The following is a 112,156-nucleotide window of genomic DNA, read 5'->3' as shown; positions in this document are numbered from 1 at the left end:
ATGTGATGAACTCTGCGGTGGCCGTCCGGGACCTGCGGGTCGCGCGCGGTGGACGCGACGTGCTGCACGGCCTCTCGTTCGACGTCCCGCGCGGCGCCGTCGTCGGACTGCTCGGGCCGAGCGGCTGCGGGAAGACGACACTGCTGCGGTGCCTGGTCGGCGTGCAGGAGGTCCGGGGCGGGACGGTGACCGTCCTCGGCTCGCCCGCCGGGACCCCGGCGCTGCGGCGGCGCGTCGGGTATGCGACGCAGAGCCCCGCCGTCTACGCCGACCTCTCGGTGGGGGAGAACCTCGCTTACTTCGCGGCGGTATTGGGCGCACCGCACGGTGACGTGGACCGCGTGCTCGACGCGGTCGGGCTCGGGGACGTCCGGGGCCGGCGCGTGGCGGCGCTGTCGGGCGGGCAGCGCGGGCGCGTCAACCTGGCGGCGGCGCTGCTCGGCTCCCCGGACCTGCTGGTCCTGGACGAGCCGACCGTCGGGCTGGATCCCGTCCTGCGCCGCGAGCTGTGGGAGCTGTTCCGCGCGCTGGCGGGACGTGGGACGACGCTGCTGGTGTCGTCCCACGTCATGGACGAGGCCGGACGCACCGATCGGCTGCTGTTGATGCGCGAGGGGTCGTTGCTCGCCGACGCCCCGCCGGACGAACTGCGCGCCCGCACGGGCGCCGCCGACCTGGAGGACGCCTTCCTGCGCCTCATCGCCGAGGAGGCCCGATGAGCGTCACCGTGACCCTGGCGACGACGCGGCGGATCCTCGCGCAGCTCCGCCACGACCCGCGCACGCTCGTCCTGCTGGTCGGGGTGCCGACGCTGCTGATGGTCCTGCTGCGGTACGTGTTCGACGAGCCCCGGACGTTCGACCGCGTCGGGCCGCTGCTGCTCGGCGTGTTCCCGTTCGTGATCATGTTCGTGGTCGCGAGCGTCGGGACGCTGCGCGAGCGCACCGGCGGCACGCTCGAACGGCTCATGACGATGCCGCTCGGCCGGCTGGACCTGCTGCTCGGCTACGCGCTCGCGTTCGGGCTGCTCGCGCTGGTGCAGGTCGCGGCCGTCCTCGCGATCTCGCTGACCTGGCTGGACCTCGGGCTGCGCGGGCCGGACGCGGCGCTGGTGCTCGTCGCCGTGCTGGACGCGCTGCTCGGCATGGCGCTCGGGCTGTTCGCGAGCGCGTTCGCGCGGACGGAGTTCCAGGCCGTCCAGTTCCTGCCCGCGTTCGTCCTGCCGCAGTTCCTGCTGTGCGGGCTGATCGTGCCGCGCGGCCGGATGGCGCCGTGGCTGGACGCGGTCTCGGACGTCCTGCCGCTCTCCTACGCGGTGGACGCGATGCAGCGCGTCAGCACCGAACCGGGCTTCTCGGGCCTGCTGCTGCGGGACGTCCTGGTGATCGGGGGATGCGCGCTGCTGGCGCTCGTGCTCGGCGCCGCGACGCTCCGCCGCCGCACCGGCTAGCGGTGGGGCGGCCGGAATAATCGCGGCAGGACCTCTAACGCACTGTCGTCGCCGCTCGCGGTGACGCGGCCGGTGCCGAGCGCGCGGCGCAGCGTCAGGGCGCCCGCCGCCAGGTCGGCGAGGACGCCGGCGGACGTCGTGAGCGTCACGTCCGGGTACTGGGCCGGGCCGTCCGCCACCGTGACCGCCCCGGCGTGGACGCGGGCGTGGACGACCTCCTCGCCCGTCCGGATCTCGTAGACGGCGCGGACGCCCGCCGCCGCGTCCGGGTCCAGGCAGGCCCGCAGCGCGAGCGCCGCCCAGGCCGCGCGGACCGTCTCGTCCGCGCGGCGGCCGTCCCGCGCCCAGCGCAGGCCCCAGCGGGCGAGGGCGAGCACGACGGGCTCCAGCTCGCGTCCGGAGCCGGTCAGCGCGTAGGCGGGGACGCGCTGCGGCAGGACGGTCCGCTCCACGATCCCGGCGCGTCCGAGGTGCTTGAGGCGCGCCGACAGCAGGCCGGTGCCGAGGCCGCGCAGGGCGCCCTGGAGGTCGCCGAAGCGCTTGGGGCCGGTCAGCAGCTCGCGGACGAGCAGCAGCGTCCAGCGCTCGCCGACCAGGTCGAGCGCGCGGGCCGTCGGGCAGTACTGGCCGTAGGACCGGGGTTCCACGCGGTGCCTCCGTCACGTCGGCTTACTTCCGGATATCGAAGTAGATGCTTCATTTTCCCGACACTAACCTTCAAGGGCATAACACTATGACTTCGAAGTGTCACTTATTGTCCATAAATCCTGCGACGTACCCTTGACTGGTGACAAATGGGGGTTGTAGCGTTACGGCTCGTAATCAAGGCGTCAGTCGGAAACTTCTGGGGGCGGATGTGGACAAGAGATATGAGGTCTTCTGTCTGGCAGATCCGCTCTTCTACGACTCGGTGGACCGGCGAGAGGCCACGGCGGGCGAGGAGGCGGTGTTCGACACCGCCCGGCGGCCCGTCCCGGACGGCTGGCGCGAGCGCCGCTCGTCCGGCTGGCGCAACTTATGGCCGGACGGCGTCGCGTTACCCGAGGCCGGGTGGAAGATCCACATTTCCGCCTGCCTGGCCAATGCCGACCGCATCGCCGCCGTGACCTGGGACTACTGCGTCCCGCGCGGCCTGCCGTTCAAATTCGTGGAGAGCCGCACCGCGCTCTTCCTGCGCAACTCCAAATACGCCGACCGCGCGTCCAGCGGAAAGTTCGCCACGCTCTACCCGCGTGACGAGGACGAGCTGCACCGCGTCCTGCACGACCTCGATGCCGAGCTGGCGGGCGAGGCCGGGCCGCGCATCCTCAGCGACCTGCGCTGGGCCCGTGGCCCGCTGCACGTCCGGTACGGGGCGTTCGCCGAGCGCTACTGCCTGGACGCCTCCGGTGAACGGGTCCTCGCGCTGCCCGACGACCAGGGCCGGCTCGTCCCCGACCCGCGCACGCCGGCCTTCCGCGTCCCGCCGTGGGTGACGCTGCCGGGCTTCCTCGCCGCGCAGCGCGCCGCCGACCCCAAGCCCCCGCACTGGCACTACGCCGTCGAGAAGGCGCTGCACTTCTCCAACGGCGGCGGCGTCTACGTCGGGCGCGACACCCGGACCGGCGAGCGCGTCGTGCTCAAGGAGGCCCGCCCGTACGCGGGTCTGGCCGCCGACGGCAGCGACGCCGTCGCCCGGCTGGAACGCGAACGCGACGCGCTGGAACGTTTGGACGGCCTCGGCGTCGCCCCGCGCGTCCGCGACTGGATCCTCTGGGGCGACCACCGCTTCCTCGTGATGGACTTCGTCACCGGGGACGCGCTCAACACGCTCTACGCCCGGCGGCACCCCCTCATGGGGCCCGACCCGAAGCCCGAGGACGTCGCCGGGTACACCGCGTGGGCGCTGGACGTCCACGCGGCCACCGCCGCCGCCGTCGCGGCCGTCCACGAGCGCGGCGTCGTGTTCAACGACCTGCACCCGTTCAACATCATGGTCCGGCCGGACGGCTCGGTCGCCCTCATCGACTTCGAGGCCGCCACCTCGGCCGACGCGCCGCGCGCCGCGCGCACCGTCGCCAACCCCGGCTACGTCGCCCCCGCCGACCGCACCGGCCCGGACGTGGACCGTTACGCCCTCGCCTGCCTCGCGCTCGCGCTGTTCCTGCCGATCACGACCGTGCTCAGCCTGGACCGGCGCAAGGCGGGCGGGCTCGCCGACGCGATCGCCGCGCAGTTCCCCGACGTCCCGGCCGCCTACCTGGACGCCGCCGTCGCCGAGATCCACCGCGGCCTCCCCGACGTCCCGGACGTCCCGCCCGGCACCGCCTTACCGGAACCCCCCGGCACCCGCGCGTCCGCCGCGACCCCGCCCGGCGCGGCCACGTCCGGCACGGCCCGGCCCGCCGCGGCCACGTCCGGCGCGGTCACGGCCGGCGCGGCTCCGTCCGGCGCGGTCGCGTCCGGCGCGGGGTTGCCCGGCGGGGTGTTACCCGGGGGCTCGTTACCCGGCGGGTCGTCCGGGATCCGGACCTCGCCCCCCTCTGACCCCTCCTCCGCAACGTCCCGTCCGGCCCGCTCGCGCTGGGACGGTGACCAGGCCCTCTACGACGGCGAGCGCGCGACCCGGACGCTCGGCGCCGCGATCCGCGCGGCGGCCACCCCCGGCCGCGACGACCGGCTCGTCCCCGGCGACATCGCCCAGTTCTCCCCCGGCGGCGGCCTCGGCCTCGCCCACGGCGCGGCGGGCGTCCTCTACGCGCTCCACGCCACCGGCCACGACCGGTGGGACGACGGCGAGCGCTGGCTCCTCGACCGCGCCACCGCCCCGCCGCGCGGCACCGCCGCCGGACTCTACGACGGACTCGCCGGCGTCGCCCACGTCCTCGACCTGCTCGGCCACCGGCAGACCGCCGTGGACGTCATGGCGATGATCCTGCGGGAACGCTGGCTCGACCTCGGCCCGAGCCTGCACGACGGGCTCGCCGGCCTGGGGCTCGTCCTTGACCACCTCGGCGCGGCCACCGGCGACCCCGCGTTCGCGGACGCGGCCCTCGCGGCGGCGCAACGCGTCGCGGACCGGCTCGCCACGCCGCTCGCCGACGCCGGGCTGCTGCGCGGCGCGACCGGCCCGGCCCTGCTCGCCATCCGGCTGTACGAGCGCACCGGCGACCCCGCCCTGCTCGACCTGGCCGAACGCGCGCTGCGCCTCGACCTGGAACGGTGCGTCACCGACGACGGCGGCACGCTGCTCGTCAAGGAGCCCCACCGCACGATGCCGTACGTCGGCGCGGGCAGCGTCGGGATCGCGATGGTCCTGGACGACTACCTCGTCCACCGGCCCGACCCCGTGCTCGCCGCCGCCCGCGACGCCGCGCACGGCGCCGCCACCTCCCGCTTCTACGCCCAGCCCGGCCTGCTGCGCGGACGGGCCGGGATGCTCCTGCACCTGGCGCGGACGGCGTCCCCCGCCGTCCGGCCCGGTGATCTCGCGACCCAGATCGACGCCCTGACCTGGCACGCGCTGCCCTACGCCGGGCACGTCGCCTTCCCCGGCGAGCAACTGCTGCGGCTGTCGATGGACCTCGCCACCGGCACCGCCGGCTGCCTGCTCGCCCTCCACGCGGCGCACCACGGGACGGCCCACCTGCCGTTCCTTCCGCCGCTCGCCGCCCCCCGCCGTACCGACGTCCCGTCACCCGACCGGGTGCCGGGGGGAGCCCGCTTCGGCGGGCACGACCGAAAAGAAGGATGAACATGGAGAACAACGGCCTGCTCGAGCTCCAGACCGCCGAAGTCGAGAACTACGGCGGCGGCGAGGTCAGCTACGTGAGCCTGCTGCTCTGCTTCAGCTACGCGAGCGTGCTGCTCTGCCTCTGACGGAGATCGGCACGGGGAGCCGTCCCGTTCCCCGCCACCCCTGAAGCCTGAGACGTCGGAGCCGCGCCGCCTGTGCGGCTCCGGCGTCTCACGCTGTCCGGGACCGGGACGTCCCACGTCAGATCGGGTCGACCGCCGGATCTGTCGCCCTTCGTACTGATAATCTCCCGCGCCATGACCACACCTCCGGCGCCCGGCTCCGAGCCCGTCCCGTCCGAGGGGGCGCAGGAGGGGCTGGACGCCGTCCTGCCCGGCGGCGACCCCGGCGACGACGACGCCCCGCGTCCGCGCAAGCGGCGCTGGCCCCGCGTCCTCATCGGCGTCGGGGTGTTCCTCGTGCTCGTCGTGCTCGGCCTCGCCGGGCTGGTGTGGCAGCGCGAGAGCGCCTACAACGGCAACATCGACCGGCTGCACGGCGTCATGCCGAACGACGCGAACCGTCCGGGCCCGAGCGCGGTCGGCACCGAGAACTGGCTGCTCGTCGGGTCCGACACGCGCGCCAAGGCCGGGACGACCGGCACCGGCGGAACCGTCTGGAAGACCGGGCAGCAGCGCTCGGACACGATCATGCTGCTGCACCTGCCCGCCGACCGGAAGAAGGCCTACGTCGTCTCATTCCCGCGCGACTCGTGGGTGGACGTCCCCGGCTACGGCGAGCAGAAGATCAACGCGGCGTTCTCCTACGGCGGGCCGCCGCTGCTCATCGAGACCGTCGAGCACCTGACCGGCGTCCGCGTCGACCACTTCGGCGCGATCGACTTCAACGGCTTCAAGTCGATGACGGACGCGCTCGGCGGCGTCACCGTCACCGTGAAGAACGACGTCTACGACCCGAAGCGGCACGTCGAGTGGTCCGCCGGGAAGCACAAGCTGGACGGCGAGCAGGCGCTGACGTTCGTCCGGCAGCGCTACAACCTCCCGAACGGCGACTTCGACCGGATCAAGCGCCAGCAGGCGTTCCTCGGCGCGCTCGCCAAGAAGGCCGCCGACGGCGGGACGATCACCAACCCGCTCAAGCTCGACCGCTTCCTGTCGGCGTTCACCAAGTCGATCAGCGTGGACGACAAGGTCGGGGCGGGCAAGCTCCGGTCCCTGGCGCTGAGCCTGCGCGGGATCCGGGCGTCGGACATCACGTTCATGACCGTCCCGAACAAGGGCAGCGCGTCGCGCGGCAGGCAGAGCGTGGTGCTGCTCGACCGCAAGCGGTCCGGGGCGCTGTTCACCGCGATCAAGACGGCGGACATGGCGAACTACGTCCGGACGTACGGCGGCGGGAACAGGGTCGGCACGGTTTCGTGATCTCTGGCTCCGTCCGGGTATGCCGGGGGAGAAGGCCGGACGGGTCCGGCCGACAGGGGGAGGGGCCGTGCTCCGTCAGGCATTGCAGGCCGTCTCGACCAGCCCCAGGGCGCAGGCGCTGGTCGAGCGGGCACCGCTGACACGTGACGTCGTCCACCGGTTCATCGCGGGGGAGACGATGGACGAGGCGCTGGACGTGACCGAGGGGATCGTCGGCAGCGGCCGGCTCGTAAGCCTGGACGTCCTCGGCGAGGACGTCCGCGACACCGCGCAGGCCGCGCGCACCGTCGCCTACTACGAGAACCTGCTCGGCCGGCTCGCCGAGGCCAAACTCGCCGACCGCGCCGAGGTGTCGCTGAAGCTCACCGCCGTCGGGCAGGCGCTCGACCCGGACACGGCGCTGGAGAACGCGCGGCGCGTCTGCGCGGCGGCCCACGAGGCGGGCACGTCCGTGACGATCGACATGGAGGACCACACGACCGTCGAGTCCACGCTGGACTCGGTGCGCGAGCTGCGCCGCGACTTCCCCGACACGGGGCTCGTCGTCCAGGCGTACCTGCGCCGGGCGGAGGAGTTCTCCGCCGAGATGGCCTACGCGGGGTCGCGGGTGCGGCTGTGCAAGGGCGCGTACGGGGCGCCGGAGTCGGTGGCGTTCACGCGCCGCGACGACGTCGACAAGTCCTACGTCCGGTGCCTGAAGGCGCTGATGGCCGGGCAGGGCTACCCGATGGTCGCCACGCACGACCCCCGGCTGGTCGACATCGCGGGGGCGCTGGCCGTGCTGAACGAGCGCGGGCCGGACACCTTCGAGTACCAGATGCTCTACGGGATCCGTCCGCAGGAGCAGGCGCGGATCGCCGAGACGGGCGCCCGGATGCGCGTCTACGTCGCCTACGGCACCGAGTGGTACGGCTACTTCCTGCGGCGGCTCGCGGAACGCCCGGCGAACCTGGCGTTCTTCGTCCGGTCGGTGGTGACGCGCGACTGACCGCGCCGGGGGAGGGCCCTAGGCTGGACGGGTCCGTGAACCCCCACGTCAAGGTGTGTCGAATGATCGCGATTCTCGGTGCCGGGAAGATGGGCGAGGCGCTGCTGTCGGGCGTCCTGCGGGCCGGGCGGGGGCCGGACGAGATCGTCGTGACGGCGCGGCGCCCCGAGCGGGCCGCGCTGCTGCGCGAGCGGCACGGCGTCCGGACGGCCGGGAACGCCGACGCGGCCCGGGAGGCGGGCACGCTCGTCCTCGCCGTGAAGCCGCAGGACATGGGCGCGCTGCTGGCCGAGATCGGCCCGCACGTCGCGCCCGGCACGCTGGTGATCTCGATGGCGGCGGGCATCACGTGCGCGTTCATCGAGGAGCGGCTGGCCGACGGCGTTCCGGTCGTCCGCGTCATGTCGAACACGCCGGTGCTGGTGGACGAGGCGATGAGCGTCCTGTCCGCCGGCTCGCACGCCGGCGAGGACCACCTGAAGCTGGCCGAGGAACTGCTGAGCCCGGTCGGCAAGGTCGTCCGGATCCCCGAGTCGTTGCAGGACGCGGCGACCGCCCTCTCCGGCAGCGCCCCCGCCTACTTCTACTTTCTGGTCGAGGCGATGGTGGACGCGGGCATCCTGCTCGGCATGCCCCGCGCCGCCGCGCTGGAGATGGTGATCCAGTCGGCGGTGGGCGCGGCGACGATGCTCCGCGACACGGGCGAGCACCCGGTCCTGCTCCGCGAGGCCGTGACGTCCCCGGGCGGGACGACGATCGCCGCGATCCGCGAACTGGAGCGCCACGGCGTCCGCGCGGCCGTCATCGAGGCCCTGGAGGCCGCCCGCGACCGGGCCCGGGCGTTGGCCGCCGGTTGACCTGCGCACCCAGGGGTGTTTTTGGGCGGACGGTTTATCAGCAGCGTGCGTAGCTCGGGCTGAGGGGCGCTGGTTCTATTCCCCTTGCCTGTGGCACTGGTCACAGGTGAGAAAGAGGAGCCCCCACCCCATGTTCGGTTCAGCTCGGAGAATCTGGCGCCGCGCGGTCTTCGCGCCCGCCGTCGCCGCCGTCGCGGCCCTGTCGCTCCCCGCCGCGGCCCAGGCCGACACCGCCCTGCCGGTGAAGTACAGCTCGCTGGACGCGCTGCCGGGTGTGTTCTCCTCGGCGCCCCCGCCGGGCGCGAACGACTTCTCGTGCAAGCCGTCCGCCGCGCACCCGCGCCCGGTCGTCCTGGTCGAGGGGACGAGCGCCACGATGGCGCTGAACTTCAACGCGATGTCCCCGCTGCTGAAGAACAACGGGTACTGCGTCTTCGCCCTGAACTACGGCAAGTACGGCGCGCTGACCGCGGTCGGCGACATCCCGACGTCCGCCGGGGAACTCGCCGTGTTCGTGGACAAGGTGCTGGCCGCGACCGGTGCCGACAAGGTCGACCTCGTCGGGCACTCGCAGGGCGGCGGCATCACGCCGCGCTACTACCTCAAGTTCAACGGCGGCGCCGCGAAGGTGGCCTCGCTCGTCGGGCTGGCGCCGAGCAACCACGGCGCGAGCGTCAGCGGCTTCGCGGACCTGCTGAAGATCTTCCCGTTCCTCCAGGTGCCGCTGGACGCGCTGGGCGGCCCGGCGTGGGTGCAGCAGGCCCCCGGCTCGGCCGTCCTCACCAAGCTCAACGCGGGCGGCGACACGATGCCGGGCGTCAAGTACACCGTCATCGCGTCCAAGTACGACGAGGTCGTGACGCCGTACGAGTCGGCGTTCCTGACCGGCCCGGACGTCACGAACATCACCGTCCAGAACGTCTGCGACCAGGACTACACCGAGCACCTGGCGATCGCGTTCGACCACGTCGCGCTGCGGCTCATGCTCAACGCGCTCGACCCGGCGCACGAGGTCAAGCCGACGTGCAGCCAGGTTCTCCCGCTGATCGGCGGCTGATTCCGGTAGAGACCAGGCCCCGCCCGCTCCCCCGGGCGGGGCCTTCGCCGTGCCCGGGGCATGAAAAAAGGGAGCTTCCGCTCCCCTCCAGTCTCAATTTATAGCGCACAGGGGGGCTTGCGGCAAGACCCCCTCCGTGCTTCACAATCGTCCGCCGGAGGCTCACTGCCTGCGGAAACGGGGGACGATGGTGCGAGTGCTGCTGCTGACGTACGGGTCGCGCGGCGATCTGGAGCCGATGGCCGCGCTGGCCGTCCGGCTGCGGGACCTCGGCGTGGAGGCGCGGGTGTGCGCGCCGCCGGACGAGGAGTTCGCGGACCTGCTCGCGGCGGACGGGATCACGATGGTCCCGTTCGGCCAGTCGTTGCGCGCATGGGTCGGCGGGGACCGGCCGCCCACGGCCGACGACGCGTTCGAGCGCGCGGCCGGCTGGGTCGCCGACCATTTCGGTCCGGTCGCCGAAGCGGCCGAGGGCTGCTCCGCGCTGGTCGCGACGGGCCTGGTCCCGGCGGGGGCACGGTCGGTGGCGGAGAAACTGGGCATTCCGTACGCCTACGCGTGCTTCCAGCCGGTCACGCTGCCGTCGCCGCACCACCCGGCGTCGCAGCGTCCGCCGAAGCCGTTCCCGCCGGACGTGACGGACAACCGGGAGCTGTGGCGCCTGGACGCCGAGAACGTCGACGCCCTGTTCCGCGCCCCGCTCAACCGGCACCGCGCGGCCGTGGGGCTGCCGCCGGTGGACGCCGTCCGCGACCACGTCTTCACGGACCGGCCGTGGCTGGCGGCCGACCCGCTTCTCGCGCCGTGGCGGGAGCCGGCGGACGTCGACGTCGTCCAGACCGGCGCGTGGATCCGGCCGGACGACCGTCCGCTCCCGCCCGAGCTGGAGGCGTTCCTTGCCGCCGGCCCGCCCCCGGTCTACGTCGGGTTCGGCAGCATGCCGATGCACGGCGCGCGGGACGTCGCCCGGACGGCCGTCGCGGCGGCGCGCGCCGTGGGCCGCCGCGCGATCATCGCCCGGGGCTGGGCGGGCCTGACCCCGGACGACGCGGCGGACTGCCTCGCGATCGGCGAAGTCAACCAGCAGAAATTGTTCGGACGGGTCGCGGCGGTCGTCCACCACGGCGGCGCGGGCACGACGACGGCCGCCGCCCGCGCGGGCGCGCCCCAGGTCGTCGTGCCGCAGGTCGTGGACCAGCCGTACTGGGGCGGCCGGGTCGCCGAACTCGGCATCGGAGCGCTCCACGACGCGCCGGACCTGACGCCGGCGTCCCTGGCGTCCGCGCTCGCCACCGCGCTCGCGGCCCAGGGCCGGGCGAGCGAGGTGGCCCCGGCCATCCGCACCGACGGCGCGGCCGTCGCCGCCAAGCTCCTGCTCGACGCGATCACCTCGGAGACGAAATGAACACCCGCGCGTTCGCGCTGCCCGACCGGCTGTCGGCCAAGGCCGACCCGAAGTTGATCGCCGCCGACGAGCGGCACTTCGCCGCCATCGCCGACACGCTGGCGGAGCAGATCGCCGACCTGTCCGCCCGCCTGGACGCCGAGCGCAAGGCGACCGGCGGCAAGGGTCAGCGGGCGCTGGAACGGGACCTCGAAGTCCACCGGCTGACGGCCCGGCTGCGCACGCTGCGCCGGTTCGGGCTGGACCTGTGCCTCGGCCACATGGTCGGCGCGGACGATTCCGAGCCCGTCTACGTCGGACGTCTCGGACTCACCGACGCCGCTGGCCGCCGTCTGCTGCTCGACTGGCGGTCCCCGGCGGCCGAGCCGTTCTTCGGCGCGACCCACGCCAACCCGATGGGCCTCGCGAGCCGCCGCCGCTACCGCTGGACCGACGGCCGCGTCACCGACTACTGGGACGAGGTCTTCACCGCCGACGGCTTCGAGGACCACGCCGCGCTGGACGACCAGTCCGCGTTCATCGCCAGCCTCGGCGGCACCCGCTCGCCCCGGATGCGCGACGTCCTCGGCACGATCCAGGCCGACCAGGACGCCATCATCCGCGCGGGCTCGCGGGGCGCGCTCGTCGTGGACGGCGGCCCCGGCACCGGCAAGACCGTCGTCGCCCTGCACCGGACCGCGTACCTGCTCTACTCCGACCCCCGGCTCGGGCACCGGCGCGGCGGCGTGCTGTTCGTCGGCCCGCACCAGCCGTACCTGGCCTACGTCTCCGACGTCCTGCCGAGCCTCGGCGAGGAGGGCGTCCAGACCTGCACGCTGCGCGACCTCGTCCCGGAGGGCGCGACGGCGGCGGACGAGAAGGACCCCGAGGCGGCGCGGCTGAAGGCGTCCGCCGGGATGGTGCGGGCGGTGGAGAAGGCCGTCCGGTTCTACGAGCGTCCGCCCGCCGAGAGCATGAAGGTCACCACCGACTGGTCCGAGGTCCGCGTGACGCAAGGCGACTGGGCGGAGGCGTTCGCGGCGGCCGGCTCGTCCGTTCCGCACAACGAGGCGCTCGACCTGATCTGGGACGAGCTGATCGACATCCTGATCGACAAGCACGACGAAGAGGCCCCGCGCGACCTGATCCGCGCGTCCCTGGACCGGGACCGCGAGCTGCGCACGGCCCTCAACCGCGCCTGGCCGGTGATCGAACCGGACGATCTCGTCGGCGACCTGTGGACGGTGCCCGCCTACCTGCGCCTGTGCGCGCCCTGGCTGGACCCGGAGGAGATCAGCACGTTGCAGCGCGCCGACCCGCACGCCTGGACGACCGCGGACCTGCCGATCCTCGACGCGGCCCGGCAGCGCCTCGGCGACCCGAAGGCGTCCCGGCGCCGCCGCGAGCGCCAGGCGTCGGCCGCCGAGGAACGCGCCTACCGCGCCCAGGTCGCCGCCGACCTGCTCGAAGCCGACGACGACGGCGAGGGCGCGGTCACGATGCTGCGCGGCGAGGACCTCCAAGAGAACCTGATGGACAAGACCGAACCGGCGGGCACCGAACGGGACCCGCTCGCCGGCCCGTTCGCGCACATCGTCGTGGACGAGGCGCAGGAGCTGACCGACGCCGAATGGCAGATGCTGCTCCAGCGGTGCCCGTCCCGGAGCTTCACGATCGTCGGCGACCGCGCCCAGGCCCGGCACGGCTTCACCGAGTCCTGGCGGGAACGCCTCGCGCGCGTCGGCTTCGACCGCATCGAGGAGTCCTCCCTGACGATCAACTACCGGACGCCCGAAGAGATCATGTCGGCCGCCGAACCCGTCATCCGCGCGGCGCTCCCGGACGCCAACGTCCCGACGTCCATCCGCTCCGGCGGCCGTCCCGTCACCCACGGCACCCTGTCCGACCTGGAAGGACTCCTGGACACCTGGCTCGCCGACCACGCCGAGGGCGTCGCCTGCGTCATCGGCGACCCGACGTTCCCCGAACGCCCCCGCGTCCGCTCCCTGACACCGGAACTCTCCAAGGGCCTCGAATTCGACCTGGTCGTCCTCATCGACCCCGAAACCTTCGGCGAAGGCATCGAAGGAGCGGTGGACCGCTACGTGGCGATGACCCGAGCCACCCAGCAGCTCGTCATCCTGACCCGCTGACCGGGATGGCGAGGCGTCCCCGCGGGGGGCCGGCGCAGGGGGGTCGCGGAGCCGCGCGGGGACGCCTCAGGTCCGGGTCAGGCGACGGCGGTCGTCTTCTTCTTCGGGCGGGGCGGGGCGGCGGTGACCTCGCGGACGAAGCGCGCCGTCTCGCGCATCGCCGTGCTGGCCTCCCGGGTCACGCGGTTGAGCATCTGGAAGACGTGCATCTGGCCGTTCCAGACCTGGAGGTCGCAGCGTCCGCCGGCGCGGGTGATCGCGGCGGCGAGCGCCTCGGCCTCGGGACGCAGCACCTCGGCGCCGCCCACCTGGATCAGCACCGGCGGGGCGCCGGTCCAGGGGGCGGCGAGCAGGGCCAGGCGCGGGTCGTCGAAGCCGGCGGACCCCACGACGAGACGCGCCACGCGGCGGGCCGCCGTCGCGCTGATGTAGGGGTCGCGCGCGTCGAGCTGCGCGCGCACCGACAGCTCGCAGCTCAGGTCGACCCAGGGGGAGAACAGGACGGTCCCGGCGGGGTTCGGCAGGCCGGTCCGGACGATCTCGGCGGTCAGCGCGGCGGCCAGGTGCCCGCCCGCCGAGTCCCCGGCGATGACGATCCCGGACGGGGGAACGCCCCGGTCCAGCAGCCACCGGTACGCGGCGACGGCGTCCTCCAGCGGCGCGGGGAACGGGTGCTCGGGCGCGAGGCGGTAGCGGGGGACGAGCACGGGCAGCCCGGTGTCGTGTGCGAGCCGCGCGGTGATGGGCCGGTGCGTGCGCGGGGAGCACACCACGTACCCGCCGCCGTGCAGGTAGAGGATCGCGCCGCGCGCCGGGCCGTCCGGCGCGGACCGCGCGACCACCCACTCGCCTTCCAGCGGCGCGCCGCCGCTCTCCACGCCCGGGTCCCGCACCGGGCGCACCCGGACGCGGGCGTCGCCGGGCAGCAGCAGCGCCGCCGCCTCCACGGTGGAGCGCGCGGTGCGCAGACTTCCGGCGTGGCCCGGGACGCGGTGCATCACCGGGTAGACGCCGAAGCGCAGCGCGCGGTGGATGAGGCGGCTGCGCCGGGTCGGACGGCGTTCGTGGGGGGCTGGCTTCGCCGCGCGGGTCGTCGGCAGCGGAGTCACCCCGGTGGAACGCCCGGTTCGCGTATCCATCGGCCTTCCTCGGGGGTGGATTTCGGTCGTAACCGTTTCCTTCCCGTTTCCGTCCGGTGGCTCACGTCACATCTTTGTCACCCATGTCCTCCGTTTAACGATCTTCCCGGTGTGTCCGCCGAGGTCAGGGGGGTGACCCACCTCACCTGACCGCCCGGTCGGGACGGGCGCTACCGTGTGGTCATGAGCAGCCTGCCGCCCGAGCCGTCCACCGAGGGGTGCGGGCTGCGGGTCCTCTGGGACGACCGGCTCACGTCCTACGACTTCGGCCCCGGGCACCCCATGAACCCCGTCCGGGTGGAGCTGACGGTCGCGCTGGCCCGCGCGCTCGGCGTCCTGGACGGCCCGGACGTCACCGTGACGGGCTTCGACGCGGCCGACGACGCGCTGCTGCGGCTCGTCCACGAAGAGGCCTACATCGCCGCCGTCCGGCACGCGGGCGCGACCGGGCTCGCCGAAGAGCGGTACGGGATCGGCACCGAGGACAACCCGGTGTTCCTCGGGATGCACGAGGCGTCCGCGCTGGTCGCGGGCGCGTCGGTGGCGGCGGCCCGCGCGGTCTGGACGGGCGAGGCCCGGCACGCCGTGAACGTTTCCGGCGGCCTTCACCACGCACTCGCCGGATCCGCCAGCGGGTTCTGCGTCTACAACGACCCGGCCATCGCCATAGCTTGGCTGCTGGAGAACGGGGCCGAGCGCGTCGCGTACGTGGACATCGACGTCCACCACGGCGACGGTGTGCAGGACGCGTTCTACAACGACCCCCGCGTCCTCACCATCAGCCTCCACGAGTCACCGCGCTCCCTGTTCCCGGGCACCGGCTTTCCCACCGAGACGGGCGGACCGGACGCGATCGGCTCGGCCGTCAACATCGCGCTGCCGCCGGGCACCTCCGACGGTCCGTGGCTGCGGGCGTTCGACGCGGTCGTCCCGCAGGCGCTGCGCGCGTTCCGTCCGCAGGTCCTGGTGACCCAGCACGGCGCGGACGCGCACGCCCTCGACCCGCTCGCGCACCTGCTCCTCACCGTGGACGGCCAGCGCACCGCCCACGCCGCGCTGCACCGCCTCGCGCACGAGGTCGCGGACGGGCGCTGGATCGCGACCGGCGGCGGCGGATACGAGCTGGTGCAGGTGGTGCCGCGGGCGTGGACGCACCTGCTCGCCGAGGCGTCCGGCCGTCCCGTCGCGCCGGGGACGCAGACCCCCGACGACTGGCGCGAGCTGGTCCGGGCCCGCACCGACGAGATCGCGCCCCGCCGCATGACCGACGGCCGGACGGTGGAGTTCCGCCCGTTCGATTCCGGCTACGACCCGGCCAACCCGGTGGACCAGGCGATCGTCGCGACGCGCCGCGCCGTCTTCCCGGACCTGGGCCTCGACCCCCTGGAGATCTGAATGGCCCCCGACCGCGCGGAGCTGCGCGCCCACCTGGTCGCGACGATGATCGCGGGCGACGTCGCGACGCCGCGGCAGAACAACCTGCTGCACTACCGCCGCCTCGCGAACGGCGACCCGTACTACCAGCTCGGCCTGAAGTTCGACCGGACGTGGACCGAACGCGACGTCCTGGACGTCATGGTCGAGCGCTGCGGCGTCGTCGCGGACCCGCTGCACCTGTACGGCGACGACACGATCGACCCCGAGATCACCATCGACGCGCTGGAGGCGATGGGCGACCGCATCGGCGCCGCCGCGCGGCGGCGCGAGACCGTCCTGCTCGCGACCGGGCACCCCGCGACGCTGACGCCGGTGTACGAGGAGGTCGCGCGGTTCCTGGCCGACGCGGGGTGCCGCGTGCTGCGGCCCGCCGAGGGCTGGACGTACGACGTGCAGGACTGGCGGGGCGCCTGGACGCCGCGCCGGCTCGTCTACGCGCTCGCCGGGGTCGCGATGGTCGTGGACGAGCGGGGCGCCGTCCAGCACTCGCACGACCCGGACGCGATGGAAGCGATGCTCGCCGAGCTGTCCGCGGACGGGCTTTCGGGCCCAAACGGAAGCGGTTGGCCGGATCTGGCCATCGCCGACCACGGTTTCGCGGGCGCCGCCGGACAGGCCGGGATCGACACCGTCGGGTTCGCGGACTGTAACGACCCGGCGCTGTTCACCGGCGCGGCCGAGGGCAAGATCGACGTCGTCGTTCCGCTGGACGACGGCGTATCCCCGCAGCACTACGAGCCGATGACCGCGTATCTGCTGGAGCGCGCGGCCCGCGCCTGACGCGCGCCCCTCACCTCGCGGAGGGCGTTTCATCACCGTCCGTGACGAGATCACCCGGCCGATGCGCTCGCCCCGGATGAGAGCGCCTGTGCATGATGGAAGCCCAGGTCATCGACGGTTCGGATGGCGCGGCCGGGAGATGAGTGACGCTCCGTCACGTCCCTGCCGTGCGGCGGCGCAAGGGCATTGTGACCGATTCGCCAGGTCCGGAGACGGAAATGGGTGGAACTCCCCTCTTGCGACTGTCGATGCACGATTTACGCTGAGGGAGTACACGTGCGTGATCAAAGTCACCCGGAGGGCCGGTGCGCGGCACGTGTGGAAGAGGGCGTCCGATGAGCTCAGGCGAGCGGCCTCTGAGTGAGGTCAGGTTCCTGACCGTCGCCGAAGTGGCGGCGGTGATGCGGGTGTCCAAGATGACCGTCTACCGACTCGTCCACTCCGGCGAACTGCCCGCGATCCGTGTGGGCCGTTCGTTCCGGGTCCCCGAACAGGCCGTCCACGAGTACCTGCGCGACGCGTACATCGAGGCGGGCTGACGGACGGCACGGGCGTTCGACGGCGGCACCGCAGGACGGACAACGCGGCGACGACGAAACACGACGGACGCGGAACAGGCCCGGCGGCGCGCCCGCCGGACCGGTTCCGCCCCCGGGCCCCCCGGGCGGAACGCGGGCCGGTACCACCCTGACCGACCGGCGTCCGCGCGACGGGCGGGACGTCGCGAAACACCGGCGTCCTGACTCGTGCCGTGTCAGCGGTACGCTTGTGGTTCGGACTATGGCGCCGGGGTTTCGGCCTCTGCCGCCGCATGCCCGTTGTTCGTTTCTCACCCCGATTTGCCGAGCGAGGTCTCGTGGGCTCTGTCATCAAGAAGCGTCGTAAGCGGATGGCGAAGAAGAAGCACCGCAAGCTGCTGAAGAAGACGCGCATTCAGCGTCGCAACAAGAAGTAGCAGGCCCGCAAGGCGTAATGCCGCGAAGGGGGCGCACGGTGACGGCCAGGCCCTCCGCCCGTGTCGTCCTCGTCACGGGCGTCGCACGTTCGCTCGGCGCACGGGTCGCGACCGCGCTCCAGGCCGATCCGGAGATCGAGCGGGTCATCGGCGTGGACACCGTCGCGCCGCCGGTGACGCTCGGCCGCACCGAGTTCGTGCGCGTCGACCTGCGCACCCCGGCGATCGCCGGGATCATCGCGGCGGCGCGGGTGGACACCGTCGTCCACCTGAACCTCGTGACCGCGCCGTCCGGTCCGCGCGCGACGATCAAGGAACTGAACGTCATCGGGACGATGCAGCTCCTCGCGGCGTGCCAGCGCGCGGAGTCGACGCGTCGGCTCGTCGTGCGGTCGTCGGCGGCGGTGTACGGGTCCTCGCCGCGCGACCCGGCCGTGTTCGCCGAGGACGACGAGCCCGCACGCCCGCCCCGGCACGGGTTCGCCAAGGACGCCGCCGAGATCGAGGGCTATGTGCGGGGGCTCCAGCGCCGCCGGTCGGACCTGTCGGTCAGCGTGCTGCGGTTCGCCAACTTCCTCGGCCCCGGGGTGGACTCGCCGTTCACCCGCTACCTCGCGCTGCCGGTCGTCCCGACCGTGCTCGGGTTCGATCCCCGCCTCCAGTTCCTCCATGAGGACGACGGCGTCGAAGTGCTGCGCCGGATGGCCGTCGAGGACCATCCCGGCTGCTACAACGTCGCGGGCGACGGCGTTCTGCTGCTGTCGCAGGCGCTGCGCCGCGCGCACCGGCCGACGGTTCCGATGCCCGCCCCGTCGATCTCGGTCCTCGGGGACATGGGACGGCGTTTTGGGGGTATGTCGGGGTTCTCGCCCGAACTGCTGCGCTGGCTCACCTACGGCCGGGTCATGGACACGTCCCGGCTGGCGGACGAGTTGGCATGGCGGCCCGAGTACACCACCGAGGCCGCCCTCGCCGACTTCGCCGCCGCGCGACCGCCGGGCGGGACCGCACCGCTGGACCTGTTCGACCGGCTGACGGCGACGCTCGGCCGCTGATGAGGGGGCCCATGCACGCCCACCGGCACGAACGGGACGCGGTCGCGCCCGTCATCCCGCTGCACGGCGCCGGCGTCCCGGCCGCCGGCAACCCCGTCGGGCGGACGGTCGCGTTCCTGCGCCGCCGCCTCGCCGGGGCCTACGACGTGGACGAGTTCGGCTTCGACCCCGACCTCAACGAGTCCGTCCTGCTCCCCATCGCCCGCGCCCTGTACGAGCGCTGGTTCCGCATCGAGGTCGAGGGCCTGGAGAACCTGCCCGAGAAGGGCAGGGCGCTGCTGGTCGCCAACCACTCCGGGACGCTCCCGCTGGACGCGCTGATGCTGACCGTCGCCGTCCACGACCGCGCGGACCGGCCGCTGCGGCTGCTCGGCGCGGACCTCGTCTACCAGGTGCCCGTCCTCGGCCATCTGGCGCGCAAGGCGGGCCACACGCTCGCGAACCCCGGCGACGCGCGGCGCCTGCTCGCCAAGGACGAGCTGGTCGGCGTGTTCCCCGAGGGCTTCAAGGGCATCGGCAAGCCGTTCGCCGAGCGGTACCGGCTGCAACGGTTCGGGCGCGGCGGGTTCGTCCGGACGGCGCTGGAGGCGGGCGCGCCGATCGTCCCGGTCGCGATCGTCGGCGCCGAGGAGATCTACCCCAAGATCGCGGACCTGCGTCCGCTGGCGCGGCTGCTCGGCCTGCCCTACTTCCCGGTGACGCCGACGTTCCCGCTGCTCGGGCTCGGCGGGCTCGTGCCGCTGCCGTCCCGGTGGCTGATCGAGATCGGCAAGCCGGTGCCGCTGGAGGAGTACGGCCCGGACGCCGCCGACGACCCGATGACCGTCTTCGAGCTGACCGACCACGTCCGCGAGGTCGTCCAGCAGATGGTGTACGACGCGCTGATGCGGCGCGGCCCGGCGTTCCGGTAGGGGTCAGTCGCGGTAGTGGCGGCGCAGCGCGACGCCCGCCGCGACGCCGCCGGCGAGCGCGCCCGCGCCCGCCGCGACGGGCAGCGCGACCATCGTGACCTTCCGCCCGGTGCGGAAGTCGTGGATCGGCCAGCCGTGCTCGCGGGCGTGCTCGCGCAGCGCCCCGTCGGGGTTGACGGCGTGCGGGTGGCCGACGGCGGTCAGCATCGGCAGGTCGTTGATCGAGTCGCTGTAGGCCGAGCAGCGCGCGAGGTCCAGGCCCTCGCGCTGGGCGAGCGCCCGCAGCGCCTCGGCCTTGGCGGCGCCGTGCAGGAGGTTGCCGACGAGCCGTCCGGTGTAGACGCCGCCCGACGACTCGGCGACCGTGCCGAGCGCGCCGGTCAGCCCGAGGCGGTGCGCGATCGTCCGGGCGACCTCGACGGGCGTCGCGGTGACGAGCCAGACCTGCTGGCCCGCGTCCAGGTGCTGGAGGGCGATGCGGCGGGTGCCGTGCCAGATCCGGTCGGCCATGACCTCGTCGTAGATCTCCTCGCTGAGCCGGACGAGGTCGGCGACGCGCTGCCCGGCGACGAAGGCCAGCGCGGCCTCCTTGGCGCTGCCGATGTGCTCGGCGTTCTCCGCGCCCCGCACCCGGAACGCCGCCTGCCCCCAGGCGAACATCGCGAGGTCGCGCAGCGTGAACAGCTTGCGGGCGGCGAGCCCGCGCGCGAAGTAGTAGATCGACGCGCCGCGCATCATCGTGTTGTCAACGTCGAAGAAGGCCGCCGCGTGCGGGTCGGGTTCGGGCAGCGGGCTGGGCTCCGCCGCCGCCGCGGCGGCGGCCTCGCCCGCCCGGACCGGATCGTGCCCCTTGCCGCGATGCCAGAAAAACCGCATGAACAGAGCCTAGTCGCCCCTTTCCGCCGCGTCCCCGCCCGCCCGCGGAGCGCGCGGGCGGGGACGCGGCAGCCGCAAGTCACTTACGGCTGCCGCGCCGCGCCCGTGGAGTTCAATCCGGGCCGGGGGCGAGCCGCCAGGCGAGCCCCCGGCCCGGGCGTCCTGGGGGCGTTTCTCAGGGAGTGGTTACCCGTCGGACGTCTGTATCGGGCACCATAAGCACCACGATGGTCTCCGCTCTCCTCGCGCTCCTCGCGACCGCTGGCGCTCTCACCGCCACCTGGTTGCTGGTTTCGCGCGCCTCGAAGGAACGGCTGCTCTACCTCATCGCGTGGTCGGTGACGCTGGTCGGCCTCAGCCTGGCGCTCATCGCGATGACGGCCGGGTTCGCGTTCGGCTTCAAGCCGATCCTCTTCCGCGTCGTGGAGATCGGGGCGGCGCTGCTGGCGCCGCTCTGGCTCGCGCTCGGCGTGGTGGAGCTGGTCGCCCGGTTCGTGCAGATCCGTTTCAGCTTCTGGCTGTTCACGGCGTCCTACACCGTGATCGTCGTGCCGATCGCGCTGCTCGACCCGACGGTCGGGACGCTCACCGACGCGCTGCCCAAGCCGGGCAAGACCTACGGCCCGCTGCCGCTGGTGCTGATCGACGGCGCGCACGTCGTCGCGGTCCTGGCGCTGGTCGGCTGCGCGATCGTGACGGCGCTGCTGGCGTCCCGCCGCGACGAGGAGGCGGCCGAGCTGCTGATCCCCGTCGCGCTGGTCGCGCTGGCGGGCGTCCTCACCGTCGCCGGGACGCGCGGGCTGCTGCCCGGCCCGCTGGCGGCGCTCGCGCTCGGCGGCGCGGCGGGCCTGGTCTGGTACGGCGCGATGCGGACGATCCCCGTCTACGAGGACGAGGACGGCTACGAGGACGGATACGAGGAGCCGGCCACGGGCTACGAGGAGCAGGCCTACCGCGCGCCGCAGGCGCCCGAGCCGCAGCCGGCCCCGGCGGGCGTGGACCCGCGCGGCGAGCTGCGCTTCCCCGAGCCGGACCCGAACGAGCTGCGGTTCCCCGAGCCCGCGCCGCCGACGAGCCTGGACGTGCCGCCGGTCGCCGTCCCGGCCGTCCCCGCCGGGACCGACCTGTCCCGCGCGCGCGGCCAGATCACCGTCTACACGCTGCTGGACGGCCGGGAGGACGCGTTCGACCGCGTCGCCGAGGAACTGGTCCGGGGCGCGGGCACCGAGCCGGACGCGCTCGTCCTCGCCTGCCACACCGTCGCCAACGCCCCGACGCAGCGGATCATCTACCGCCTGTTCCGGGACGAGGTGTCGTTCACCGCGCACCAGCGGCAGCCGCACGTCCTGCGGTTCCTCGCCGACGCCCGCGCGCACGTGCTGGCCACGAACGTGATCGACCTGAAGCTCGGCCCGGCGAAGGTGCCGCCGGCGGCGTCCCCGGCCGCGCAGGGCCGTCCGCTGTGACGGACGTCCGGATCACCCTGCTCGGCAAGCCGGGCTGCCACCTCTGCGACGACGCCCGCGCGGTGGTCGAGCGGGTCGCGGCCGACCTGGACGTCCCCTGGGACGAGCGGGACGTCACCGCGTCCGAGGACGACCTGCGCGAGTACGGCGACCAGATCCCGGTGACGTTCCTCAACGGCGTCCGGCACGACTTCTGGCGGGTCGACGAGGCCCGGCTGCGCGCCGCGATCGGACGGCTCCGCGGCTGACCGAACGGTGTTCCGTCGATCACACCCGATTCCGTCCCGGCACGTCGTTCATCCGGCGGAAACGCCGCTGGTGGGCTTGATGTTGGCTTAAGGCGGGGTCGCTCTGCCCCGGGGGCGACTTTGTGCGCGTATTCACAAGGGTTAATCTGGAGGGCAGTCCTGGGCGGGCCGGGTCTCGGCCGCCAGGCCGCGGCCCCCGCCGTCCAGGGTCGGAGCTAAGCGTCGAGCCCCCGAAGAGCAGGCCCGTGACATCTCGTCAGAACCGCACCCGCGACCGCGCCGAGCGCGGCATTCCCGAAGCCACCGTGGCGCGCCTTCCGGTGTACCTGCGCGCCCTGCACGGGCTCCAGGACCGCGGCGTCGCGACCGTCTCGTCGGAGGAGCTGGCCGCCGCCGCCGGGGTGAACTCCGCGAAGCTCCGCAAGGACCTCTCCCATCTCGGGTCGTACGGCACCCGGGGCGTCGGCTACGAGGTCGAGTACCTCGTCTACCAGATCTCTCGTGAACTGGGCCTGACCCAGGATTGGGTCGTGGCGATCATCGGGCTCGGTAACCTGGGCCGGGCGCTCGCCGGTTACGGCGGCTTCGCCTCCCGCGGCTTCCGGGTCGCGGGCCTGCTCGACGCCGACGACGCCATCGTCGGCGAACGGATCTCCGGCATGACCGTCGAGCACGTCGACCGGCTGGAGGACGTCATCGCCGAGCGCTCCGTCTCGATCGCCGTGATCGCGACGCCGGCCGGGGCCGCCCAGGGCGTCTGCGACCGGGTGGTCGCGGCGGGGGTGACCAGTGTGCTGAACTTCGCGCCGGTCGTCCTTTCCGTCCCGGACGGCGTGGACGTGCGTAAGGTCGACCTGTCGATCGAACTGCAGATCCTCGCCTTCCACGAGCAGCGCAAGGCCGGCGGCCCCGAGCTGCCGGACGGCGACGGCCCGCCGGGTCCCGCCCATTACGTGGAAGCGGTGGACGCGTGAGCGCGTTGGAAGCAGGGCGAGCGGGAGACACGGTGACAGCAGCGGAGGAGTCCGGCCGATGAGCGTCTTGGTGGTGGGCCTCAGCCATCGGAGCGCCCCGGTGCCGGTCCTGGAGAAGACCGCCGTGTCGGGCGACGACCTGGTCAAGCTGCTGCACGCCGTGCACGAGTCCCCGAACGTCGCCGAGGCCGTGATCGTCTCGACCTGCAACCGGGTCGAGGTCTACGCGGTGGTGGACAAGTTCCACGGCGGCGTCTCGGCGATCTCCGAGCTGCTGGCGCTGCATTCGTCGGTGCCGCTGGACGTCCTCGCCGAGCACCTGTACGTCCACTACGAGGAGCGGGCCGTCCAGCACGCGTTCGCGGTGGCGTGCGGCCTGGAGTCGATGGTGGTGGGCGAGGGGCAGATCCTCGGCCAGCTCCGCGCGGCGCTGCGGCTGGCGCAGGCGGAGGGGACGATCGGGTCCGCCCTGCACGACGTCGTCCAGCAGGCGCTGCGCGTCGGCAAGCGCGCGCACCACGAGACGGGCATCGACAAGGCGGGCGCGTCGCTGGTCGGCGTCGGCCTGGACGTCGCCGCCGCGCACCTCGGGCCGCTGTCGGGCGTGCGGGCGCTGGTCGTCGGCGCGGGCGCGATGAGCGGCCTGGCCGTCGCGACGCTCGGCCGGGCGGGCGCCCGCGAGATCGTCGTGGCGAACCGGACGCGCGCGAAGGCCGAGCGGCTGGCGGCGACGGTGGACGTCCCGGCCCGCGCGATCGACCTGGACGCGCTGGACGGCGAACTGGCCGCCGCCGATCTCGTCGTGTCGTGCACGGGGGCGTCCGGGCTCGTCCTGACCGCCGAGCAGCTCGCGGCGTGCGGTGTGGGCGCCGACGGGCGCCGCCGCTTCCTGCTCGACCTGGCGCTGCCGCGCGACGTCGAGGAGGCCGCCGGGGACCTGCCCGGCGTCGAGCTGGCCGGTTTGGAGCGTTTGCGGGACGCCGAGGAGGCCGCGCGGGCGATCGGCCCGGAGGCCGTCGAGGCGGCCCGCCGGATCGTCGCCGACGAGGTCGCGGCGTTCCTCGGCGCGGCCCGCGCCGCCGCCGTCGCGCCGACCGTGGTCGCGCTGCGCGCCAAGGCGGCCGAGGTCGTGGCGACGGAGCTGGCCCGGCTCTCCGGGCGGCTGCCCGAACTGGACGACCGCGCCCGGCGGGAGATCGCGCAGACCGTCCGGCGGGTCACCGACAAGCTGCTGCACGCGCCGACCGTCAAGGTGAAGGAACTGGCGGCGGCGCCCGGCGGCGACACCTACGCGGCGGCGCTGCGCGAGCTGTTCGACCTCGACCCGAAGGCGCCCGAGGCCGTGGCCCGCGCCGACATGGCGGCCGATCCGGCCGACGAGGAGACGGCGGCGGGCGGCGACCGCCCCTGGAGCAGGAACGACACGGGAGGGACGAGCCCATGAGCACGGCGAGGGAGCCGCTGCGGCTCGGGACCCGCAAGAGCTTGATGGCGATGACGCAGTCCGGTCTGGTCGCGGACGCATTGTCGCAGCGTACGGGGCATATGGTCGAGCTGGTCGGGGTAACGACGCAGGGTGACGTTTCCAAGGCGCTGCTCGCGCAGATCGGCGGTACCGGGGTGTTCGTCAACGCCCTGCGCGACCGGTTGCTCTCCGGTGAGGTGGACTTCGCGGTGCATTCGCTGAAGGATCTGCCCACCGGGCCCGCCGAGGGGATCGCGCTCGCCGCGATCCCCGTCCGCGACGATCCGCGCGACGCGCTCTGCGGTCCGTGCAAGCTGGCCGACCTGCCGCGCGGCGCCCGCGTCGGCACCGGGTCGCCGCGCCGGGTCGCGCAACTGCGCGCGCTGCGCTCCGACATCGAGGTCGTGCCGATCCGCGGCAACGCCGACACGCGGCTGCGGAAGGTCGCCGACGGCGAGCTGGACGCGGTCGTGCTCGCCTACGCCGGGCTGAAGCGCATCGGGCGGCTGGCCGACGTGGCCGAGGTCTTCGACCCCGACCAGATGCTGCCCGCGCCCGGCCAGGGCGCGCTGGCGCTGGAGTGCCGCGCCGACCGCGCCGACCTGGTCGAGCTGCTGGCGGCGGTGGACGACCCGGCGTCGCGTGCGGCCGTCACCGCGGAGCGCACGGTGCTCGCCGTGCTTGAAGCGGGATGTTCGGCACCCGTGGGAACATACGCTGCCGAAGTAGAACAAAAGCTGCGTCTCACCGCGAACGTCGTCGGCGTCGACGGCGCGCGGCAGATTCGGCTGTCCGCAAGCGGCCACCCGGACTGGCCGGACGAGCTGGGGCGCGAACTCGCGCGCCGGCTCCTCGACCAGGGGGCCGACCAGTTGATGGGGGAGCTTGACGATGAGCCCCGCTGACCAGAACTCCGCCGACGACGCTCCGCAGGAGGAGCGCTACGTCGCGCTCGTCGGCATGGGACCGGGCGATCCGGGCCTGCTGACGCTGCGCGCCGCCGCCGAGCTGGCCCGCGCCGACGTGGTCATCGCCGACCCCGCCGCCGTGCACCCGGAGGTCCGCGCGCACGCCCGCGCGGACGCCGAGTTCGTCGACGCCGCGGCGGGCGACCCGGCCAAGCTCGCGGTGAAGGCCGCACGGGCGGGACGGCACGTCGTCCGGCTCTACCGGGGCGACCCGGGGCTCGGCTGCGGGCTCGCCGCCGAGGCCGCCGCGCTGCGCAAGGCGGACGTGCCGTTCGAGGTCGTCCCGGGCGTGTCCGCGGTGACCGGCGTGCCCGGGTACGCGGGCATCCCGCTGACCGACGGCAAGCACCGCGAGGTGCGGGTCGTGGACGCGTCCGAGGGCGGCGTGGACTGGGAGAAGTTCGCCGCGCCCGGCGTCACGCTCGTGATCCTCGGCGCGGAGGGGACGGTCGCCGAGGTCGCCAAGGGGCTCGTCGCGGCGGGCCGTCCGGACTCGACCCCGGCCGCGATGACGAGCCTCGGCACGACGACCGAGCAGGAGACCGTCGTCTCCACGCTGCACCGGCTCGCCGCCGACACCAAGGGCATGGAGTCGCCCGCGATGATCATCGTGGGCGACGTCGTGAACTGGCGCGACAAGCTGTCGTGGTTCGAGACCAAGCCGCTGTTCGGGTGGCGCGTGCTCGTCCCGCGCACCAAGGAGCAGGCCGAGTCGCTGTCCACGCGGCTGCGCGGCTACGGCGCGGTGCCCGACGAGGTCCCGACCATCTCGGTGGAGCCGCCGCGCACGCCGCAGCAGATGGAACGGGCCGTCAAGGGCCTGGTCACCGGACGCTACGAGTGGGTCGTGTTCACCTCGACCAACGCGGTCCGGGCCGTCCGGGAGAAGTTCACCGACTACGGCCTGGACGCACGCGCGTTCGCGGGGCTGAAGGTCGCCGCCGTGGGCGAGCAGACGGCCGCCGCGCTGGTGGAGTTCGGCGTCCACCCGGACCTGATGCCCGACGGGCAGCAGTCCAGCGAGGGCCTGGCCGACGTGTGGCCGCCCTACGACGAGGACCTGGACCCCATCAACCGGGTCCTGCTGCCGCGCGCCGACATCGCCACCGACACGCTCATCGCCCGGCTGACGCAGCTCGGCTGGGAGTGCGAGGACGTCACCGCGTACCGGACCGTCCGGGCCGCGCCGCCGCCCGCGCCGATCCGCGAGGCCATCAAGGGCGGCGGGTTCGACGCGGTGCTGTTCACGTCGTCGTCCACGGTGAAGAACCTCATCGGCATCGCGGGCAAGCCGCACAACGTGACGGTCATCGCGGTCATCGGCCCGCAGACGGCCAAGACCGCCGAGGAGTACGGCCTGCGGGTGGACGTCATGGCCGAGCGTCCGTCGGCGGCGGCGCTCGCCGAGGCGCTCGCGGAGTACGGTGCGAACCGGCGGACGGCCCAGATCGAGGCCGGCGACCCGCTGCGCAAGCCGAGCCAGATGCGCCGGGGCGCCCGCCGCCGCAAGTGACCCCCCACCGGCGAGGAGAAGGTCCATGTCCGCTCAGTTCCCCGTCGCCCGGCCGCGCCGGCTGCGGCGCACGCCCGCGCTCCGGCGGCTGACGGCCGAGACGCGGCTGTCGGCGGCCGACCTGGTGCTGCCCATGTTCGTCAAGGAGGGCATCACCGAGGCGCAGCCGATCGCGTCGATGCCCGGCGTCGTCCAGCACACCCGCGACAGCCTGCGCAAGGCCGCGCACGAGGCGGTCGAGGCGGGCGTCGGCGGGCTCATCCTGTTCGGGATCCCGGCGGTGAAGGACGCGGTCGGCTCGGGCGCGGACGACCCGGACGGCATCGTGCAGTCCGCCGTCCGGGACCTCAAGTCCGACCTCGGCGACGCGGCCGTCGTCATCACCGACCTGTGCCTGGACGAGTTCACCGACCACGGCCACTGCGGCATCGTCACCGCGGCCGGCGAGATCGACAACGACGCGACGCTGGAGCGGTACGCGTCGGTCGCGGCGGCGCAGGCGGCGGCGGGCGTCGACGTCGTCGCGCCGAGCGGGATGATGGACGGCCAGGTCGCCGCGATCCGCGCCGCGCTCGACGGCGCCGGGCACCACGAGCTGCCGATCCTGGCGTACTCGGTGAAGTACGCGTCGGCGTTCTACGGGCCGTTCCGCGACGCCGCCGAGTGCGCGCCGGTGTTCGGCGACCGCGCCACCCACCAGCAGGACCCGGCCAACGCCGCCGAGTCGCTGCGCGAGGTCCTCCTCGACGTGGCGGAGGGCGCGGACATGGTGATGGTGAAGCCCGCCGGGCCGTACCTGGACGTGCTGCGCCAGGTCCGCGACGCGGTGGACGTCCCCGTCGCCGCGTACCAGGTCAGCGGCGAGTACGCCATGATCGAGGCGGCGGCGCGCAACGGCTGGCTGGACCGCGAGCGCGCGATCGACGAGTCGCTGGTGGCGATCCGCCGCGCGGGCGCCGACGTCATCCTCACGTACTGGGCCGCCGAGGTCGCCGCGCGCCTCTGAACCGCGCAGGTTTTCTGCACGGATCACGGCCGGATAGTCAATTAGGGCCGTTTTCCGGGATGCGGCCTGTCGTGTCCCCCGTCACGGGAGCATCATCGGGGGAACACCGGGCGATCCTTGGGGGCGGATGATGCCGGCGATCTCGGGGCACAGAAGGCAGCGGGCGCGCGAGCGCGAGCGCGAACCCGACCGGATGGTCGCCGCCGCGCGGGCGTACGGGGCGGCGGGCTGGCCGTGCGTGCCGGGGTCGCCCGCCGGGACCGACCGCGCCTGCTCCTGCGACCGCATGGGCTGTCCCGCGCCCGGCGAGCACCCGCTGTCCGCGGGCTGGGCGCGCCTGGCCAGCGTGGACGCCGACGTCATCGACGGCCTGTGGGCCAAGCGCCCGGACGCCAACGTCATCCTCCCGACCGGCCGCGTGTTCGACGTGTTCGACGTCCCGGCCGCCGCCGGGGCGCTCGCGCTCGCCGCGCTGGACGCGTCGGGGGTCGCGTCCGGCCCGGTCGCCGCGATCGCCGCCGAGCGGTACCTGTTCTTCGTCGCGACGCGCGGCGCGCCCGTGGACGAGGACGAGTGGTGGTCGTCCAGCCTGGACTGCTCGCCCGAGACCGTCACCGAGACGCCCGGGATGCGCTGGCACTGCCGCGACAGCTACGTCGTGGCGCCGCCGTCGCTGCTGCCCTACGGCCGCGAGGTCGCGTGGGTCCGGGCGCCGGACGGACGGGGCCTGCCCGACCCGCTGCGGCTGCTGGCCGTCCTGTCCGACGCCTGCGAGGACCCGGGGCTCAGCGCGGGGCGCTGATCGTCACCTTGCGGCCCCAGCCCGCGTACGTCGTCTGGTAGGCGAGCGTGCGGGCCTTGGCGGTGCCGTGCGTCCGGAGCGTCACGCGGACGGGGTGGTACGCCCGGTCGACCTGGAGCGTGTAGGTGATCTCGGTGGCGCCGGACCGGCGGGCGAGGTCGGCGAACAGTTCCCCGATGCCCTGCTCCTGCGCGAGCTTGGCCAGCGACGCGGTGCCCTCGAAGCCCGTCGCGGTCTTGCGGAACGCGGTGCTGGACCGCAGCAGCGCCGGGACGTTCGTCACCGCCGTCTCCTGCCTGACCTGCGCCGCGAGGCCCGCGTAGCCGCGCGCCCTCGGGTTGTAGGGCACCGGCCGCCACTTGCGGCCCGCGCGCAGGTACGTCGTGTCGCGGATGACGATGGACTTGCCGGCCTTGCGCGTGCCGCCCGTCCCGGCGACCGTCATCGAGTACGACGCGGGCGCCGACTCCAGCAGCCCGAGCGTGCCCTGCGCGGTCGCGCCCGCGCCCGCGCCGGTGCGGCGGAACGTGAACGTCGCGCCCGTCGGCCGGGCCACGCTCTGCTGGACGCGGCCCGCGAGCGACGCCGCCTCGGCCAGCGCCGGGTCCACGGTCGGGACGGGCTGCGGGTTCCCCGAGGTCGCGGGCGTGGGCGCGGGCGTGTCCTTGCCCCGGTTGAGCGAGACGACCGCGCCCGCGATGCCCGCCACGATGACGAGCCCGGCGGCGACGGCGATGAGCGGCCGGGCCTTCCCGCCGCCCGAGCGCGCCGGCGCGGTGACCGGGTTCTTGCCGGACGAACGGGACTTGTCCGGCGCGGGCGCCTTCGCCTTGCCCGCCTGCTGCGCGAGTTCGGTGATCCGGCCGCGTCCCTGCGCCTCCCAGGACGGCCCGTAGGCGGCGACGGCGGCCTCCTCGACCGCGCCGAGGAAGTCGGCGGCGGACGCGGGGCGCTTCTCGGCGTCCTTGGCCAGGCCGAGCGCGATGATGTCGCGCAGCGGGCCCGGCACGGCGTCCACCGGGACGGGCGTCTCGCGGTGCGCCTTGGCCAGCGACCGTCCGGTGAACGGCGGGGCGCCGGTCAGGCACTCGAAGAACACGGCCGTCGCGGCGTACAGGTCCGAGGACGCGCCCGCCGGGGCGCCGTTCCACAGCTCCGGCGCGGCGTAGGCGGGCCCGGCCTGCGCGGCGTCCCCGGACGGCGTCATGCCGAAGTCGGTGAGCAGCGCGTTGCCCCGGCCGTCCACGATGACGTTCGTCGGCCGCAGCGCGCCGTGGACGATCTCCTTGTCGTGCGCGGCGGCGAGCCCGAGCAGCATCCCGCCGAGCACCGACAGCGCGGCGAGCGGCCCGGTCGGGCCCTGCGCATCCAGGATGCGGCGCAGCGTGACGCCCTCGACGCAGTCCATGACGATCGCGGTGCCCTGCGGGGTCTCCACGAGGTCGAACAGGTCGACGACGTTCGGGTCCTCCAACTGGGACAGCCGCCGCGCGGTCATCCGGTAGCGCGAGAGGAACACCTCGTCGGAGTCGAGGCGGGAGTCCAGGTACTTGATCGCCACCTGGGTCTGCGTGAGGTCGTCCACCGCCAGCACCACGCGGCCAGCGGCGCCGCCGCCCAGATCCCGTGCGTGCGTGAAGCCGGGAACCGTCCAGCCGTTGACCACGTGCGAGCCATCCCTCCGCTACGGCCGGCGCCGAGTGCGCACCACGACGCCGCGCCGGGCGCCGATTATCCCTATTCCGGTGCGTTCCATAATGGCCCACCCGAACGGGGTGGACACTCTCGTTGCTGGAATATAGGCCCCTAGCGGGCGGGGTCAAGGCACGTCACCGAACTGCAACCGGGCACGTCGCGGCGGGGTCCCGTCGCGGTGGCGCGGGGGCGCTGCGAGACTGGACGGCGTGAGTGACACCGAAGGTTCCCAGCAGCTCTTCGCGCGGGCGGAGCGGGTCGTCCCCGGCGGGGTGAACTCGCCGGTCCGCGCCTTCCGCGCCGTGGGCGGAACGCCCCGGTTCATCCGGTCCGCGAGCGGCCCGTACCTCACCGACGTGGACGGGAACACCTACGTGGACCTCATCTGCTCGTGGGGTCCGATGATCCTCGGGCACGCGCACCCGGCGGTCGTCGCGGCGGTGGCGGACGCGGCGGCGCGCGGGACGTCCTACGGCGCGCCGACGCCCGGCGAGGTCGAGCTGGCCGAGGAGATGGTCGCGCGGACGCCCGTGGACCGCGTCCGGCTCGTCAACTCCGGCACCGAGGCGACGATGTCGGCGATCCGGCTCGCGCGCGGGTTCACCGGCCGCTCCAAGGTCGTGAAGTTCGCCGGCTGCTACCACGGGCACGTGGACGCGCTGCTCGCGGCGGCGGGCTCGGGCGTCGCGACGCTGTCCCTGCCGGACACGCCCGGCGTCACGGGAGCGACGACGGCGGAGACGATCGTCCTGCCGTACAACGACGTCCCGGCCGTGGAGCTGGCGTTCGCCGAGCACGGGCACGAGATCGCGTGCGTCATCACCGAGGCCGTGCCGTGCAACATGGGCGTCGTCCCGCCGCTGGACGGGTTCAACGCGCTGCTGAAGTCGCTCTGCGAGCGCAACGGCGCCCTGCTGGTGATCGACGAGGTGCTGACGGGGTTCCGGGCGTCGGCGTCCGGCTGGTACGGCGTCGAGGGCGTCGCGGGCGATCTCGTCACGTTCGGGAAGGTCATGGGCGGCGGGCTGCCCGCCGCCGCGTTCGGGGGCCGCGCGGACGTCATGGACCGCCTCGCCCCCGCCGGCCCCGTCTACCAGGCGGGCACGCTGTCGGGGAACCCGCTCGCCACGGCCGCCGGGCTCGCGACGCTGCGCAACGCGACGTCGGACGTCTACGCCGCGATCGACCGGTCCGCCGGGCTCGTGTCGCGCGCCGCCGCCGACGCGCTGACGAAGGAGGGCGTGCCGCACCGCGTCCAGCACGCCGGGAACCTGTTCTCGGTGTTCTTCGCCGAAGGCCCCGTCCTGGACTTCGCGGCGGCGCAGCGGCAGGACGCCCGCGTCTACGCGGCGTTCTTCCAGGAGGCGCTGGCGCGCGGCGTGTACCTGCCGCCGTCGCCCTACGAGGTGTGGTTCCTGTCGGCGGCGCACGACGACGAGGCCCTGGAGCGGATCCTGTCCGCCCTCCCGCACGCGGCGCGTGCGGCGGCGGGCGTGTTGGGTGTTTAGATATTTCTGGCATGGCGGAATAATTCGATTTAGAGTTGCTTCATGTTGGATCTGGAACGGTTGCGCGCCCTGCATTCGGTGGCGACCTACGGGTCGGTGAGCGCGGCGGCCGACGTCCTGCACGTCACGACGTCGGCGGTGTCGCAGCAGCTCGCCAAGCTGGAGCGCGAGACCGGGCAGAAGCTGCTGGAGCGCAACGGGCGCGGGGTGCGGCTGACCGACGCCGCCGAACTGCTCGTCGAGCACGCCGAGCACATCCTGTCCCTGGTGGAGCGCGCCCAGGCCGACCTGGAGGCGCACCGGGGCGCGGTCGTCGGACGGCTGACGCTCGGGGCGTTCGCGACGGCCGTCCGGGGCCTGGTCCCCGAGACGCTCGGCCGCCTCGGCAAGGACCACCCGGACCTGCGCGTCCAGGTGCGGGAACTCGACCCGATGCAGAGCATGCCGCTGGTGGCGCGCGGCGACCTGGACATGGCGGTCGTCCAGGACTGGAACAACGAGCCGCTGCCGGTCCCCGAGGGCCTCCAGAAGGCGCAGATCTTCGACGACGTCGCCGACGTCGCGCTACCCGGCGACCACCCGCTGGCCAACCGCGCGACGGTCGCGCTGCAGGACCTCGTCGCGGACCCGTGGATCAGCTCGTCCGCCGACAGCATCTGCTGCGATTGGCTCATCCACACCTTGCGCTCGCTCGGCGCCGAACCGAACATCGCGCACATGGCCTACGAGATCCCGAGCCAGCTCGTCCTGGTCGGCGCGGGGCTCGGGAACGCGATCCTGCCGCGCCTCGGCCGGGTGACCGTGCCGTGCGAGGTCGCGATCGCCGAGACCCGTCCGCAGCTCACCCGGCACGTCTACGCGGTCTGGCGCGAGGAGGCCGCCCGCCGTCCCGCCATCCGCGCCGCCCTCACCGCGCTGCGCGCCGCCGCCGTCCCCGCCAGGTGATCCTTTTCGCCGGCGGACGCGAAACCGAGACGCGCGGAACATCGCGCTGAGACCATGAGCCGCATGACGTACATCGCGGGCGGTGACGGCGCGGCTCTGGACGGTGATCTTCCGCCGACCCTCGACGAGGTGGTGCGGTCGCCGCGTGCGGCCGAGCGGATGGGGCAGCTCAACTATCCGAAGGTCATCTGGTCCGGCGTGAACTACGTGATCGCCGAGCTGGTCGACGGCGTGTGGCTGCTGGACGACCCGGTGTGCGACTACCCGCAGGAGGCGCGGGACGCGATGGGCTTCCACTTCCGCGCCCTCGCCCTGCGGCGCTCGACGCCGGCGGCGGCCCGCGAGGAGTACTGGGAGACGTCGGCGCTGCTGGAGCGCGAGCGGCCCAACGAGCTGACGGTGGCGGGACGGCGGTTCCGCGTCGTGCGCGTCGACCGGTTCTCGCGCGTGGGGCCGCTCGGGCCCGAGTCGCCGCGGGCGACCGATCCCGACGACGTCCCCGACGAGCGGCCCGCCGACATGCACGCCCACTTCTGCCGCCACCCGCTGCCCGAACCGGTGACGCCGGGCTCCGCCGAGCTGCTCGGCGAGCGGTGGGAGCACATCCCGCGGGCCGGCCGGGCGTCCGCCGACGTCATCCGGGACGCGCGCCGGGCGCTGGGCTCGCACCCGCTGATCGTCCGGCTGGCGCCCCGCTTCATCGTCCTCAACAACATGGACGGCTTCTGGAGCACCTGCCGCGGCTACGTGACCTGCCCGCGCGCGGCCCGCGCGACCCTCGCCGACATCCTCCGCGCGATGACCGAGGAGGACGACGAGGACCTGTCCGAGGACGACCGCTCCGCGATCCTGCGCACGGCCGAGGCGCTGGGCATCGCGCCGATTCACGAGGTCGTCCTGCGCGGCGAGATCCGGTACCGGATCGTCCGGGTGGAGCACATCGTGCGGATGAACGACGACGGTCCCGAGCCGTCGCGCCCGTCCGACCACGACCCCGAGGAGCCGCTGACGGGCGAGACGGCCGAACTGCGCACGTGGCCGCTGCGGGACGAGTGACGGAAACAATCGCGGGGCCGGACGGGTTGGCCGGAGTATGACCGACACGCCGTTCGATCCGCGCGCGCTGCTGGCCGCGAGCCGGCTCGGGGTCCTCGCGACGATCAAGTCCGACGGACGCCCGCAGCTCTCGCCCGTCCTGCCCTTCTATGAGCCCGAGTCCGGGGTGCTGTACGTCTCGATGACCGAGGGACGCGCCAAGACCGCCAACCTGCGCCGCGACCCGCGCGCCACGCTGGAGGTCACGAGCCCCGACGGCGGGTCGTGGGCCACCGCCGAGGGCGTCGCGACGCTCATCGGGCCGGGTACCGATCCGCGGGGTCCGGAAGTGGAGGCGCTGGTGGACTACTACCGGCGCGCCGCGGGGGAGCATCCGGACTGGGACGAGTACCGGGCCGTCATGGTGGCGGACCGTCGCGTCCTGCTGCGGATGCCCGTCGACCACGTGTACGGCGCCAAGATCCGCTGACGTCCCGGTTTCCTTCGTTCCTGCCGGGTAATGGGCGGGCGGAGGTGCCATGGGGGACGGGATGGACCAGCGGGTGCGGGCGGCCACGGCCTCGCCGCCGCCGGTGCCGGGGAGCGGCGGCACGTTCCGGCGCTGGACGGTGCTCGCCGCGCTCGCCGAGGAGGACCTGTCGCTCGCGCGGCTGTGCGAGGGGCACTTCGACGCGCTCGCGATCCTGGACGAACTGGACGGCCCCCGCCCGCGTCCCGGCGAGATCTGGGGCGTCTGGGCGGCCAAGCCCGACGCGCTGACGCTGGACGACGGCCGGGTCAGCGGCGTCAAGCCGTACTGCTCCGGGGCGGCGCTCTGCACGAACGCCCTGGTGACGGTCGGCGCGGACCTGTACGCGGTGGCGCCCGGCACGCCCGTCCCCGGCACGTGGCCCGCCACCGGGATGGCCCTGAGCGACAGCCGGGACGTGCGGTTCGACGGCGTCCCGGCCCGGTACGTCGGCCCGTACGTGGACCGGCCGGGCTTCCACCACGGCGGCGCGGGCGTCGCGGCCGTCTGGTACGGCGGCGCGCGGGGCGTGGCGCGGCGGCTCGTCGGCGCGTCCGACCCGCACGCCCGCGCCCATCTCGGCGCGGTGGACGTCGCGCTGCACGGCGCGCTCGCCGTCCTGCGGGAGGCCGCCGGGGAGATCGACGCCGACCCGCACGACCGCAAGGGCACGGCGGCGACGCGGGCGCTGCGGGTGCGCGCCCATGTCGCGGCCGTCGCCGCCGAGGTCCTGGACCGCGCCGGCCGGGCGCTCGGCGCCGGGCCGCTCTCGCACGACGCGGCGCACGGCCGCCGCGTCGCCGACCTGGCCGTCTACCTGCGGCAGCACCACGCCGAACGGGACCTCGCCGCGCTCGGCGCCCGCGTCGACGGGCGGGACTGGTGAACCGCATCGACGCGCCCGGCACGGCGGAGGACGAGTGGCGCGCGTGGCCGGGACTGCGCGACCTGCCCGTCCTGGACCTGTCCGGCGTGCGCTCGGCGGTCGTCGTCGCGGCCCATCCCGACGACGAGGTGCTCGGCGCGGGCGGGCTGCTGGCGATGCTCGGCGTCCCGGTGCGGCTCGTCGCCGTGACGGACGGCGAGGCGTCCCACCCCCACCTGGACCCCGGCGACGTCGCGGCGCGGCGGCGGGAGGAGAGCGCGGCGGCGCTGCGGCGGCTCGGCGGCGACTGGGAGGTCGTCCGGCTCGGCCTCCCCGACGCGGGCGTCCGCGACGGCGACCTCGCGCCCCGCCTCGCCGGCCTGCTGGACGGCTTCGACCTCTGCCTGGCGCCCTGGGAGCACGACGCGCACCCCGACCACGAGGCGGCCGGACGGGCCGCGCTCGCGACCGGCCGCCGGGTGCTGCGGTTCCCGGTCTGGACGTGGCACTGGGCGCGTCCGGGCGACCCGCGCGTCCCGTGGGACCGGGCGTGGCGCGTGCCGCTGCCGCCCGCCGCCGTCGCCGCCAAGCGCGCCGCCATCGGCTGCTTCGCCAGCCAACTCGGCACGATCCTGCCGCCCGGCGTCGTGGAGCACTTCACGCGCGACGACGAGGTGCTGTTCCGGTGACGATGGACCCGGCGTACTTCGACGCGATGTACGCGGCGTCGCGGGACCCGTGGGGGCTGGCGTCCCGCTGGTACGAGCGGCGCAAGTACGCCCTCACGCTGGCGCTGCTGCCCCGGCCCCGGTACGCGTCGGCGTTCGAGGCGGGGTGCTCGGTGGGCGTCCTGACGGCGGCGCTCGCGGCCCGCTGCGACCGGCTGCTCGCGTGCGACCTGTCCCCGGCGGCGGTCGCGGCGGCGTCCGCGCGGGCGCCCGGGGCGCGGGTGGAGCGGCGCGCCCTGCCCGGCGACTGGCCGGACGGGCGGTTCGACCTGATCGTCCTGTCCGAGGTCCTGTACTACTTCGGCGACGACGACCTCGCGGACGTCCTGGACCGCGCGGTCGCGTCGCTGGAACCGGGCGGGACGCTGCTGGCCGTCCACTGGCGGCACCGCGTCCCCGAGTACCCGAAGATGGGCGACGACGTCCACGCCGCGCTCGCCGCGACGCCGCTGCGCCTGCTCGCCGCGCACCGCGAGGAGGACTTCCGCGCCGAGGCGTTCACCGCCGGCCGTCCCGTCTCCCCGGCCGCCGCCGAGGGGCTGGTGTGATCGCCGGGGTCGTCGTCCCCGCGCACGACGAGGAACGGCGGATCGGCGCGTGCCTGGCCGCGCTGCGGCTGACCGGCGCACCCGTCGTCGTGGTCGCCGACGCCTGCGCGGACCGGACGGCCGCGCTCGCCCGCACCGCCGGGGCGACCGTCGTGGAGATCGCGGCGCGCAACGTCGGCGCGGCGCGGGCGGCGGGCGTCGCGGAACTGCTCGCCCGGGGCGCCGAATGGATCGCGACGACGGACGCGGACACGCTCGTCCCGCCCTGCTGGCTCCGCGCCCAGCTCCGCCACGCCGCCCACGGCTACGACGCCGTGGCCGGCCCGGTCACCGTGACCGACTGGACAGGCCACCCACCCTGGCTCCCCGCGTTGTTCGCCCGCCGCTACAACGCCCCCGGCCTGCACGGCGCGAACCTCGGCTTCACGGCCCGCGCCTACCGCGCCGCCGGCGGCTTCCCACCCCTCCCGACGGGCGAGGATCGAGCCCTGGTCACCGCCCTCGAAGCCACCGGCCACCGCGTCCTGCGCACCGGCTCGATAGGCGTCGTCACCTCCGCCCGCCACGACTACCGCGCCCCGGACGGCTTCGGCCACCTCCTGTCATCCCTCGCAGACCAGGGCGAACCAGCAGCCTGACGACGCCTGCGGGCGAGCGACTTTCGCCGATCACCACATACGCCTCTTGCAGGGATTATAACTTTCATGTTATGAACTGGGGAGAGGTAGAGCTGGAGCCGGAGGTGGACGAGTGGCTGGACACCCTCGGGCAGGCGGACGCGGAGACGGTCGCCTTCTACATCGACCTCCTGGCGGCCGACGGGGTGCTCCTCGGCGAGCCTTATACGCGACAGCTCAGGGGAAAGCTGCGCGAGCTTCGTCTCCACCTGGACCGTCAGGCGGTTCGCATCACCTACTGGATCGCGCCGGGTAGGAGAATCATCCTGCTGACCGTGTTCGGCAAGCGGAGGATGCGCGAGGTCGCCGAGGTCGAGCGGGCATGGCGTGCCATGCGGCGATGCATCGCTGAGAAGCACACTGCGGACGAGGAGTGAGCGGCGTGGGCGAGCGGAGATCCTGGACCGAGAAGCGCGCGGAGATCATGGACCGGCCGGGCGCCGGGGCGGCGTACGAGGCGGCGCGGATCCGGTTCGAGCTGGGCAGGGCCGTGCGGGCGCGGCGCGAGGAGCTGGGCCTCAGCCAGTCGCAGCTCGGGGAGCGCGCCGGACTGCAGCAGCCCGCCGTGGCGCGGTTCGAGGCGGGCGGGACGATGCCCACGATCCCCATGCTGGAGCGGCTCGCCGAAGCGCTGGAGATGCGGCTGAACGTCGAGTTCCTGCCGTTGCGCGAAGCGAGCTGAGCCGCCGACGTCGAGGCGATCATGCAGCTTCACGTGAAGTTGGGCCGTCAGGAGGAGGCGGCGCGGTGGGGGAGCGGCTCGTTGGTCGCGTTCACCCCGCCCCCTGGCCTCCCGACGGCCTTGCTTCAGGACGGGTGGACGGTTCCGGCGAAGCGGCGTTCGAAGCCGTCGCCGACCGTTGCGGTGACCGTGTAGTCGTAGCGGCCGGACGCGGTCGTCAGCGTCAGCGTGCGGGTGGTTCCGGCGGCGACTGATACCTGCTGCGTCGTTCCGCCGCCGTACGCGTTCGTGCTCACGGTGAAGGTCGTGGCCGCGCCGCCCTGGTTGCTGAGGGTCAGGGTGAGCGCGCGGGTGGCCGGGACGTCCACGACGGACGCCTCCGGGTGGGCCTTCGCGGCGTCGGACCAGGTGCGGACGTCGCCCTTGAAGCCGCGCAGGAACCCGTCCGGGCCGTGCCAGTCGACGTCGTAGGGGCCGCCGCCGTAGGTCTGGGCGCTGAAGTAGTCCTTGATCGTCGCGCCCGCCGCCGCCGTGTACTGCCATGCCTGGTAGGCGCGGTGGTTGACGGTGTAGGCGGTGAATCCGGCGCCGAGCGCGCCGCCGTTGGCGATCTGCATCCAGACGCGTCCGGTGGCGGTGTCCGTCCAGGACGTGACGGCGAAGCGGTAGCCCAGCGGCAGTTGCGTCCGGGCGCCGCTCTCCTGGCCCGGCTGCGTCGTGTTGCCGCTCGGCGCGGACGCGTTCGGCAGCGCGTCCTGCTGGTCTGCTTTGGCGACGAGCGCGGCCGTGTCGGGCAGGGACGGGAACGTCGTCGTCGCGGTCGTGAAGTCGAACGCGCTCATCAGGTCGCCGCAGACCGTGCGGCGCCAGGCGGAGATGTTCGGCTCGCGGACGCCCGTCCAGTTCTCCAGGAACCGCAGGACGGACGTGTGGTCGAACACCTCCGAGCACACCCGTCCGCCCCGGCTCCACGGCGACATGACCAGCATCGGGACGCGCGCGCCGAGCCCGATGGGCGCTCCGCTCACGAACTCGCCGGCCGTGCCGGACGGCGGGGTCGGCGGGACGACGTGGTCGAAGAAGCCGTCGTTCTCGTCGAAGTTGAGGAGCACGACCGTCTTCGCCCACACGTCCGGGTGCGCGGCGAGGGCGTTCAGGACGCGCTGCGCCGTGAAGTTCGCGCCGTACGCGGGCGGATAGGCCGGGTGCTCGGACTCTGCGGTCGGCGCGATGATCCAGCTCACGGCGGGCAGCGTCCCGGCCGCGACGTCGGCGGCGAACGCGTCCGCGCTCCGCCGGGCCATCCCGTTGACCCAGAGCGACGACGACTGCGCGGCCGTCTTGTACTGCTTGAACCACGCGAGCGGATTGTCGTCGTAGTTGTCCTGCTGCTGGTAGACGCGCCAGGAGACGCCCGCCGCGTCCAGGCGTTCGGGATAGGTCGTCCAGGAATAGCCCTTCTCGGAGTTGTCGGTGACCGGGCCGCCCGCCGTGCCGCCGGGGTCGATCATGCCCGTCCACTGGTAGAGGCGGTTGGGGTTGGTCGGGCCCATCACCGAGCAGAAATAGCCGTCACATACGGTGAAGGCGTCGGCGAGCGCGTATTGGAAGGGAATGTCGGCGCGGGTGTAGTAGCCCATGGTGAGGGCGGTCTTGGCGGGGATCCAGTTGTTGTACCGTCCGCCGTTCCACGCGCTGTGGCCGCCGCTCCAGGAATGGTCGAGGTCGGAGACGCGCTGGGCGTCGGTCGTCGCGGTGTCGAGGTGCCAGGGGCGCAGGACGGCCCCGCCGGACGGGCCCGAGCGCGTCTGCGCGAAGACGTCCGAGCCGTTCGGGAAACGGACGCGGGAACGGTCGCCGAATCCGCGCACGCCGTTCAGGGCGCCGAAGTAATGGTCGAAAGAACGGTTCTCCTGCATGAAGACGACGACGTGCTTGACGTCGTCCAGCGTGCCGCCAGAAGGCGCTTGGGCGAACGCTTCGCGCATTCCTGCGGGGAGCGCGTTGAGGCCCACCGCCGCGCTTCCCGTCGCGAGCGTGCCGAGGAATCCCCGCCGGGTCAGTTCTGCCATGAGATCTCCTGAAATGAGGACGTCCGGAGATCAACGAAGACCGCCGTGGCGTGCCGGGCAAGGGGGAGATCGAAGATGTCACCGAGAATTAGCCTCTTTCGGGGAAATGTTCGGCGCGTCGTCGCGCGGCGTCCCTAGAACCGGGAAAGCGGCGGACGCGCGAGGGGGCGCGGTGTAAGCATGGCGTCATGGTTCTCATCACTGACAGTGACGATCTCGCTCTCGGCGGTGACCTCCCGTCGTGGCGGGCGGCCGAGGAGCGGGCGCGGCGGACCTACCCGAGCGTCCGGTGGTTCCATGTGACGTACGGCGTGGCCGAGCAGACGGGCGGCGGCTGGCTGATCAACCCGGCCGCGCACGTCTACCCGCAGGAGGCCCGGGACGCGATGGGCTTCGGCTTCCGCGTCCAGGCCCTCCGCCGCTCGACGCCCGCGCCGCACCGCGAGGCGTACTGGGAGGCGTCCGCCCTGCTGGAGCGCGAGCGCCGGAACGAGGTGACGGTCGTCGGCCGGCGGTTCCGCACCGTCCGGGTGGACCGCTTCGTCCGCAGCGGCGCCGTCGGCCTGGAGCCTCCGCGCCCGACCGACCCCGACGACGTGCCCGAGCCGGACGGCGACCTGTCCCGCACCCCGATCCCGCGCGCCTGGCTGCCCGGAAGCAACGAACTCTTCGGCGAACGGTGGGAGATCGTCCCGGCCGGGGCCCACGTGCCCGCCGACATCACCCGCGACGCGCGCCGCGCCCTGCGCACCCACCCGCTCGTCGCCCGCCTCGCGCCCCGTTTCGTCATCGTCAAGGCCGTCGGCCCCCTGTGGAAACCCAACTCGCCCTATTTCCACAGCCCGAGCGCCGCCCGCGCCCGCCTGGCCCGCGACCTCGCCGTCCGCACCGAGGCCGAACGCGACATCAGGGAACGTGCCAAACTCCGCGCGGCGACCGACGCCCTCCGCTCGGGCCCCGTCCGCGAAGTCGTCGTGCGCGGCGACACCACCTACCGCATCGCCCGCGTCGAGTACGTGATCCGCATGAGCGACGACGGCCCCGAGCCGCCCCGCCCGTCCGACGACGACCCGATCGAGCCCCTGACCGGCGAGACCGCCGAACTCCGCACCTGGCCCCTGCGAGACGACTGACCGCCCACCGCCGCGTGACCCGCCGCGTGACCCGCCGCGTGACCCGCCGCGTGACCCGCCGCGTGACGCGCCGCGTGACCCGCCGCGTGACGCGCCGCGTGACCCGCCGCGTGACCCGCCGCGTGACCCGCTGCGAGACGCGCCGCGAAATCCGCTGCGTGACGCGCCGCGTGACTCGTCGCGTGACTCGTCGCGAAGCCTGCTGCGAGGCCCGTTGCGAGATCCGCTGCGTGACCCGCTGCGTGACCCGCTGCGTGACCCGCTGCGTGACCCGCTGCGTGACCCGCTGCGTGACCCGCTGCGTGACCCGCTGCGTGACCCGCTGCGAGATCCGCTGCGAGATCCGCCGCGGAACGCGCCGCGCCGCTCGTGCAGCGGCCCGAACACGTTTCGGGTCGTGCGCGTCCTAGGGGAAGATGATCGTCCCCTGGGAGGAGTACGAGATGTCCGGGTGGCGGATCGCCGGGTACACGGAGCTGCGCGAACTGGGCGCGGGAGCGCAGGGACGGGTCGTGCTGGCCAGGGACGACGCGTCCGGCCACCCCGTCGCGGTGAAGTACCTGGCGGCGGACGCCGGTGCCGACGATCGCGAGCGGCTGCGGCACGAGGCGCAGATGCTCGCGCGGGCCGAGAGCCCGCACATTGCGCGGCCGTACCGGCTGGTGGAGAGCGACGCGGGCGCGGCGCTCGTGATGGAGGCGGTCGACGGCGTCTCGCTGAAGACGCTGCTGGCCGAGCACGGCGCGCTCGGGCCCGAGGCGGCGTTGAGCGTGCTCAAAGGATCGCTGCTCGGGCTGGCCGCCGCGCACGCGGTCGGGGTCGTCCACCGGGACTTCAAGCCCGCGAACATCGTCGTCCCGGCGGACGGGCGCAGCCGCCTCGTGGACTTCGGCATCGCGGTGCCCGCCGGTCGCGCGACGGGCGGCGCGGGGACGCCCGCCTACATGGCGCCCGAGCAGTGGACGCGCCACCAGGCGACGCCCGCGACCGACGTCTACGCCGCGACCTGCGTGTTCGTGGAGTGCGCGTCGGGGGCGCGGCCTTTCGGGGGCGACCTGGCCGAACTGCGCGCCGCGCATCTGACCGCGCCGGCGCCGGTGGAGCGGGTGCCCGCGCCGCTGCGTCCGCTCGTCGCGACGGGCATGGCCAAGGACCCGGCGGACCGTCCGGCGGGCACCGCCGCTTTCGTCGACGAGTTGGAACACGCCGCCCGCGCCGCGTACGGGGACGACTGGGAGCAGCGCGGCGTCCGGGCGCTCGCGGGCGCTTCGGCGGCGTTGGCCGCGCTGTTCCCGCTGGCCGCCTGGCTGGCGGGCGGCGGAGCGGCGGGCGCGGCGGGCGCCGGGGCGGGCGCGGCCGGTGCGGGGGCCGGGGCCGGCGCTGCGGCGCTCGGCAAGACGGCCGCCGCGGCGGGCACCGCGAAGGGGTTCATGGGCGGCATCGCGGGGATCGCCGCCGCGACGGTCGGCACGGCGGCGGTGGTCGGAGCGGGAGCCGTCATTGTCGTGCGCGCGGGCGGAGACGATCCGAAACCACGTTCCGTTTCGGCGTCGCCGGTAGCGCTGGTCAAGCCGGTCGGGTGCCGGACGGGCGAGAGCCCATCCGAGCCGGCGGGCTCGTCCACCCCGCCCGCGACCGTGCGGCTGCCGCGCCACGTCACGCTTCCGGCGGGTACCGCCGTCTACTACACGCAGGACAAGCAGCTCGTCGTCGGTCCGGCGGGCGCGCGGTGCGAGAAGTTCCAGGGCGCCGCGAACAGCTCGGTGAACATCGGACCGGACAGCATGCACATGGTGTCGGTCTTCAACGTCGCGTCCTACGGCTCCATCATGGACGCCCAGTGCGCCTACTTCCCCGACTCGCCCGAAGCCGCCAAGGCGCGAAGGGAACGACCAGACTGCGGCTGGCGGCCCCGGACGTCCGAGAAGCTGCCCGGGACGAAGGTCCGAGCGACGCTCACCACCGAGCCGCCGAACGGCACCACGCCCGGCGGCCCGTTCACGTCCGCGACGCTCGCGACGATGGCCGGCGGCCTGCCCGTCTCGCTGACCTGCGCGATGCCCTACGACCGCCGGAACGTCTGCGTCGCCGCCTTCACCCACTGGTACGCACAGGCCGCGACCCCGGCCGACGCCGACCTGGACACCGCCGCCCGACAGATCGCCGCATTCGTCGCACGCGCCCGCTACGCCTGACCGGTCAGAGCCCCACCAGGATGGCGCGGGGACGGCGGGTCTGACGCGTCCGCTACGCGTGATCGGTCGGAGCTCGGGCGGGGCGGCGCGGGGATGGCGGGTCTGACGCGTCCGTTACGCGTGACCGGTCGGATCCCGGCCGGGACGGCGCGGGAGTGACGTCCCGGCGGTTCGCGCGACGAACGCGGAGCGACCGGGAAGGTGACGCGGTGACGCGGTGACGCGGCGGCGAACGGCGATAGGTGCGCGGTCGAAGGCGATCGATCCCGGCCGTGAGAGGGCGGCCGGGACCGGGCGGGGTGACGGTCAGCGATCGGATCCGGCAGGCGTCACGCCCACCAGGGGAACAGTGCCGTCGTGAGAGGTCTGCGCTGCGCCGCGTTCAGGGAGTCCCGGATGACGGTGTTGACCTCTCGCGCGATGTACTCGGGCCGCTCGGCGGCGGGCTTCGTCATGGCGGTCGGGCAGATCTCCGCGGTCAGCTTCCGCGTCGCGTCGGACAACGCCCGCGTGACGACAAGGCTGAGGTCGGCGAGCGCGCAACCCGTCCAGAGGCTCTCGGCTTCGTAGTAGGCCGAGTCGCCCTCGCTCTTGTCGGGGTACGTGCCGGGGGACAGACGGAGAGCTTTCTGGATTTCCCCGTTTGCCGAGAGCAGTCCCCGCAGGTTGGCGAGGTCGATGTGCAGGCACAACTCCCCGTCGCCCGCCGGTTTCCCGTACTCCTGCGCTTCGGACGGCCGGTCCAGCGGCCCCCATTCGTTGGAGTCGCGCGGCCCGGAGTTGAAGTTCCGTCCGGAGAAGGAGCCGGTGTAGGTGTCGCTGGCCCAGCCGGCGGAGAGGAACACCTGCCAGCTCGCGAGCGCCAGGTAGGTCGCCTGGACGGCCAGGAACATCCGACGCCGGAGCAACGCGAGCCGGGTGGCGAGTTCGGTCTCGGGATAGCCGACGACCGTCGTCCAGTCGTTCTGGTCCACATACGCGCGGATTTCGGCCTCAAGCGCCGCGAGGTCGTCGTCGATCGCCCTAGTGACCACGGTGGGCACCGGGACGGACGTGAAGCAGCGCTGCCACTCGTCGGCCTCCAGCAGCGGGTGGTGGAGGACGTAGTCCTGCGCGTTGTTCTCACGGCTGAGGCGCAGGCACGTCTCGACGGGGGAGGCCGTGACGAGCTGGACCGGGTAGCCGATGACGTCCGCCTTGATGTCGTCCAGCAGCGTCTCCGGGAGCCGTGCGCGCGTCCGCTCCAGCGCGTTGATCTCCACGCACGCGATGGCCTGGACGAATCCGTGATGGTTCTGCGTCAACGGGTTGCGCGAGGCGGCCCGGTGCATCGCCTGGAAGTTGAGGTGGTCGACGATGGCGATCTCGTCGCCGTTGTAGGCCGCGCAGAAGCCGATGTTGCGCCAGCTCCCGGCCCGTTTCCCCTCCTGGCTGCCCAGCGTCGTGTAGGCGAACGGATACGCGGTGGCCCTCGGATTCTTGAAAGCGGCGGCGTAGCTCTTGACGAACTCGTAGTCGCGAGCCGTCGGCGAGCCGATGAGCGCGGGGTCGCTGCCGACGCCCTTGGTGCAGAACACCAGCGGCCCGCCGCCGGCCGGGAGGAACGTGAGGAAGTCGTCGCGCCCGTGCGCCTGCGACCGGTTCAGGTAGACACCGGGCGTGGCGACGGCCCGGTCGCCGTACGGCCGGGGCACGATCTCGTACACCTGGAAGCGGGCCGGGTCGTGGCGGAACACCGTGTCCGGCACCCGGCCGGCGGACAGTCGCCCGACCCAGGCGGCGTCCTCGGCGTCCGGCGCGTAGAAGCCCCGGTCGGCGTCGTTCAGCGGTGAGACGAGGAACAGCCCCCACGACGAAGGATGCGCGAGGTGGCCGTCCGGAAGCGGCGGGTCGCCGCGCAGCAGCACCTTGCCGAGCGTGACGTGCGACGCCGCGCGCACGCCGGGCAGCCCCGCGTCGTCCCAGACGGGAATGGCGTCCTGGTCGTCGCGGCCGAGCAGATAGCGGCGCAGCGCGGCCTGCCGCGCCGTGGGCGCGCCCGCCGCCCATTCGGGGTGGCACGCGCGCAGCGTGTCGAGCCACAGGACCTTGAGCACTTCTTCGTAGTCCTGCGCCGCGCCGCGCCGGACGCTCTCGTTGGCCTCCAGCCACAGGACGGCCGCGTTGTGCATGAGGAAGGCCGCGTCCCGGTCCCGGGCGAGCAGTTCGTGTTTCGCCGCGAGATTCTTGCCCGGATCGGTCGCCTGGTCGAGGAATTCCCTGCCGACGGCGATGTAGGCCTCTATTCCGGCCCAGTATTGCTCCCAGCGGGGCTCGTATTCTTTGTCGTACTGCACCGCGTCGGCGGCGGCCTCGGCGCGGCGCGTCCTGAAGAGATAGGATTCGCCCACCGCGTACCGGTCTTCCAGTTCGGGCCTGCCGAGTTTCCGGACGAACGAGAAACCATTCGGAGAACGGCGCAGATTCTCGTAGGCGTCGACCCACGTCTTGTTGTCGTCGGCCCATCGTGCGTAGCGGTCGTACTCGCCCATCATGCCCCGATTCTTTTTGCGCGACGCGACCAGACGATCATAAGGTCGGGTGTTCCCGGGCGGGCTGTCCGCTAGAGGACGTCCACGCGTATTTATTACTCGCACGGATTTTGTTTGAACCGACCGTGCCCGGCCCCTGGGATCATGGACGGATGAGTTCCGAGCTGACCGCCTGGCACGCGTCCGCGCCCGTCACCCCCGGCGAGGCCGCCGCGCAGAATCTGGACGACCTCGCCGAGCACTTCGCCGTCATCGCGTTCGCCAAGGACCTGGAAGCCGAGCCCGGCGCCGAGGTCGAGACCCCCGGCGGGAAGTACGCCCGCGTCCAGGCGGGCCCCGAGCACGGGGACGCGGTGACGAACGCCGCGTACCGGCTGGCCCGCGCGCACGGGCTCGTCCTGCACGACCGGGGGAGGGGCCTCGTCCACAACCTCGGCCCGCGCGGCGTCCACGAAGGAATGCAGTTCCACACCGGCGACGGACTCGTCATCACCGACCCCGACCTGGATCTCGTCCACGACGCGCTCGGCCGCCTCGGCCCGGCCAACCCGTTCGCGGCGCTCGTCGTCTTCGGCAGCCACTTCGTCCAGGTCTCGCCCGAGGGAGGGACCTACGAGCTGGAGCACAAGCACGACGGCGTCCTGCACCGGACGACCGCCGGCCTCGACGCCGTCCGCCGCGCCTTCCGCGAGTACGCGACCGGCGACGACGCCTTCCGCGCGCGGCACGCGTGGACGCGGGCGGGCGCACCCTGACCGCGCGGGTACCCTGGCTGCGCCATGACTGACACCACGATCGTCCACCTGCTCCGGCACGGTGAGGTCCACAATCCCGACGGCGTCCTGTACGGACGGCTGCCCGGCTACCGGCTCAGCGAGGACGGCGTCCTCATGGCCAAGGCCGCCGCGCGCTGGTTCGAGGGACGCGACGTCACCGCGCTGTTCTCCTCCCCGATGCAGCGCGCGCTGGAGACCGCCGCGCCGCTCGCCGAGACGTTCGCGCTGCCGGTCACCGTGGACGACCGTCTGATCGAGGCCGACAACCACTTCGAGGGCCTGACGTTCGGGGTGGGCGCCGGGTCGCTGCGGCGGCCGGAGCACTGGCGGTACCTGGTGAACCCGTTCCGTCCGTCGTGGGGCGAGCCGTACAAGGGGCTGGCCGCGCGGATGCGGTCGGCGGTGATCCGCGCCCGCGACACCGCGCGCGGGCACGAGGCCGTGTGCGTCAGCCACCAGTTGCCGATCTGGATCCTGCGGCTGCACGCCGAGCACCGCCGACTGTGGCACCACCCGACCCGCCGCGAGTGCGACCTGGCGAGCGTCACCAGCCTGACGTTCGAGGACACGCGTCTGGTCGAGGTCGCCTACGCCGAGCCCGCCGCCGGGCTCGGCACCGGCCCCGGTGTCGCCGGGGCGTGACGCCGCCGCTAGATTCAGTACTACGTCTTGTAGTAGGAGGGTCCGTGAACCCCCGAGTCTCCCCCCTGCGCGCCGCCGCCGGAGTCGTCGCGCTGTGCGGGCTGCTGGCCGGCTGCGCCGGGACGGGCGCCAAGGGCGATCCGGGCGGCGACGGCAACCGGTTCATCTCCGGCGACGGCAACGTCCAGAAGATCCCGGCCGGTGAGCGCAAAGGACCGCAGTCGGCGTCCGGGACGACCCTGGACGGCAAGCCGGTGTCGCTGGCGGCGCTGCGCGGCAAGGTGACGGTCGTGAACTTCTGGGCGTCGTGGTGCGCGCCGTGCCGGGGCGAGGCGCCGTCGCTGGAGCAGGTCCACGCCGAGACCAAGGTGAGCGGCGTCGAGTTCCTCGGCGTCAACTTCAAGGACTCGCCGCAGAACGCCCGCGCCTTCGACCGCCGCTTCAAGATCACCTACCCGAGCGTGTTCGACGGCTCCGGGCAGATCGGGCTGGCGTTCCGGGACGTCCCGCCGAACGCGATCCCGAGCACCCTCATCCTGGACCGGCGGGGCCGCGTCGCGGTCCGCGTCATCGGCGCGACGACGTACTCCGCGCTCAAGCCGCTCGTCACCGCCGTCGCGGCCGAGAAATGACGGCATGAGCGTCGGGCAGACGGTCTCCGACGGGTCGCTGCTGGCCGCGGCGCCGCTCGCGGCCGTGGCCGGGCTCGTCTCGTTCGCCTCGCCGTGCGTCCTGCCGCTCGTCCCCGGCTATCTGTCGTACGTGACCGGCATGACCGGCGCGGACCTCGCCGACCGCCGCCGGGGCCGCCTGACGCTCGGCGTCGCGCTGTTCGTCGCCGGGTTCAGCGCCGTGTTCGTCGCGATGGGGACGCTCGCGGGCGGTCTCGGCCGCTGGCTCGCCGAGTACGCCGACCCGATCAGCCGCGGGCTCGGCGCCGTGACGATCGTGTTCGGGTTCGCGTTCATGGGCTTCGTCCCCGGGCTGCAGCGTACGGTGAAGTCCGGCCGCGTCCCGGCGGCGGGCCTGGCGGGCGCGCCCGTCCTCGGCGTGCTGTTCGGGCTCGGCTGGACGCCCTGCATCGGCCCGACGCTCGCGGCCGTCCAGACGCTGTCGTTCAGCGAGGGCAGCGCCGGACGCGGCGCGCTGCTGTCGCTGTTCTACTGCGCGGGCCTCGGCCTGCCGTTCCTCGCCGCCGCGCTCGCCTACCGGCGGGCGCTCGGCGCGTTCGGCGCGGTGAAACGGCACTATCCCCTGGTCATGCGGATCGGGGGCGGAATGCTCGTGGTGATCGGCGTCCTGCTGGTGACCGGAGTGTGGAACGACCTGACGATCGAGCTGAAGTCGTGGATCAACGGCTTTGAACCGGTGATGTGAATGACGGACACGGAGACCGAGGCGGGGCTCGAACGTCCGGCCGCGCGGCGGGCGGGGGACGAGCCGCCGCGGCCGACGGGGATCGGGCCGCTCGGGTGGCTGCGCTGGGCGTGGCGGCAGCTCACCACGATGCGGACGGCGCTGATCCTGCTGTTCCTCGTGGCGCTCGGCGCGGTGCCGGGATCGGCGCTGCCGCAGCGTCCCCAGGCGCCCGAACGCGTCACCAAGTACCTGGACGACCACCACACGCTCGGGCCGTTCTTCGACCGGCTGTCGCTGTTCGACGTGTTCTCCGCGCCGTGGTTCGCGGCGATCTACATCCTGCTGTTCGTGTCGCTGGCGGGCTGCGTGGTGCCGCGCGCGGTGCACCACTTCAAGGCGATGCGGGCGCGTCCGCCGGCCGCGCCGCGCAACCTCGCGCGCCTCCCGCAGACCGCCACGTACACGACGGACGCGACCCCCGACGAGGTGCTCGACCGAGCCCGGGGCGTCCTGCGCGGACGCCGGTTCCGGACGGACGCGGACGGGAGCGCCGTCGCCGCCGAGAAGGGCTACCTCGGCGAGACCGGCAACCTGCTGTTCCACGTCGCGCTGCTCGGGATGCTGTTCGCGCTCGGCGTCGGGAACCTGTTCGGCTACAAGGGCAACATCCTGCTCACCGAGGGCAAGACGTTCGCGAACGGCCTCAACAACTACGACCAGTTCTCGCCCGGACGGCGCTTCGACACGAGCGAGCTGGCCCCCTTCTCGCTCACGCTGGACGACTTCCGCGCCAAGTACGAGGTGAAGGGCGACAAGCGCGGCCAGGCCACCGACTTCACCGGGAAGCTCCGGTACCGGACGAGCCCGTCCGCGCCCGAGAAGCCCTACGACCTCAAGCTGAACCACCCGCTGAAGGTCGGCGGCGCGAAGGTGTACCTGCTCGGGCACGGGTACTCGCCGGTGTTCACCGTCCGGGACGCCAAGGGCCAGGTCGCCTTCCAGGACTCGGTGCCGTTCCTGCCGCTGGAGCCGCGCAACCTCACGTCCGAGGGCGTCATCAAGGTCCCGGACGCGCAGCCCGAGCAGCTCGCCTTCTACGCGATCCTGTGGCCGACCGCGATGGCGTCGTCGGACCAGAAGCAGATCGTGTCGGGCTTCCCGGCGCCGCTGCGCCCGGTCATCACGATCACCGCGTTCAAGGGCGACCTCGGGCTGGACTCGGGCACCCCGCAGTCGGTGTACAAGCTCGAAGGGCTCGGCAAGACGCTGAACCCGATCAAGGGCGGCGTAAAGCTGCTGGAGCCGGGCGAGAGCTTCAAGCTCCCCGATGGCGCCGGGACCGTCACGTTCGACGGCCTCAAGGAGTGGACGACCCTCTCGGTCAACCGCGACCCCGGCCGCCTGCCCGCGCTGATCGCCGCGATCCTCGCGGTGGCCGGGCTCGTCGCGTCGTTCACCGTCCGGCGCCGCAGGGTGTGGGTCCGTGCGAGCGCCGGAGACGACGGGCGTACGGTGGTGGAGGTCGGCGGCCTCACGCTGGGCAACCCGACCCCCGAGTTCGACGCCGTCGTCACCGCGCTGCGCGGCGCCCCCGAACCGGCCGAAACCCAGACGAAGGAGTGACCGGGGTGGACACTGCCGACCTCGCGAACCTGAGCGACAAGCTCATGCTGACGACCGTCGTGCTCTACATCGTCGCGATGGTGTCCTACGCCGCCGATCTCGGATTCGGCCGCCGCCGCGCCGAGGCCGAGGCGCACGCGGAGAAGAAGGTGCTCGTCGGCGCGGGCGCCCCCGCCGCCGAGGAACCGGCCGAAGCGCCGGCCGAGCCGACGCGGCGGACCGACTGGGCGCGGCTCGCGGTGACGCTGACCGCGCTCGGCTGGCTCGCCCACCTCGGCGTCCTCGTGACGCGCGGCCTGGCGGTGTCCCGCTGGCCGTGGGGCAACATGTACGAGTTCCTGACCGCGATCGCGTTCGCCGCGATGACGGCCTTCCTCGTCGTGCTCGTCCGCTTCAACGCCCGGTTCCTCGGCGCGTTCGTCACGCTCGCCGCCGTCATCGCGCTCGGCGTCGCCAACATCTGGCTGTACGACTCGGCGGGCCCGGTCTCACCGGCGCTGAACTCGTACTGGATCGCCATCCACGTCACCGCCGCGATCACCGCGACCGGCGCGTTCACCGTCGCGGGCTGCGCGACGCTCCTCTACCTGGTGCGCGAGCGCCGCGACGCCGCCCGCGCGGTGGACGCGCCCGGCGGGTTCTGGTCGCGCGTCCCGTCCACCGAGGACCTGGACCGGCTCGCGCTGCGCGTGACGATGTTCGGCTTCCCGGTCTGGACGGCCGCGATCATCATGGGCGCGATCTGGGCCGACGACGCCTGGGGCAGCTACTGGAGCTGGGACCCCAAGGAGGTCTGGTCCTTCGTCACCTGGATCGTCTACGCCGCCTACCTGCACGCCCGCGCGACGGCCGGGTGGAAGGGCCGCAAGGCCGCGATCCTGTCGCTGATCGCGTTCGGGGCGCTGCTGTTCAACTTCTTCGGCGTGAACTACATGTTCTCCGGGATGCACTCCTACGCCTGACGGTCAGTCGTCGCCCCGGAGCCTGCGGTCGAGGTCGCGCAGGAACTCCGGGTCGTCGTCCGGACCCTTGGGCCCGTAGCCGCCGCCGAGCGACGGCGTCAGCACACGCGGCCGCACGCGCGGACGGCCGAACGCGAGCCACAGCAGCGCCCCCGGCAGGAACCCGAACAGCGTCACGACGAACCAAGCGAACTTGGGCAGCCGACGCACCTCCCCCTCTTCGGTGGTGATGACGTCGAAGAGGCAGAACAGCCATGCTCCGACGATGACCAGGGCGACCAGCGCATACGCCATGATGCGAGGGTAACCCGTGACATGCGGGGGGTGACGGGGCGTCGGCGGTGGCTTACCCTGCCTCGGAGGCCCGGACGCCCGGCGGTCGCGCGGGGGTCCCTGAGCGAGGAGCCCGATGCGCTTCAGAGGCATCCACCGCAAGCCGCGCGACACGCGGTGGCGGGAGTTCGGCCGGGCCGTACCGGACGGGAACCGCGACACGGGCCGGGACCCGGGCGGCGCGGACGCGGGCCGGGCCGCCGACGGCAGCGCGGACGGCGCCGCCCGCCGGGACGGGCCGCGCACGCCCCGCCCGCGCGGCAGCCAGCCCCGGGACCGCTTCGGCAGGTTCCGCAAGGCGGGCCGCGACGACGACCTGCGCGCCGCGCCCGACGCCCGCTCCGCCGACGCCCCGGCCGAGCCCGCCCGGCCCCGGTTCGGCCGGCGCGACGCCCCGCCGCGTCCGCGCCGCGCCGAGTGGTGGCGCGACTACGAACTGGACCACGCGCTGCCCCGCGCCGAGCCGCACCCGCCGGGCCTGCCGCACGCCGCCGACGGACGCCGCCACTGCGGCGTGCTGGAACAGGTGCTGCACCGGCAGTGGGACGCGCGGCTGGGGCCGCCGCCGGCCGAGGTGATCCGCGCGGTCGACAGCCTCGCGGCGCTGCCGGACGGCCTGAAAGAGGTCCTCGCGGGCGGCCTGGACGGCATCTACGTCGGCGCGGGCGGCGTCCCCCGGCTGGACGACATGGGGCACCTGGCGGGGCGTCCGCTGCCGTCGGGCCGCGCGACGTGGGACATCTGCGCGGGCGCGTACGGCGACGGGAAGATCGTCGTGGGCGACCGGCCGTCCCCGACCCCGGACGTGATGCTGCACGAGGTCGGGCACGCGCTGGACGACATCGACGGCGAGCCGGGCACCTGGCAGTCCGACGGCCCGGCGTTCCGCGCGCTCTACGAACTGTGCCGCCCGCATCTGGCGAGCGATTTCCACCTTCAGGGCGACGCGCTCGGCCGCCGCGAGTTCTTCGCGGACGCGTTCGCGGCGATCTCGTCCCGGCAGCGTCCGGCACTGGTGGATATGCTCGCCGGCAACATCCGGGTGGCCCTTGAGGTCATGTTGTTCTTCAACCGAAGATACGGAATCTGACGCGGCGCGACGATCGGTACGGAGGTGATCGGGTATGTACGTGATCCGGCTGCCCGACGGCACGCTGCGGGTTCCCCACGGCGTCCTGTCCGAACCCGGGCACGACGCGGCCGAGGGACGGATCATCGCCCAGGCGTACGTGGAGATCGGTCCGGGTGATCCCGACTACGACCGGCTGCTGGCCGGATCGCTGACCGAGGCCGAGCTGGAGGAGAAGCGGCGCCGGTGGCGGGACGAGGACGACGACCTGCTGCGCACGTTCGAGGAGTGGAAGGCGGGCCGGGCCGAGGAGTGACCGGCGTGCCGCCGGGAGCCGGACCGGATCCGGAGACGGCCGTCCCTTCCGCCGCGCGGCAGGGGTCCGTCCCGGGTCCTAGCGTTCCGCGCCGACGGGTTCGTCGCCGCGCAGCAGGGCGTGCACCTCGGACTCCCGGAAGCGGCGGTGCCCGCCGGGCGTCCGGATACTGCTGATCCGACCGGCGGCGGCCCATCGGGTGACCGTCTTCGGGTCGACCCGGAACAGGGCGGCGACCTCCCCGGGGGTCAGCAGCCGTTCGCTCGTGCTCTCCACGTTTTCTCTCCCCCTTTGTCCCGCTCTCGGTGCGGGTGGACTGTTTCTAGTGTGGCGGTTCACGACCGGTTTCTCCCTTGTTTTCGGAAAACATCACGCTATGTAGTTTTCCGAGCTGGAGTGATGACAAGGGGTGAACGCCACTTTGATGACCGCTGTAACGGCATTCTCTCCCGCCTCGCCCGTCACGGCGCGGCGGCGGGCCGGGCCGTCGGCCGGAAAGGCGCGAACGCCAATCCGCGTGCCGTCCGGCAGTGCCGTTCCGTGCGCGTCGCGGCCCGCCGGGCGCCGATTCGTCCGGGGCCGCGAGACGGCGACGGGCGACGAACCCGGTGGACCGGACGATCCCGCCGTCCATGATCTTAGGGAGAACGCGGCGCCCGCACATCCGGTTCCCGGTCACCGGTTCGTCATCGTCCGCGCGCCGAGTGGACGCGGCGACAGATTTTCTTGCGCGCCCGTGATCAGAATCGAAAATGACTCACGTTCGGTCTCCGGACCGCTTTCCCGCCGCGAATGTCCCGCCCGCCGACCCCGCCGCCGACCATCGCGCACACGCGGGTACGCTCGACCTGTCATGCGACCAGTACTGCTCTACACCCTGGCGCGGTTCGCGATCTTCCTCGCCACCGCGGGCGTCCTCGTGCTCGTCGGCGCACGCGGCGTCCTGCTGCTCCTGCTGTCCCTCCTCATCAGCGGCGTGGTCAGCTTCGTCCTCCTGTCGCGCCAGCGCGACCGGATGTCGTCGATCGTCGAGACGGGCGTCCGCCGCCAGCGCACCCGCTTCCGCGACGCGCGCACCAAGGAAGACGTCTGACCCTGCCCCCCGGGCGGCGCGGGCCGTCCTTCTAGGGTGGGGCCATGACCCGCGCCTCTCTGGACAAACAGCCCGCCGACGTGGCGGCGATGTTCGACGACACCGCCGAGCGCTACGACCTCCTCAACACCCTCATGACCGGGGGGCGGGACCGCCGGTGGCGGCGGGAGGTCGTCCGGGCGCTGGACGCGCGGCCGGGCGAGCGCGTCCTTGACCTCGCGGCCGGGACGGGGACGTCCTCGGTGCCGTTCGCGAACGCCGGGGCGCACACGGTGGCGTGCGACTTCTCGCTCGGGATGCTGCGCGTCGGCGTCCGCCGCAAGGCCGGTGTCGCGAACCTGCGGTTCGTCGCGGGCGACGCGCTGAAGCTGCCGTTCGCCGACGGCGCGTTCGACGCCGTCACGATCTCGTTCGGGCTGCGCAACGTCGCCGACACCGGGCACGCGCTGCGCGAGCTGCGCCGGGTGACGCGGCCGGGCGGACGGCTGCTCGTCTGTGAGGTCAGTCACCCGCCGAACGCCTTGCTCGCGCTGGGCCACAAGGCGCACCTTCGGTACGGGCTCCCGTTGCTGGCCAGGGTCAGCTCCAATCCCGACTCCTACCATTACCTGGCCGAATCGACGCTCGCGTGGCCGGATCAGGCGGCGCTCGCCGCGCTGCTCGCCGACGCGGGCTGGACGAAGGTCCGCTGGCGCGACCTGACGTTCGGCGTCGCGGCCCTCCATCACGCGCTGAACCCGTCCTGACCTGGTTCGGGACGCGCGTTTCCCGGACTTTCGGACCGAACCGAACCCACCATCACCCAGAGGTACCCACCGGTGCTCTGGAAGGAATAGACTCCCCAACGGATTCTTGTGAAGTACTTCACAAGCGAACGAACTAAGAGGAACGCCGTGACCGACTCCACCCGGCAGGCCGACGTGATCGTCGTCGGGGCAGGACCCGCCGGATCGTCCACCGCCTACTGGCTGGCCCAGGCCGGCCTGGACGTGCTCCTGCTGGAGAAGGCGACGTTCCCCCGGGACAAGATCTGCGGCGACGGGCTCACGCCCCGCGCCGTCCGCGCCCTGATCTCGATGGGCGTCGACATCAACGGCGACGGCTGGAGCCGCAACAAGGGCCTGCGCATCTACGGCGGCGGCACCCGCGTCGAGCTGGCCTGGCCCGAACTCGCGAGCTTCCCCGACTTCGGGCTCGTCCGCACCCGCATGGACCTGGACCGGTTGCTCGCCGAGCACGCCGTCCACGCCGGCGCGAAGCTCTACCAGGGCTGCAACGTCACGGGACCGATCCTGGACGACCGCACCGACCGCGTCGTCGGCGTCGCCGCCAAGTACGACGGCGAGGAGGTCGAGTTCCACGCCCCGCTCGTCGTCGCCGCCGACGGCAACTCCACCCGGCTGTCGCTGGCGATGGGCCTGCGCCGCCGCGAGGACCGTCCGATGGGCGTCGCGATCCGCCGCTACTACGAGAGCCCCCGCCACACCGACGACTACATGGAGGCGTGGCTCGAACTCTGGGACGGCCAGCGCCTGCTCCCCGGCTACGGCTGGGTCTTCCCCGTCGCGGACGGCACCTGCAACGTCGGCCTCGGCCTGCTGAACACGAGCAAGGCGTTCCAGAGCGTCGACTACCGCGCCATGCTCAAGGGCTGGACGGCGCAGATGCCGCCCGAGTGGCAGTTCGACGAGGAGCACGCCACGTCCCCGGCGCGCGGCGCCGCGCTGCCGATGGGCTTCAACCGGCAGCCGCACTACACGCGCGGGATGCTGCTCGTCGGCGACGCGGGCGGAATGGTCAACCCGTTCAACGGCGAGGGCATCGACTACGCGCTGGAGTCCGGGCGGCTCGCCGCCGACATCATGGTGCAGGCCCTCGCCCGCCGCACCCGCGCCCAGCGCGAGCGCACCCTGTACGAGTACCCGCGCATCCTCAAGGAGGAGCACGGCGGGTACTTCACGCTCGCCCGCGTCTTCGTCCAGGCGATCGGCGACCCGCGGGTGATGAAGTTCCTGACGACGCACGGCCTGCCGCACCCGACGCTGATGCGGTTCACGCTCAAGCTGCTGGCCAACCTCACCGACCCGCGCGGCGGCGACGCCGCCGACCGCGTCATCAACGCGATGCGGAAGCTGGCGCCCGCGGCATGAGCGAGACGGCGACGCACGGGACGGCCGGACGGCCTCGCATGACCTGACCCCCGGAGGGGAGTGCTATTGATCACCTTGGCTAGGGTGGCGACCCGTGCCCGTGACCGGCGTCACGGGCGCACGGCGGGTCTCGCCGTCCCGGCGCGTCCGCGCGTCCGAGCGCGCGGCCCCGTGCGCGCCACGTACAACGTCGTACGACCCGAGGGGAGGCGGTAGGGCGTGGACCTCTACGTTCCGATCATCGTGCTGGGAGTGCTGGCGTTTCTCTTCGCCGCCGGCTCGGTGCTGATGGCGTCCATGACCGGGCCGAAGCGGTGGAACCGCGCCCGGCTGGAGGCCTACGAGTGCGGAATCGAGCCGACCCCCCAGCCGGTCGGCGGCGGACGTTTCCCGGTCAAGTACTACCTGACGGCGATGCTGTTCATCGTCTTCGACATCGAGATCATCTTCCTTTATCCCTGGGCGGTCGCCTTCGACCACCTGGGGATTTTTGGTTTGGTCGAAATGGTGTTGTTCATCGCAACCGTCCTGGTGGCGTACGCCTACATCTGGCGTCGCGGCGGTCTGGAGTGGGACTGAGATGGGTCTGGAAGAGAAGCTGCCCAGCGGCTTCCTGCTGACCACGGTCGAGCAGGTCGCCGGATGGGCGCGCAAGAGCTCGGTGTGGCCGGCGACGTTCGGTCTCGCGTGCTGCGCGATCGAGATGATGGCCGCGGGAGACCCCCGGCACGACTTCTCGCGGTGGGGCATGGAACGCGCCTCCGCGACGCCCCGGCAGGCCGACCTGATGATCGTCGCGGGCCGGGTCAGCCAGAAGATGGCGCCGGTGCTCCGGCAGATCTACGACCAGATGACCGAGCCGAAATGGGTCATCGCGATGGGCGTGTGCGCGTCGTCGGGCGGCATGTTCAACAACTACGCGGTCGTGCAGGGCGTGGACCACATCGTCCCGGTCGACATCTACCTGCCCGGCTGCCCGCCGCGGCCGGAGATGCTGCTGGACGCGATCCTCAAGCTGCACGACAAGATCCAGAACACCAAGCTCGGGCCGCAGCGCGCGCGGCAGGTCCGCGAGCTGGAGGAGGCCAAGCGGCGGCAGCTCCCGCTGCTGGGTCAGCCGGGAGGGGCGCGATGACCTCGGAGAACCCCGAGCAGAAGGCCGAGCAGGCCGCCGACCGGCTGCCGGCCAAGACCGCCGAGGAGCGCCGCGAGCAGCCCGTCGTGCGGACGGGCATGTTCGGCGCGAGGACGACCGGGGACACGTCCGGCTACGGGCGGCTCGTCGTCCGGCAGCGGCCGAAGGCGCAGTCCGAACGTCCCTACGGCGGCCCGGACGGCGCCGCCGAACCGGGTGCGTTCGACGCCGTCGCCGACGCGCTGGAGGCCGCCCTGCCCGACTTCGGCGCGGCCGTCGAGCGCGTCGTGGTGGACCGGGGCGAGCTGACGTTCCACGTCCGCCGCGAGCACCTGCCGGCGGTCGCCCGGACGATGCGCGACCGTCCCGACCTGCGGTTCGAGCTGTGCAGCGGCGTCTCGGGCGTCCACTTCCCCGAGGACGAGGGCGCCGAACTGCACGCCATCTACCACCTGCTGTCGATCACCCACAACCGCCGCGTGCGGCTGGAGGTGACGTGCCCCGACGCCGACCCGCACATCCCGTCGGTGGTGGACGTCTACCCCACGAACAACTGGCACGAGCGCGAGACCTACGACTTCTTCGGGATCGTGTTCGACGGCCATCCGGCGCTCACCCGCATCGAGATGCCGGACGACTGGGTGGGGCACCCGCAGCGCAAGGACTATCCGCTCGGCGGGATCCCCGTCGAGTACCGCGGCGCGGAGATCCCCCCGCCGGATGAGCGGAGGTCGTACGTATGAGTTCCACGAAATATACGGAGTACGACGCGTACGCCGCCGATGAGGCGGCCGAGGGGCGTGTCTTCGACGTCAACGGCCAGGACTGGGACCGGGTCGTCGCGGGCGCGGAGGACGGCTCCGACGAGCGGCTCGTCGTCAACATGGGCCCGCAGCACCCGTCCACGCACGGGGTGCTGCGGCTGGTGCTGACGCTGGACGGCGAGACCGTCAACGACTGCCGGGTGGGCATCGGGTACCTGCACACCGGCATCGAGAAGAACATGGAGTTCCGCACCTGGACGCAGGGCGTGACGTTCTGCACCCGCATGGACTACCTCGCCCCGCTGTTCAACGAGACGGCGTACTGCCTGGGTGTGGAGAAGCTGCTCGGGATCACCGACCGGGTGCCGGAGCGGGCGCAGATCATCCGCGTGATGATGATGGAGCTCAACCGCATCTCCTCCCACCTGGTCGCGATCGCCACGTTCGGCCTGGAACTGGGCGCGACGACGGTCATGCTCAACGGGTTCATCGAGCGCGAGTACACCCTCGACCTGTTCGAGGAGATCTCGGGGCTGCGCATGAACATGGCGTACGTGCGCCCGGGCGGCGTTGCCCAGGACCTGCCGAGCGGCGCGCTCGGGAAGGTCCGCGAGTACCTGGACCGGATGCCGAAGCGCATCAAGGCGCTCCGCAAGCTGATGGACGAGAACCCCGTCTTCCTGGCCCGGACCAGGGACATCGCGTATCTCGACCTTACCGGGTGCATGGCGCTCGGGATCACCGGCCCCGTCCTGCGCGCGACCGGCCTCCCGTGGGACCTGCGCAAGTCCCAGCCGTACTGCGGTTACGAGACCTACGACTTCGACGTCCCGACGCAGGAGTCGGCGGACGTGTACGGCCGCTACCTGGTGCGGATGGCCGAGATGGAGGAGTCGCTGAAGATCGTCGAGCAGTGCGTGGAGCGGCTGCGGACGGTCCAGGGCCCGGTGATGATCGAGGACAAGAAGATCGGCTGGCCCGCGAAGCTCGCGATCGGCGCGGACGGCATGGGCAACTCGCCCCGGCACATCGCGCACATCATGGGCACGTCGATGGAAGCGCTGATCCACCACTTCAAGCTGGTGACCGAGGGCTTCCGGGTGCCGGCCGGGCAGGCGTACGCGGCGATCGAGTCGCCGCGCGGCGAACTCGGCGTCCACGTCGTGAGCGACGGCGGGACGCGGCCCTACCGGGTGCACTTCCGCGACCCGTCCTTCACGAACCTCCAGGCGACGCCCGCGATGGCGGAGGGCGGCATGATCGCCGACGTCATCGCCGCGGTCGCCTCGATCGACCCGGTGATGGGGGGAGTCGACCGATGACCGAGCACCTGGGACCGCCCGTCGGCGAGGAGCCGGGGCAGCACCGCGGCGAGCCGATGCAGCTCGAACCGCCCTACGGCGGGACGGCGCCGTACGACCTGGAGACCCGCGAGGCGCTGGAGCGGGACGCCAAGGAGATCATCGCCCGCTACCCGAAGGCGCGGTCGGCGCTGCTGCCGATGCTGCATCTCGTCCAGTCGGTGGACGGGCACATCACGCAGCGCGGCATCGACCTGTGCGCGGACCTGCTCGGCATCACGGCCGCGCAGGTCACGGGCGTGGCGACGTTCTACACGCAGTACAAGCGCAAGCCCGTCGGGGAGTACCACGTCGGCGTCTGCATCAACACGCTGTGCGCGGTGATGGGCGGCGACCAGATCTGGGCGGAGCTGAGCGAGCACGTCGGCGTCGGCCATGACGAGGCGACGCCGGACGGCACCGTCTCGCTGGAGCGCATCGAGTGCAACGCCGCCTGCGACTTCGCGCCGGTCATGACGGTGAACTGGGAGTTCTTCGACGACATGACCCCGGAGAAGGCCAAGGCGCTGGTGGACGACCTGCGCGCGGGCCGGGAGGTCGCGCCGTCGCGCGGCCCCCAGCGGGTCTGCACGTGGAAGGACGCGTCGCGGGTGCTCGCGGGCTTCCCCGACGGACGGGCGCACGAGGGCGTCCAGGCGGGGCCGCAGTCGCTGCGCGGACTGGAGGTCGCGCGCGACAACGGCTGGGCGGCGCCGCCCGTCCCGGCCGGTCCGGTGGACGCCGAGCCGCCGACGCCCGACGAGGTCACCGACCCGCCGCCGAACGAGCCCGGCAAGCCCATCGGCGGCTCGGTGAAGCCGGGGAGCCAGGAGGGACGCAACCAGTGACCACGTTGACTCCCATCCTCACGAAGAACTGGCACCAGCCGGACTCGTTCACCCGCGCCGGATACGAGCGCGAGGGCGGTTACGGCGCGCTGCGCAAGGCGCTGACGCTGGAGCCGGACGCGATCGTCCAGGCCGTCAAGGACTCGGGCCTGCGCGGACGCGGCGGCGCCGGGTTCCCCACCGGCATGAAGTGGGGCTTCCTGCCGCCGAGCAGCCCGAACCCGCGCTACCTCGTGGTGAACGCCGACGAGTCCGAGCCGGGGACGTGCAAGGACATCCCGCTGATGCTGGCGAACCCGCACGTCCTGGTCGAGGGCGTGATCATCAGCGCGTACGCGATCAAGTCGAACCACGCGTTCATCTACGTGCGCGGCGAGGTCCTGCACGTGATCCGCCGCTTGCAGCGCGCGGTCGCCGAAGCCTACGAGGCCGGTTACATCGGCAAGAACATCCTCGGCTCGGGCTACGACCTGGAACTGGTCGTCCACACCGGCGCCGGGGCGTACATCTGCGGCGAGGAGACGGCGCTGCTCGACTCGCTGGAGGGATTCCGCGGACAGCCCAGGCTCAAGCCCCCCTTCCCGGCGGTGGCGGGCCTGTACGGCGGGCCCACCGTCATCAACAACGTCGAGTCGATCGCGTCGGTTCCCTCGATCGTCGCCAACGGCGCGGACTGGTTCGCCTCGATGGGGACGGAGAAGTCGCAGGGCTTCGGGATCTTCTCGCTGTCGGGGCACGTGACGCGTCCCGGCCAGTACGAGGCGCCGCTCGGGATCACGCTGCGGGAGCTGCTGGCGATGGCGGGCGGCGTCCGAGGCGGGCGCCGGCTGAAGTTCTGGACGCCCGGCGGATCGTCCACGCCGCTGTTCACCGACGAGCACCTGGACGTCCCGCTGGACTTCGAGTCCGTCGGCGCGGCCGGGTCGATGCTCGGCACCCGCGCGCTCCAGATCTTCGACGAGACCGTGTGCGTCGTCCGCGCGGTGCTGCGCTGGTCGGAGTTCTACGCGCACGAGTCGTGCGGGAAGTGCACGCCGTGCCGCGAGGGCACCTACTGGTACAAGCAGATGCTCAAGCGGCTGGAGGCCGGGCAGGGCTCCGAAGACGACCTCGACACCCTGCTCGACCTGTCCGACAACATCCTCGGCCGGTCGTTCTGCGCCCTCGGCGACGGCGCGACGAGCCCGGTGGTCTCGTCCATCAAGCTGTTCCGGGACGAGTACCTCGCGCACTTCGAGCAGGGCGGCTGCCCGTTCGACCCGGCCAAGTCCACGCTCTGGGCAGGTACCCGATGACAGTCACCAACAGCGAACGCACGGCCGAGGCCGTGGAGATGGTGTCCTGCACGATCGACGGCTTCGAGATCGAGGTGCCGAAGGGCACGCTGATCATCCGGGCCGCCGAGCTGCTCGGCATCCAGATCCCCCGGTTCTGCGACCACCCGCTCCTGGACCCGGTCGGCGCGTGCCGCCAGTGCCTGGTCGAGATCCCGGACGCGGGCAACGGGCGCGGCATGCCGAAGCCGCAGGCGTCCTGCACGACGGCCGTCATGCCGGGCATGGTGGTGAAGACGCAGCTCACCTCGGCCGTCGCCGACAAGGCGCAGCACGGCGTGATGGAACTGCTGCTGATCAACCACCCGTTGGACTGCCCGATCTGCGACAAGGGCGGCGAGTGCCCGCTGCAGAACCAGGCGATGTCCAACGGACGCGGCGAGTCCCGGTTCGTCGAGGCCAAGCGGACGTTCCCCAAGCCGATCCCGCTGTCGCCGCAGGTCCTGCTGGACCGCGAGCGCTGCATCCAGTGCGCGCGGTGCACGCGGTTCTCCGACCAGATCGCCGGGGACGCGTTCATCGACCTGTTCGAGCGCGGCGCCAAGGAGCAGGTCGGCGCGGCCGAGGACAAGCCGTTCCAGTCCTACTTCTCCGGCAACACCGTCCAGATCTGCCCGGTCGGCGCGCTGACCGGCGCGGCGTACCGGTTCCGGTCGCGGCCGTTCGACCTCGTCTCGACGCCGAGCGCGTGCGAGCACTGCGCGTCCGGCTGCGCGCTGCGCACCGACCACCGGCGCGGGAAGGTCACGCGGCGGCTGGCGGGCGACGACCCGCGCGTCAACGAGGAGTGGAACTGCGACAAGGGCCGGTGGGCGTTCACCTACCAGACCCGTCCGGAGCGGCTGACGCACCCGCTCGTCCGCAATGAGCAGGGTGAGCTGGAGGTCGCGTCCTGGCCCGAGGCGCTGGCGATCGCGGCGCGCGGGCTGGCGGCGGCGCACGGCCGGGCCGGGGTCCTGACCGGCGGACGCGTCACGCTCGAAGACGCCTACGCCTACGCCAAGTTCGCCCGCATTGCGCTCGGCACCAACGACGTGGACTTCCGGGCGCGGGCGCACTCGGCGGAGGAGACGGCGTTCCTCGCCGCGTCGGTGGCGGGCCGTCCGATCGAGGTCTCCTACGACGACCTGGAGAAGGCGCCGGTCGTGCTGCTCGCCGGGTTCGAGCCGGAGGAGGAGTCCCCGATCGTCTTCCTGCGGCTGCGCAAGGCGTTCCGCAAGCACGGCCTGAAGGTGTTCGCGGTCGCGCCGTTCGCGACGCGCGGGCTGGCGAAGGTCGGCGGGACGCTCGTCCCGGCCGTCCCGGGCGGGGAGGCCGAGGTGCTCGGCGCGCTCGCCGACCGGCCCGACGTCCGCGACCTGCTCGCCGAGCCCGGCGCGGTGATCCTCGCCGGGGAGCGGCTGGCGGCCAGCCCCGGCGCGCTGTCCACGGTGGCGCGGCTCGCCGCGATCACCGGCGCGCGGACGGCCTGGGTGCCGCGCCGCGCGGGCGAGCGCGGGGCGCTGGAGGCGGGCGCGCTGCCCGGCCTCCTGCCGATCGGCCGTCCGGTCGCCGACCCCGCCGCCCGCGCCGAGGTCGCGCGGGTGTGGGGCGTGGCGGGCCTGCCGGCCGCGCCGGGCCGGGACGCGAACGCGATCGTCGCCAACGCGGTGGCGGGCGGGCTCGGCGCGCTGCTGGTCGGCGGGGTGGATCCCTACGACCTGCCCGACCCGGACGCGGTCCTCGCCGCACTGGACGCGACACCCTTCGTCGTCAGCCTGGAGCAGCGGCCGAGTGCCGTCACCGACCGCGCCGACGTGGTGCTGCCGGTCGCGGCCGTCGCCGAGAAGGCGGGCACGTTCGTGGACTGGGAGGGCCGGGGACGGTCCTTCGACGCCGTCCTGCGCCAGTCCGGGCGGCTGTCGGACCTGCGGGTCCTGGACGCGCTCGCCGGCGAGATGGACGTCCACCTGGCCCTGCCCGGCCCGGACGCCGCCCGCCGCGAGCTGGCCGAACTCGGCGCCTACCGGGGCGACCGGCCCGAGCCGCCGAACGTCGCGGCGCGGATCGTCCCGCAGCCCGCGGCCGGCGAGGCGGTCGTCGCGACCTGGCGGCTGCTGCTGGACCGGGGCCGTCTCCAGGACGGCGAGCCGTACCTGGCGGGCACCGCCAAGCCCGCCGTCGCCCGGCTGTCGGCCGCCACCGCCGCCGAGATCGGCGCGGGCGCCACCGTCACCGTCACGGGCCCGCGCGGCGCCGTGACGCTCCCGCTGGAGATCACCCCGGACCTGCCCGACCGGGTGGTGTGGCTTCCGACGAACTCGGCGGACTGCGTCCTGCACCGGGACGTGGGGGCGACCGCCGCAAGCGTGGTCACGATCTCCTCGGGAGGCTCGGCATGAGCGTGTTGGCGGAGGCGGCGCCGGACCCGACGCTGCCCGGCTTCGGGCACGACCCGTGGTGGCTGGTCGGCGGCAAGGTCCTCGCGATCTTCGTGTTCCTGGTGCTGACGGTCCTGCTGTCGATGTGGGTCGAGCGCCGCGTCATCGGCCGGATGCAGCTCCGCGTCGGCCCCAACAGGGCCGGGCCGTTCGGCCTGCTCCAGGGGCTCGCCGACGGCGTCAAGCTGGCGCTGAAGGAGGACATCGTCCCGCGCGGCGTGGACAAGGTGGTGTTCGTCCTCGCGCCGATCGTGTCGGCCGTGCCCGCGTTCGTGTCGTTCATCATCATCCCGTTCGGGCCGACGGTGTCGGTGTTCGGGCACCAGACGGCGTTGCAGGGCACGGACCTGCCGGTCGCGGTGCTGCTCGTCCTCGCGATGTCCTCGATGGGCGTCTACGGGATCGTGCTCGCGGGCTGGTCGTCGATGTCGCCCTACTCGCTGCTCGGCGGGCTCCGCTCGTCCGCGCAGGTGATCTCCTACGAGATCGCGATGGGGCTGTCGTTCGTCGCGGTGTTCCTGTTCGCCGGGACGATGTCGACCAGCGGGATCGTCGCCGCGCAGCACGACCGCTGGTTCGCGGTGCTGCTGCTGCCGTCGTTCGTCATCTACGTCGTCACGATGATGGGCGAGTCCAACCGCATCCCGTTCGACCTCCCCGAGGGCGAGGGCGAACTGGTCGGCGGGTTCCACACCGAGTACTCGTCGCTGAAGTTCGCGATGTTCTTCCTCGCCGAGTACATCAACCTCGCCACCCTGTCCGCGCTCGCCACCACGCTGTTCCTCGGCGGCTGGCGCGCGCCCGCCCCGATCTCCACCGTGTGGGCCGGGGCGAACACCGGGTGGTGGCCGGTGCTGTGGTTCCTCGTCAAGCTGTGGCTGTTCATCTTCTTCTTCATCTGGCTGCGCGGCTCGCTGCCCCGCGTCCGCTACGACCAGCTCATGAAGCTCGGCTGGAAGATCCTCATGCCGGTCTCCATCGGCTGGATCCTCATCGTCGCGACGGTGAAGGCGCTGCAGAACGAGGGCCGCGACATCCGGACGATCCTGCTGTACGCGGTGGGCGTCGCCGTCGTGATCCTGGTGCTCTCGCTGCTGTGGGAGACGCTGCGCGGCCGGTCCGACGACGGCTCCGAGGCCGCCGAGCAGGAGCCCCGGGCGCCGGCGGACGCGGGCGGGTTCCCCGTCCCGCCGCTGGACGCACCGCACTACCACGGCCGCCCCGGCCCGTCCGGCCGGGGGACCGCAACTTCTCGTGAGGAGGTCGGCAGTGGGCTTCACTGACTTCCTGAACCCCGTGAAGGGGTTCGGGGTCTCGTTCCACCAGTTGTTCACGAAGAGCGAGACCGTCCAGTACCCCGAGGTGAAGAAGCCGACCGCGCCGCGCTTCCACGGCCGTCACCAGCTCAACCGCTGGCCGGACGGCCTGGAGAAGTGCGTCGGCTGTGAACTGTGCGCGTGGGCGTGCCCCGCGGACGCGATCTTCGTGGAGGGGGCCGACAACACCGCCGACGAGCGCTACTCCCCGGGCGAGCGGTACGGCCGCGTCTACCAGATCAACTACCTGCGCTGCATCCTGTGCGGGCTGTGCATCGAGGCGTGCCCGACGCGGGCGCTGACGATGACCAACGAGTACGAACTGGCCGACGACAGCCGCGAGAGCCTGATCTACACCAAGGACATGCTGCTCGCGCCGCTGCGCGAGGGCATGGAGACGCCGCCGCACGCCATGCGGCTCGGCGAGACCGAAGAGGACTACTACCGGCTCGGCCTCCAGCCCGACGAAGGGGGTGAGGGCCGGTGACCGCGCTCGCGGGACATGTCGCGGACGCGCAGTCGGGGGAGCCGTTCTTCTTCTGGCTCCTCGCGATCGTGTCCACCCTGGCCGCGCTCGGCATGATCTTCATGCGGCGGGCCGTCCACTCGGCGCTGCTGCTGGCCGTCGTGATGCTCTGCCTCGCCGCGCTGTACGCGATCGAGGGGGCGCCGTTCCTGGCGTTCGTGCAGGTCATCGTGTACACCGGCGCGGTTCTGATGCTGTTCCTGTTCGTGCTGATGCTCGTCGGCGTCACGTCCACCGACTCGCTGGTGGAGACGATCCGGGGGCAGCGGCTCTGGGCGGCGATCGCGGCGATCGGGTTCGTCGTCCTGCTGGCGGCCGGGCTCGGCAACGCGGCGGTCGGCGACGCGGCGGGCCTGGCCCGCGCCAACGCCGACGGCAACGTCCTCGGCCTGGCCCGGCTGCTGTTCACCCGCTACGTGTTCGCCTTCGAGGCGACGAGCGCGCTGCTCATCACGGCCGCGCTCGGCGCGATGGTCCTCGCGCACCGCGAGCGGACGACGCCGAAGCCGACGCAGCGCGAACTGTCGCAGCGCCGGTTCCTGTCGGGCCGCGACCCCGGCCCGCTGCCGATCTCGGGCACCTACGCCCGGCACAACGCGGTCGACATGCCCGCGCTGCTGCCGGACGGCACCCCGTCGGAGCTGTCGGTCAGCCCCGTCCTCACCGCCCGCGCCGACACGGCCGAGCGCCACCCCGACCTGGACGGCCTGTCCGAGCGCGAGGCGGTCGCGACGGACGTCGAGGCCGTCCAGCAGTCCACCGCCGAGGCCCACGACGCCGGCGAGGGCTCGCGCCAGGTCTACCGCGCCGCAGACACGGAAGGCACCTCATGAGTCCGGGGCACTATCTCGCACTGTCTGCGGTGCTGTTCACGATCGGCGGGCTCGGGGTGCTCGTCCGCCGCAACGCGATCGTGCTGTTCATGTGCGTCGAGCTGATGCTCAACGCCACGAACCTCGCGTTCGTCACCTTCGCCCGGATGCACGGCAACCTCGACGGCCAGATCATCGCGTTCTTCGTGATGGTCGTGGCGGCGGCCGAGGTCGTGGTGGGCCTGGCGATCCTCATGACCATCTTCCGGACGCGCAGGTCCTCGTCGGTCGACGACGCGAACCTGCTGAAGTACTGAGAGGCCAGGGATGAAAGCGGAAGGCGTCCAGGCCGCTGCCTGGCTCCTCATCGCCCTGCCCCTCGCCGGGTCGGCGCTGCTGCTGCTCGGCGGCCGCCGGACCGACAAGTGGGGGCACTGGCTCGGCACGTTCGCGACGGTCGCGTCGTTCGGGGTCGGCGTCGCGGCGCTCGTCCAGATGCTCGGCTACGACGCCGACGAACGGCATCGCACGCTGCACCTGTGGGAGCTGTTCCGCGCGGGCGGCATCAAGGTGGACGCGGACCTGCTGGTGGACCCGCTGTCCATCAGCTTCGTGCTGCTGATCACCGGCGTCGGGTCGCTGATCCACGTCTACTCCATCGGCTACATGGAGCACGACCCCGACCGGCGGCGGTTCTTCGCCTACCTCAACTTGTTCGTCGCGGCGATGCTGCTGCTCGTCCTCGGCGACAACTACGTGATCATGTTCATGGGCTGGGAGGGCGTGGGTCTCGCGTCGTACCTGCTCATCGGGTTCTGGCAGCACAAGCCGACCGCCGCGACCGCCGCGAAGAAGGCGTTCGTGGTGAACCGCGTCGGCGACTTCGGGCTCCTCATCGCGATCTTCCTGATGTTCGGGACGTTCGGGACGGTCGGGTTCGACCAGATCCTCGGCACCGGCGGCGAGCACCACGGCCTGGCCGCGCAGCTCTCCACCGGCACCGCTACGGCGATGGGCCTGCTGCTGCTCGTCGGCGCGTGCGGCAAGTCCGCGCAGCTCCCGCTCCAGTCCTGGCTGCTGGACGCGATGGAGGGCCCGACGCCCGTCTCCGCGCTCATCCACGCCGCGACGATGGTGACGGCGGGCGTGTACCTGATCGTCCGGTCCGGGCCGATCTTCGAGATGTCGGAGACGGCGCGGCTGGTCGTGACGATCGTCGGCGCGGCGACGCTCATCGCCGGTGCGATCATCGGTACCGGCAAGGACGACATCAAGAAGGCCCTCGCCGGGTCCACGATGTCGCAGATCGGCTACATGACCCTGGCGGCCGGGCTCGGGAGACCGGGCTACGTGTTCGCCATCGCGCACCTCATCGCGCACGGCTTCTTCAAGGCGGGCCTGTTCCTCGGCGCCGGATCGGTCATGCACGGCATGGACGACGACGTGAACATGCGCCACTACGGCGGCCTGTTCAAGAAGATGTCGATCACCGGCGCGACGTTCGGGCTCGGCTACTTCGCGATCATCGGCGTGCCGGGCCTGTCCGGCTGGTTCACCAAGGACGGCATCATCGAGGCCGCCTACGACAAGGGCGGGACGTCCGGGGCGATCCTCGGCACGTGCGCGCTGCTCGGCGCGGGCCTCACGGCGTACTACATGTCGCGCGTGATGTTCATGACGTTCTTCGGCGAGAAGCGCTGGGAGGACGGCGTCCACCCGCACGAGTCCCCGAAGATCATGACGATCCCGCTGGTGATCCTCGCGTTCGGGTCGGTGTTCGCGGGCGGCTGGCTCGTCCTCGGCGGCTTCGGCGACTTCCTCGCCCCGGTCGTCGGCGAGTCCGAGCACGACTTCAAGGCGATCTCGCTGGCCGGCGTCGGGACGTTCGTCCTCATGCTCGCGGGCGTCGCGCTCGCCTGGTGGCAGTACGGCAGCCGCAAGGTGCCGCGCGAGGCGCCGAAGGGCTCGTTCGTCACCGTCGCGGCCCGCCGCGACCTGTACGGCGACGCGATCAACGAGTCGCTGCTCATGCGGCCCGGCCAGTGGCTGACCCGGCTCGCGGTCTGGTTCGACGGCCGGGGCGTGGACGGGCTCGTGAACGGCATCGCGGCCGGGATCGGCGGCACGTCCGGCCGCGTCCGCCGCCTCCAGACCGGGTTCGCCCGTTCGTACGCCCTTTCCATGTATCTCGGCGCGGCAGTGATCCTGGCGGCGCTCCTGGTGGTGAACGTCACGTGAACGACTTTCCCTGGCTGAGCGTGCTCATCGCGCTGCCGCTCGTCGGCGCGGTCGCGGTGGCCCTGCTGCCCCGCGACCGGGAGACGCTCGCCAAGCAGGCCGCGTTCGGGATCTCGGCCGTCGTGGGCGTCCTCGCGATCGTCATGGCGACCGGGTTCGACTCGGACGGCGCGCGGTTCCAGTTCACCGAGACGCACTGGTGGATCAAGCAGTTCGGCGTCCACTGGGCGCTCGGGGTGGACGGCATCGCGCTCACCCTGATCCTGCTGTCGGTGGTGCTCGTCCCGCTCGTCATCCTCGCGTCCTGGAGCGACGCCGAGCGGTCCGGCGGCGTGGACGGCGCCCCGCCGAAGGGCTCGGTGAAGACGTACTTCGCGCTGATCCTGGCGCTGGAGGCGGCGATGATCGGCGTCTTCGCGGCGACCGACGTCTTCCTCTTCTACGTCTTCTTCGAGGCGATGCTGATCCCGGTGTACTTCATCATCGGGTTCTACGGCGGGCCGCAGCGGTCGTACGCGGCCGTGAAGTTCCTGCTGTACTCGCTGTTCGGCGGGCTGCTGATGCTCGTCTCGGTGATCTGGCTGTTCCCGCTGTCGGCCAAGCCGGTCGGCGAGGGGGGCCTCGGGCACGGGACGTTCCTGTTCACCGAGCTGAACACGATGCACGTCGACCCGACGACCGCCAAGTGGCTGTTCCTCGGCTTCTTCGTCGCGTTCGCGATCAAGGCGCCGATGGTGCCCGTCCACACCTGGCTGCCGGACGCGGCGCAGCAGTCCCCGGCCGGGGCGCTGGTGCTCATCGTCGGCGTCCTGGACAAGGTCGGCACCTACGGGATGCTCCGGTTCTGCCTGGAGCTGTTCCCGGGCGCCGCCAAGTGGGCGACGCCGGTCGTGCTCGCGCTCGCGGTCGTCAGCGTGATCTACGGTGCCGTCCTCGCGATCGGGCAGGTGGACCTCAAGCGGCTCGTCGCCTACACGTCGGTGTCGCACTTCGGGTTCATCGTGCTCGGCGTGTTCGCGATGACGACGGCCGGCCAGTCCGGCGCCGCGCTCTACATGATCAACCACGGGTTCGCGACCGGAGCGCTGTTCCTGCTGGTCGGGTTCATGATCGTCCGGCGGCGGTCGGCGCGGATCTCCGACTTCGGCGGCGTCCAGAAGAAGGCCCCGGTGCTCGCCGGGCTGTTCCTCATCGCGGGCCTGGCCGGGCTGTCGATGCCGGGCCTGTCGCCGTTCGTGTCGGAGTTCATGGTGCTGGCCGGGACGTTCACCCGGCACCGCGTTCCGGCGATCATCGCGACGTTCGGGGTCGTCCTCGCCGCGATCTACATCCTGTGGATGTACCAGCGGACGATGGGCGGGCCCGTCCGTGAGGGCAACGAAAGCATCCTCGACCTCACCGCGCGCGAGAAGTGGGCCGTCGGGCCGATCATCGCGGTGATCATCGCGATGGGCGTCTACCCGCAGCCGGTGCTCAACATCATCAACCCGTCCGTCCACCACACGCTGGCCCGGCTGGACCGGCCGGATCCGGCCGCCAAGATCCATGTCGCCGAGAAGGTCGCCGAGAACGGAGCCCGGCCATGAGTTCCACCCGTCAGGTGGGCGCGGTCCTCGCGCGGGGGGCCTCGGACATCCCGTCCCCCCACATCGAGTACGGCCAGATCGCGCCGCTGCTCGTCGTGCTCGGCGTCGCGACGCTCGGCGTGCTCGTCGAGGCGTTCGTCGCCCGCAAGCACCGGTACTTCACGCAGGTGCCGCTGGCGTTCGCGGGGCTGCTCACCGCCTTCGTCTGGACGGTCTGGCTCGGCTTCCACGACAAGCCGTTCCACGTCGCCGCCGAGGGCGCGCTCGGCGTGGACCAGCCGACGCTGTTCCTCCAGGGGACGATCCTGATCCTCGCCGTCCTCGCGCTGCTGCTGATCGCCGAGCGGCGGGCGTCCAGCTTCACCGCGCAGGCGTCCGCGCTGCCCGGCAGCGAGGCCGAGCAGGAGACCGCCGCCGCCGGGATCACCCAGACCGAGGTGTTTCCGCTGCTCATGTTCGCCGTCGGCGGCATGGTCATGTTCCCGGCCGCGTCCGACCTGCTGACGATGTTCGTCGCGCTGGAGGTCATGTCGCTGCCGCTCTACCTGCTGTGCGGGCTCGCGCGGCGGCGCCGGCTGCTGTCGCAGGAGGCGGCGGTCAAGTACTTCCTGCTCGGCGCGTTCTCCTCGGCGTTCTTCCTCTACGGCACCGCGCTGCTCTACGGATACGCCGGATCGGTGCGGCTGTCGGCCATCGGCACCGCGCTCGGCCGGGACGTCGGCAGCGAGACCCTGCTGCTCGGCGGCGTCGCGCTGCTGTCGGTCGGGCTGCTGTTCAAGCTCGGCGCCGTCCCGTTCCACATGTGGAAGCCGGACGTCTACCAGGGCGCCCCGACGCCGATCACCGCGCTGATGGCGTCCTGCGTCGTCGTCGCGGCGACGGGCGGGATCCTGCGCGTCTACTACGTCGCGCTGGAGAACCTGCGCTGGGACTGGCGGCCCGCGCTGTGGGGCGTGGCGATTCTCACCATGATCGGCGGCGCGGTCGTCGCGATCACCCAGACCGACATCAAGCGGATGCTGGCCTACTCGTCCATCGCGCACGCGGGGTTCCTGCTGACGGGCGTCGTCGCGACGTCCCCGGACGGCCTGTCGGGCACGCTGTTCTACCTCGTCGCGTACGGCTTCGCCTCGATCGGCGCGTTCGCCGTCATCACGATGGTCCGGGACGCGGGCGGCGAGGCCGGGCACCTGTCCCGGTGGGCGGGCCTCGGCCGGCGGTCCCCGCTGCTGGCGGGCGTGTTCGCGTTCTTCCTGCTCGCCTTCGCCGGGATCCCGCTGACCAGCGGGTTCACCGGCAAGTTCGCCGTGTTCAAGGCGGCCGTGGAGGGCGGCGCGACGCCCCTGGTGATCGTCGGCGTACTGTCGTCGGCGGTCGCGGCGTTCTTCTACGTCCGGGTGATCGTGGTCATGTTCTTCAGCGAGCCCGAGGCGGACGGCCCCACGGTGGTGGCCGCCCCGGCGACCGCGACTGCGGTCGCCCTCGGCCTGGCGGCTACTGTTGTCCTGGGTGTGCTCCCGCAGCCGGTTCTGGACATGGCGGGACATGCCGCGACACAGATGTTCGTCCGGTGATGCAGCGCTGAGGAGGGTTCTGGGTGAGTAGCGCGTCTGCTGGGGATCCGTCCACCCTGGGGGCCGGGCCGTTCGGCCTGCCGATCGACGCGGCGCTCGCCGCCGCGACGCGGGAGCGGCTCACCGCCGTCGAGGACCTGCTCCGCGAGGCGGTCCACAGCGAGGACCCGCTGCTCACCCAGGCCTCCCGCCATCTCGTCGAGGCCGGCGGCAAGCGGTTCCGGGCGATGCTCGTGCTGCTGGCCGCCGAGTTCGGCGACCCGTCCGCGCCCGGCGTCGTGCCCGCCGCCGTCGTGGTCGAGCTGACGCACCTCGCGACGCTCTACCACGACGACGTCATGGACGAGGCGACCGTCCGGCGCGGCGAGGAGTCGGCCAACATCCGCTGGACGAACACCGTCGCGATCCTCACCGGCGACTACCTGTTCGCGCGGGCGTCGGACCTGCTCGCCGACCTCGGGCCGGACGCCGTCCGGATCCAGGCGCGGGCGTTCGCCCGGCTCGTCCAGGGCCAGATCCAGGAGACGGTCGGCCCCGCCGAGACCGATCCGCTGAAGCACTACCTTCAGGTCATCGCGGACAAGACGGGCTCACTGATCGCCGTCTCGGGCCACCTGGGCTCCCTGCTGGCCGGCGCCTCTCCGGCCGTCGTGGACACCCTGACGTCGGCGTGCGAGAAGATCGGCGTCGCGTTCCAGCTCTCCGACGACATCCTGGACATCGCCTCTGAGGGCGAGGAGTTCGGCAAGACCCCCGGGACGGACCTGCGCGAGGGGATCCGGACGCTGCCCGTCCACCACGTCCTCGCGGGCGTCGGCGCCGGCCCCGACGACGAGCGCCTCCGCTACCTCCTCACGCAGGACCTCACGGACGACAAGCTCCACGCCGAGGCCCTGACCCTCCTGCGCGCCCACCCGGCGATGGAGGCGGCCCGGTCGGACCTGCGCCGCTGGTCCGACGACGCTCGCGCCGACCTGCTCTCCCTCCCCGACCTCCCCGCCCGCGACGCCCTCCTCGGCCTCTGCGACTACGTGATCGTCCGCAAGAACTGACCCCCCGTCAGAACCAGGCGTCCCCGCTCCCACCGGGGACGCTTTTTCTTTGCCGCCCTACCCCGTCCATTTCCCGGGCTTGTGCCGCTGGCCAGCGACGAAAAGTTCGCGAGGAACGTCGAGCGTCTCGGTCACCCTGTCGAGGAATACCGGAGCGGCAGTCGGCATAACTGGTTCTTCTGGGTTGCATTGCTAGTTGTTGTTGGACTTATGCGTGGTCGGTGGGCAAGGTGGGAGGAGATCGGTTCGGAGGGGGAGAGCATGGCGGAGTACGAGAAGGCGATGAGCCCGGAGGACATCACGCGGCTGTTCGTGGAACGGTCTAACGCGGGGGATGCCGAGGGTGTCGCGGCGCTGTACGAGGAGAACGCGGTGATGGCCTATCCGGCTGGGAGTCGGACGGTCGGGCGGGAGGCGATCCGGGCGCTGTGGGAGAAGGTGCTGGAGCGGCGTCCGCAGTTCCAGCCCGAGCAGCCGTTGCCGACGCTGGTCAGTGACGGCATCGCGCTCACTTCTACTGCGCCGAAGGACGGGGCGGGGGCTCGTGCGCAGGTCGTCCGCCGGCAGGCCGACGGGTCTTGGCTGCGGCTGTTGGACCAGCCTGAGTTCGTCGCCGTCGCTGATTGAGCTGTTCTCGCGCGGCCGCGCGGGCCCTCGGGCCCCGGCGGTCGCGCGTGAGGTTGCGTGGGCTTGGGGCGGACGGTGGGCGTGGGGCGGCGGTCCGGTGACCGCTGGGCGAACATGCTGCCGGGTTGGGTGGGCGTGCGCGGTCTTGGAGAGCGGTGGGGTGGGTCAGGGGGTGTGGCGGGTTCTGTAGGTGGCGGCTTTGGCTCGGTTGCCGCAGCGGCGCATGTCGCACCAGCGGCGGGCCTTGTGGCGGGACGCGTCGATGAAGAGGCGGGTGCAGGTCTCTGCTTCGCATTCGCGGAGGCGTGTGGTGTCGGGGCCGCCCAGCAGGGTGATCGTGGCTCGGGCGACCGCCGATAGGGCGTTGGTGATCGATCCGGATTGGGCCAGGCCCGGCGGTGTCAGGCGGACGGTCGGTGGGGGAGCCTCGGCGGCGGTGTTCAGGATCTGGAGGGTTTCCCGGTCCAGGGGGGTGTTGGTGCGGGCTTGGGTGGCCAGGGCGTAGATCGCCTCGCGTAGGGCCACGGCGGTGGTGAGGTCGGCGGGGGTGGCCGGCGGAGCGGTGTCGAGGAGGCCGGCTTCTACCGTCCAGCGGGCCAGGTCGGCGGGGGACGGCAGCAGTTCGACGCGGCGGTCGCGGCGTGCCCCCACGGTTCCGGCGAAGTCCAGACCGAGGTTGCCGCTGACGAACAAGAAGCCCATGCCCCAAGAGTAACCGGCTTGACGGGTTATGCCGAGTCCTGCCATCGTCGGTAACCGGTTCAACCGGTTACCGACGAGAGGGGACGGCATGGTGACGGTCAGCGCGCCACGGGTCGGGACGCGGCATCGCTGGGTCGTGCTGGGGCTCGGCGTCGCGGCGCAGGCGAGCTTTTCGGCGATGTTCTCCGGGCTGCCGGTGACGGGCGTCGAGCTGCGCGCCGGCTACGGGCTGTCCACGGGGGCGCTCGGGTTCGTCGTCGGGTGTCTCGGGCTCGGCGTCGCGGCCGGCGACATCGTCTGGGGCCTGCTCACCGACCGGTTCGGCGACCGCAGGATCCTGCTCACCGGCCTCGTCTCCACGGGCGCGCTGATGGCGGCGATGGCGCTGGCCGCCGCGCCGGCGGACGGTCCCGGAACCCCGGTCCTCGCCGCGTGCCTGTTCGTGGCGGGCGCGCTCGGCGGGAGCGTGAACGGCTCGTCCGGACGCGCCGTCATGACGTGGTTCGCCGACGACCGGCGCGGGCTCGCCATGAGCATCCGGCAGACGGCGATCCCGGCGGGCGGCGCGGTCGGCGTCGCGCTGCTGCCGCCGCTCGCCGCGGCAAGCGGCTTTCGCGCGGTGTACGCCGTCCTGACGGGCTTCTTCCTGCTCAGCGCCGCGGCGACCGCGCGCTGGCTGCACGAACCGGAGACGGAACGCACGCAGCGAAAGAGGACGAGCAGGTCACCGCTGAGGAATCGGGACGTGTGGCGCGTCGCGCTCGCCAGTGGCCTGCTGACCGTCCCGCAGTTCGCCGTGCTCGCGTTCACGGCGGTGTTCCTGCACGACGCGCGCCACGCGGACGCGGCGATCGCCGCCGCCGTCGTCCTCATCGCCCAGATCGGCGGCGGCGCGGCGCGCATCTGGACGGGCCGGCGCAGCGACCGGGGCGCCGACCGCCGCACCGCGATCCGCGTGATCGGCCTGCTCACGGCCGTCGCGATGGCGGCAGCGGCGGCCACCGCGCACGCGCCGCTCCCGCTGACCGTCGCCGCCCTCGCGACCGCCGGGCTGCTGGCCAACGCGTGGCACGGCGTCGCCTACACCGAGATCGCCGTCACGGCGGGCGCCGACCGGGCCGGGACGGCGCTCGGCCTGGAGGGCACCACGGTGTTCGGTGCGGCGTTCGTGACACCGCTGGTCGTTCCGGCGCTGCTCGGCGCCACGTCCTGGACGGCCGTGTGGGCGTTCGCGGCCGTGGCGCCGCTGTTGGCCGTCCCGCTCACGCCTGCTGCGGTTCGGGCGTCAGGCCGCGCACCTTCATCGCGTGCAGGATCAGGTCGATGAGGACGGTCTTGCACGACTCCAGCCGCCGCGCGTCGCACAGCATCACCGGCACGTCGCGGCCGAGGTTGAGCGCGGACTTGATCTCGTCCAGGTCGAACGCCTGGACGCCCTCGAAGCAGTTCACCGCCACGACGAACGGCGTGCCGCGCCGCTCGAAGTAGTCGACCGAGGGGAAGCAGTCCGCGAGCCGCCGGGTGTCGGCGAGGACGACCGCGCCGAGCGCGCCGAGCGCGACCTCGTCCCACATGAACCAGAACCGCTCCTGGCCGGGCGTGCCGAACAGGTAGAGGACGTACTCGTCCCGCATCGTGATGCGGCCGAAGTCCATCGCGACGGTCGTGGTCTTCTTGCGCTCGACGCCCGAGACGTCGTCCACGCCGACGCTCTCGTCGGTGAGGACCTCCTCGGTGCGCAGCGGCTTGGTCTCCGAGACCGTGCCGACCATCGTCGTCTTGCCGACGCCGAAGCCGCCCGCGATCACGATCTTGACGGCGGTGGGAAGTCGCCGGCCGTCAGAGAGCCCGGAGGCCATCAATCACCGCCTTGTAGAGCCGGATGTCGTGCATGTCCGCTTCGGGTTCGGGTTCCTGCATGCTGATCAGGCCCTGGTCGAGCAGGTCGCCCAGCATGACCCGGACGGTCGCGACCGGCAGGTCGAGGTGCCCGGTCAGTTCCGCGACCGACATCACCGACTGGGTGAGCCGCAGGATCGCCAGGTGCTCGGGGCCGAGCCCGAGGTGTGCGTCGGGCTCGGGGATCGCCGCGACGACGAGCGTGATGAGGTCGAACTTGCCGCGCGCCGGTTCGAGGCGCCCGCTCGTCATGACGTACGGGCGGACCATCGGCCCGGACTGCTCGTCGAGCAGTGTGCCCTGGCTGCCCGGATCCTCCCACCAGGGCCGGTGCGGCGGCTCCTGCGGCCAGCGGTCCTGCTGGTCCTCGGAGGGGTTCATGTGAGCGTCCGTCCTTGATCGGCCGACTCGGCGCGCGTCGGGGTGCTGAGGTGGTGGCCCATGCTCGTGACGAGCATCGCCATCTCGTAGGCGATGAGCCCGACGTCCGCCTCGTCGTCGCTGAGGACGGCCAGGCACGCGCCCTTGCCGGCCACCGACACCAGCAGGAACGCCGACTGCATCTCGACGATCGTCTGCCGTACCGCGCCTCCGCCGAACCGGGTGCCCGCGCCCTTGGCGAGGCTCTGGATGCCGGCGGCGACGGCGGCGAGGTGCTCGCCGTCGTCCTGGGCCATCCCCGCCGAGGACGCCATCAGCAGCCCGTCGGCCGACAGGACGACCGCGTGCTGTGAGTGGGGGACCCGGCCGATCAGGTCGTCCAGCAGCCACCCCAGATCGGCCGATGATCCAGCCTTCTGCATTACTCGTCCTCGCCTTCAGTGGATCGCTCGCTCGTGCGCCCGGCCGCCGCGCTCCGCCCGCGCCGGGTTCCGCGCTGGTAGGCGCCCATGATCCGCTGGACCTCCTCGGGCGGGCGGGACGTGTCGTCCGGTTCGTCGTCCGGCGGGGCGCCGGGGCTCGTGTCTTCGGTGCGGAGCGTGGGAGCAAGGTTCGCCTGGGGGACCCGCACGGGCAGCCCGGACGGTGTGGTCGGATCGGACACGGGTGAGGGGTCCCCCGTTCTGGGTTCGCGGCGTCCGACGGGCGCCCGGACGCGCGCGGACCGTTCCCCGGGGAGATCGCCCCTGATCACCGCGCCCGGGAACGGGCACGGGCAGCGGAAGCCCATGAGCAAGCGCCCCAACAACGTAGAGGGTTTGGTCCGCAGCCGGTTCGGCTGGGAAAGCAGGACCGTGACGTCCGGGTGATGGCAGGCGGTACTAGGGAGCCGACCGCTCTTCCATACGGGTTAGAACACTAGCAACACGGCCATATCCGCTCAAGTGAATCGTCTACGTCGGAGAGGCCGCGAATTCCGCTCCGTGCTCCTGTGATGGGGTTCACAACACGGAATCGGATCGTTTTTCGGAAAGCAGTTGCAGCGCCGCGATCACACCCGCCCTGATGATCGCCGTCGGACGGTAGAGGTCCTTGTCGTGCCACATCGCGGGACCTTCGTCCGGAGCCGTCCGCAGGAGGTCGCCGGCGCGTTCCGCCGCCGCCGCTCCGCCGCCCGGGGTGAGCAGCAGGGTCTGCACGGCGTAGGCGCTCTCTTCGGCCGTCCCCTCCCAGCAGCCCCACGAGCCGTCCGGGCGCTGAGTGCCGAGGACCCAGCGGCGGGCCGCCGCGACCGCGTCGGCCGAGCCCTCCGGGTCGAAGCGGGCGAGCGCGATGGCGCAGCACGCGGTGGCGTAATAAGGGGAGGCGTGCCAGCGGTCGGTCCAGCTCCCGTCCGGGGACTGCCGGGACCGCAGCCAGCGCGCGACCTTCGCGATGACGGCGCGGTACCGATCGTCGGTGTCGCCCGTCGCGGCCACGTACTGTCCGAACGCCTCCAGGACGTGGGCGTTCGTCGTGGGGGACGCGCCGTCCTCGCCCTGCCAGGTGCAGAAGTGGTCGTCCAACTCGTAGGCGAGCAGCGGGTCGGGCCGGTGCGGCGCGCCGACCAGCGCCAGCGCGTACAGGACGCCCGCGGTGGTGTCGGCGTCGGCGGGCAGGCCCTCGGCGGCGGCGGTGCCGAACGGTCCGAGCGGCGCGGTCAGGCTGAGCACCAGGAGCGGCGGGACCTCCACGCGGACGCCCGCGCGCAGCAGCCACGCCAGCACCCACGCGCGTTCGAAGACCGTCAGCGGGAAGCCGACCGGGACGGGCCCGCCGTGCTGCGCGGTCGCGGCCTCCAGGTGCCAGCGGGCCGGGCTGCTCGGGTCGGCGGGCGGTTCGGGGCCGAGCCAGGCGGCGGTGGCGGCGGGCGACGCGCCGATCGTCCCGGTGACCTCGGGGACGATCCCGGGCAGCTTCGGCGCCGCGTCCCCCGCGACCTCGACGGCGTGCAGGAGCTTCTTCGGGACGGTCGCGCCGGACTCCAGCAACCGCCGCACGCGGCCGAGCATCCGGCCGTCCAGCGCGGCGGGCAGGGCCAGGCGCCGTCCCGCGTACGCCTGGAGGCCCGGGATCGGACGGTGGGCGAGCGCGGCGAGATGGTCGTCCACGCGCTCGGCGAGGTAGGGCGCGATCAGCTCGATCGCCGGCATGTCGGGCAGCGGCCGGGACGGGAAGGACGGCGCGGACAGCCGCGTGAACAGCGCGTGCAGCGCCAGCGCGGCGGCGCCGACCAGGTTCTCGCGGGGGCCGTCGGCGCGCAGGACCGACAGGAGCGCGTCGGTGGCGCTGAGCGTCGGGACGAGCGCGTAGCCGTCGACGGGCGCGCCCCACGTGCCGTCCGGCCGCTGCGCGGCGAGGAGGAACGCGACGCGTTCGGCGTGCCCGGTGAGCCAGGGGACGTGCGCCACGAGCCGTCCGGTCTCGTAGACCGAGGGGGACACCTGTCCCCAGGGGTGTTCCAGCAGCCCCGCGACCAGTTCGGACGCCGCCGGGGAAAGGTCGGCGTCGGCAAGGTTCGTCGCGGTCGTCGTCTGCTCGCCGATGGTCACGCGGCCACTCCGGACATATTTCGACGGCACCTCGTTCGTGAGCTGGGGGTAAGGCTCAGGGGTGGCAACCGCACGGCGCGCCGGGTGGGCTTTCCGCACGATATGAGGCTCTGTGTACCAGTTTTCGGGAGTATCACATGACGGAAAAGTGCAATCAAGCCTTGCGCTCCGGAAGGATTTTTGCTCCGCTGGTGATCTGCGCCACTTGACTATTCGCGTGGACCGTCGCCGACTAGTCGCGTCAGACTTGTGTAACAGCTCGATTTCGTCACTGTGTGACACTTTTTAATGCGCCATAAAGGCTGTGAGGCCGCATGTTCTCGGCTTTCGGGGGGAGTGGGGGACAGGAGTTCCGGCGGTCAGTCGGGGTCGCCGTCCAGCGACGGCGGCAGCAGCCCCTGCCAGGCGCGCGTCCCGGAGACGTCGATGATCCCGGTGACCGTCCGCGCGCCGCACTGCGCCGTGACCGGGTACCGGCCCGGCCGCACCGCCCGGCGGACGGTCGCGACGCCCGATCCGTCGTCGTCCAGCCGCACCGGCGCGGTGAACGCCGGGGACGCCGCGCGGTCGCGCTCACCGCAGCCCGGCACCGTGATCTCGGTATGGCGGCCGGGCGCGGTGCGCTCGGGCGGGCCGGTGACGGACAGGCCGGCGGACGGCGCCGCGAGGCCGGCGGCCACCACGGCGGCCCCCAGCGCGGTCACGACCAAAGGACGCATCGAACTCCTTCAGGGGGGATGACGAAGGGGACTTTAGCTTCCGGTGCGGAGAGAACTCCAGGGATCAGGAAACCGGATCGGCGACGGCGCGGCGCGTGCGGCGGCCCGTCCGGACGCCGTCCCCGGTGAGCAGCACGAGCGCCGCCCACACCAGCAGGAAGCCCGCCCAGCGGCTCGGCGGCATCTCCTCGTGCCGCACCAGCAGGCCGATGAGGAACTGGAGCACCGGCGCGAGGTACTGGAGCATCCCGAGCGTGGACATCGGGATCCGGACGGCGGCGGCGTTGAACAGCAGCAGCGGGATCGCCGTGACGACGCCCGCACCCGCCAGCAGCAGCGCGTTGCCCGCGCCGTGGTGCCCGAACGCGGCGTCGCCGTTCGCCTCCAGGACGACCGTGAAGACCAGCGCGGGCACGAACGTGATGGCCGTCTCGACCGCGAGGCTGTCGGCGGACGGCATCGACACGAACTTCTTCATCAGCCCGTACACCGCGAACGAGCAGGCCAGGATGAGCGCGATCCACGGCGGACGTCCGTAGTCGGCGGTCAGCACCAGGACGGCTCCGGCGCCGAGCACGACGGCCGTCCACTGCGCGGGCCGCAGCCTCTCCCGGAAGATCACGACGCCGAACATGACGCTGATCAGCGGGTTGATGAAGTAGCCGAGCGCGGCCTCGATCGTGTGGCCGGAGTTGACCGCGTAGATGTAGACGCCCCAGTTGACGCTGATCGTCACGGCGGCGACGGCGAGCAGGCCCGCGCGGCGTCCGCCGAGCGTGCGGATCCAGCTCCAGTTGCGGCGGACGGCCAGGATCGCGACGACGGCCACCAGCGACCACATGATCCGGTGCGCGAGGATCTCGCCCGCGCTCGCCGGTTTCAGCAGCGGCCAGTAGAGCGGGAACAGGCCCCACAGCACGTACGCCGCGATGCCGAACGACATTCCGCGACGATCTACCACAAACCTCAAGTTATCAGCCGTCGTGCGCCGTCCTCGCACTACGATGCGGCCTTCCGGCCGGGCGCGACAGGGGGGCGATGGACGAGTACGACGCGATCGCCGACGCCTACGCGGCACGTCACCTGGATGCTTTGGACCGCCGTCTTTTGGACCGTGCTTTGGTCGACCTCGTCGCCGCCGAGGCCGGCGCGCTCGGCCCGGTCGCGGACCTCGGCTGCGGCCCCGGCCAGACCGCGCGCCGCCTGAGTTCGTTGGGGGTGACGTCGCTGGGGGTCGATTCATCGCGCCGGATGGTGGAGATCGCCGCCGCGGCCCACCCGGGCGTCGGGTTCCACGTCGGGGACCTGCGGCGGCTGGACGTCCCGTCGCAGGCGTGGGGCGGGATCGTCTGCCTGTCCGCGCTGGTGCACCTTCCGGCACGAGAGCTGCGGGCGGCGTTCACCGAGTTCGGACGGGTTCTCAAGCCGTCCGGCGTCGTCCTGCTCTCGTACCTCTCGGGCTCCGGCACGCGTACGTCGACGTTCGACGGCGTGGAGCTGACCTTCCACCTCCACAGCCGCGCCGAGATCGAGGCGTCGCTGTCGAAGGCCGGGTTCGTCCCCTGCGCGTATGTAGAAAGACGGGCATATCCGGACGAAGTCGATACCCCGTGCGCCCACGTGATGGCCCGCCGCGCGAGCTAGCCTGGGGACATGTTCGGTTTCGCGAAGAGCGAGATGGTCGCGCCCCACGAGGCGCTGCCGGGCCGCGCGGACGCGCTGCCCGTCCCGTCCCGGCACGAGGTGCTGGACGCGCCCCTGGCCCCGCCCTACCCGTCCGGCGCCCAGGTGGCCGAGTTCGCGATGGGCTGCTTCTGGGGCGCCGAGCGCGTCTTCTGGCGAACCCCGGGCGTCCTCTCCACCGCAGTCGGCTACGAAGGCGGCTACACCCCGAACCCCACCTACGAAGAGGTCTGCTCAGGCCGAACCGGCCACACCGAGACCGTCCGCGTGGTGTTCGACCCGTCCCAGATCTCCTACGAAACCCTCCTAAAAGTCTTCTGGGAAAACCACGACCCCACCCAGGGCATGCGCCAGGGCAACGACGTGGGCACCCAGTACCGCTCGGCGATCTTCGTCCACTCCGAGGACCAGCGCGCCGCCGCCGAAAAGTCCCGCGACGCCTACCAACCCGTCCTGACCTCGGCCGGCTACGGCGAAATCACCACCGAAATCACCGACGCCCCCACCTTCTACTTCGCCGAGGACTACCACCAGCAGTACCTTTCCGACGCGAAGAACCCCAACGGCTACTGCGGCCTGGGCGGCACCGGCATGTCCTGCCCGATCGGCGTAGCCCCCGCCGATGGCTGACAACTCCCACGAAGAACCCACATCACGGCTGATCGCCAAGGTGATTCGATGGGTCGACGTCGACGGCTATCCCTACATCATCGAGGTCGTCTTCACGGACGCGAACGGTCAACAGCATTCGATCATCGACAAGACGCCGCTCTTCTGGTTCGACAACGACGAAGAACCAGACCTGGACGCCGAACTACCGATCCCGGCGTACCTGGACGCAATCATCCTCAGGCCGAACCTCGCAGACGGCCGCGTCCGCATCGCCATCGACCACCGCTCGATCAACGACGACGGCTACGCCGAATTCACCGTCACGTCCCAGCAACTCACCTGACGAACAACTCTCTCCAACGAACGTAAGCACAGCCGGGCACGCCGGGTCTGCAGCTTCTGCCTTCCTGGTCGGTCCGCCTGCGTACACGGACGGGCTCAGCGACCGGCGCTTCCAACGCTCGGGTCGGACGTCACCGCACACCCGGCCGTCATGACCACCAACCCGGTGAATCTTTCCGGTCGAGAATTAAGGGCGACGGTGGAGGTGCCCCCGATGCCGCGTTCCGCGTCCCGACCGAGTCGGTCGTCTTCCGGTCGGCCGGACGGGCTACCGGCGGAGCCTGAGGCGCTATTCGTATACGGAACTCTGCAGTTTCCCGACGTCCTGAGGGCGCTGATCGGCCGCGTCCCCGAACACGAAGCCGCGTCCGCCGCAGGGTGGCGTGCCGCAGCCCTCCCCGGGCGCGTCTATCCCGGGCTCGTTCCGGCGGCGGCGACCGTCCGCGGTGTTCTGCTCTCGGGCCTCGCTTTGGCGGAATGGCGCATCCTGGACGCCTTTGAGGGTCCCGGGTACGACCGCGAGCCCGTCCTGCTCCTGGACGGCCGTAGCGCCTGGGTCTATACCTATCCGCTGGAAGCCGAGGTCGGCGACGATGATTGGTCGTCCGCCGCCTTTGCGGACCGGCATCTGCCCGCCTATGTCGAACGTTGTGCCGTCTGGCGAGCCCGTCACGGACGCGAACGACCACGCTGACGCGGGCGGGGCTGGTGACGTCTTGTGAAAGGGGCGCTCGGCCGACGTTCAGCGTGTGCGGATGTCCGCCAGGCGGGTCGCGGCTGGGGCGAGCAGGGGCCAGCCGTCTTGTTCTCTGGTCGTGGCGGTGACGGGGTTCCAGCCTCGGGCTAGTGCTTCATCCAAAAGCGCTCGCACGGCGCCTGGTCGGTGCAGGTTCAGGTGGGCTTCTTCGGTGGCTACGTAGCCGGACGGTGTGTGGGCGCCGGTGACGATGCGGCCCGGGGCCTCTTGGAAGACGAGGATGAGTCTGCCTGTCGCTTCGTGGTGGCGAAGCTTGAGGACGTTGCGGCAGGTGCGGGGGATTTTGGGTTCGTGGTCGTGCGTCAGTGTCCAGATGTAGGTGTCGTCGCCGACCTTCAAACGTCGTGGGTTTCTGGGGTTGCGGGGCACGGGCGGATCGTAGTGCGGGGCGGTCGGGCGGCTGTCCGGGTGACGGCGGGTTCTTGAGGTTGTTCTTGAGTGACCGTTCATGTATCTTCCCGGTATGCCTCGACCGCGTGAATTCGAGCCCGACACCGTCGTGGAGCAGGCCATGCGGCGGTTCTGGGAGCGGGGGTACCGGGCTACTTCGATCGATGACCTGGTGAAGGCGACCGGGGTCAAGCCAGGGAGTCTGTACAGCGCGTTTCCCGGTGGGAAGCGTGCGCTGTTCATGCGGTCGCTTGAGCGGTATTCCAAGCTCGTCGTCCCGCAGAAGCTCGGCGAGCTGGAGTCCCCGATGGCCTCGCTGGCGCAGGTGCGCGGTTACTTCGATGGGCTGGTGGCGGATCTGCTGAGTCCTGAAGGCCGGCAAGGCTGTCTGCTGGTGAACACCGCCGTGGAGACGGCCGCCGAGGATGACGCGGTCGCGGCGGTGGTCCGGGGGCATCTCGCCCGGCTGGACGACCGTTTCGCGCGGGCGCTGGCCAATGCGGTGCGATCCGGTGAGGTGCGCGCGTCGCTCGACGTGGCGGGGAGCGCCAAGCTTCTGGTCGCCGCTTCCCAGGGGCTCATGGTCGTCGGCAAGGCCAACCCGGACGAAGCGGTGCTGCGCGCGATCGTCGACAACGCGTTCGGTGCGCTCACCTGACCCACGACCCCGGCTGGCGACGGGCCGTCCTGTTATCGGGCGGTCTCTTTTTCGGACCGATAGTTGAACGGTCCCTCAAGAAAGGTTTCGGCACATGCGAGCGATCACCATCTCCTCCTACGGCGGTCCCGAGGTGCTCACCTATACGGCTCTTCCCGATCCGGTCCCGGGGGAGGGCGAGGTGCTGATCCGGGTGCGCGCGTTCGGCCTGAACCATGCGGAGGCGTACATGCGCAGCGGCGCCTGGGGCGACGTCGCCGCCGTCACCGGCATCGAGTGCGCCGGGACCGTTGCCCGCGACCCGTCCGGCAGGCTCGCCGAGGGCACCCGGGTCGTGGCGATCCTCGGCGGCATGGGACGTACCAGGAACGGTAGCTACGCCGAACTGGTGACCGTCCCGTCGAGCAACGTCGTGCCCGTCGGCGCGGACCTTCCGTGGAGCGACCTCGCGGCGGTGCCGCAGGTGTACGCGACGGCGTGGAGCGCACTGCACGGCAACCTCGCGGTGCGTCCGGGGCAGGCCGTCCTCGTGCGCGGCGCCACCGCCGCGCTCGGGCAGGCGGCCGTCACGCTGGCCGCCGACCACGGCGCCGTCACGGTCGCCACCACGCGGGATCCCGGACGGGCCGGATTGCTCCGCTCGCTGGGGGCGGCGCGCGTGCTCGTGGACGACGGCGACCTGGCCGGGCAGGTCGCCGGGCTCGGCCTGACGGTGGACGCGGTGCTCGACCTGGTCGGCAACACCGCGCTGCGCGACTCGCTCCGGGCCGTCCGGCCGCGCGGCCGGGTGTGCCAGCTCGGCTTCCTCGGCGGCCTCGGCCCGCTCCCGGACTTCGACCCGCTCACCGACCTGCCGAGCGGCGTGCAGCTCAGCTTCTTCGGCAGCGCGTTCGTCCTCGGCGGCCCCGACTTCCCGCTGACGGACGTACCGCTGGAGGACATCTTCGGGAAGTCGGCGTCCGGCGCCTACCGGGCTCGTCCGGCCCGGGTCTTCGGCTTCGACGAGATCGTCGCGGCGCACCGGCTCATGGAGTCCGGCGACGCTCTCGGCAAGCTCGTGGTCACCGTTCCCTGACGCGGACTCCGGCTCGCGCCCCCGGGCGCGAGCCGGCGGCGCATTCGGATAGCGCGGCGGCGCGAAGCCCGGACGATGTGACGATCATCGCAGTAACGCGGCAGGCCGACCCGGCACAGTTCTGTCCGCTTTATTGAAGAGTGGTGAGATCTGACGGGTTTCGTCCCGTTAATCACGATCCGCGCTGGTGGGGGCGCCCGTAGGCGTACGTCCCCCGTCCGGCCCGGCTTCACACCTCCGCCCGGACGGCCCCCGGACGAGATCAATCCGGCCTCGCAATGAAATGCCCTTTTCTTTCTGCGGGCGCCCGGCGCCGCGAGACCGTGATCGTTTCAAATGGGCGTCCAATCGGCTATCGCAAGAATTCGGCCGGGCCTACGCACCGTTTCCGGATGGTGACGCCCGCGGGACGCCCGGGACGGTCGTTCCTCGTGCGCCCCCTGCTCGCCGAGCGCCGGACGGGACGCCAGGTCAGTCGCCGAAACCCGTTCTGACCAGCCACTTAGCCAGCGCCCGCCGACACGGTTCAGGACCGTACTGTGGCGAGTACCACGTCCGGGCGGGCTGGATTTTCCGCCCTTTCCGTGGTCCGGCAGGTCGCCACGGGTGCGCAAGCGGAACCGTTTGCCCCGCGAACAGGCCGGGCGCGGGCAAGGGCTTGGCGGGAAATGGACGGTGTGTAATAGTTCCAGCAAGATCGCTCACAGCAGGAGGCCGTCCGGCCGTTTCGACCCGAGTCACGTTCAATCAGCGCCCGCGCCCAGCAGGCCGGGGAACCGCCGCATCGGACCGTGTGAGGAAGCCGTCATGACCGCAACCGTCGAAGCCGGGCCCGCCGATCGTCTCCACTCCGTCCCGCTGCGCCGCGTCGTCGGCCAGGTCCGCCGCGCGGGGCCGCTCGGCCTGCTCGACGGGCTCGGCGACCGGGCGCGCGGCCAGATCGTCCGCCTCAACCTCGGACCGTTCCGGCCGTTCCTCGTCACGCATCCCGACCACCTGCAGCACATCCTGCGGACGCACGCCGCCGACTACCCGCGCGGCGCCGCGATGTGGTCCGCGCTCGGCCGCCTCACCGGCAAGGGCATCGGCGGCGAGGGCGCGCAGTGGCACGCCAGCCGCGAGATCCTCCAGACGGCGTTCTCCGCCGGCTACCTGAAGTCGATGAGCGGCCAGATGATCGACTCGATCACCGGCGCGGTGGACGACCTCGCGGCGCGCGCCGGGCAGCCGATCGACGCGGGCGTCGAGATGACGCGGGTCGTGCAGCGCGTCGTGGACCCGGTGTTCTTCGGCAGCCTCATCCCCGACGGCGAGGGCGACCGGCTCGGCGAGGCCGTCGCCACCGCGATGGGCAGCCTGCTGTGGCGGATGGCGATGCCGTTCGTCCCGCACGCGGTCCCGATGCCGGGCGACCGGCCGTTCAAGCGCGCGACGCGGACGGTCAACGAGATCCTGCGGCCCGTCCTCGCGCAGGCCAGGAAAGACCAGCGCGACGGTGCCGACATCGTCACCAAGCTGATGCGCGGCACGGGCGCGGACGGGCAGCCGCTCACCGACGACCAGATCTGCGAGGACATCGTCGCGCTGTTCGTCGCGGGCAGCGAGAGCAGCGCCATCGCCCTCACCTGGATCTGGGTCTCGATCGTCCAGCACGCGGACGTGTACGAACGCGTCCGCGCGGAGGTGGACGCCGTCGTCGGCGACGGCCCGCTGCGCCGCGAGCACGTTCGCGAGCTGACGTACACGCAGATGGTGCTGCGCGAGGTGCTGCGGATCTACTCCGTCGGCTGGGCGGTGCCGCGCATGGCGACGAAGGACGACGTCATCGACGGCGTCGAGATCCCCGCCGGCTCCACGCTCGTCATCACGCCGTACCTCACGCACCGGCTGGAGGAGTTCTGGCCGGACCCGCTGAAGTTCGACCCCGACCGGTTCACCCGCGAGCAGGTCCGGGCGCGGCACCCGCTGGCCTACATGCCGTTCGGCAACGGCGCGCACCAGTGCCTGGGCGAGGCGTTCTTCCACCAGGAGGCGGCGCTGATCGTCGCGGGGATGCTGCGGCGGTTCGACGTCGCGCTGGCCGGGCCGGTCGCGCCGAAGCTGTCGCTGACGCTGCAACCGCGCGAGCCCGTCGAGCTGGTCCTGACGCCCCGATGACGGACGACGTCGCGGCCGACCTCCGCCGCTGCATGGCCGCCTACCCCGACCTGTTCCCGGACCCGCCGATGGGTCCGGGGCTGGCGGTGAAGCTGGCGAAGGCCGTCGCGTGGGGCGCGCCGTGGCGGACGGCCGAAGAACTCCGCGCGCCCGCCCGCACCTCGCTGTGGATCTTCGCGGTGGACTGGCTCATCGACCACGAGGCGTCCACCGCCGAGGAGGTCCGCGCGATCGAGCGCCGCTGCCTGCACATCGCCGACGGCGGCGACCCGGCGGACGGCGACGCGCTCGCCGCGTTCCTCGCCGCCCTCCGCGACGACCTCCTGCCCGGCGTGGCCGAGACCTGGCGGGCGGCCTGGCGGGACGAGCTGCGCCGCATGATCCTCGCGATGGGCCGGGAGCAGGACTGGACCGCCGCGCTCGCCGCGTCCGGCACGCCGCCCGTCACGCTGGAGCGCTACCTCGACAACGCCGAGAACTTCGGCAGCACGTGGGTGAACGTCGCGCACTGGGCGACGGACGCCGGGCCCGCCGTCACCGGCAACCTCGGCACGCTGCGCGCGGCCAGCGACTGCGTCCAGAAGATTCTCCGGTTGTTCAACGACCGCGCCACCCTCGGCCGCGACGAGACCTGGGGCGACCTGAACGCCCAGCTCCTCGGCGCGGACGAGACGTGGATCAAGGAGAAGGTCGCCGACCTGACCGCCGCGTGCGACGGGCTTCTCGCGGCACTTCCGCCCGAGTGCGCGCAGGAGGCCGAATATCTGCGCCGCCAGATCGCCTTCAGCAGTGCTTTCTACGGCGCGGACCATGACTACTGGGACCGGCTCTGACCCGTCCCCGGCATGATCACGCAAAGTGACCGGGGCGTGTGATTCGGCGCGATCCAAAACCGTGCCGAGTGTTCGACCCGGATTACGGAGCGGGCGTTGCTAGGGTGCTGCGCGTGCAATCGGATGCTTGATGATGATCCGTCCCGCGTCCGCCCCAGCGGGGTCGTCATTCCGTATCGGCTCCCTCACTTTCTGTGATCCGCCTGCTAGGACTGGTTGATGCGCTTCCGCAAGCCCCCCGAAAATCGCAAGATCCGCATGCGGCTGAAGATCACCGCGGTCCTGCTGTCGCTGACGGCCCTGTGGGGCTTCGCGGCGTGGGTGACCGTCGGTGACGGCTGGAACCTCCTGCAGACGTCCGAACGCGACCAGACCGCCGGGCGTCCGACCAAGACCCTCATCAACGTGCTGCAGGACGAGCGCCGGGCGTCGCTCGTGTACCTGGCCGCGCGGCACCGCAACGCCGTCCCGCCGGACCTGTCGGAGCAGCGCGCCCGCACCGACCAGGCCATCGCGCGCTGGCGCCGCACCGCCAAGGACGCCCCCGGCGACAAGATCCAGCGGCACGTCGAGCTGACCAGCCAGCGCCTCCAGGCGCTCACCGCGATCCGCAACGCGATCGACAGCGGCACGATCGACGCCGCCGCCGCGGCCAAGCCGTACAACGACGCGATCGACGCCGGGTTCCTCATCAACATGGCGAACGCGGAACTGGACGACCCCGACATCTCCGCCGACGGCCGCGCGCTCATCGCCCTCACCCGCTCCCGCGAACTGCTGTCCCGCGAGGACGCGCTGGCCGAGGGCCTGCTGACCGCCCGCCACATGTCCGGCCCGGAGGCCACGCAGTTCGCGCAGGCCGTCGGGCTGTCGCGGTACGCGCTGGAGGACGCCTACGGCCAGCTCCACCCGTCCGACCAGGGCCGCTACGACGCGTTCGCGTCCGGCGCCTCGCTCGCGCGGCTGCGGACGCTGGAGGACCGGCTCGTCGCGCAGTCGCGGTCGACGTCCCGGCCGACGTCGATCACGCCGTCGCAGTGGGAGACCGCGACGCGGCCCGTCCTGGCCCAGCTCGACACCCTGGTGGACGAGGGCGGTGACGCGGTCGTCAAGCGCGCCCAGCCCATCGGGTACGGCGTCATCCTGCGGCTGATCCTGATCGCCGGCCTCGGCCTCGGCGCGGTCGTCGCGTCCATCGTGCTCGCGGTCACCACGTCCCGGCTGCTGGTGCGCCAGCTCCGCCGGCTCAAGATCGCCGCGCAGGAGCTGTCGGAGCGGCGGCTGCCCGACGTCGTCGAACGCCTCAGCCGCGGTGAGAAGGTCGACGTCGCGGCCGAGGCGCCGCCGCTGCAGTTCGGCGACGACGAGATCGGGCAGGTCGGCCAGGAGATCAACCGGGTGCAGGAGATCGCGATCGCGGCGGCGGTCGGGCAGGCCGAGCAGCGGCGCGGCTTCCGCGAGGTGCTGCGGAACCAGGCGCTGCGCACCCAGGCGCTGTCGGTGCAGCAGCACCACGTCCTGGACCGCGTCGAGCGGCGCCGCGACCTCGACCCCGAGGTCTTCGGCGACATCCTGAAGATCGACGAGGTCGCGACCCGGATCCGCCGCCACACCGGCAACATCCTGCTGCTGTCGGGCGGCCAGGCGCACCGGGGCGCGCGGCGCCCGATGGTGCTGATGGACGTCATCCGCCTCGCGATCGGCCAGGTCGAGAACTACCAGCGCGTCAACGTCCCCCGGCTGGACGACCGCTGGCTGAGCGGACGCGCGCTGGACGTCACCAGCCTCCTCGCCGAGCTGATCGAGAACGCGCTCAGCTTCTCCGAGCCGGACACGACCGTCGAGGTCACCTCGCAGGCGACGGCCAACGGCCTCGCGATCATGATCGAGGACAAGGGCCTCGGGCTCCGGCCCGACCAGCTCGAAGCGGTGAACCGGCTCATCGCCGACCCGCCGCCGTTCGACGCGGCGTCCAGCAGCCGGCTCGGCCTGCTCGTGGTCGGCCTCATCGCCCGCCGGCACGGGATCACCGTCACGCTGAAGGGCTCGGCGTTCGGCGGGATCATGGCCGTGGTGCTGCTGCCGAACGCGCTGTTCGAGGCCGAGCCCCCGGCGCCGTCCGGCGGCCTGCCGCGACGCGAGATCCCGCGTCCGGACGAGGGCCCGGTGCGGCAGAACGGCAGCCTGGCCCTGCTGCGGACGGCCGAGCCCGCGCCGCCCGCGCTGCGCGTCGCGCACAGCGGCGACACCGGGCCGCAGCAGACGCCGCCGGTCCGCGTCGAGGCCGCGCCGCCCGCGCCGGAGCCGCGTCCGGCCGAGCCCGAGGCCGACGACGAGGAGGACGTCCGGACGACGCACGGCCTGCCCATCCGCCAGCCGCAGGCCAGCATCGTGGAGCAGCTCCGCACCGAGCAGGCCGCGGCCGAGCCCGAGCCGGAGCCCGAGGCGGACACGCGGTCGCCCGAGGACGCCCTGCGGATCATGGGCTCGTTCCAGCGCGGCACCCGGCAGGGCCGCGCCGACGCGCGCCGCGCCGGGACGGGCGAGCAGCCGCAGGTCACGGCGGACGAGCACGTGACCGTCCCCGACGACCAGTAGGAAGGGACCGGCCCCGGCGCCGTCCGTGGGAGGGGAGAGGGCGGCGCCGGGGCGGTCCGGGGAAGTGCGGGGGCCGTTCGTCAGATGACGCGGCCCACCCCGCACAGGCGTGTGACGACGGCGGCGGACCGCCGCGTTCGCGGCGCGCGCCACTCGGCGCACGGCACGATGCCGGGGTCCAGCACGTCGAGGCCGTTGAACAGGTGCCGCACGCGGCGGACGCAGCGCGGGACGAGCCCCGGCCGGGCGGCGTCGTTCCAGCGCCGCGCGATCCGGTCGGCGGTCCCGCGCGCGTCGGCGGCCAGGTGCGCGAGGACGACGTGGCTGCCCGGCGCGAGGGCGCGGACGAGTTCTTCGACGACCGTCCGGGCCCGTTCGTCGTCCGGCACGTGCTCCAGGACGCTGCCGAGCACGAGCGCCACCGGCCGGTCCAGGTCCAGCAGCCGTCCCGCCTCGGCGAGCAGTCCGGCCGGGTCGGCGACGTCGCCGCACGCGACCGCGACCGGCCCCGGCCCGGCGGTGAGCAGGGCGCGGGCGTGGCTGAGCACGACCGGGTCGCTGCCTGCGTAGACGACGCGGGCGCCGGGCGCGCGCCGCTGGACGATCGTGTGCGTGGCGCCCGGCGCGGGCAGGCCGACGGAGACGTCCAGGAACTGCCGCATCCCGTCCGGGCCGGCCAGCCGGTCCAGGGCGCGGCCGAGGAACGCGCGCTGCTCGCGGGCCGCCCGCGCGAGCGCGGGTTCGACGGCGTCCAGCGCCGCCGCGAGGTCCCGGTCGGCGTGGTAGTGGTCCTTGCCCCCGAGCCAGTAGTTCCAGACGCGGTCGGCGGACGCCCGGCCCCCTCGGCTTTCCAGCATGCGGGCGACGCTAGGCGGCCCCTGTCACCGGGACTGTCACCTCAAACCTTCGCGCCGATCCCGCCGATGATCCGCAGGTCGCGCCGGACGAACGGGCGCTCGGGCCGCCACGCGCCGACGTCGGTCAGCCCCGGCGGCAGCAGCGGGAGCCCGACGAGCAGCCGCTCGATCTGCCCGGTCGTGCGCAGGTGCTGGGGGAGCGCGGCGCCGGGCTCGGTCGAGTCGATGTAGCGCCGCAGCCGCGGGTCGATTCCGTCGCCGGTGATGTGGGTGACCGCGAGATAGCTGCCGGGGACGAGCGCGTCCACGTACGCCGTGACCAGCTCGGTGACCTGGCCGGTGCCGAGATCGTCGTCCACGTCCCCGACGTACTGGAGCGAGTTCGCGGCGATCAGCCCGATCGGCTCGGCGAAGTCCAGGCAGCGGCTCGCGGCGTCCAGGACGGCCTCGACGTCCATCAGGTCCAGTTCGTGGAACGCGACGCCCGCCCCGGAGTACATGGCGCGGCTCGTGATCGCCACGACCGGGTCGTTGTCGATGTACACGACGCGCGGGGGCTCGTCGGCGGCCGTCCGCGCCGTCTGGTGGACGCTCGGGCTGATCTGCTCGGGCAGCCCCGAACCGAGGTCGAGGAACTGGCGGACGCCGCGTCCGGCGAGCGTCCGGACCATGCGCAGCACGCAGTCGCGGTTGTCCTTGGTGATGAGCGTCGCGTCCGTGCCCGTGTCGGCGATGATCTTGTCGACGAACGCGCGCTCGGCCTCGGTGTTGTCCTTGCCGCCGAGCGTGTAGTCGGTGACGCCCCGGTAGCTGAGCCCGCCGGCCCGCAGGACGGGACGGGCGCGCGGCTCGTCCGGCTCGCCGGCGTGCGGCGGGAGGGTGCCGGCGGCGATCTGCTCGTGGACGCGGCGCAGCGCCGGGCCGGGCGGGACGCCGAGTTCGGCCTCGATCGCGGCGGCGGCGTCCCGGTAGGCGCGCAGCGCGTCGGTGCGGCGGCCGAGCCGGTACAGCGCGACGAGCCGGTCCCGGTGCAGGTTCTCGTTCGCCGGGTCGAAGGCGAGGTGGCCGCCGATCTCCTCGACCAGTTCGGGGGACTGGCGGCCGAGGTCGAGCTGCACCGCCACCAGCGACTCGGCGACCCGGACGCGCAGCGCGCGCAGCGGATCGACGCGGGCGCGGGCGCCCTCGGTGTCGGGCAGGTCGTGCAGGGTCCGGTCGGGGGAGACGCCCTGCCAGGGCGCCATCGCGCGGCGGTAGTGGACGGCGGCGGTGGCGAGCCGTCCCCGGTCGCGCGCCGCGTCGCCGCGCTCGGCGTCCCGGACGAAGTCGTCGGCGTCGACCGCGCGCCGCGCCAAGCGGTAGAGCCGGGCGCCGGCCGTGCCGGTCTCGGTGACGAGGCGGCCGGGCGGCAGGACGCGCCGGGCCTGTGCGACCAGGTTGGTGAGCACGGACGTGTGGTCGCGGTCGGGGTCGTCCCACAGCAGCGCCTTCAGCCGGGACGACGGGACGGGCCGGTCCTCCAGCGCGAGCACGCAGATCAGCGCGCGCAGGTTGCGGCGCCTGCGGCGGCCCTCGCCGAGGTCGAGCGTGCGGCCGGCGTCGTCGGTCAGCCGCAGCTCACCGAGGACCGAGACGCGCATGTGCTCCTCCCTCACGATTTCCGCACTCGGGCAAAGGTCGTTAATGGGACAGAACATCGTAACGCGTCCAGGTGACACGTCCGGTGACACGCCTTCCGTAGCGTTACGCGCGGTTCCGGGTGGAGGGAGAATGCGCGTGGGATCACCTCATCCTTATCCGTTCGGCGGGGGTTATGGGAACTGTCCGGGACTCGACGTCCATCCCCATTACGCGTGGCTGCGGGAGAACGATCCGGTGGCGCGGATCCGCACGCCCGAAGGCGAGGAACCGCTTCTCGTCACGCGCTACCGGGACGTCTGCCGGGTGCTGGCGCGGCCGTCGGTCTTCTCCCGCGAGGCCGCGACGACGGCCGCCGACGGCCTGCGCGACCAGCGATTCCTGACCGATATCGAAGGCGCCGCGCACGCCGCGCAACGCGCGCTGATCCAGCCGTTCTTCACGCGTGCGCGGGCCGAGGCGCTCCGGGCGCGGATCGCTTTCATCGCCGGTGAATTCGTCGCCGGAATGGCCTCTCTCGGCGAACCCGCCGATCTCGTGCGCGACCTCGCGGTGCCGCTTCCGGTGGCCGTCATCTGCGAGATCCTCGACATTCCCGCGGACGAGCGGACGCGCTTCGGGGACTGGGCGGCGGCGATGCTGTCGCCGCGTCCGGGCGCGTCCGACGCCGAGCGCGCGTCCGTCGCCGCCGCGATGGACGAACTCGGCCGGTACATGGCCGGGAAGCTCGCCGAGCGGGCCGCCGAGCCGGGCCCGGACCTGCTGTCGGCGCTCGCCGTCGGCGCCGGTCCGGTGCCGGCCGAGGACCGGGTGACGCTCGCGGCGGCCATGCTGATCGCCGGGTTCGAGACGACCACCAACATGATCGGCAACATGGTCCACACGCTGCTGCGGTTCCATCCCGGGCTGTGGGACGCGCTCGTCCGCGATCCCGGGCTCGTCCCGACGGCGGTGGACGAACTGCTGCGCTGGATCCCGTCCGACGCCCGCGACGGGATGGCGCGCGGCGCGACCGCCGACACCTCGATCGGCGGCGTCACGGTGGCGGCGGGCACGTCCGTGCTCGTCGCGCGGGGCGCCGCCAACCGCGACCCGGACCGCTTCCCCGACCCCGAGCGGCTGGACCTCGCCCGCACGCCGAACCCGCACCTCACCTTCGGCCACGGCCCGCACCGCTGCCCCGGCGAGCACCTGGCGCGCGTCGAGTTGGAGGCGGCGCTGTGGGCGCTCACCGAGCGCTTCCCCCGGCTGCGGCCCGCCGATCCGGACGCGGCTCCGCGCTGGAAGCGCTCCACCATGCCGGGACTGGCGGAACTGCCGGTCCGCTGGAGTTGATCCGCGCGGTCAGGTCACGGGGGCCTCGACCGCGGGGACGACCGCCGGGCGCGGGCGCGCCCGCCCGATCGCGACGGACAGCACCGCCGCGATCAGGCACAGCACGCCCGCGCCCCACCAGGCGAGCGTGTACGTCCCGAGGGACGTCCGCAGCGCCCCCGCCGCGGCCGCTGCCGCCGCCGCGCCGAGCTGGTGGGCGGCGAACACCCAGCCGAAGACGATCGTCCCGTCCCTCGGACCGAACGCCTTCCGCGCCAGCGCGATCGTGGGCGGGACGGTCGCGACCCAGTCCAGGCCGTAGAACACGACGAAGACGAGCATGCTCGGGTGCGGCTCGTCCGCGAACAGCATCGGCAGGACCAGCAGCGACAGGCCGCGCAGCGCGTAGTACCAGCCGAGCAGGATCCGCGCGTCGACGCGGTCGGTGAGCCAGCCGGACGCGACCGTCCCGGCGATGTCGAAGATCCCGACGAGCGCGAGCAGGTTCGCGGCCGTCGTCTCCGGCATGCCGTGGTCGTGCGCGGCGGGGATGAAGTGCGTCCCGACCAGGCCGTTCGTGGACGCGCCGCAGATGAGGAAGCCGCCCGCCAGCAGCCAGAACGGTTTCGTCCTCACGGCCTTGTTCAGGGTGCGGAGGGCGACGCGCGCGGCGTTCTCGCCGTTCTGCGGCTCGTCCGCCGGCTCGGTCGCGCCGTAGGGGAGCAGGCCGACGTCGGCCGGACGCTCGCGCATCACCAGCAGGACCAGCGGGACGACGGCGAGCGCCGCGCCCGTGACGACCAGCGTCGCCGTCCGCCAGCCGTGGTCGTGCGCGAGCGCGGCGAGGACCGGGAGGAAGACGAGCTGGCCGGTCGATCCGCCCGCCGTCAGGACGCCGATGACCAGGCCGCGGTGCTTGACGAACCAGCGTCCCGTCACCGTCGCGGCGAACACCATCGCCATTGAGCCGGTGCCGAGACCGATCAGCACGCCCCAGCACAGGACGAGCTGCCAGCTCGCGGACATGCCGACCGTCAGGCCGCTGCCCGCCGCGATGAGCACCAGCGCGGCGGCGGTCACCGTGCGGATGCCGAACCTGTCCATGAGCGCGGCGGCGAACGGCGCGGTCAGCCCGTACAGGACGAGGTTCACCGACACGGCGAGGGACGTCGTGGCGCGCGACCAGCCGAACTCGTCCTGGAGCGGCACCATCAGCACGCCCGGGGCGGCGCGGAACCCGGCGGCGCCGACGAGCGCGACGAACGCGACCGCCGCGATCGGCCACGCGCGGTGGATACGGAACATGGTTCCACTCTGCTGTGCGCGGTGGTATCCAGGACAGTGGCTCGAATGCCAATCTTCCGGAGGATCCAGCCATGCACCGTGTCGCCGTCCTGGTCGTCCCGCCGGTGGTGCCGTTCGACGTGGCGATCCCCGCGCAGGTGCTGGGGGAGGCGTCGCGGGACGGCCGTCCGCTGTACGACGTCCTGCACTGCACGGCCACGCCCGGACCGGTCGAGACGAGCGTCGGCTACCGCCTCGACATCCCCCACGGCCTGGACATCCTGGACACGGCGGACACGATCATCGTCCCCGGCACCCAGCGGCGCGGGCTCCTGGACCCGTCCATCGCCGCCGCCCTATTGCGCGCCGCCGCGTCGGGACGCCGCCTCGTCTCCATCTGCACCGGCGCGTTCGTCCTGGCCGCCGCCGGCCTCCTCGACGGCCGCCCCGCCACGACCTACTGGCGCCGGGCGGACGAGTTCGCCTCCCTGTACCCGTCGGTGCGGCTGGACCCGTCCGTCCTGTTCGTGGACGACGGCGACATCCTCACCTCGGCCGGCCTCGCCGCCGGCATCGACCTCTGCCTCCACCTGCTGCGCGGCGACCACGGCGCGGCGGTCGCCAACGAGAGCGCCCGCCGGGTCGTCGTCGCCCCCGTCCGCTCCGGCGGCCAGGCCCAGTTCATCCCGTCCGCCCCCGTGACGGGCCGCACCCTCGCCGACGTCCAGGCCTGGGCCCTGACCCACCTGTCCGACCCCCTGACGATCGCCGACCTGGCCGCGCACGCCCGCGTCAGCGAACGAACCCTGACCCGCCGCTTCCGCACCGAAACCGGCCAGAGCCCCCTCCAATGGCTCCTGGCCCGCCGAGTGGACCGAGCCCGCGAACTCCTGGAGACCACCGACCTACCGATCGAGGAAATCGCCCGAACGTCCGGCCTCGGCTCCGGCGACTCCCTGAGAGCCCGCTTCGCCCGCCACCTGGGAATAACCCCGACCGCCTACCGAGCAACCTTCACCCACCAAACAACCCCCCACCCCACCACCTGACCCACCCCACCCCATACCGTCTACTCCGCGCCCGGCGGTGGCCGCCCACCACCCGCGCTGCGCACCCCACCACGCGCCGCCTCCCGCGCCGCCAACCCCGCGCCTCGCGCCCAACGCGCCCCGCCGCGCGCTGTCCGCCCGTCCGGTCCGCCCGCACCGTCCGCCCGCACCGTCCGCGCTGCGCGCCTCACCGTCCGCCCGCACCGTCCGCGCCGCGCCGCGCCGGGCAGCGGCCGCCCCACCGCCTGCGCTGCGCGCCCCACCGCTCGCGTTGCGTGCCCCACCGCGCGTCGCTTGGCGCGCCGCCAACCCCGCGCGGCGCGGCCAACGCGCCCCGTCGCGCGCTGTCCGCCCGCACCGTCCGATCCGCGCGGGGCGCTGCGCGCCTCACCGCGCGCTCCACCGCGCCGCCAACCCGGCGCGGCGCGGACAGTGCGCCCCGTCCGCGCTGTCCGTGCGCGCCGTCCGTCCGCGCCGGGCGCCGTCCGTCCGCACCGGGCGGTGGCCGCCCCACCGCGCTGTGCGCCCCGCCGCGCTGTGCGCCCCACCGCGCGCTGTCTGCCCGCGCCGGGCGGTGGCCGCCACACCGGGCGCGCTGCATGCCCCACCGCGCGTCGCTTGCCGCGCCGTCAACCCCGGGCGGCGTTGCCAACGTGCGCCGCCGCGCGCTGTCCGCCCGCGCCTGGTGGCGACCGCACCGTCTGCCGCCGCTGCGCGCTTGACCACCCGCGCTGCGCGCATCGCTTGTTGGGGTCGTGTTCGGGCGTTTGTGGGCGCTTAGGCTCGTCGGCATGGAGTCTTGCGTGACTTGCGCTGGTGAACGTGGGGTCGCGGAGCTGCCTCTGCGCGAGCGGATTGCTGTGGACGAGCATTGGCGCGTCGCGCATGCCTTCGGGACGGCGCTGCCCGGCTGGCTTGTGCTGTTGCCGCGCCGTCATGTCACGGCGATCGCGGACCTTACTGATGCTGAGGCCGTTGGGCTCGGGGTCTGGCAGGTGCGTCTGTCGCGGGCGCTGCATCGGGTCACCGGTTGCGCGAAGACTTATGTCGCGCAGTTCGCTGAGGCGCCCGGATTCGGGCACGTGCATTTTCATGTGATTCCCCGGGCTGTGGATCTTGCTGCCGAGTCGCGCGGGCCGTCGATTTTCGGGCTGTTGGACGCGGCGCACGAGGTGCCCGTCGCGGAGCGCGATGCGTTGGCCGGGCGGCTCGCGGCGTACCTGGCGGAATGACGGACGCGGACGTCCGGCATGATCGTGGTGCCGATCAGGGAACCGGGAGGGCGTGATGACGAAGGCACTGGTGCTCGGCGGCGGGGGCGTCGCGGGGATCGCGTGGACGACCGGGCTTCTCGCCGGGCTCGCCGAGGCCGGGCAGGACTGGACGGACGCGGACCTCATCGTCGGCACGTCCGCCGGATCCACCGTTGGCGCGCAGCTCGGCAGCGGCCTGCCACTGGACGAGCTGTACGCCCGGCAGGCCGACCCGGACGCGCCCAACCACGAGCTGACGCCGCCGGTCGCGATCGCCGACGTGTGGGAGACCGTCCTGCGGTTGCAGCGCGAGTTCCCCGACCCCGGGGACCTGCGGCGTGCCGTCGCCGAGTACGCGCTGAAGGCCGACACGGTCACTGAGGAGGAGCGGCGCGCGGTGATCGAGGCGCGGCTGCCGTCCCACGCCTGGCCGGACCGGGACCTGCGGATCGTCGCGGTCGAGGCGGGCGCGGGCCTGCCCGTGGTGTTCGACCGGACGTCCGGCGTGTCGCTCGTGGACGCCGTCGCGGCGAGCTGCGCGGTGCCCGGCGTGTGGCCGCCGGTGACGATCTCGGGCGTCCGTTATGTGGACGGCGGCGTCCGGACCAGCGCGAACGCCGACTTCGCCGCCGGATGCGACGACGTCCTGGTCATCGCGCCGCTGCCCGACCCGCCGCTGGAGGAGCAGCTCGCCGGCCTCGGCGGGAACGTCCGCCTCATCACGCCGGACGAGGCGTCGCTCGCGGCGGTCGGGGCCGATCCGCTCTCGCCCGCGTCCCGGGCGCCGTCGGCGCGGGCCGGGCGCGCGCAGGGAACCGCCGCCGCCCGCGCCTGACCACCGCCCTTCCCCGCGCCGTTCCGGCTCACCCGGCGGTTCGTCCGGACGGACGTGCTTGGGCTCGTCCCGTCAGCCGCGTTCGCTTGCCGCGCTGCCGCATCCGGGCGGCTGCCCGAGCCGACTGCGTTCGCGTACCGGGCGCCGCATCTCCGGGCGGCCTCGCGGGGCGCGTTCGCCTGCTGGGCTGTATCTCCCGGCGGGTGGCCCCGCTGACCGCGTTCGCGTGCCGAACTGCCCGCATCTTCGGGCGGGCGTGCTCGCGGGAGCGCCTTCGTCGCGCCGTTCCCGGCCGGACGGCCGAGCCGAGGGAGGCTCGGCGCGAGCGGGTCTCGCGTGGCGGTTGAGGCAGACCCTAAGCTCCCCGCATGACCGAGATCGTCGACTATGGGGCGTTCGCCGGACGGCTCCGCGCCGTCATGCCCCGCTGGGACGAGCGGCCCTTCATGCCCCCGGAAGTGTTCGCCGCCCACCTCGCCGACACCGCCCCGCGCTGGGAACTGCTCCGCGCGTTCCAAGAGGAGTGGGGGTTCACGCCACCGCCCGGACCGCCGTCCTGGCGCCGCGAGGACACTGACGAGCACCGGCTCTACGTCCGCAAACTGCGCGGTGAGACCCTCGACGCCGCCGACGAGGAGGACATCGAAGGCGTCGACGTCACGCTCCCGATCCCCAAGGCCGCGGACGAATGGTGGGACCTGCCGTTCAACTCCTTCACCCACGAGCCCCGGTTGTACTGGACGCACCCGGTGCGGCCGCCGACGGTGCGTCCGGACCCGTCCGGCTACGGTGTATCCGCCGGACTGCCGGACGACACCGCTCTCGCCGACCCGGACGGCGACCTGCGCGTCTGCGTCCTCATGGCGGAGTACCAGTACTGCAACGAGTGGGGCTACGCGGCGTCGGACGCGACGCTCGCCGACCCGCGCCTCCTGGTCAGCGACGGATCCGACGAGTGGTGGCTACAGGCGGACTCGGTGACCGAGTTCTACGTCCAACTGGCCGCGATGCGCCTGCCCTTCGCGCTGCGCCCCTCGGTGGAAATAGCGGAACTCCCACCGGACATCGCGACCCGCCTGCGGGCGACGTTCCCCGCGATGGGCTTCGCCGCCCCGTGGCGTGAGCTGAACGGCCACACGACGCTCTACGGCGGCCCGGACGTGATCCTCGCTCACGACGAAGGCGAAGCGGACATCGCCCTGCGCGCCGCCGGCCGCACCGCCGAAGCCCTGGTGGCGGCCGGCACCGCCCTCGGCCTCGACTGGACGACCGACATCATCCCGCCCCACGACCGAACCTGACCACCCCGAGCCGGCTACCCGGTACGTCTCCACCCGGCCTGCGCAAATGAGCGAGCCGCCCGGACCGCCGATCTACGCGATCACATCGCACAGCCGACTGCTCAAGCCGAATGGCCGCGCGGAGCGCAGCGCCGACGGCCGCTCCAAAAAAACGGGATTAGAAGGCTGCTCCAAGACGACCAGGCCGGACGGCCGAGCGGGACAGCCGCACACTGAGCGCTCACGTTGAGCGTCCACGCTGAGCAGAGCGAAGGCCGACGAAATGAGCTGAGCAGCGCGAAGGCCGGTGAAATGAGACGAAAGGTCTAGGAGCAGCCCCCCGTCTAGCGGGGTGGTCAAGTTGCGTGGGCGAGCTGTGCCGTTTCAAAGCCGCGCGGCTGGCGCGAACGGCTTCGGGTCCGGGCTGAGTTCGCACCTGCGCGCCCGCGTGACACGGTTCAGTGTCAGAGCGGTTGCCCGGCGCAGCCCGGACCCGAGCGCCCATGCGGGCTGCGGCTGAGCGGCCGAACCGCTTGGGTCTGATGTGAGCGCCCTGCTGGATGGTCAAGCTGCGCGGACTGGCTACGCGGACCCGAGGCTGCGCGACCGAAGCGCGCCGCACCCAAACGCGCCGCACCCAAGGTCGCCAGCGCCGCATCGAAGGGCGCCGCATCGAAGGGCGCCGCATCGAAGGGCGCCGCATCGAAGGGCGCCGCACCGGGTCGTGCGCGTTGAGCTGCGCGGGTCTGCTGAGCAGTCGAGCTGCGCGGGTGTTCAGGTGAGTGCCCGGCCGAGTGGTGTGGTCGAACGGGCAGAGGTGGTAGGGCAGGGAGGGCGAGCCGGGTGGAGACGCGTCGGGGCCTCTCCGGTGCGGACGCGGAGAGGCCCCGGGGTCGCGTGCGGGTGCCCGTTGAGGCGGAAGTCCGGGATCAGTACGGCAGGATCCGCCCGGAGGGGGTCCGTAGGTCGATCGGGCTCGGTTGACGTGGCGGTTTCGGGCGCTTGATGAGCTGCTGCCGTGCCATGGTGATCATCTCCCCCGTCGTGCCGGAAGTTAATCCGCCGATCGAGACGATGTCGCGTTCCCTTCCCTTCGATGAGCGCGACTTTTCGTACGGTTCGCCGAGCCTATGCGACGCCCTCATCGCGTTCGACCGATTTTGCTGGCAAGACTGTTGCTTTGGGTATCGATGACTTCACGTTGGGTGTTGCTTGGGTCCCCTAAAACCTGGCATTCGGCTCGGATCGTCGCGCCTGCTGGTGGACAAATGTGATGTTGGTCACGTCCGGAGGGCGTCCTCGGCGGGACGCCCTCCGGGGGCGGGGCTACTTCGCCTTGAGCAGGGTGCGCATCGTTGCGATCTCGGCCGTCTGGGTCGTGATGATCGAGGCGGCGAGGGCTCGGGCGGCCGGGTCGGCGCCGGAACGTTGTTCCGTCTGCGCCATGACGACCGCGCCCCGGTGGTGCTCGATCATCATCGTCAGGAACTTCCGGTCGAAGGCCTTGCCGGTGAGTTCGGCGAGGGCCTTCATGTCCTGGCCGCTCATCATGCCGTCCATCGAGCCGTGGTTCATGGACGGCATGGACGTCGGCTCCTTCCAGGTCGCGAGCCAGCCCGACATCTTCGTGATCTCGGGGTCCTGGGCAGCGGCGATGCGGGACGCCAGGTCCTTGACCTGCGGCGACGACGCGCGGCGTGCGGCGAGTCCGGCCATCTCCACCGCCTGACGGTGGTGGGGGATCATCATCTGGGCGAACATGACGTCCTGGGCGTTGTGGGCCGCCGTCGTCGCCGGGGCCATGTGCCCGCCCATGTGGCCGGAGGGGTGGGCGGACGGCTTGTCGCCGTCGCCGCAGGCCGTCAGCGTGGCCGCCGCGAGCAGGGGAACGAGGGCCGTCGTCAGAACGCGCTTCATCGTGGATCCTTCCGTTGTCCGTGCATGGCTGATCGGGGCGCGGCGGTGAACCGCGTCCTCCTACAGCCGCAGGACGGCCAACTGGAAGATCGTGCGGGTGGGCGGCGCGCGTCCGCGCACGTCCGTCCGGGCCCCGGGTCCGCGCGCCGGCGCGCGGCCGACGCGGTCGAGCGCGCACCTGCCGAGAGCCGCGAGGACGAGCGCGAACAGCGCCACGAGCAGCCACAGGCAGACCTCCCCGCCGGGATGGTCGTGCCGATGCTCCCGCGGCGAGGACGGCTTCTCGTGCTGCGCATGGGTCGCGTCGTGCTGCGCGTGGGTCGCGTGGACGGTCATCAGCCCCGACGCGTCCATCGTGTTGACCGTCACCTGGAACCCGTGCATGGCCATGAGCCCGGCCAGAAGCAGCACGATCCCGAGGACCCGCACCGCCCGGCGGCGCGGTCCCACACGGCTCACCGCGAAGAGACCCATTTCGGTCGCCCACGCTACAACCGCTACCTGACGGGGGTTACGCGGGTTCATAGTCCGTGGACGACGCCGACGCGTCCGGGACCGTCCGGGACGGGCCGACGCCGGTGCGCCTTTCAGCTCGGCGCACGCTGCCCGCGGACAGGAACTTGGAAGGAGCCAGTCTTTCCAGGGCGGCATGAAGGCTGAGCGGCCCTCATCGCTGGAGCGCGCTGATCGGGGAGATACGGCTGGCCCGCCATGCCGGATACGCCCCGGCGAGCAGTCCCGCGACCGCACCCGCGAGCGGCGCGCCGACGATCACCTGGGGGTCCAGCACGGGAGCCCAGCCCCTGGCCGCGCTGACGGCCCCGACGACGAGGACGCCGAGACTCGTTCCGATCAGCGCCCCGATCGCCCCGATCACCGCCGACTCGCTGACGACCAGCGCGGCGATGTGCCGGGGGGCCGCGCCGACCGACCGGCGCAGGCCGATCTCGGCACGGCGCTGGATCACCGACAGCAGCGTCGTGTTCGCGATGGCGAGCACTCCGACGCCCAGCGCGACCATCGAGATGGCGATCAGCAGACCTGTCACCGACGAGTCCACCTGGTTGCGGAGCTGGACAGGATCGGGCGGCACCGCTGCCGCTATCCGCGCCGGGTCCTGCGGGCTGAGCTGGAGGGGGCCCTGCCTGCCGACGAGTTGCGCCGCTCCCGGGGCCGTGCGCACGAGCAAGGACCGCGTGTCCCCGCTCGGAGAGAATCCGACGGCGACCCGTGTCGGGATGATCACGCTCAGTAGTGCCTGGTCGTCGGCTGGAGCCGAGTCGACGATCCCGATCACCCGCAGTTCGGTGTCCCCGATGTAGACCACCGGTGACAGATCGACGCTCGTGATTCCGAGTTGCCGGGCGGCGGCCTGACCGAGCAGCGCCACCTGCTCCCCGCGCCGCTCCATCCCGACGTCGTACAAACGGCCGGACGACACTTTCGCGTCCATGGCCGCCAGGGCGCCAGGGGTGGCCGCCATCATGTTCAACCCGACGCTGTTCTCCTTCGTCCCCTCCCGGATGCGCCGGACGGAGTAAACCGCGCCCTTCCCAACGCTCCACGTCAGGCCCGCTTCCCTGACGCCGTTGAGCCGCAGCAGATCCTGTTCGCTGTCCGCGGACAGCGCCGGTTCACCGGCCTGCGGGTCCGTGTCCGAGAACGTGACGAGCGTGGCCCGCAGTGCGTCGAACGTTCCCGACACGGCACCCCGCGCGGAGTCGCCGAGCCCGATAGTCGCGATGGCGGTGGCCACCGCCAGGACCGTGCCGAGGGACGTCAGCAGCGACCGCACCGGCGCTCGTGACACCGATAGGAACGCCTCACGCGCGATGTCGGCGGGAGAGAGCCGACTGGGCGGGATGCCGATCGCGGCGAGCGGCGCGGCCGGCCGCCACGGGAGCCTCATCGTGCTCCCCGCACCGACTCGGTCACCACTCCGTCATCGATGTGCAGACGGCGGGACATCCGGTGGGCGACCTGCGGATCGTGCGTCACGATGATGATCGTCAGCCCCTCGGCGTTCAGCGTTTCCAGCATCTCGACGACGAGGTCGGCGTTGGCGCGGTCGAGGTTGCCCGTCGGCTCATCGCACAGCAGCACACGCGGCTGCTGCGCCAGCGCACGGGCAATCGCGACCCGTTGTCGTTCACCACCGGACATCGTGCCCGGCATCGCGTCGATCCGGTGCGGCAGCCCGACGCGTTTTAGTGCCGCGACGGCCCGCCGACGCCGCTCCCGGCGCGGAATCCGCTGGTAGAGCAGGCTCAGTTCGGTGTTCTCCGCGGCGCTGCGGTCGGGCAGCAGATGGAAGGACTGGAACACGAAACCGAACTGCCGGCCGCGCAGCGCTGTGATCGCAGACTCGGGCAGCGTCGTCGTGTCGATGTCGCGCACGAGGTAGCGGCCGGCGGTCGGACGATCCAGCAGACCGAGGATGTTGAGCAACGTCGATTTCCCCGAACCCGACCGGCCGATGATCGCCGTCATCTCCCCCGTGACGATGCGCAACGACACCGGCCGCAGCGCACGCACCGGCACCGTACCGGGATAGGTCATCGAGACGTCGTGCAGTTCCAGCTCGGTCCCGGCCATCGTCTCCGCCGCCTCAGCCATGAGATCCGATGACGACCAGTTCCCCCTGGCGAAGGGAGCTTCCGCCCGTCGGTGTGACGGCCTGGCGCCCGCCCGTCGCCAGGCCGAGCGCGACCTTCACTTCGCGCTGGCGCCCGTTACCGTCGACGACGGTCACATACGTTTCGCCGGAGGAGCCGGTACTGATCGCCGCGACGGGAACGTTGAGCACCTTGCCGTCATCGCCTTGGGCCGTGACGGTCACGGCGACGCTTTTGCCGGTGAATCGCGCCGGCATATGGCCGGTGGGAACGAGTGTCACGGGAAACGTCTGAACCGCATCGTCGCCGGGCTTGGGCGATGTCCCTACCTTGGTGACCCGGACGCTGAACGAGGCGTCGGTCAGGTCATCGGTCGCCTTCCCCTCCATGCCTTCCTTGAGCTGAGACCTTCCCGCGGAGTCCACCGAGCCAGTCAACTGCACGTGGCCTGAGCCGATCTCCAGAAGTTTGGTGTCGGCCTTCGAGCCGAGATGCACGTTCACCGACACCACACGCTGCGGAAGGCTTCGGACGAAGAGGACTTCACCGCGCGGAATCTTCACGCTGCCGGCACTCTTCTTTCCGGACGCTTTGCCCGAGCCGTTTCCATCGTTCTTCCCCGGTGCGGCGACCTTCACCGGTGGCACGCCCGCCGCCCGGTAGAACCGGGCCACGGCGGCCGACGTGCCCTTTCCGTACGACCCGGCGCGGTCACTCCCAAGCGAGTATCCGGCGGCGCGCAGCGCGGCCTGCAACTGCGTGACATCGACGCCTCTCGTCCCAAGACCCATGTCCCGGAACGCGGGCACCCGGCCGGTGAGGACGAACACCGGCCGTTCGGCGACGGTGAGGAGTTTCTGGCCGTTGGCGACCCGGTCCCCGACTTTGACGTTGAGTGCGGTGACGATCGGCAGCGCGTCACCGAGACCGGTCGGGGAGTCCACCACGATCGGACTGGCCTCGGTGACCTTCGCGCGAAGCACCGTGGTCGCCGCGAGCGTTCCGTAGGAAACCCGTGCGGTGATCACGGACGCTTTCGGAGGTGCCGCGTCGGCGGCCTGCTGGTCGGGAGAAACGAAACCGCGCCCGATCGCGAAAGCGCCTGCCGCCAGCGCCACTGCGGCGGCAAGGATGATCAGTAGCGCTCGCTGGCCTCGTAACCGATCCCCGAGTCGCCGCCTGTGCCCGGGATTCCTCGCCGTCTCGCGGGCGTCCGTGCCCTCAACCTCGTGTTGAGCAGGCGGTGCCGCATCACCGAACGGCACCAGGTCGTCGGGGTGGACGGGCGGCTCCTTCATTCGCCGGCCTCTTTCCCCGCGTCGTCGCTGCCCTGCGGGCCGAGCGTGCGGGCGTCTCGAACGAAGCGACAATGATCGGTGCGGACACCGAGCGGATCAGTCGGCGCAATGCGGCGCGGCATACGACGTTCGTTCTGGCGATCAAGCGAAGTGAGCATGTCAGCCATTGGACCGTTCGGTGAGATCGGTGGGGATTGGAGCGACCGCGGGTCGGGACGAAACACGGGACCGAGTTGCCGTGGGGGAATCACGGCCGTTCCTTGCGATCACCTCGGTGGGTTCCCATCCCGAGCCCGCCGCGCCGGTAATGGCAAAGGTGCGAGCGCACGTCCCTGCGGTCCCGCCCGGTGAGGAATGAAGCTGGGCGCATGCCGCCGACCCCATCCGGCAGTCCGTGGACCACCGCGTTGTGCCGGGTGATTCTGGCAGATCGATGGATAGTGCGTCAATATAACGTCACTGTACCGTGCAGGCGCCCGTTCCGTTGGAGTCGAAGCGTCGTGGCCGCCGCCGAGGGAGCGAACAGAGATCATTATCTGGCCAGTTGGACACTTCGCTCCAATGGGAAGACGGACTTTGAGCGGCTTGGTCGTGCGTCTCTTCCATCGCCGTGTCCCGGCTCGGCGGGCCGCACGGACGCCGCCTACTCGCCCGCCTGCTTCTGCAAGGCGGCAAGGGCCTCCGTACCGTCTTTCTGGATCTCCCGGATCTGCTGGTAGTGGCTTTGGAAGAAGGCGCGCTGCTGGGCGAGTCGCTGCTTGTCCTCTTCAGCGATGACGGGTTTGGCGCAACGTACGTACACCGGTGCCCAGCGCCGGTCCACGGCTTGCCCGGCTTGCGCGTCCTTCGTATTGGCCGCCTCACCGGTCACCCAGTTGAGGAAGCCGCCGAGCCCGCCGCTGGCGCCTGGCCGGTTCATCGGCCAGGAAGGGACCCCCGCACGCTGCACACAGGCCCGGAAATCATTGGCGAGCTTGGAGACCGCAGGCGACAGCTCGATTTGTGAAGCAATGCGCTGCCACTGGTCGACCGTTGGCCCAGCGGTGCGATCGAAGGCGTTGAAGGACTTGGTCCCCTCGTTGGTGCAACGTTGGAGCACCGCCTTGTAGCCGGCTTGCTGTTTGGCCGGGCCGGCGGCGTGAATGTTTATCGCGGGATTCAGGTATCCCGTCCGCGTCATGCGGTCCAGGTCGGGGAAGCCGACGTTATCGAAGTCGCTGGCGATGGCGTCCGATTTCGATGTGACCGGGACGTCGAACCCGTGTTTGGCCATGCATTTACTGACGATGATCTCCGTGTAGTTCTTTCTGGTGCCGTTGAACTGTGCTCCGATCTTGAACTGTGCATTATTCGCCGGAAAATAGGCGTAAAGCACTTCGGTGCCTGATTTGGTGCTGGTATCGGGGCTGCCCTTGCTCTTTCCCGGTTCTTCTTTCGAGGCGGTGCCCCCGCCGCAGGCGCTGAGCAGTCCGGTGAGTGCCGCGGACATCAGGAGAAGCTCGAGTGATCGGCGCGGGATGAGCATGGGCATGTCGGTGATTCGCCTGTTCTGTGTGACGTGGGGTGGGGCTGTCGAAGCGGATGGTTGCCTGGTCGACGTGGTGATGACTTCCCGAGCCTGCCGATTGGTCTCGTGGGTGCGGGCGGATGGGCGAGACGCCGTCCGGGCGTGCGCTGCGGGCGTTGCGAACATCCTCAACGCCCGCAGCGCGTTCACTGTCCACCGGATCGCTCGGCGGGCCTTGCGGAGAAGGTCCGCCGAGCGAGTCTCGGTCAGTAGTTGATGTGGACGGTCCTGATGTAGCTCGACGAGTTGTCGATGTAGAACTTGACGCCGGTGTTCACGTTGGTGAGCGGTACGGCGTTGTACTCACTCGGACTGTGGCCGCCACTGGCCAGGTACCTGAAGCCCTTGCTCCCGAGCTGCCAGTAGGACCCGTTCCAGTAGTAGCCGCCGTAGGAATCCGACGCGCTGACCCAGGTGATGTTGACGTCATGGCACCCGGGGGGCTGCTTGGTGAAGGTGATGGTGGGGGTGGTGTCGCTCCCGTAGACGCCGCAATACCCACCGGCGGTCGCGTTCGCCGCGCCCTGGCCCGCGGTGACGGCGACCGCGGCGAGTGCCGCGGTCGCCGCACCGGTGGCGGCTAAGCGCAGCCCCATAGCTACCTTGTTCACGTCGATCCTTTCCTTCGCTCCATGCCCGAGCCTGGATGGTCGGGCTTTCATGGAGGCGGGCTAAGTATTTACGCCTTGAGTCTATAGAAGCAACTAGTCATGTTGATGGCCGATTCTTGCAAGTGTGGAATAGGTAGTTGCGGACTCGGTGTTCCGGTGGTAGACGGGCGCGGTGGAGTCGACTTTGGTGATCAAGTATTAATTTGGAGCGGTCCATCCTCTCTGGTCTGGTGCAATGTAATGGTCGCCGTCGTTGTCGATCGGTTGGGAACCGGGGTCTGGCAGGCTTCTGGGCCCCGGTTGTGGGGGCGACCGCGTGGTCGATCGGCCGATATTATTCGCCGGCGTGGGAGTGCTGTCCCATCCTGGTCATCTCGGTGGCAGGATCCTGTGGCAAGTCCTGAACGGCAGGTTGGGGGTCGTCCATCCCTTGGTTCGTCGCATGGGCAGCCTCGTTCCTGCCGACGTGAATCGATGTCGACCGGACTTGGACGGCTTGATATTTACTTCCGGGAACTATCTGCCGGAAAGCTGTGGCGAACCGTGATGATTCGATTGCCGTGCGTGATTTATGTGTTCAGTGCGGTTGGGATACTTGAGTGCGACGAGGCGTTCCGTCAATCCGTTCGTGCTTCGGCGGCTTCGTATAGATGGCTCGGCCGGCGCGAGGAGTCGGCGGTCATTCTCAGTAGCCTCGGAACGGCGGACGGTCGTGCCGCGAAGCGGCGCCGGTGGAGGATTCACCCAAGTATGACGGCGGTATCGCTGACGGACAGTGCGCTCACCGATCGGCTACGTAGCCGGTTGGCGGCCATCGGGAGACGCACGACCACCTCTTAGATGGTTCACGAAAACGAACCCTTTCCTGCACATCGAGGACCGGTGAACCGGGTTGATCCGCGCGCTATATCCGTCTGTGCCCATGCCTGCGGAGAGGGAGAAGAACGGGTCTTCCGGATGAATCAGCTGTCCACGGCCTGGATGATCGTCCCGTCGAGTCGTGTGATCCCGGGGACGTACCGGCCCGTGCCGGTCCGACCTTGAAATCTTTCGTGCCCAGCGTCGGTTTCAACGCTTCGACCTTGCTTGCCCTTGTCGACGGGAGAGAAGAACACGGGTTCGTTGATCGTTCGATGGGACAGGTGAGAGGCGGGCTTGGTCAGTCATTGGCAAGGCGGGCGGGGAAGCCGCCGGTGGCGATGGGGCCCCAGCGGTCGATGTGGATGCGCAGCAGGGACTTGCCCTGGCGTCGCATGGCGGCCCGGTAGTCGTCCCAGTCGGGGTGCTCGCCGGAGATCGCGCGGTAGTACTCGACCAGGCCGTCCAGGGCCTCGGGCATGTCGAGCACCTCGGCGCGCCCGTCCACCTGGACGTACGGGCCGTCCCAGTCGTCGGACAGCACGCAGATCGACACGTTCGGCTCGCGCCGGGCGTTCACGATCTTGGCGCGCTCGGGGTAGGTGGACACGACGATCTGGCCCGCCGGAGTCAGCCCGCACGTCACGGGGGAGAGCTGCGGGCGTCCGTCGGAGCGGACGGTGGCGAGCAGCCCCCGGTGGCGCGGACGGACGAAGTCCAGCAGTTCCGACAATTCCACCTTGTCGGCGGTGGCCGTCTTCGGCATGGGTCAGTCTCCCTACTTCGCGTGGTCCCGTGCGGGTGCCGTGGCGTAGCTGCCGAGAAGCGCGAGCGCCTGCTCGTCTCGGCTGCCCGGCTCGGCGTGGTAAACGATCAGATGCTGGCCCTCGGCGCCGCCGACGGTCAGGTTCTCGAAGCGCAACGACAGCTCGCCCACCACCGGGTGGACGAAATGCTTGATCTCGGCGCGCTTCGCCCGCACGTCGTGACGCGTCCAGAGCTCGGCGAACTCGGGGCTCGTGAGCGACAGCTCGCCGACCAGTTCGGCCAGGAGCGGGTCGTCCGGATCGGTGTTCTCGGCGCGCAGAGCGGCGATGCAGCCTTCGGCGGTCTTGTCCCAGTCGCGGTAGAACATCCGGGCCTCGGGCGTGCGGAAGACGGCCCGCAGGACGTTCGTCTCCTCGCCCAGCCAACTGAACAGCGCCTCGCCGAGCGTGTTGGCGGCGAGGACGTCCATGCGGCGCCCGAGCACCAGCGCGGGCGTGGTGGGCCAGGCGTCCAGCAGCGCGACGAGCCCCGGCGACGCGTACTCCCGCCGCGCGGCCCGCCCCGGCCGCCGGACCGGTCCGGGCTCCGCGAGGTCGCGCAGGTAGGCGGCGGCCTCGTCCTCCAGCAGCAGCGCGCGGGCCAGCGCCTCGACGACCTGCGCGGACGGATGCCGGTCCCGTCCCTGCTCCAACCGGACGTAGTAGTCGGTGCTGACACCGGCCAGCAGCGCGACCTCCTCCCGCCGCAACCCCGGCGTGCGGCGCGTCCCGGCGGGCATCCCGTGCGCCTCGGGCCGCACCAGCGCCCGCCGCGCCCGCAGGAACTCGCCCAGCCGGGGAACGTCCCCACGCTCCGCCATGCGCTCCGCCTCCGTACTCGACCGTCGTCCACCCTAGGAAACCCGGGCGAGTGCTGGGTGGCCCCCGCACACCCACGTAGCGACTATCGCGCTGATCGCCGAGCGGTACGGGCAACGGTCGCGTGACGCGTCCGGGGGCCTCCGGCCGGGATGGTCAGGAGGTGATGTCGCGGGTGCGGAAGCGGCGGACGGCCAGGGCCAGGAAGAGCAGGGCGTAGGTGAGGGAGAGGGACGCGCCTTTCGCCATGCCCGTCCAGACGATGTCGGGTTGCAGGACGTCCATCCACGCGTACATCCAGTGGGTGGGGAGGAAGTCGCGCCAGGAGCCGAGGGCGGTGACCGCGTCGAGGATGTTGCTGACGATCACCAGGCCGACCGCGCCGCCGACCGCGCCCAGGGGCGAGTCCGTTGTCACCGAGAGCAGGAAGGCCAGGGCGGCTACGACCAGTTGGCTGATCAGCGCGTAGGCCACGATCAGGGCCATCCGGTTGAGGGCCGGGCCGGTGGCGAGCGTGCGGCCGGTGAGGAGGGTGGCCGGGCCCCAGCCGAAGGCGACCGTGCCGGCCAGCAGGGACATTGCGGGGAGCGTTATTACGGCGGCTGTCGCGTAGGCCAGGGCTACGGTGAGTTTCTGGCGGAGCAGGCGGACGCGGGGGACGGGTGCCGCCAGCAGATAGCGCAGCGACGACCAGCCCGCCTCGCTCGCAACGGTGTCGCCGCAGAACAGGGCCACCGCGACGACCAGCAGGAAGCCGGACGAGACGAACAGGGCGAACAGGGCGAAGTTCAGGGCGCTCGTCGTCGCGACGTCGACCAGGCCGGGGGCGTTGTTGTCCGGGCCGGGGTCGCCGCCCAGCTTGAACGCGAGCACCAGGATCCACGGCAGGACGAGCAGGATCCCGAACGTCACCAGCGTGCGCCGCCGCCGGAACTGCCGGACGGCCTCCACCCGCAGCGGCAGCGTCCGGCGCGGGTCGTAGCCGGGGGCGCTTCCGTCCCGGCCGGGCGGCCTGGGGGGTGGCATGCCTTCGGCTGTGCTCGGAACGGCGATGTCGGTCATTTCGCCTCCCGGCGGCT

The 112,156-nt window shown here is 72.3% G+C and carries 109 protein-coding genes; 78 read left to right on the top strand and 31 right to left on the bottom strand.

From position 1 onward, the window contains the following. Positions 1 to 5 precede the first annotated feature (5 nt). Both BTM25_RS21170 and BTM25_RS21165 read left to right on the top strand, forming a co-directional pair. A complete protein-coding gene (locus BTM25_RS21170; RefSeq protein WP_103564542.1) occupies positions 6 to 719 on the top strand; it encodes an ABC transporter ATP-binding protein in 714 nt (237 codons plus the stop codon). Then, complete coding sequence (locus tag BTM25_RS21165) at positions 716 to 1,450, top strand: ABC transporter permease (protein ID WP_103564541.1); 735 nt, start codon at positions 716 to 718, stop codon at positions 1,448 to 1,450. The genes BTM25_RS21170 and BTM25_RS21165 overlap by 4 nt, the downstream gene beginning before the upstream one ends. On the opposite strand, the gene BTM25_RS21160 is transcribed toward BTM25_RS21165, so the two are convergent. After that, complete coding sequence (locus BTM25_RS21160; RefSeq protein WP_103564540.1) at positions 1,447 to 2,097, bottom strand: winged helix-turn-helix transcriptional regulator; 651 nt, start codon at positions 2,095 to 2,097, stop codon at positions 1,447 to 1,449. The two genes, BTM25_RS21165 and BTM25_RS21160, sit on opposite strands and share 4 nt — an antisense overlap. A 209-nt stretch (positions 2,098 to 2,306) precedes the next feature. Here BTM25_RS21160 and lanKC point away from each other — a divergent pair, with 209 nt between their 5' ends. From lanKC to helR, 8 genes are all read left to right on the top strand, one after another. Further along, positions 2,307 to 5,183, top strand: coding sequence for a class III lanthionine synthetase LanKC (gene lanKC, locus BTM25_RS21155; RefSeq protein WP_103564539.1), 2,877 nt, complete (start codon positions 2,307 to 2,309; stop codon positions 5,181 to 5,183). Then, positions 5,180 to 5,308, top strand: coding sequence for a SapB/AmfS family lanthipeptide (locus BTM25_RS21150; protein ID WP_205648171.1), 129 nt, complete (start codon positions 5,180 to 5,182; stop codon positions 5,306 to 5,308). Before lanKC ends, BTM25_RS21150 begins: the two co-directional genes overlap by 4 nt. 174 nt (positions 5,309 to 5,482) lie before the next feature. Continuing rightward, complete coding sequence (locus tag BTM25_RS21145; protein WP_103564537.1) at positions 5,483 to 6,607, top strand: LCP family protein; 1,125 nt, start codon at positions 5,483 to 5,485, stop codon at positions 6,605 to 6,607. A 67-nt stretch (positions 6,608 to 6,674) separates the two neighbouring features. After that, positions 6,675 to 7,595 carry a proline dehydrogenase family protein gene (locus BTM25_RS21140; protein ID WP_235828515.1) on the top strand — a complete coding sequence of 307 codons (921 nt, stop codon included), beginning with the start codon at positions 6,675 to 6,677 and terminating at the stop codon, positions 7,593 to 7,595. A gap of 62 nt (positions 7,596 to 7,657) precedes the next feature. Continuing rightward, entirely contained in the window at positions 7,658 to 8,452 is a 795-nt protein-coding gene (gene proC, locus BTM25_RS21135) for a pyrroline-5-carboxylate reductase (protein ID WP_103564535.1), read from the top strand. Positions 8,453 to 8,582: 130 nt separating this feature from the next. Next, a complete protein-coding gene (locus BTM25_RS21130; RefSeq protein WP_103564534.1) occupies positions 8,583 to 9,509 on the top strand; it encodes a lipase family alpha/beta hydrolase in 927 nt (308 codons plus the stop codon). Between the two features lie 187 nt (positions 9,510 to 9,696). Further along, positions 9,697 to 10,914 carry a glycosyltransferase gene (locus tag BTM25_RS21125; protein WP_235828514.1) on the top strand — a complete coding sequence of 406 codons (1,218 nt, stop codon included), beginning with the start codon at positions 9,697 to 9,699 and terminating at the stop codon, positions 10,912 to 10,914. Beyond that, positions 10,911 to 13,046 (top strand): RNA polymerase recycling motor ATPase HelR, encoded by a 2,136-nt coding sequence (gene helR / locus BTM25_RS21120; protein ID WP_103564533.1) that lies wholly within the window; start codon positions 10,911 to 10,913, stop codon positions 13,044 to 13,046. Before BTM25_RS21125 ends, helR begins: the two co-directional genes overlap by 4 nt. Positions 13,047 to 13,123: 77 nt before the next feature. Here the strand turns inward: helR and BTM25_RS21115 are convergent, their stop codons facing one another. Beyond that, the gene (locus BTM25_RS21115) at positions 13,124 to 14,185 is read right to left on the bottom strand and encodes an alpha/beta hydrolase (RefSeq protein ID WP_103564532.1); all 1,062 of its coding nucleotides are present in this window, start codon (positions 14,183 to 14,185) and stop codon (positions 13,124 to 13,126) included. Positions 14,186 to 14,368: 183 nt separating this feature from the next. Between BTM25_RS21115 and BTM25_RS21110 the strand changes: the two genes are divergently transcribed. The 6 genes from BTM25_RS21110 to BTM25_RS21085 all read left to right on the top strand — a co-directional run bounded on the left by BTM25_RS21110 (position 14,369) and on the right by BTM25_RS21085 (position 19,323). Continuing rightward, a complete protein-coding gene (locus BTM25_RS21110; protein ID WP_103564787.1) occupies positions 14,369 to 15,580 on the top strand; it encodes an acetoin utilization protein AcuC in 1,212 nt (403 codons plus the stop codon). Next, positions 15,581 to 16,402: a phosphatase gene (locus BTM25_RS21105; protein ID WP_103564531.1), complete on the top strand. Its 822-nt coding sequence runs from the start codon at positions 15,581 to 15,583 to the stop codon at positions 16,400 to 16,402. Positions 16,403 to 16,737: 335 nt separating this feature from the next. After that, a complete protein-coding gene (locus tag BTM25_RS21100) occupies positions 16,738 to 16,941 on the top strand; it encodes a helix-turn-helix domain-containing protein (RefSeq protein ID WP_026341537.1) in 204 nt (67 codons plus the stop codon). 317 nt (positions 16,942 to 17,258) lie between these two features. Next, the gene (locus BTM25_RS21095) at positions 17,259 to 17,357 is read left to right on the top strand and encodes a 30S ribosomal protein bS22 (RefSeq protein WP_018654693.1); all 99 of its coding nucleotides are present in this window, start codon (positions 17,259 to 17,261) and stop codon (positions 17,355 to 17,357) included. Positions 17,358 to 17,374: 17 nt separating this feature from the next. After that, entirely contained in the window at positions 17,375 to 18,412 is a 1,038-nt protein-coding gene (locus tag BTM25_RS21090; protein ID WP_103564530.1) for an NAD-dependent epimerase/dehydratase family protein, read from the top strand. Further along, a complete protein-coding gene (locus BTM25_RS21085; RefSeq protein ID WP_103564529.1) occupies positions 18,412 to 19,323 on the top strand; it encodes a lysophospholipid acyltransferase family protein in 912 nt (303 codons plus the stop codon). The genes BTM25_RS21090 and BTM25_RS21085 overlap by 1 nt, the downstream gene beginning before the upstream one ends. Positions 19,324 to 19,326: 3 nt before the next feature. Here BTM25_RS21085 and BTM25_RS21080 read toward each other — a convergent pair whose 3' ends face one another. Then, entirely contained in the window at positions 19,327 to 20,199 is an 873-nt protein-coding gene (locus BTM25_RS21080; RefSeq protein WP_103564528.1) for an HAD family hydrolase, read from the bottom strand. A gap of 227 nt (positions 20,200 to 20,426) precedes the next feature. Here BTM25_RS21080 and BTM25_RS21075 point away from each other — a divergent pair, with 227 nt between their 5' ends. The 8 genes from BTM25_RS21075 to BTM25_RS21040 all read left to right on the top strand — a co-directional run bounded on the left by BTM25_RS21075 (position 20,427) and on the right by BTM25_RS21040 (position 28,641). Next, positions 20,427 to 21,665 carry a putative quinol monooxygenase gene (locus BTM25_RS21075; protein ID WP_103564527.1) on the top strand — a complete coding sequence of 413 codons (1,239 nt, stop codon included), beginning with the start codon at positions 20,427 to 20,429 and terminating at the stop codon, positions 21,663 to 21,665. Next, positions 21,662 to 21,913 (top strand): glutaredoxin family protein, encoded by a 252-nt coding sequence (locus BTM25_RS21070; protein WP_103564526.1) that lies wholly within the window; start codon positions 21,662 to 21,664, stop codon positions 21,911 to 21,913. Before BTM25_RS21075 ends, BTM25_RS21070 begins: the two co-directional genes overlap by 4 nt. Positions 21,914 to 22,158: 245 nt before the next feature. Further along, positions 22,159 to 22,887 (top strand): redox-sensing transcriptional repressor Rex, encoded by a 729-nt coding sequence (locus BTM25_RS21065; protein ID WP_103564525.1) that lies wholly within the window; start codon positions 22,159 to 22,161, stop codon positions 22,885 to 22,887. Positions 22,888 to 22,945: 58 nt separating this feature from the next. Further along, positions 22,946 to 24,331, top strand: coding sequence for a glutamyl-tRNA reductase (locus BTM25_RS21060; protein ID WP_103564524.1), 1,386 nt, complete (start codon positions 22,946 to 22,948; stop codon positions 24,329 to 24,331). Next, positions 24,328 to 25,257 (top strand): hydroxymethylbilane synthase, encoded by a 930-nt coding sequence (hemC, locus tag BTM25_RS21055; RefSeq protein ID WP_103564523.1) that lies wholly within the window; start codon positions 24,328 to 24,330, stop codon positions 25,255 to 25,257. Before BTM25_RS21060 ends, hemC begins: the two co-directional genes overlap by 4 nt. After that, positions 25,244 to 26,833 carry a bifunctional uroporphyrinogen-III C-methyltransferase/uroporphyrinogen-III synthase gene (locus tag BTM25_RS21050; protein ID WP_103564522.1) on the top strand — a complete coding sequence of 530 codons (1,590 nt, stop codon included), beginning with the start codon at positions 25,244 to 25,246 and terminating at the stop codon, positions 26,831 to 26,833. The genes hemC and BTM25_RS21050 overlap by 14 nt, the downstream gene beginning before the upstream one ends. A 25-nt stretch (positions 26,834 to 26,858) precedes the next feature. Further along, positions 26,859 to 27,839 carry a porphobilinogen synthase gene (gene hemB, locus BTM25_RS21045; RefSeq protein ID WP_103564521.1) on the top strand — a complete coding sequence of 327 codons (981 nt, stop codon included), beginning with the start codon at positions 26,859 to 26,861 and terminating at the stop codon, positions 27,837 to 27,839. Between the two features lie 130 nt (positions 27,840 to 27,969). Further along, positions 27,970 to 28,641, top strand: a complete 672-nt coding sequence (locus BTM25_RS21040; protein ID WP_103564786.1) for a bifunctional DNA primase/polymerase — start codon at positions 27,970 to 27,972, stop codon at positions 28,639 to 28,641. Here BTM25_RS21040 and BTM25_RS21035 read toward each other — a convergent pair. Next, positions 28,625 to 30,307 carry a serine/threonine-protein kinase gene (locus BTM25_RS21035; RefSeq protein ID WP_103564520.1) on the bottom strand — a complete coding sequence of 561 codons (1,683 nt, stop codon included), beginning with the start codon at positions 30,305 to 30,307 and terminating at the stop codon, positions 28,625 to 28,627. The two genes, BTM25_RS21040 and BTM25_RS21035, sit on opposite strands and share 17 nt — an antisense overlap. Before the next feature lie 238 nt (positions 30,308 to 30,545). On the opposite strand from BTM25_RS21035, the gene hemL reads away from it, so the two are divergent. From hemL to BTM25_RS20990, 10 genes are all read left to right on the top strand, one after another. After that, complete coding sequence (gene hemL / locus BTM25_RS21030; protein ID WP_103564519.1) at positions 30,546 to 31,844, top strand: glutamate-1-semialdehyde 2,1-aminomutase; 1,299 nt, start codon at positions 30,546 to 30,548, stop codon at positions 31,842 to 31,844. Between the two features lie 42 nt (positions 31,845 to 31,886). Next, a complete protein-coding gene (locus BTM25_RS21025; protein WP_103564518.1) occupies positions 31,887 to 32,789 on the top strand; it encodes a LysR family transcriptional regulator in 903 nt (300 codons plus the stop codon). A gap of 63 nt (positions 32,790 to 32,852) precedes the next feature. Next, positions 32,853 to 33,845, top strand: coding sequence for a DUF5954 family protein (locus BTM25_RS21020; RefSeq protein WP_103564517.1), 993 nt, complete (start codon positions 32,853 to 32,855; stop codon positions 33,843 to 33,845). Positions 33,846 to 33,882: 37 nt separating this feature from the next. Further along, positions 33,883 to 34,314: a PPOX class F420-dependent oxidoreductase gene (locus BTM25_RS21015; RefSeq protein WP_103564516.1), complete on the top strand. Its 432-nt coding sequence runs from the start codon at positions 33,883 to 33,885 to the stop codon at positions 34,312 to 34,314. A 49-nt stretch (positions 34,315 to 34,363) separates the two neighbouring features. Then, the gene (locus tag BTM25_RS30440; protein ID WP_235828513.1) at positions 34,364 to 35,239 is read left to right on the top strand and encodes an acyl-CoA dehydrogenase family protein; all 876 of its coding nucleotides are present in this window, start codon (positions 34,364 to 34,366) and stop codon (positions 35,237 to 35,239) included. Next, positions 35,236 to 35,907 carry a PIG-L deacetylase family protein gene (locus BTM25_RS30435; protein WP_235828512.1) on the top strand — a complete coding sequence of 224 codons (672 nt, stop codon included), beginning with the start codon at positions 35,236 to 35,238 and terminating at the stop codon, positions 35,905 to 35,907. The genes BTM25_RS30440 and BTM25_RS30435 overlap by 4 nt, the downstream gene beginning before the upstream one ends. Before the next feature lie 2 nt (positions 35,908 to 35,909). Beyond that, positions 35,910 to 36,494 carry a class I SAM-dependent DNA methyltransferase gene (locus BTM25_RS21005; protein ID WP_103564783.1) on the top strand — a complete coding sequence of 195 codons (585 nt, stop codon included), beginning with the start codon at positions 35,910 to 35,912 and terminating at the stop codon, positions 36,492 to 36,494. Then, entirely contained in the window at positions 36,491 to 37,132 is a 642-nt protein-coding gene (locus BTM25_RS21000; RefSeq protein ID WP_205648169.1) for a glycosyltransferase, read from the top strand. The genes BTM25_RS21005 and BTM25_RS21000 overlap by 4 nt, the downstream gene beginning before the upstream one ends. Positions 37,133 to 37,203: 71 nt before the next feature. Beyond that, complete coding sequence (locus BTM25_RS20995) at positions 37,204 to 37,548, top strand: type II toxin-antitoxin system RelE/ParE family toxin (protein ID WP_103564515.1); 345 nt, start codon at positions 37,204 to 37,206, stop codon at positions 37,546 to 37,548. Between the two features lie 5 nt (positions 37,549 to 37,553). Next, positions 37,554 to 37,853, top strand: coding sequence for a helix-turn-helix domain-containing protein (locus BTM25_RS20990; protein ID WP_235828511.1), 300 nt, complete (start codon positions 37,554 to 37,556; stop codon positions 37,851 to 37,853). A gap of 125 nt (positions 37,854 to 37,978) precedes the next feature. On the opposite strand, the gene BTM25_RS20985 is transcribed toward BTM25_RS20990, so the two are convergent. Next, a complete protein-coding gene (locus tag BTM25_RS20985) occupies positions 37,979 to 39,925 on the bottom strand; it encodes a phosphocholine-specific phospholipase C (RefSeq protein WP_103564514.1) in 1,947 nt (648 codons plus the stop codon). 188 nt (positions 39,926 to 40,113) lie between these two features. Here BTM25_RS20985 and BTM25_RS20980 point away from each other — a divergent pair, with 188 nt between their 5' ends. Next, positions 40,114 to 41,058 carry a DUF5954 family protein gene (locus tag BTM25_RS20980; RefSeq protein WP_103564513.1) on the top strand — a complete coding sequence of 315 codons (945 nt, stop codon included), beginning with the start codon at positions 40,114 to 40,116 and terminating at the stop codon, positions 41,056 to 41,058. A gap of 416 nt (positions 41,059 to 41,474) precedes the next feature. Continuing rightward, on the top strand, positions 41,475 to 43,253 hold the full coding sequence (locus BTM25_RS30045; protein WP_205648168.1) for a serine/threonine-protein kinase: 1,779 nt from the start codon (positions 41,475 to 41,477) through the stop codon (positions 43,251 to 43,253). A gap of 329 nt (positions 43,254 to 43,582) precedes the next feature. Here BTM25_RS30045 and BTM25_RS20970 read toward each other — a convergent pair whose 3' ends face one another. Further along, complete coding sequence (locus BTM25_RS20970) at positions 43,583 to 45,787, bottom strand: hypothetical protein (protein ID WP_103564512.1); 2,205 nt, start codon at positions 45,785 to 45,787, stop codon at positions 43,583 to 43,585. Positions 45,788 to 45,936: 149 nt separating this feature from the next. Between BTM25_RS20970 and BTM25_RS20965 the strand changes: the two genes are divergently transcribed. From BTM25_RS20965 to ccsB, 6 genes are read left to right on the top strand one after another with little or no spacing between them, the layout of a single operon-like run. After that, a complete protein-coding gene (locus BTM25_RS20965; RefSeq protein WP_103564511.1) occupies positions 45,937 to 46,539 on the top strand; it encodes a hypothetical protein in 603 nt (200 codons plus the stop codon). 24 nt (positions 46,540 to 46,563) lie between these two features. Further along, on the top strand, positions 46,564 to 47,202 hold the full coding sequence (locus BTM25_RS20960; protein WP_103564510.1) for a histidine phosphatase family protein: 639 nt from the start codon (positions 46,564 to 46,566) through the stop codon (positions 47,200 to 47,202). A 44-nt stretch (positions 47,203 to 47,246) separates the two neighbouring features. Continuing rightward, the gene (locus BTM25_RS20955) at positions 47,247 to 47,834 is read left to right on the top strand and encodes a TlpA family protein disulfide reductase (RefSeq protein WP_235828510.1); all 588 of its coding nucleotides are present in this window, start codon (positions 47,247 to 47,249) and stop codon (positions 47,832 to 47,834) included. A gap of 4 nt (positions 47,835 to 47,838) precedes the next feature. Next, entirely contained in the window at positions 47,839 to 48,579 is a 741-nt protein-coding gene (locus BTM25_RS20950; protein ID WP_103564509.1) for a cytochrome c biogenesis CcdA family protein, read from the top strand. Continuing rightward, positions 48,580 to 50,184 carry a cytochrome c biogenesis protein ResB gene (gene resB / locus BTM25_RS20945; RefSeq protein WP_103564508.1) on the top strand — a complete coding sequence of 535 codons (1,605 nt, stop codon included), beginning with the start codon at positions 48,580 to 48,582 and terminating at the stop codon, positions 50,182 to 50,184. Positions 50,185 to 50,189: 5 nt separating this feature from the next. Continuing rightward, entirely contained in the window at positions 50,190 to 51,146 is a 957-nt protein-coding gene (gene ccsB, locus BTM25_RS20940) for a c-type cytochrome biogenesis protein CcsB (RefSeq protein WP_235828509.1), read from the top strand. A gap of 3 nt (positions 51,147 to 51,149) precedes the next feature. On the opposite strand, the gene BTM25_RS20935 is transcribed toward ccsB, so the two are convergent. Further along, positions 51,150 to 51,440: a PLDc N-terminal domain-containing protein gene (locus tag BTM25_RS20935; protein WP_103564507.1), complete on the bottom strand. Its 291-nt coding sequence runs from the start codon at positions 51,438 to 51,440 to the stop codon at positions 51,150 to 51,152. Positions 51,441 to 51,555: 115 nt separating this feature from the next. Between BTM25_RS20935 and BTM25_RS20930 the strand changes: the two genes are divergently transcribed. Beyond that, positions 51,556 to 52,569, top strand: coding sequence for a hypothetical protein (locus tag BTM25_RS20930; RefSeq protein WP_103564506.1), 1,014 nt, complete (start codon positions 51,556 to 51,558; stop codon positions 52,567 to 52,569). A 34-nt stretch (positions 52,570 to 52,603) separates the two neighbouring features. After that, positions 52,604 to 52,864 (top strand): hypothetical protein, encoded by a 261-nt coding sequence (locus BTM25_RS20925; RefSeq protein ID WP_103564505.1) that lies wholly within the window; start codon positions 52,604 to 52,606, stop codon positions 52,862 to 52,864. 78 nt (positions 52,865 to 52,942) lie between these two features. On the opposite strand, the gene BTM25_RS20920 is transcribed toward BTM25_RS20925, so the two are convergent. Beyond that, positions 52,943 to 53,140 carry a BldC family transcriptional regulator gene (locus tag BTM25_RS20920; RefSeq protein WP_103564504.1) on the bottom strand — a complete coding sequence of 66 codons (198 nt, stop codon included), beginning with the start codon at positions 53,138 to 53,140 and terminating at the stop codon, positions 52,943 to 52,945. 577 nt (positions 53,141 to 53,717) lie between these two features. Here BTM25_RS20920 and BTM25_RS20915 point away from each other — a divergent pair. The 19 genes from BTM25_RS20915 (at position 53,718) to BTM25_RS20825 (ending at position 73,679) form a co-directional block, all read left to right on the top strand. Next, positions 53,718 to 53,957, top strand: a complete 240-nt coding sequence (locus BTM25_RS20915; RefSeq protein WP_103564503.1) for a DUF4229 domain-containing protein — start codon at positions 53,718 to 53,720, stop codon at positions 53,955 to 53,957. Between the two features lie 44 nt (positions 53,958 to 54,001). Further along, the gene (locus BTM25_RS20910) at positions 54,002 to 54,703 is read left to right on the top strand and encodes a demethylmenaquinone methyltransferase (RefSeq protein ID WP_103564502.1); all 702 of its coding nucleotides are present in this window, start codon (positions 54,002 to 54,004) and stop codon (positions 54,701 to 54,703) included. Between the two features lie 147 nt (positions 54,704 to 54,850). Next, positions 54,851 to 56,107 carry a geranylgeranyl reductase family protein gene (locus tag BTM25_RS20905; RefSeq protein WP_103564501.1) on the top strand — a complete coding sequence of 419 codons (1,257 nt, stop codon included), beginning with the start codon at positions 54,851 to 54,853 and terminating at the stop codon, positions 56,105 to 56,107. A gap of 219 nt (positions 56,108 to 56,326) precedes the next feature. Next, a complete protein-coding gene (locus BTM25_RS20900; RefSeq protein ID WP_103564500.1) occupies positions 56,327 to 56,686 on the top strand; it encodes an NADH-quinone oxidoreductase subunit A in 360 nt (119 codons plus the stop codon). Between the two features lies 1 nt (position 56,687). After that, the gene (locus BTM25_RS20895) at positions 56,688 to 57,242 is read left to right on the top strand and encodes a NuoB/complex I 20 kDa subunit family protein (RefSeq protein WP_103564499.1); all 555 of its coding nucleotides are present in this window, start codon (positions 56,688 to 56,690) and stop codon (positions 57,240 to 57,242) included. Then, positions 57,239 to 57,985 (top strand): NADH-quinone oxidoreductase subunit C, encoded by a 747-nt coding sequence (locus BTM25_RS20890; protein WP_103564498.1) that lies wholly within the window; start codon positions 57,239 to 57,241, stop codon positions 57,983 to 57,985. Before BTM25_RS20895 ends, BTM25_RS20890 begins: the two co-directional genes overlap by 4 nt. Further along, positions 57,982 to 59,328 carry an NADH-quinone oxidoreductase subunit D gene (locus BTM25_RS20885; protein ID WP_103564497.1) on the top strand — a complete coding sequence of 449 codons (1,347 nt, stop codon included), beginning with the start codon at positions 57,982 to 57,984 and terminating at the stop codon, positions 59,326 to 59,328. Before BTM25_RS20890 ends, BTM25_RS20885 begins: the two co-directional genes overlap by 4 nt. A 56-nt stretch (positions 59,329 to 59,384) precedes the next feature. Beyond that, on the top strand, positions 59,385 to 60,194 hold the full coding sequence (gene nuoE / locus BTM25_RS20880; RefSeq protein WP_103564778.1) for an NADH-quinone oxidoreductase subunit NuoE: 810 nt from the start codon (positions 59,385 to 59,387) through the stop codon (positions 60,192 to 60,194). Continuing rightward, complete coding sequence (gene nuoF / locus BTM25_RS20875; protein ID WP_103564496.1) at positions 60,191 to 61,489, top strand: NADH-quinone oxidoreductase subunit NuoF; 1,299 nt, start codon at positions 60,191 to 60,193, stop codon at positions 61,487 to 61,489. Before nuoE ends, nuoF begins: the two co-directional genes overlap by 4 nt. After that, positions 61,486 to 63,909 (top strand): NADH-quinone oxidoreductase subunit G, encoded by a 2,424-nt coding sequence (locus tag BTM25_RS20870; RefSeq protein WP_103564495.1) that lies wholly within the window; start codon positions 61,486 to 61,488, stop codon positions 63,907 to 63,909. Before nuoF ends, BTM25_RS20870 begins: the two co-directional genes overlap by 4 nt. Then, complete coding sequence (gene nuoH, locus BTM25_RS20865) at positions 63,906 to 65,231, top strand: NADH-quinone oxidoreductase subunit NuoH (RefSeq protein ID WP_103564494.1); 1,326 nt, start codon at positions 63,906 to 63,908, stop codon at positions 65,229 to 65,231. Before BTM25_RS20870 ends, nuoH begins: the two co-directional genes overlap by 4 nt. Continuing rightward, positions 65,218 to 65,751 (top strand): NADH-quinone oxidoreductase subunit NuoI, encoded by a 534-nt coding sequence (gene nuoI / locus BTM25_RS20860; protein WP_103564493.1) that lies wholly within the window; start codon positions 65,218 to 65,220, stop codon positions 65,749 to 65,751. Before nuoH ends, nuoI begins: the two co-directional genes overlap by 14 nt. Continuing rightward, the gene (locus BTM25_RS20855) at positions 65,748 to 66,623 is read left to right on the top strand and encodes an NADH-quinone oxidoreductase subunit J (protein WP_103564492.1); all 876 of its coding nucleotides are present in this window, start codon (positions 65,748 to 65,750) and stop codon (positions 66,621 to 66,623) included. The genes nuoI and BTM25_RS20855 overlap by 4 nt, the downstream gene beginning before the upstream one ends. After that, positions 66,620 to 66,919, top strand: a complete 300-nt coding sequence (gene nuoK / locus BTM25_RS20850; protein ID WP_103564491.1) for an NADH-quinone oxidoreductase subunit NuoK — start codon at positions 66,620 to 66,622, stop codon at positions 66,917 to 66,919. The genes BTM25_RS20855 and nuoK overlap by 4 nt, the downstream gene beginning before the upstream one ends. Before the next feature lie 10 nt (positions 66,920 to 66,929). Next, a complete protein-coding gene (gene nuoL / locus BTM25_RS20845; RefSeq protein WP_103564490.1) occupies positions 66,930 to 68,840 on the top strand; it encodes an NADH-quinone oxidoreductase subunit L in 1,911 nt (636 codons plus the stop codon). Continuing rightward, the gene (locus BTM25_RS20840) at positions 68,837 to 70,426 is read left to right on the top strand and encodes an NADH-quinone oxidoreductase subunit M (protein WP_103564489.1); all 1,590 of its coding nucleotides are present in this window, start codon (positions 68,837 to 68,839) and stop codon (positions 70,424 to 70,426) included. The genes nuoL and BTM25_RS20840 overlap by 4 nt, the downstream gene beginning before the upstream one ends. After that, a complete protein-coding gene (gene nuoN, locus BTM25_RS20835) occupies positions 70,423 to 72,000 on the top strand; it encodes an NADH-quinone oxidoreductase subunit NuoN (RefSeq protein ID WP_103564488.1) in 1,578 nt (525 codons plus the stop codon). Before BTM25_RS20840 ends, nuoN begins: the two co-directional genes overlap by 4 nt. A 23-nt stretch (positions 72,001 to 72,023) precedes the next feature. Next, the gene (locus tag BTM25_RS20830) at positions 72,024 to 73,052 is read left to right on the top strand and encodes a polyprenyl synthetase family protein (RefSeq protein ID WP_407923395.1); all 1,029 of its coding nucleotides are present in this window, start codon (positions 72,024 to 72,026) and stop codon (positions 73,050 to 73,052) included. A gap of 261 nt (positions 73,053 to 73,313) precedes the next feature. Continuing rightward, positions 73,314 to 73,679 (top strand): YybH family protein, encoded by a 366-nt coding sequence (locus tag BTM25_RS20825; protein ID WP_103564487.1) that lies wholly within the window; start codon positions 73,314 to 73,316, stop codon positions 73,677 to 73,679. Between the two features lie 165 nt (positions 73,680 to 73,844). On the opposite strand, the gene BTM25_RS20820 is transcribed toward BTM25_RS20825, so the two are convergent. Continuing rightward, positions 73,845 to 74,381, bottom strand: coding sequence for a CGNR zinc finger domain-containing protein (locus BTM25_RS20820; protein ID WP_103564486.1), 537 nt, complete (start codon positions 74,379 to 74,381; stop codon positions 73,845 to 73,847). 88 nt (positions 74,382 to 74,469) lie between these two features. Here BTM25_RS20820 and BTM25_RS20815 point away from each other — a divergent pair, with 88 nt between their 5' ends. Continuing rightward, on the top strand, positions 74,470 to 75,708 hold the full coding sequence (locus tag BTM25_RS20815) for an MFS transporter (protein ID WP_103564485.1): 1,239 nt from the start codon (positions 74,470 to 74,472) through the stop codon (positions 75,706 to 75,708). On the opposite strand, the gene BTM25_RS20810 is transcribed toward BTM25_RS20815, so the two are convergent. The 7 genes from BTM25_RS20810 to rarD all read right to left on the bottom strand — a co-directional run bounded on the left by BTM25_RS20810 (position 75,644) and on the right by rarD (position 80,914). Then, entirely contained in the window at positions 75,644 to 76,240 is a 597-nt protein-coding gene (locus tag BTM25_RS20810) for a GTP-binding protein (RefSeq protein WP_103564484.1), read from the bottom strand. The two genes, BTM25_RS20815 and BTM25_RS20810, sit on opposite strands and share 65 nt — an antisense overlap. Then, positions 76,221 to 76,661, bottom strand: a complete 441-nt coding sequence (locus tag BTM25_RS20805; RefSeq protein WP_103564483.1) for a DUF742 domain-containing protein — start codon at positions 76,659 to 76,661, stop codon at positions 76,221 to 76,223. Before BTM25_RS20805 ends, BTM25_RS20810 begins: the two co-directional genes overlap by 20 nt. Further along, on the bottom strand, positions 76,658 to 77,083 hold the full coding sequence (locus BTM25_RS20800; RefSeq protein WP_103564482.1) for a roadblock/LC7 domain-containing protein: 426 nt from the start codon (positions 77,081 to 77,083) through the stop codon (positions 76,658 to 76,660). Before BTM25_RS20800 ends, BTM25_RS20805 begins: the two co-directional genes overlap by 4 nt. After that, complete coding sequence (locus tag BTM25_RS20795) at positions 77,083 to 77,325, bottom strand: hypothetical protein (RefSeq protein WP_205648167.1); 243 nt, start codon at positions 77,323 to 77,325, stop codon at positions 77,083 to 77,085. Before BTM25_RS20795 ends, BTM25_RS20800 begins: the two co-directional genes overlap by 1 nt. Positions 77,326 to 77,662: 337 nt before the next feature. Beyond that, a complete protein-coding gene (locus BTM25_RS20790; protein WP_103564481.1) occupies positions 77,663 to 79,252 on the bottom strand; it encodes a prenyltransferase/squalene oxidase repeat-containing protein in 1,590 nt (529 codons plus the stop codon). Positions 79,253 to 79,611: 359 nt separating this feature from the next. After that, positions 79,612 to 79,971 (bottom strand): hypothetical protein, encoded by a 360-nt coding sequence (locus tag BTM25_RS20785; RefSeq protein WP_146059092.1) that lies wholly within the window; start codon positions 79,969 to 79,971, stop codon positions 79,612 to 79,614. Between the two features lie 64 nt (positions 79,972 to 80,035). Next, positions 80,036 to 80,914 carry an EamA family transporter RarD gene (gene rarD / locus BTM25_RS20780; RefSeq protein WP_103564479.1) on the bottom strand — a complete coding sequence of 293 codons (879 nt, stop codon included), beginning with the start codon at positions 80,912 to 80,914 and terminating at the stop codon, positions 80,036 to 80,038. A 95-nt stretch (positions 80,915 to 81,009) separates the two neighbouring features. On the opposite strand from rarD, the gene BTM25_RS20775 reads away from it, so the two are divergent. From BTM25_RS20775 to BTM25_RS20760, 4 genes are all read left to right on the top strand, one after another. Further along, positions 81,010 to 81,615 carry a class I SAM-dependent DNA methyltransferase gene (locus BTM25_RS20775; RefSeq protein WP_103564478.1) on the top strand — a complete coding sequence of 202 codons (606 nt, stop codon included), beginning with the start codon at positions 81,010 to 81,012 and terminating at the stop codon, positions 81,613 to 81,615. A gap of 9 nt (positions 81,616 to 81,624) precedes the next feature. Then, positions 81,625 to 82,284 (top strand): peptide-methionine (S)-S-oxide reductase MsrA, encoded by a 660-nt coding sequence (gene msrA / locus BTM25_RS20770; protein ID WP_103564477.1) that lies wholly within the window; start codon positions 81,625 to 81,627, stop codon positions 82,282 to 82,284. Continuing rightward, positions 82,277 to 82,609 (top strand): hypothetical protein, encoded by a 333-nt coding sequence (locus BTM25_RS20765; protein WP_146059091.1) that lies wholly within the window; start codon positions 82,277 to 82,279, stop codon positions 82,607 to 82,609. Before msrA ends, BTM25_RS20765 begins: the two co-directional genes overlap by 8 nt. A gap of 150 nt (positions 82,610 to 82,759) precedes the next feature. Continuing rightward, entirely contained in the window at positions 82,760 to 83,302 is a 543-nt protein-coding gene (locus tag BTM25_RS20760) for a gamma-glutamylcyclotransferase family protein (RefSeq protein WP_235828508.1), read from the top strand. 48 nt (positions 83,303 to 83,350) lie between these two features. Here the strand turns inward: BTM25_RS20760 and BTM25_RS20755 are convergent, their stop codons facing one another. Further along, on the bottom strand, positions 83,351 to 83,734 hold the full coding sequence (locus tag BTM25_RS20755) for a hypothetical protein (protein WP_103564474.1): 384 nt from the start codon (positions 83,732 to 83,734) through the stop codon (positions 83,351 to 83,353). A gap of 94 nt (positions 83,735 to 83,828) precedes the next feature. On the opposite strand from BTM25_RS20755, the gene BTM25_RS20750 reads away from it, so the two are divergent. From BTM25_RS20750 to BTM25_RS20730, 5 genes are all read left to right on the top strand, one after another. Continuing rightward, the gene (locus BTM25_RS20750) at positions 83,829 to 84,413 is read left to right on the top strand and encodes a TetR/AcrR family transcriptional regulator (protein ID WP_168212177.1); all 585 of its coding nucleotides are present in this window, start codon (positions 83,829 to 83,831) and stop codon (positions 84,411 to 84,413) included. 94 nt (positions 84,414 to 84,507) lie between these two features. After that, positions 84,508 to 85,488 carry a zinc-binding dehydrogenase gene (locus BTM25_RS20745; RefSeq protein WP_103564472.1) on the top strand — a complete coding sequence of 327 codons (981 nt, stop codon included), beginning with the start codon at positions 84,508 to 84,510 and terminating at the stop codon, positions 85,486 to 85,488. Between the two features lie 807 nt (positions 85,489 to 86,295). Further along, positions 86,296 to 87,645, top strand: coding sequence for a cytochrome P450 (locus BTM25_RS20740; RefSeq protein ID WP_103564471.1), 1,350 nt, complete (start codon positions 86,296 to 86,298; stop codon positions 87,643 to 87,645). Continuing rightward, complete coding sequence (locus BTM25_RS20735; protein WP_103564470.1) at positions 87,642 to 88,478, top strand: terpene synthase family protein; 837 nt, start codon at positions 87,642 to 87,644, stop codon at positions 88,476 to 88,478. The genes BTM25_RS20740 and BTM25_RS20735 overlap by 4 nt, the downstream gene beginning before the upstream one ends. A gap of 258 nt (positions 88,479 to 88,736) precedes the next feature. After that, a complete protein-coding gene (locus BTM25_RS20730; RefSeq protein WP_168212176.1) occupies positions 88,737 to 91,076 on the top strand; it encodes a sensor histidine kinase in 2,340 nt (779 codons plus the stop codon). 80 nt (positions 91,077 to 91,156) lie between these two features. Here BTM25_RS20730 and BTM25_RS20725 read toward each other — a convergent pair whose 3' ends face one another. Together BTM25_RS20725 and BTM25_RS20720 are read right to left on the bottom strand one after the other, a co-directional pair. Further along, positions 91,157 to 91,933: an SAM-dependent methyltransferase gene (locus BTM25_RS20725; RefSeq protein WP_103564468.1), complete on the bottom strand. Its 777-nt coding sequence runs from the start codon at positions 91,931 to 91,933 to the stop codon at positions 91,157 to 91,159. Between the two features lie 41 nt (positions 91,934 to 91,974). Further along, positions 91,975 to 93,573 (bottom strand): SAM-dependent methyltransferase, encoded by a 1,599-nt coding sequence (locus BTM25_RS20720; protein ID WP_168212175.1) that lies wholly within the window; start codon positions 93,571 to 93,573, stop codon positions 91,975 to 91,977. Between the two features lie 136 nt (positions 93,574 to 93,709). Here BTM25_RS20720 and BTM25_RS20715 point away from each other — a divergent pair, with 136 nt between their 5' ends. Further along, positions 93,710 to 94,906, top strand: coding sequence for a cytochrome P450 (locus BTM25_RS20715; RefSeq protein WP_168212174.1), 1,197 nt, complete (start codon positions 93,710 to 93,712; stop codon positions 94,904 to 94,906). Between the two features lie 9 nt (positions 94,907 to 94,915). Here BTM25_RS20715 and BTM25_RS20710 read toward each other — a convergent pair whose 3' ends face one another. Further along, a complete protein-coding gene (locus BTM25_RS20710) occupies positions 94,916 to 96,190 on the bottom strand; it encodes an MFS transporter (RefSeq protein ID WP_103564466.1) in 1,275 nt (424 codons plus the stop codon). A 71-nt stretch (positions 96,191 to 96,261) separates the two neighbouring features. Between BTM25_RS20710 and BTM25_RS20705 the strand changes: the two genes are divergently transcribed. From BTM25_RS20705 to BTM25_RS20690, 4 genes are all read left to right on the top strand, one after another. After that, positions 96,262 to 97,218, top strand: coding sequence for a GlxA family transcriptional regulator (locus BTM25_RS20705; RefSeq protein ID WP_103564465.1), 957 nt, complete (start codon positions 96,262 to 96,264; stop codon positions 97,216 to 97,218). Between the two features lie 791 nt (positions 97,219 to 98,009). Next, a complete protein-coding gene (locus tag BTM25_RS20700; protein WP_103564775.1) occupies positions 98,010 to 98,450 on the top strand; it encodes an HIT family protein in 441 nt (146 codons plus the stop codon). A 55-nt stretch (positions 98,451 to 98,505) separates the two neighbouring features. Further along, a complete protein-coding gene (locus BTM25_RS20695) occupies positions 98,506 to 99,306 on the top strand; it encodes a patatin-like phospholipase family protein (RefSeq protein ID WP_103564464.1) in 801 nt (266 codons plus the stop codon). 368 nt (positions 99,307 to 99,674) lie between these two features. Then, positions 99,675 to 100,607: a hypothetical protein gene (locus BTM25_RS20690; RefSeq protein WP_103564463.1), complete on the top strand. Its 933-nt coding sequence runs from the start codon at positions 99,675 to 99,677 to the stop codon at positions 100,605 to 100,607. A gap of 1,305 nt (positions 100,608 to 101,912) precedes the next feature. Here the strand turns inward: BTM25_RS20690 and BTM25_RS20680 are convergent. The 11 genes from BTM25_RS20680 to BTM25_RS20635 form a co-directional block, all read right to left on the bottom strand. Next, entirely contained in the window at positions 101,913 to 102,503 is a 591-nt protein-coding gene (locus tag BTM25_RS20680) for a DUF305 domain-containing protein (protein ID WP_103564461.1), read from the bottom strand. Between the two features lie 60 nt (positions 102,504 to 102,563). Beyond that, positions 102,564 to 102,962, bottom strand: a complete 399-nt coding sequence (locus BTM25_RS20675; protein WP_146059090.1) for a DUF6153 family protein — start codon at positions 102,960 to 102,962, stop codon at positions 102,564 to 102,566. Positions 102,963 to 103,170: 208 nt separating this feature from the next. Beyond that, a complete protein-coding gene (locus BTM25_RS20670) occupies positions 103,171 to 104,412 on the bottom strand; it encodes an ABC transporter permease (RefSeq protein ID WP_103564459.1) in 1,242 nt (413 codons plus the stop codon). Then, positions 104,409 to 105,119 carry an ABC transporter ATP-binding protein gene (locus BTM25_RS20665; RefSeq protein ID WP_235828507.1) on the bottom strand — a complete coding sequence of 237 codons (711 nt, stop codon included), beginning with the start codon at positions 105,117 to 105,119 and terminating at the stop codon, positions 104,409 to 104,411. Before BTM25_RS20665 ends, BTM25_RS20670 begins: the two co-directional genes overlap by 4 nt. After that, positions 105,112 to 106,416: a peptidoglycan-binding domain-containing protein gene (locus BTM25_RS20660; protein WP_103564458.1), complete on the bottom strand. Its 1,305-nt coding sequence runs from the start codon at positions 106,414 to 106,416 to the stop codon at positions 105,112 to 105,114. The genes BTM25_RS20665 and BTM25_RS20660 overlap by 8 nt, the downstream gene beginning before the upstream one ends. After that, entirely contained in the window at positions 106,413 to 106,574 is a 162-nt protein-coding gene (locus BTM25_RS29770; protein ID WP_168212173.1) for a hypothetical protein, read from the bottom strand. The genes BTM25_RS20660 and BTM25_RS29770 overlap by 4 nt, the downstream gene beginning before the upstream one ends. A gap of 485 nt (positions 106,575 to 107,059) precedes the next feature. Beyond that, complete coding sequence (locus tag BTM25_RS20655) at positions 107,060 to 107,947, bottom strand: hypothetical protein (protein ID WP_103564457.1); 888 nt, start codon at positions 107,945 to 107,947, stop codon at positions 107,060 to 107,062. A 242-nt stretch (positions 107,948 to 108,189) separates the two neighbouring features. Then, on the bottom strand, positions 108,190 to 108,579 hold the full coding sequence (locus BTM25_RS20650; protein ID WP_103564456.1) for a hypothetical protein: 390 nt from the start codon (positions 108,577 to 108,579) through the stop codon (positions 108,190 to 108,192). Between the two features lie 1,174 nt (positions 108,580 to 109,753). After that, entirely contained in the window at positions 109,754 to 110,218 is a 465-nt protein-coding gene (locus BTM25_RS20645) for a PPOX class F420-dependent oxidoreductase (protein ID WP_103564455.1), read from the bottom strand. Positions 110,219 to 110,230: 12 nt separating this feature from the next. Further along, positions 110,231 to 111,079 carry a helix-turn-helix domain-containing protein gene (locus BTM25_RS20640; protein WP_103564454.1) on the bottom strand — a complete coding sequence of 283 codons (849 nt, stop codon included), beginning with the start codon at positions 111,077 to 111,079 and terminating at the stop codon, positions 110,231 to 110,233. Between the two features lie 154 nt (positions 111,080 to 111,233). After that, a complete protein-coding gene (locus BTM25_RS20635; RefSeq protein ID WP_103564773.1) occupies positions 111,234 to 112,103 on the bottom strand; it encodes an ABC transporter permease in 870 nt (289 codons plus the stop codon). Positions 112,104 to 112,156 lie beyond the last annotated feature (53 nt).

It is taken from the genome of Actinomadura rubteroloni (genome assembly GCF_002911665.1).
Lineage (GTDB): Bacteria > Actinomycetota > Actinomycetes > Streptosporangiales > Streptosporangiaceae > Spirillospora > Spirillospora rubteroloni.
This window is presented reverse-complemented; position numbering and strand designations above follow the sequence as displayed.

Bases quoted from the DNA above. Each gene is read 5' to 3' on its own strand.
- BTM25_RS21105 (WP_103564531.1), top strand. From the start codon at position 15,581: ATGGCCCCCGACCGCGCGGAGCTGCGCGCCCACCTGGTCGCGACGATG.
- BTM25_RS20660 (WP_103564458.1), bottom strand. From the start codon at position 106,416: ATGAAGGAGCCGCCCGTCCACCCCGACGACCTGGTGCCGTTCGGTGAT.
- nuoK (WP_103564491.1), top strand. From the start codon at position 66,620: ATGAGTCCGGGGCACTATCTCGCACTGTCTGCGGTGCTGTTCACGATC.
- BTM25_RS20735 (WP_103564470.1), top strand. From the start codon at position 87,642: ATGACGGACGACGTCGCGGCCGACCTCCGCCGCTGCATGGCCGCCTAC.
- BTM25_RS20935 (WP_103564507.1), bottom strand. From the start codon at position 51,440: ATGGCGTATGCGCTGGTCGCCCTGGTCATCGTCGGAGCATGGCTGTTC.
- BTM25_RS21150 (WP_205648171.1), top strand. From the start codon at position 5,180: ATGAACATGGAGAACAACGGCCTGCTCGAGCTCCAGACCGCCGAAGTC.
- BTM25_RS20870 (WP_103564495.1), top strand. From the start codon at position 61,486: ATGACAGTCACCAACAGCGAACGCACGGCCGAGGCCGTGGAGATGGTG.
- BTM25_RS20950 (WP_103564509.1), top strand. From the start codon at position 47,839: ATGAGCGTCGGGCAGACGGTCTCCGACGGGTCGCTGCTGGCCGCGGCG.
- BTM25_RS20915 (WP_103564503.1), top strand. From the start codon at position 53,718: ATGCGACCAGTACTGCTCTACACCCTGGCGCGGTTCGCGATCTTCCTC.
- hemB (WP_103564521.1), top strand. From the start codon at position 26,859: ATGTCCGCTCAGTTCCCCGTCGCCCGGCCGCGCCGGCTGCGGCGCACG.
- BTM25_RS20655 (WP_103564457.1), bottom strand. From the start codon at position 107,947: ATGCCCATGCTCATCCCGCGCCGATCACTCGAGCTTCTCCTGATGTCC.
- BTM25_RS20650 (WP_103564456.1), bottom strand. From the start codon at position 108,579: ATGGGGCTGCGCTTAGCCGCCACCGGTGCGGCGACCGCGGCACTCGCC.
- BTM25_RS21080 (WP_103564528.1), bottom strand. From the start codon at position 20,199: ATGCGGTTTTTCTGGCATCGCGGCAAGGGGCACGATCCGGTCCGGGCG.
- BTM25_RS21005 (WP_103564783.1), top strand. From the start codon at position 35,910: ATGGACCCGGCGTACTTCGACGCGATGTACGCGGCGTCGCGGGACCCG.
- BTM25_RS20690 (WP_103564463.1), top strand. From the start codon at position 99,675: ATGACCGAGATCGTCGACTATGGGGCGTTCGCCGGACGGCTCCGCGCC.
- BTM25_RS21170 (WP_103564542.1), top strand. From the start codon at position 6: ATGAACTCTGCGGTGGCCGTCCGGGACCTGCGGGTCGCGCGCGGTGGA.
- BTM25_RS21110 (WP_103564787.1), top strand. From the start codon at position 14,369: ATGAGCAGCCTGCCGCCCGAGCCGTCCACCGAGGGGTGCGGGCTGCGG.
- BTM25_RS20665 (WP_235828507.1), bottom strand. From the start codon at position 105,119: ATGGCTGAGGCGGCGGAGACGATGGCCGGGACCGAGCTGGAACTGCAC.
- hemC (WP_103564523.1), top strand. From the start codon at position 24,328: ATGAGCACGGCGAGGGAGCCGCTGCGGCTCGGGACCCGCAAGAGCTTG.
- BTM25_RS20825 (WP_103564487.1), top strand. From the start codon at position 73,314: ATGGCGGAGTACGAGAAGGCGATGAGCCCGGAGGACATCACGCGGCTG.
- BTM25_RS20930 (WP_103564506.1), top strand. From the start codon at position 51,556: ATGCGCTTCAGAGGCATCCACCGCAAGCCGCGCGACACGCGGTGGCGG.
- BTM25_RS20740 (WP_103564471.1), top strand. From the start codon at position 86,296: ATGACCGCAACCGTCGAAGCCGGGCCCGCCGATCGTCTCCACTCCGTC.
- BTM25_RS20700 (WP_103564775.1), top strand. From the start codon at position 98,010: ATGGAGTCTTGCGTGACTTGCGCTGGTGAACGTGGGGTCGCGGAGCTG.
- BTM25_RS29770 (WP_168212173.1), bottom strand. From the start codon at position 106,574: ATGCTCACTTCGCTTGATCGCCAGAACGAACGTCGTATGCCGCGCCGC.
- BTM25_RS20805 (WP_103564483.1), bottom strand. From the start codon at position 76,661: ATGAACCCCTCCGAGGACCAGCAGGACCGCTGGCCGCAGGAGCCGCCG.
- BTM25_RS30440 (WP_235828513.1), top strand. From the start codon at position 34,364: ATGGGGGACGGGATGGACCAGCGGGTGCGGGCGGCCACGGCCTCGCCG.
- BTM25_RS20925 (WP_103564505.1), top strand. From the start codon at position 52,604: ATGTACGTGATCCGGCTGCCCGACGGCACGCTGCGGGTTCCCCACGGC.
- BTM25_RS21040 (WP_103564786.1), top strand. From the start codon at position 27,970: ATGCCGGCGATCTCGGGGCACAGAAGGCAGCGGGCGCGCGAGCGCGAG.
- BTM25_RS20680 (WP_103564461.1), bottom strand. From the start codon at position 102,503: ATGAAGCGCGTTCTGACGACGGCCCTCGTTCCCCTGCTCGCGGCGGCC.
- BTM25_RS20775 (WP_103564478.1), top strand. From the start codon at position 81,010: ATGGACGAGTACGACGCGATCGCCGACGCCTACGCGGCACGTCACCTG.
- BTM25_RS21100 (WP_026341537.1), top strand. From the start codon at position 16,738: ATGAGCTCAGGCGAGCGGCCTCTGAGTGAGGTCAGGTTCCTGACCGTC.
- BTM25_RS20710 (WP_103564466.1), bottom strand. From the start codon at position 96,190: ATGTTCCGTATCCACCGCGCGTGGCCGATCGCGGCGGTCGCGTTCGTC.
- BTM25_RS20980 (WP_103564513.1), top strand. From the start codon at position 40,114: ATGGTTCTCATCACTGACAGTGACGATCTCGCTCTCGGCGGTGACCTC.
- nuoN (WP_103564488.1), top strand. From the start codon at position 70,423: ATGAGTTCCACCCGTCAGGTGGGCGCGGTCCTCGCGCGGGGGGCCTCG.
- BTM25_RS20970 (WP_103564512.1), bottom strand. From the start codon at position 45,787: ATGATGGGCGAGTACGACCGCTACGCACGATGGGCCGACGACAACAAG.
- BTM25_RS20815 (WP_103564485.1), top strand. From the start codon at position 74,470: ATGGTGACGGTCAGCGCGCCACGGGTCGGGACGCGGCATCGCTGGGTC.
- msrA (WP_103564477.1), top strand. From the start codon at position 81,625: ATGTTCGGTTTCGCGAAGAGCGAGATGGTCGCGCCCCACGAGGCGCTG.
- BTM25_RS21125 (WP_235828514.1), top strand. From the start codon at position 9,697: ATGGTGCGAGTGCTGCTGCTGACGTACGGGTCGCGCGGCGATCTGGAG.
- resB (WP_103564508.1), top strand. From the start codon at position 48,580: ATGACGGACACGGAGACCGAGGCGGGGCTCGAACGTCCGGCCGCGCGG.
- BTM25_RS21020 (WP_103564517.1), top strand. From the start codon at position 32,853: ATGACGTACATCGCGGGCGGTGACGGCGCGGCTCTGGACGGTGATCTT.
- BTM25_RS20890 (WP_103564498.1), top strand. From the start codon at position 57,239: ATGACCTCGGAGAACCCCGAGCAGAAGGCCGAGCAGGCCGCCGACCGG.
- BTM25_RS20645 (WP_103564455.1), bottom strand. From the start codon at position 110,218: ATGCCGAAGACGGCCACCGCCGACAAGGTGGAATTGTCGGAACTGCTG.
- BTM25_RS20910 (WP_103564502.1), top strand. From the start codon at position 54,002: ATGACCCGCGCCTCTCTGGACAAACAGCCCGCCGACGTGGCGGCGATG.
- proC (WP_103564535.1), top strand. From the start codon at position 7,658: ATGATCGCGATTCTCGGTGCCGGGAAGATGGGCGAGGCGCTGCTGTCG.
- BTM25_RS20635 (WP_103564773.1), bottom strand. From the start codon at position 112,103: ATGCCACCCCCCAGGCCGCCCGGCCGGGACGGAAGCGCCCCCGGCTAC.
- BTM25_RS30045 (WP_205648168.1), top strand. From the start codon at position 41,475: ATGATCGTCCCCTGGGAGGAGTACGAGATGTCCGGGTGGCGGATCGCC.
- BTM25_RS20965 (WP_103564511.1), top strand. From the start codon at position 45,937: ATGAGTTCCGAGCTGACCGCCTGGCACGCGTCCGCGCCCGTCACCCCC.
- BTM25_RS21085 (WP_103564529.1), top strand. From the start codon at position 18,412: ATGAGGGGGCCCATGCACGCCCACCGGCACGAACGGGACGCGGTCGCG.
- BTM25_RS20765 (WP_146059091.1), top strand. From the start codon at position 82,277: ATGGCTGACAACTCCCACGAAGAACCCACATCACGGCTGATCGCCAAG.
- BTM25_RS21015 (WP_103564516.1), top strand. From the start codon at position 33,883: ATGACCGACACGCCGTTCGATCCGCGCGCGCTGCTGGCCGCGAGCCGG.
- BTM25_RS20820 (WP_103564486.1), bottom strand. From the start codon at position 74,381: ATGGGCTTCTTGTTCGTCAGCGGCAACCTCGGTCTGGACTTCGCCGGA.
- nuoL (WP_103564490.1), top strand. From the start codon at position 66,930: ATGAAAGCGGAAGGCGTCCAGGCCGCTGCCTGGCTCCTCATCGCCCTG.
- BTM25_RS21090 (WP_103564530.1), top strand. From the start codon at position 17,375: ATGCCGCGAAGGGGGCGCACGGTGACGGCCAGGCCCTCCGCCCGTGTC.
- rarD (WP_103564479.1), bottom strand. From the start codon at position 80,914: ATGTCGTTCGGCATCGCGGCGTACGTGCTGTGGGGCCTGTTCCCGCTC.
- BTM25_RS21130 (WP_103564534.1), top strand. From the start codon at position 8,583: ATGTTCGGTTCAGCTCGGAGAATCTGGCGCCGCGCGGTCTTCGCGCCC.
- BTM25_RS20640 (WP_103564454.1), bottom strand. From the start codon at position 111,079: ATGGCGGAGCGTGGGGACGTTCCCCGGCTGGGCGAGTTCCTGCGGGCG.
- BTM25_RS20705 (WP_103564465.1), top strand. From the start codon at position 96,262: ATGCACCGTGTCGCCGTCCTGGTCGTCCCGCCGGTGGTGCCGTTCGAC.
- BTM25_RS21060 (WP_103564524.1), top strand. From the start codon at position 22,946: ATGAGCGTCTTGGTGGTGGGCCTCAGCCATCGGAGCGCCCCGGTGCCG.
- BTM25_RS20745 (WP_103564472.1), top strand. From the start codon at position 84,508: ATGCGAGCGATCACCATCTCCTCCTACGGCGGTCCCGAGGTGCTCACC.
- BTM25_RS20720 (WP_168212175.1), bottom strand. From the start codon at position 93,573: ATGCGCGTCTCGGTCCTCGGTGAGCTGCGGCTGACCGACGACGCCGGC.
- BTM25_RS20785 (WP_146059092.1), bottom strand. From the start codon at position 79,971: ATGCGTCCTTTGGTCGTGACCGCGCTGGGGGCCGCCGTGGTGGCCGCC.
- BTM25_RS20760 (WP_235828508.1), top strand. From the start codon at position 82,760: ATGACCACCAACCCGGTGAATCTTTCCGGTCGAGAATTAAGGGCGACG.
- BTM25_RS21075 (WP_103564527.1), top strand. From the start codon at position 20,427: ATGGTCTCCGCTCTCCTCGCGCTCCTCGCGACCGCTGGCGCTCTCACC.
- BTM25_RS21145 (WP_103564537.1), top strand. From the start codon at position 5,483: ATGACCACACCTCCGGCGCCCGGCTCCGAGCCCGTCCCGTCCGAGGGG.
- nuoE (WP_103564778.1), top strand. From the start codon at position 59,385: ATGCAGCTCGAACCGCCCTACGGCGGGACGGCGCCGTACGACCTGGAG.
- BTM25_RS20985 (WP_103564514.1), bottom strand. From the start codon at position 39,925: ATGGCAGAACTGACCCGGCGGGGATTCCTCGGCACGCTCGCGACGGGA.
- BTM25_RS21050 (WP_103564522.1), top strand. From the start codon at position 25,244: ATGAGCCCCGCTGACCAGAACTCCGCCGACGACGCTCCGCAGGAGGAG.
- BTM25_RS20730 (WP_168212176.1), top strand. From the start codon at position 88,737: ATGCGGCTGAAGATCACCGCGGTCCTGCTGTCGCTGACGGCCCTGTGG.
- BTM25_RS20810 (WP_103564484.1), bottom strand. From the start codon at position 76,240: ATGGCCTCCGGGCTCTCTGACGGCCGGCGACTTCCCACCGCCGTCAAG.
- BTM25_RS20995 (WP_103564515.1), top strand. From the start codon at position 37,204: ATGAACTGGGGAGAGGTAGAGCTGGAGCCGGAGGTGGACGAGTGGCTG.
- BTM25_RS21165 (WP_103564541.1), top strand. From the start codon at position 716: ATGAGCGTCACCGTGACCCTGGCGACGACGCGGCGGATCCTCGCGCAG.
- helR (WP_103564533.1), top strand. From the start codon at position 10,911: ATGAACACCCGCGCGTTCGCGCTGCCCGACCGGCTGTCGGCCAAGGCC.
- BTM25_RS20695 (WP_103564464.1), top strand. From the start codon at position 98,506: ATGACGAAGGCACTGGTGCTCGGCGGCGGGGGCGTCGCGGGGATCGCG.
- BTM25_RS21025 (WP_103564518.1), top strand. From the start codon at position 31,887: ATGTTGGATCTGGAACGGTTGCGCGCCCTGCATTCGGTGGCGACCTAC.
- BTM25_RS20960 (WP_103564510.1), top strand. From the start codon at position 46,564: ATGACTGACACCACGATCGTCCACCTGCTCCGGCACGGTGAGGTCCAC.
- nuoH (WP_103564494.1), top strand. From the start codon at position 63,906: ATGAGCGTGTTGGCGGAGGCGGCGCCGGACCCGACGCTGCCCGGCTTC.
- BTM25_RS20670 (WP_103564459.1), bottom strand. From the start codon at position 104,412: ATGAGGCTCCCGTGGCGGCCGGCCGCGCCGCTCGCCGCGATCGGCATC.
- BTM25_RS21115 (WP_103564532.1), bottom strand. From the start codon at position 14,185: ATGGATACGCGAACCGGGCGTTCCACCGGGGTGACTCCGCTGCCGACG.
- BTM25_RS20725 (WP_103564468.1), bottom strand. From the start codon at position 91,933: ATGCTGGAAAGCCGAGGGGGCCGGGCGTCCGCCGACCGCGTCTGGAAC.
- BTM25_RS20895 (WP_103564499.1), top strand. From the start codon at position 56,688: ATGGGTCTGGAAGAGAAGCTGCCCAGCGGCTTCCTGCTGACCACGGTC.
- BTM25_RS20750 (WP_168212177.1), top strand. From the start codon at position 83,829: ATGCCTCGACCGCGTGAATTCGAGCCCGACACCGTCGTGGAGCAGGCC.
- BTM25_RS20800 (WP_103564482.1), bottom strand. From the start codon at position 77,083: ATGCAGAAGGCTGGATCATCGGCCGATCTGGGGTGGCTGCTGGACGAC.
- BTM25_RS20885 (WP_103564497.1), top strand. From the start codon at position 57,982: ATGAGTTCCACGAAATATACGGAGTACGACGCGTACGCCGCCGATGAG.